Below are 112,106 nucleotides of genomic sequence, written 5' to 3'. Positions count from 1 at the left end.
ACCGATTAATTCGCCGTTTAAGTTAATTAATGGGCCACCAGAGTTTCCGCGGTTAACGGCAGCATCCGTTTGAATATAGTTTTCATATTTGCTGCTATCAGAACCTGTTGAACGTCCAAGGGCGGACACAATCCCCGAAGTCACGGTTTGTCCCAAACCAAATGGGTTACCGATTGCCACTGTGAAATCGCCCACGCGTAATTTGTCGCTATCAGCAATTTTGATCGCGGTGAGATTTTTAGGCTGTTCTAATTGCACTAATGCCACATCAGATTGTTCATCAGTACCTACTACTTTCCCTTTAAATTCACGACCGTCGTTTAATTTCACGGTGATTTTATCCGCGCCATCGATCACATGGTTATTAGTGATCACATAGCCTTTTTCGGCATTAATGATAACGCCCGATCCCATACCTCTAAATTGGCGCGGCGCAGATTGACGGCCTCCGAAAAGATCATCGCCAAAGAAAAAGCGGAATTCTTCAGGAATTTGATCTTGTAAACCATTGCGTGCGCCTTTTTGTTTGCCTTCCACCGAAATAGATACCACTGATGGCAACACACGTTCAAGCATTGGCGCTAAACTCGGCGTGCCTAAGTTCCCAGCTTGGGCAATCATTGGCGGTAATTCTGCCATACTAACCATTGGTATTGAAAGTACACTTAAACCTAATGCAATAGCACTAAGTGCGAATTTTGCTTTTTTCATTTTCATTAATTTCTTCCCTAAATAAAATTAAAGTAAAAGAGAGTAATCTGATTGACCACTCTCAGCCATTTGACAAAGAAAATGGGGGATTGTTCGCAAAAATCAAGGGGCGATTTTCTATGGCAAAAGTGTGGTCAAAATTTGGAAAATTTTTTATCAACAAAAAAATAGCAGACATTCAGTCTGCTATATGGGAATTTAGCAATTAATGCTCAGCTTTGAATAAGCCTGACGAACCTTCTTTATAATCGCGCGGCGGCTCGTTTGTAGAAGTTTCTGCGGTAGATTTATCCGAGTTCATAAAACTCTGCAAAAATAATGTTTTTTGCGCGTTTGGCAATAATTCATCAGAAGATTTTGCCAAATGACGATAGATTTTTTGATAATCCTGCGCCAAAACTTTAAATAAATCAGCACTTTCCGCAAAATGCTTTTCAAGCAATTTCTGCTGTTTTTCAATTTGCTGTTTTGCCTGTTGCAATTCAGTTTCCGTTTGCGCTTGTTTTTTCACAGAACCTTTGGTTAAGCGTAATAGTAAATAGCTGATAATTGCGCCCGCCACAAAGCCAAATCCCGCAATTTGCCACATCTCCGTTGTCCAGTGTTGCATAATGACTCCTTACATCTTTCGAGTTTTATTGTTATACCGCGTTATCATAGCGTTAATTCGGTGCAAAGTCTTGTCAGACTTGTTGAAAGTGTGCATTGGATCACATTTGTTGATAAAAATGACCGCACTTTGCGCCAAGCCATTGAGATTATTTCAGACATCTAAAACATCTAAGGCATTTAAAAAGTGCGGTCAAATTTTAAGAGATTTTAATCAATCGGCGGAACATAACTGCCATTTGCAATGCTGTCTTTAATGCGATTTGCTTCGCTTAGCACTTGATCGAGCAAGGTTTTCACATTTTCTAGCGTTGCAATCGGGCTTAAGGTAGTCATCTTAAGGGATTGTTTGTCGCCTACTTTGGTGACACCAATATTAGCTTCGCCACGCGCGAACAGCTCGTCTGCAACGTTTTGGTTTAATGCATCGATAAATTCTGCAGGATAGCCTTGTGGCACCACACGGAATAACACCGAAGCAAATTGGCTTGGAACCAGCATTTCTAACTCGTCAGTGGCATTAATATAGCTTTCCACTTGTTGCGTTAATTTCACGCCGTGGTCAATCATTGAAGCGTACAGATCTTCGCCTAAGGCTTCTACGGTAAACCATAATTTTAATGCGTCAAAACGGCGGGTGGTTTGCAATGATTTTGCCACTAAATTTGGCACGCCGTGTTGTTCGTCATATTCTGAGTTGAGATAATCTGCTTTGTAATCGATAAAACGATAGTTGGTTTCATCTTTCAGCAAGAATGCGCCGCAGGAAATGCTTTGGAAGAAATGTTTGTGGAAATCTAATGTGACCGAATCAGTTTCTTCAATGCCGTCTAAGAAATGACGGAAATCCTTAGAAAGCAACAAAGCCCCGCCCCAAGCCGCATCAACGTGCAGCCATGCGCCAAATTTTTTGGTTATCGCACGAATTTCTTTTAAGGGATCGATTGCGCCAGCATCCGTAGTTCCAGCCGTTGCCACCACACAAGCCACAACTTTGCCTTGAGCATTCAACTCAGCCAGTGTTTTTTCCAATGCCACAACATCCATTTGCGCGTTCTGGTTGCACGGCACGGTCACCACGGATTGGAAACCCATTCCCATCATTGCCATATTTTTTTGCACGGAGAAGTGCGCGTTTTCAGAGCAAACTACTTTTACCTTTTTCAACGCATCAGCAGGGATACCATCACGTTGCACCGACCATTCTGAGCCATCTTCATTTTTCCAGTGTTTCGCAATCGCCCAATCACGAGCAAGCAATACGCCCATTAAATTTGACTGCGTACCACCAGAAGTAAACACGCCTGATGTGCCTTTGCCATAGCCGACTTTTTGGCGCAACCAATCAATTAAATGTTCTTCCATAATCGACCCTGCGGGGCTTTGATCCCAAGAGTCCATAGATTGGTTCGTTGCGTTGATTAACACTTCCGCGATTTGGCTGGTGACCATTGTTGGGCAGTGTAAGTGCGCAAGGGAGTGGGGGTGGTGTACTTTAAGGCTGGGCTTCAAGAAAATTTCCACCAAATGCTCAAGGGATTGTTGCACGCCTACGCCTTGTTTTGACGGATGAAAACCATCAATCAACGCACGCATTTGCTTAATTGAGCCGCCTGTGTACATTTTGTCATTTTTGAGCCAAGCACTTACCGCTTGCACTGCCTTATGCATTGCATTTTCGTAATCCGCGATAGATTGCGGATCGTTGCAAAAAAGCGATTGTCTGTGTTTTGAAATATCTGCCATTTGGAATTTCTCATCATCGAAAAAAAACACGAACTCGATGTTCGAGCTCGTCATAAATTGAGTAAAAGTGCGGTCAATTTTGCGTATTTTTTATCTTGAAATCTCATCAAAATCATGAAATTTAATGATTTTTGACCGCACTTTTGTCATTAGCCGCGTACTGCTTTGATTGCGTCCGCCACAGATTGTTTGAAGCGTTTAATAAATTCTTCACATTCCGCTTGGTTGATATTTACCGCACAAAGTACACGCACCACGTTGCCATTACGGCCGCCACGCTCTAATAATAATTTATTATTGAAGCAGGCTTTTTGGATTGCTACCGCCAATTCAGCGTCTTGCGGATAGGCGCCTGTGGCATCTTGTGGTTTGCGCTCATCAACGATGTCGATCCCCATCATTAAGCCGCGACCACGGACATTGCCGATGCATGGGTATTCTTTGCTTAATTCGCGTAATGCGCGAGTTAAGTATTCACCGCGATCTTGCGCATTTTGGGCTAAGTTTTCTTCACGCATAATTTTTAATGAAGCGTAGCCTGTTGCCATCGCTAATTGGTTGCCGCGGAAGGTTCCTGTGTGGCCTGCAGGCTGCCAAGCGTCAAATTCTTTACGAATTGCTAATACGGCTAATGGCAATGATCCGCCAACGGCTTTGGACATCACCACGATATCTGGCTCAATTCCTGCGTGTTCAAAGGCAAACATTTTACCCGAACGGCAGAAGCCCGCTTGAACTTCGTCCACGATCATTAAAATGCCGTGTTTTTTGGTGACTTCACGCACTTTTTGTAAGAAACTGATTGGGGCAGGCACCACGCCGCCTTCGCCTTGAATGGCTTCTAAAATAACTGCAGCAGGTTTCACTACGCCGCTTTCCACATCTTCGATAAAGTTTTCAAAATAGCGTTCAACCGCTTTGGCACCCGCTTCGCCACCAATGCCAAACGGGCAACGATATTCATGTGGATAGGGCATAAATTGCACGCCAGCCATTAAGTTTTGTACCGCATTTTTTGCGCCGAGGTTACCTGTTAATGATAACGCGCCGTGAGTCATGCCGTGGAAGCCCCCTGAGAATGCGATCACATTGCCACGGCCTGTATAGGTTTTGGCTAATTTAATTGCGGCTTCGTTAGCATCTGCGCCTGATGGACCAGTAAATTGAAGAATGTATTGATCTTTTGGGAAGAACGAAAGTAATTCTTCTGTGAATGCATCTTTTAATGGGGTAGTTAAATCAAGGGTATGCAACGGCAAACCGCTTTCTAAAACGTCTTTGATTGATTGCATTAATACAGGGTGATTGTGCCCTAATGCAAGAGTTCCTGCGCCCGCAAGGAAGTCGAGGTATTTGTTGCCCTCAACGTCAGTAACCCAGCAACCTTGTGCGCTTGCATAAGCAAAAGGTAATTTGCGAGGGTAACTACGAACATTTGATTCCATTTGATCTTGGCGATCTAAGAAATGTTTGTTTGATGCGAGAACTGCTTTTACAGGAGTGGTAATTGTCATTTTGATTAAAACCTTCTAATTGAGGTGAAAAAAATAAGTCGGGTGCCTTGCGAAGAAGCCAGGGCTATTGTTCCTAAAAGAACATATGTCATGGGGCATTTGACTCGCTACTTATTAAAAAAAGCGTTTCAGCTTTTTTATCTTTCCCCAGCAGGAAGCTGGCTGAGATAGGTTTCTTTAAACTATGGCTAAATTGACCGCACTTTAAAGTGCGAAATATGATAACGTTTTTTGTTAAAAAGAAAAGTGTTTTATTTAGGATAACAGCAGGTTTTCACGGATATGTATAAGAAAAATCTGATGTTCAAAAGTGCGGTCTAATTTTGCAAAGTTTTTTGCGCAAAAAACTGGCATTTTTCAAGCGTTCTGTGTATAATCCAGCGACCCTGTGAATGGCGCGGTTTTCCCACCGCCCATTATTTTATCAAGATCGCACTCGAAGGGGTGATGATTGAGATCAATGGTTGTACTCGAGAAGAGTACTGGGTATTAATATCAAATATTGGTAATTTAATTAATGAAAACTTTTGTAGCAAAACCAGAAACAGTTAAACGTGACTGGTATGTAGTTGATGCGACAGGTAAAACGTTAGGTCGTTTAGCGACTGAATTAGCTCGTCGTCTTCGTGGTAAACATAAAGCAGAATACACTCCGCACGTAGATACTGGTGATTACATCATCGTTATCAATGCAGATAAAGTAACTGTAACAGGTCGTAAAGAAACTGATAAAGTTTACTACTGGCACACTGGCTATGTAGGTGGTATTAAACAAGCGACTTTCAAAGAAATGATTGCTCGCCGTCCAGAGGCAGTGATTGAAATTGCGGTTAAAGGTATGTTGCCAAAAGGTCCATTAGGCCGTGCAATGTTCCGTAAATTAAAAGTGTATGCAGGTTCACAACACGAACACGCTGCACAACAACCACAAGTTTTAGATATTTAATCACGGAGCACTAAAATGACAGCAGCAAATCAAAACTACGGCACAGGTCGCCGCAAAAGCTCTTCAGCTCGTGTATTTATCAAACCGGGCAACGGTAATATCACCATTAACCAACGTTCTTTAGATGTTTACTTCGGTCGTGAAACTTCACGTATGATCGTTCGTCAACCTTTAGAATTAGTTGAGTTAACAGAAAAATTAGACTTATACATCACAGTTAAAGGTGGTGGTATTTCAGGTCAAGCTGGTGCAATCCGTCACGGTATTACACGTGCGTTAATGGAATATGATGAGTCTTTACGTCCAGCATTACGTGCAGCAGGCTTCGTAACTCGCGATGCTCGCCGCGTTGAACGTAAAAAAGTGGGTTTACACAAAGCACGTCGTCGTCCACAATACTCAAAACGTTAATTTTATATTTTCGTTTATATTCGAGAAATTGCAGTCCTTTTGGGCTGCAATTTTTTTATCTTTTTTCAGCTTTTTATTTCAAATTTGAATAAAAATCTGCTTAGGGGTTGAAAATCGCTATAGGGTTTATGGTAAAATAGACGCGTTTTTTAACTCTAAAATTTATATAAAATACAGTCGGGTAGTTAGACTGTAAATGCATTTACGTCAGCGGAGGAATAGATGACTAGTGCGGCAAATAAACGTTCAATAATGACACTTTTTTCTAATAAATCAGATATTTATTGCCATCAGGTGCGTATTGTTTTAGCAGAAAAAGGTGTTGCTTACGAAACGGAAAATGTCGATCCGCATGCAGTACCCGAAGATTTAATGGAATTGAACCCATATGGTACGCTTCCGACTTTAGTGGATCGTGATTTAGTGTTATTTACATCGCGCATCATTATGGAATATTTAGATGAACGTTTTCCGCATCCACCATTAATGCCCGTTTATCCTGTTTCACGCGGTAAAAGCCGTACCTTAATGTTGCGCATTGAGCAAGATTGGTACCCAACGTTGGCTAAAGCAGAAAATGGCACAGAGGCTGAGCGTGCAGAAGCTCTAAAACAGTTGAAAGAAGAAATATTAGCGATTGCGCCAATTTTTTCACAAATGCCTTATTTTATGAGCGAAGAGTTTAGTTTGGTGGATTGCTATATCGCACCATTATTATGGCGTATGAAAGAGCTTGGCGTTACTTTCACTGGCGCAGGCAGCAAGGCGATTAATGGTTATATGGAACGCATTTTTAATCGTGATTCATTCTTACAATCTATCGGTAGTGCAGCGCCGAAACACGTTATGGATGAAAAATAATGGAATTTAAATCTTCACCAAAACGCCCTTATTTATTACGCGCCTATTATGATTGGTTGCTTGATAATAATTTAACGCCTTATTTGGTTGTTGATGCGACCTATTATGGCGTAGATGTGCCGCAAGATTATGTGAAAGACGGACAAATCGTGCTAAACCTATCGCCAAGTGCAGTGGGAAATCTTTCATTAGGCAATGATGCTGTGGAATTTAGCGCACGTTTTCAGGGCATTCCTCGTAACTTGTATATTCCTATGGGCGCAGCAATTGCGATTTATGCACGTGAAAATGGCGATGGCGTGATGTTTGAGCCAGAAAGCTATTATGATGAGCTAGAGCATACTTCGGCAGAACCCGCTCAAAGTGCGGTTAAAAAATCGAAAGATTTAGTGGATAAGCCTAAAAATTCTGGCACAGCGAGTAAATCGGCTTCCCATTTGCGCATTATCAAATAACTCTATTTTAAAAGACGCCACGGAAATTTTCGTGGCGTTTCATTTTCTCTTATAAAGAGATGATTTATCTGACATAAACAAGCTGATAGAACGGTTTTTTTATGCTAGAATTCACGCTGATTTATCCCATTCAGTTTAAGGAAATATTATGCAAGTTTTAGAAGGTCAATTAGCTGCACCAAATGCAAAAATTGCCGTAGTTGTCGCGCGTTTTAATCAATTTATCAATGATAGCCTTGTCGATGGCGCTGTTGATGCATTAAAACGCATAGGTCAAGTGAAAGATGAAAATATCACATTAGTCAAAGTCCCAGGTGCGTATGAGTTACCATTAGCCGTTCGCCGTTTAGCCGATTCTAAAAAATTTGATGCAATCGTTGCATTAGGCACCGTGATTCGTGGCGGTACAGCACACTTTGAATATGTTGCTGGCGAAGCAAGTAGTGGTTTAGGCAATGTGGCATTAAATTCAGATATTCCTGTAGCATTTGGCGTATTGACCACAGAAAATATTGAACAAGCGATTGAGCGTGCAGGCACAAAAGCGGGTAATAAAGGTGCGGAAGCAGCATTGGTTGCGCTTGAAATGGTAAATTTGTTAGATCAAATTAAAGCAGCATAATATGATGACACAGAAAAAAGTTAGTCCACGCCGTCGTGCGCGTGAATGTGCTGTGCAAGCACTTTATTCTTGGTATGTTTCACAAAATGATGTGGCCGAAATTGAATTAAATTTTGTGACGGAACAAGATTTAAAAGGTGTTGATACGCCATATTTTCGTAAATTATTCCGCAACACGGTGGCAAATATTGATGCAGTCGATGCCACAATGGCTGAGTTTCTAGATCGTAGTTCAGAGGAATTAACGCCAATCGAAAAAGCGATCCTGCGTTTAGCCGTGTATGAACTAAAATACGAAATGGACGTGCCTTACAAAGTGGTTATTAATGAAGCCATTGAAGTAGCGAAAACCTTTGGTGCTGAAGATAGCCATAAATATATCAATGGTGTTTTAGATAAAGTTGCACCCTCTCTTGGTCGTAAATAGAGTAAAATAATTAGTCAGGTGCGTGGAAACGCACCCTTTTTTTATGTTATTGAGAATAATTCATGACAGAAAATCCGCTTTCTCGCCTTAAGTTAACCAATCCAATCCATTTACTCGCATTAGGCTTTGGCTCTGGCTTAATTCATCCTGCTCCCGGCACTTGGGGAAGTTTGCTCGGTGTGATACTTGGGGCTAGCTTTCTTGCTTGCTTTGGGCAAATTTCTTTTGTTATTTTGACCGCACTTTCATTCTTTATCGGTTGCTATTTATGCCACAAAACGGCGAAAGACATGGGCGTACACGATCATGGCTCGATTGTTTGGGATGAATTTGTGGGCGTATGGCTTTGCCTACTTGCGATACCCGAAGTTAATTTTTTGTGGTGCGCGATTGCGTTTGTGCTTTTTCGTTTATTTGATATTTGGAAGCCATTTCCCATTCGGCAGTTGGATGCCAAATTAGAAAGCGGCTTTGGCATTATGATCGATGATATACTTGCCGCCGTGTATGGTTTCATTGTGATCATGATCTTGCGAGTATTTTTATGATTAATTTAATTATCGTTCATTTTTTCGGGTTGATTACGCCGGGTCCTGACTTTTTCTATGTCACTAGAATGGCGGCGAGTAATTCCCACCGCAATACCGTTTGTGGCGTGATTGGGATTACCTTAGGCGTCGCATTTTGGGCATTAGCTGCGATGTTGGGGTTAGCCACATTGTTTGCCACGATGCCGCTTTCCCATGGCATTATTATGATTTTAGGGGGCGGCTATTTAATGTATCTAGGCTATTTAATGGCGAGAAGTCGTAAAAATGTGGTGTTTCAGCCGATGACGGAAACGGAAATGAATCAAAGCACAACGATTAAAAAAGAGATCATGAAAGGGCTGTTTGTGAATCTTTCCAATGCGAAAGCCGTGGTGTATTTTGCCAGCGTGATGTCGTTAATTTTAGTGAATATCACTGAAACTTGGCACATGGTGATGGCATTTCTGATTATTGTGGTAGAAACTTTTATCTATTTCTATTCGCTGGCGTTACTCTTTTCTCGTCCCGCCGCTAAACGTTTTTATAGCCAATATAGCCGTTATATTGATAATGCGGCAGGTGTGATTTTTTTAGGTTTCGGTGCGTTTTTAGTTTATAGTGGCGTAGCAGAAATTTCAGTTTAGACGTATAGAAGGAAAATAATATGACATTAAAAATTGCCGTTGTTGGTGCGGGCGGACGTATGGGCCGCCAATTAATTCAAGCCGTGCAAAATGCGGAAGGTATTGAATTAGGCGCAGCATTTGAGCGTAAAGGCTCATCATTGATTGGTTCTGATGCGGGCGAATTAGCTGGAATTGGTCACATTGGTGTGAAAGTGGAAGAAAATTTAGCAAGCCAAAGTGGCAATTTCGATGTGTTAATTGATTTCACACGCCCAGAGGGCTCATTAGAACATTTAAAATGTTGCGTTGAGCAAGGCAAAAATGTGATTTTAGGCACCACAGGTTTTGATGATGCAGGCAAAGCCGCGATTAAAGCTGCGTCAGAGAAAATCGGGATTGTCTTTGCCTCAAATTACAGCGTAGGGGTCAATTTAGTTTTTAAATTATTAGAAAAAGCCGCCAAAGTGATGGGGGATTACTGTGATATTGAAATCATTGAAGCCCACCATCGCCATAAAGTTGATGCACCATCAGGCACCGCATTATCTATGGGCGAACATATTGCGAAAACCTTAGGGCGTGATTTAAAAACACACGGCGTATTTGCGCGCGAAGGCATTACTGGGGAACGTAAACGTGATGAAATTGGTTTTTCAACCATTCGCGCAGCGGATGTGGTTGGCGAACATACCGTGTGGTTTGCTGATATTGGTGAGCGCGTTGAAATTTCACACAAAGCCTCAAGCCGTATGACATTTGCCAATGGCGCAGTGCGCGCTGCAAAATGGATTGCGGACAAAAAACAAGGTTTATTTGATATGACGGATGTGCTTGATTTAAATAATCTTTAATGCGATTGATTCAAAAGTGCGGTCAATTTTGAAGAAATTTTATAGAAAACATTGCATTCGCAGTATTTGACTGAAAAGGCGAGATTGGGCATTAAAGTTCGATTTCTAAATCTTCTTCGACTTGGCAGCAGCATAATAAAATTTCATTCGGATTTAAAAAGGCAAGGGGCAATTCTTTATAGGATACCTTGCCTTTTTTTATTTTTACACGACACGAGCCACAATAGCCCGAACGGCATTGGTATTCGTGATGAATATTATGGCTTTCAAGGGTTTCAAGCAAAGACGTGCTGTTACTATGTTCCAGCGTGAGATGCGATTGGCTAAGATGAATCTGATAAACCTTCATAGTTTTAATAGACACTAAAGAATGTTACGCATTGAAAAGTGATGCCTTGGAAAGTGATACTTTGAAAAGTATCGAAAAGTGTATAAAAGTGCGGTCAAAAATTTTCATTTTTTTGACCGCACTTATGTGGGCTAGAAATTAGAGATCAAAATCACCAAAATCGTTGGTGTCCACTTTGGAATCAATTTGACCCACGAGATAAGAGCTCACTTCCACTTCTTGTGGCGCGACTTGCACGTTGTCAGACACAAGCCAAGCGTTAATCCAAGGAATTGGGTTTGAACGGGTTTCAAAGGGTAATGGAAGCCCCACAGCCTGCATACGGATGTTGGTAATATATTCCACATATTGCACTAAAATATCTTTATTTAAGCCGATCATTGAGCCGTCTTTAAATAGATAATTTGCCCATTCTTTTTCTTGTTCTGCCGCCGCTAAGAATAAGTCGTAGGCTTCTTGCTTACATTCTTCGGCAATTTCCGCCATTTCAGGATCGTCTTGCCCTGCTGCCATAATATTTAAAATATGCTGTGTGCCGGTTAAATGTAAGGCTTCGTCACGTGCGATAAATTTAATGATTTTAGCATTTCCTTCCATTAATTGGCGTTCGGCAAAAGCGAAAGAGCAGGCAAAGGAAACATAAAAACGAATGGCTTCTAATGCATTGACGCTCATTAAGCAGAGATAAAGTTGTTTTTTCAGATTACGCAAACTGACAGAACATTCTTTGCCGTCAACGGTATAAGTACCTTCGCCGTATAGGCTATATAATTGGCTATCACGAATTAAATTATCGTAATAAGCGGAAATATCTTTCGCGCGTTTAATAATTTCTTCATTGGTAACAATATCATCAAACACGATTGATGGGTCATTCACGATATTACGAATAATATGCGTATAGGAACGGCTGTGGATAGTCTCGCTAAATGTCCAAGTTTCAATCCATGTTTCTAATTCAGGAATGGAAACCAAAGGCAGCAACGCCACATTTGGGCTGCGCCCTTGAATGGAATCTAGCAAGGTTTGATATTTTAAGTTACTGATAAAAATATGTTTTTCGTGTTCAGGCAATGCCGCGTAGTCAATACGATCTTGCGAAACATCAACTTCTTCTGGACGCCAGAAGAAAGACAGTTGTTTTTCAATTAATTTTTCAAAGGTTTCGTATTTTTGCTGATCATAACGTGCAACGTTAACATTTTGCCCGAAGAACATCGGTTCTTTTAGCTGATCATTTTTAACTTGGGAAAAGGTAGTGTATGCCATAAAGTATCCTTAATAAAATTAAATTAGTCAGTTATTTTGCCAATGCCGCAAAAGCCTTATCAGCAGCGTCTAAAGTGCGGTCAATATCTTTATCAGAATGGGCGAGAGACATAAAACCTGCTTCAAATGCTGATGGAGCAAGATATACGCCTTGTTCAAGCATTAAATGGAAGAATTTATTGAATTTTGCCGCATCGCATTGCATCACTTGTTGGAAATTATTTACTTCTTGCTGTTCGGTAAAGAATAAACCAAACATACCGCCAACATATTGCACGCAAAGAGGGACTGAATGTTTATCTGCGAGAGCTTTCAAGCCCGTAGCTAATTTTTTGGTTTGTGCGGCTAATTTTTCTTCGTTTCCTGCTTTTGATAATTCAGTTAGGCAAGCTAAGCCAGCCGCCATAGCAATAGGGTTGCCAGATAATGTGCCCGCTTGGTAAACAGGACCTGTTGGCGCAATGTATTCCATAATTTCACGTTTACCGCCGAACGCCCCCACAGGCATACCGCCACCAATGATTTTGCCTAAGCAGGTTAAATCTGGGGTCACGCCGTAGTAAGATTGTGCGCCGCCGAGTGCCACACGGAAACCTGTCATCACTTCGTCAATAATGAATACCGTGCCATATTGGGTGCAAAGATCGCGTAAACCTTGCAAGAACCCTGCTTTTGGCGGAATGCAGTTCATATTCCCAGCAACAGGTTCAACAATTAAGCAGGCGATTTCATCGGGATATTGTTCAAAGACTCGTTTCACGGAATCTAAATCGTTGTAAGTACAAGTTAAGGTATGTTTTGCAAAATCGGCAGGCACACCAGGGCCACTAGGCTGGCCAAGCGTTAATGCGCCTGATCCTGCTTTCACTAATAAGCTGTCGGAGTGGCCGTGATAACAGCCCTCAAATTTAATGATCTTGTCACGTTGAGTATAGCCACGAGCAAGGCGAATTGCCGACATCGTTGCTTCCGTGCCAGAGCTGACCATACGCACTAATTCGATTGATGGAATGAGTTTGCACACCAACTCGGCAAGGGTGATTTCACCTTCTGTTGGCGCACCAAAACTTAAACCATTAGGCACCGCTTGCAACACGGCATCAATAATTGCAGGGTGATTATGCCCTAACACCATTGGCCCCCACGAGCCCACATAGTCAATATATTGTTTACCGTCTGTATCGGTAATATAAGCCCCCGCTGCTTTTTGGATAAACACAGGCGTGCCGCCCACGCCTTTAAATGCGCGAACTGGGGAGTTCACCCCACCAGGGATAACTTGTTGAGCTCGGTTAAAAAGTGCGGTCGAATTTGACATAATTTTTCCTAATTTCTAAAACTGAAAACAGGGCGTATTGTACTCTAAAAATCCATATCTTAAAACTTCGCTTTGTGATATGCTTTTGAGCGTTTTCACAAAAGTAACAATAAGGCATAAAAATGTTGTGGCTTAGTTTTATTTTAACTTTTCTTGTGTCTTTCGGCACAATCATCGCTATGCGCCCCGTGGCAGAAAAAATCGGTTTAGTGGATAAACCCAATTACCGTAAACGCCACCAAGGTGCCATTCCATTATTAGGCGGTATTTCACTGTTTATGGGAAACCTGTGTTTCTATTTATTACAATGGGATCAAACACGTTTGCCATGGCTTTATCTTTTTTCGATCACCGTTTTATTAGTTATTGGTTTATTAGATGACCGCTTTGATCTGAGTGCCGCGTTGCGTGCTGTTATTCAAGCCGCTCTTTCTGTTGCCATGATTTATTTCGGTAAATTATCTTTAGATAATCTCGGGCAAATTATTGGACCATTCCAAGTGACTCTCGGCGCAGTCGGTTTTGTAATTACTGTGCTGGCAACCATTGCCGTGATTAATGCGTTTAATATGATTGATGGGATTGATGGCTTGCTTGGCGGCTTATCTAGCGTGGGGTTTGCCGCAATGGGGATTTTATTGATTTTGGATAATCAATGGGATTTGGCCATTTGGTGTTTTGCTTTAATTGTGGCGTTGATTCCTTATTCGATGTTTAATTTATGCATTCCCTTTGGTAAAAAATTCAAAATTTTTATGGGCGATAGTGGTAGCACTTTAATCGGCTTCACGATGATTTGGATTTTATTGTTAAGCACCCAAGGGCGTGGACATCCAATGAATCCTGTGACCGCCCTTTGGATTATCGCAATTCCGCTCATCGATATGATCGCGGTTATTTATCGCCGTGTGCGCAAAGGGAAAAGCCCATTTAAGCCAGATCGCTTGCATGTGCATCATCTTATGGTGCGTGCAGGGCTAACATCACGACAAGCATTTCTAGTGATCACCGCATTTGCTGCCTTATGCGCAGGTTTCGGTATTTTGGGCGAAGTGTTTTATATTAACGAATGGTTGATGTTTATTGCCTTTATCCTATTATTTTTCTTCTATTTATACTCGATCACCCGAGCATGGCGCATTACGCGTTTTATTCGCCGAGTGAAACGTCGCGCTTCGCGGAAGAAAAAGATTGCTTAACGGAACAAAAAACGCTTAGCCAAAAGGTTAAGCGTTTTTTATGGTTAATTTATGCGATAAGTGCGGTCAATTTTCAGTATTTTTCTCGTTTTTAATATTTGAGAAAATATTGGCTAAGATTGGCCCCGAAACATTATGCCAAAAGCTAAATACGGCACTTGGCACGGCAGCAATCGGGTTAAAATGCGCGCTAGCAAGAGCGGCACCTAAGCCTGAGTTTTGCATTCCAACTTCAATAGAAACCGCTTTGCTGTCTGCAATGTTCAAGCCGATGAGTTTTGCAGCGAAGAACCCCACTAAATAGCCCAAGCAGTTATGCAACACCACCACAGCAAAAATCAATAAACCAGATTCAATGATTTTATCTTTGCTCACCGCAACCACGGCAGACAAAATTAACACGATTGAAATTACAGAAACCAAAGGCATGGTTTGGCTCAGATCTTTGATTTGTTTTTTGAATATTGCTCGTACGATTAAGCCCAAGAAAATCGGGAATAAAACCATTTTTAATACGGAAACGAACATTCCCGCTGCGTCAATTTCTAGCCATTGGCTTGCTAACACATAGAAAATGACAGGCGTAAGCAAAGGGGCGAGTAATGTGGAAATGGTTGTGCAGGCAACAGAAAGCGCAGTATTACCTTTTGATAAATAAGTCATCACGTTAGACGAAGTACCACCTGGGCAAGAGCCTACCAGAATCACGCCAATGGCCAAATCCGCAGGCAAATTGAAGAGCTTGGCTAAACTGAACGCAATCGCAGGCATAATCACGAATTGCCCAATCACACCCACTAACACCGATTTGGGATGTTTAAATACTTCGCCAAAATCGTCAAAGGTTAGCGTGATTCCCATACCGAACATAACCAGCCCAAGTAAATAGGGGATATAAGGCGCAATTTCTTTAAAGATGAGTGGAAATTGAAAAGCGAGATAGGCAAACAATAACACCCAAAGGGCGAATGTTTTACTCGCAAACTGAGTGATTTTTAACAGTGTTTGCATGAGTTTCCTTGTTATAAAGAGAAGTAGTTAAGAATGGAGCAGTACCTTAGCATAATTCATAAGCAATAAAAAGTGCGGTCAAAAATTTAAGATTTTCTGACCGCACTTGAAAGGGAAATTAATTGATTTCTTCTAGCAATGAACCTTTTGCTGCTTTTAAATATTGCAACATAGACCAAACGGTGAGAATGGCTGCGATATAAAGAAGGATAAAACTGGTAATTTCCATCCAAGGTGCATAACGCCATAACAGCCCACCGAGCGCGAGCATTTGTGCCGTGGTTTTTACTTTGCCAATCCATGATACGGCAACGGCAGTGCGGCTGCCAACTTCTGCCATCCATTCGCGCAACGCTGAAATAATAATTTCACGCGCAATCATAACGATAGCTGGAATAGTAATCCAAAATGTATGGTAATACTCAACAATGAGCACAAGAGCAGCTGCCACAATCACTTTATCGGCAACGGGATCTAAAAATGCGCCAAAACGTGTGGTTTGTTTCCATTTGCGAGCCAGATAACCATCAAACCAATCGGTGATTGATGCCACGAAAAATACAGCCGTGGTGGCAAAAGGCGCCCAAGTTACAGGCAAATAAAAGGCGATGATGAAAAATGGAATTAACACCACGCGAAATAAGGTTAGAAAAGTTGGAAAATTTAGTTTCATAGACGAAACGCCATATTGACTAGAAGTGTTCTTATTTTAAACGATATTTAATGACTTGAGAATGACGTTTTATTAACTTTATTAGAAAGCATAAAAAAAGCACGCCAAAACGTGCTTTTAATGAATTTATAGGATTATTCTACTTTCACAATCCAGCCTTCTGGCGCGGGTTTATCCCCAAATTGAATGCCAGTTAATTCATCATAAAGTTTGCGAGTGATAGGACCAACTTCTGTTTCTGAATAGAAAACGTGGAATTTTCCTTTATGTTGGATACCACCCACTGGGGTAATCACAGCTGCTGTGCCACAAGCGCCCGCTTCAGTGAATTGATCCAATTGATCAATATAAACATCGCCTTCAATGGCTTCCATACCAAAGCGTTCTTTCGCGATATAGAGCAATGAATATTTGGTAATGCTCGGCAAAATAGAATCAGAAATTGGGGTGATAAATTTGTTATCTTTGGTGATACCAAAGAAATTCGCTGCGCCCACTTCTTCGATCTTAGTGTGGGTTTTCGGATCTAAATAGATGGCATCAGCAAATTTGCGTGTTGCTGTGCCTTGTTCCGCCGCAAGTTCATGAGGAAGTAAACTTGCCGCATAGTTACCACCCACTTTCACGCCACCAGTTCCCATTGGCGCTGCACGGTCATAATCTGTGGTAATGAAATTAGAAGGGGCTAAACCACCTTTGAAATAAGCCCCAACTGGGCAGCAAAATACTGAGAAAATAAATTCAGGGGCAGTTTTCACACCAATATTTTCGCCCACACCGATTAAAAATGGACGTAAATATAAGGTTGCGCCAGAGCCATAAGGGCCAACCCAATCTTGGTTTGCTTTCACGACTTCTTTACAGGCGCGTACAAATAATTCAGTCGGCACTTGTGGCATTAAAAGGCGATCTGCCGTTTTTTGCATACGTTCAGCATTGGCTTGTGGGCGGAATAAGTTAATTGAGCCATCTTTGCAACGATACGCTTTTAAACCTTCAAAGCATTGTTGCCCATAGTGAAGTGCGGTCGAACCTTCGTGAATATGAAGAGTTGAATCTGTGGTTAATTTGCCTTCATCCCATTTGCCGTCTTTCCAATGGGCGATAAAACGGAAATCTGTTTTGATATAATTAAATCCGAGATTGTTCCAATCAAGATCTTTCATGGTGTGATTCCTTACAACTTTATTTGATTTTTTATAAAATATTTGACAAATATACGCCATTCTTTTTAGGTTGAAAACAATTATTTGCGTTTTTTGTGGGGGATTATGTTAGAATTCGGGCATAAAAAAACACCGCACATAAAGCGCGGTGTCTAAACCTAAATCAGGTCAAAATATACAGGAAGTTAAATCGTTATCTATTAAGGAAAATAAATAACGCTGTTTGGTTTCCCAAACAATATGCAAACACAACATAATACTTAACTAAAAGATTAAACACTTCATTGCTAAGGCATGATCAATCATTAAATAAGTACGAGAACATTATAGGAATAGTGCTAAACGCTAGCAAACGAGAAATATTAATGTGATAGATTAGAAAAACTAATCTGATAGATAGCGTTGGCATTATACAACAAAAAATATTCATTGGAAAGAAATATGTTTAAACGTTTGCCCCCCTTGAATTCACTCAAAGCATTCGAGCGTGCAGCGCAGAATTTAAGCTTTACTAAAGCGGCAGAAGAGCTTTATGTGACCCAGGCTGCGATTAGCCACCAAGTTAAATTATTAGAAGATTTTTTAGGTGTTGAACTTTTTGTACGCAAAAATCGAGCATTAGAGCTCACCGAACAAGGCGAGCGATATTACGCCGAGATTTCGCCCTTGCTGTACCAAATTTCAGAGGCAACACAAAAATTAATGCGCCAAAATCGACCGCACTTAACCGTATGCGTGCCACAAACTTTTGCCAATTATTGGCTTGTTCCACATTTAAGCTCATTCAATGCACAATATCCAAATATCGATGTGCGCATTAAAGCTGCGGATCATGATGAAGATTTATTGACGGGCGACACCGACATCGCGGTTTATTATGGCGAGGGAAAATGGAAAAATGTGAATGTCGAAGCCTTGTCGAATCAGCGCCTTGTAATGTTAGCATCACCTAAATTATTACAAGCAAGTCCGATTTTGCACAAAAATGATTTGCTCACTCACAATTTAATTCATATTTATACGCGCGAAAACTGGAAAGCAATGGCAGAGCATTTATCCCTAACGGAGTTAAATATTCAGCAAGGCGTTGTTTTTAGCCATACTTTTATGGGCTTGCAAGCCGCTATTCATGGACAGGGCATCGTGATTGCAAACCGTGTTTTGGCGCAGCAAGAAATTGAAAATGGCAATTTGCAAATTGTGTTGCCGACCACATTAAACGACCCTAAAGCATTTTTTGTGGTAAACGATATCAAAAATAATAATGACCCAACTATTTGCGCATTCCGTGAATGGATTTTAGCAACAATGGAAGAAAATGAATAAATTAGCGTTATATTGCCGTATTGGTTTTGAAAAAGAAGTGGCCGCAGAAATTACAGATAAAGCGGCTGAACAAGGTGTTTTCGGTTTTGCTCGTGTGCAAGAAAATTCGGGTTATGTGATTTTTGAATGTTATCAAGCAGGCGAAGCCGATCGTCTAGCCCGCGAAATTCCGTTTAATCAATTGATCTTTGCTCGCCAAATGATCGTGGTTTTTGAGTTATTAACTGATTTATCCGCAGAAGATCGCATCAGCCCAATTATTGCAAAATTTCAAGAAATTCAACCGCACTTTAACCTTAAACAAAGCACTGAAATTTGGGTTGAAACCGCCGATACCAACGAAGCTAAAGCTCTTTCTACATTTTGCCGAAAATTTACCGTGCCCTTGCGTCAAGCTTTGAGAGAACAAGGCTGGCTACGCTTTAAAGAAGTGAAAAAAAGTGGCATCACTTTACATTGCTTTTTCCTACAATCGAGTGCCTGTTATGTTGGCTATTCCTATAATGCGAACCATTCCGCCCATTATATGGGCATTCCTCGCTTGAAATTTCCAGCTGATGCGCCAAGCCGTTCAACCTTAAAATTAGATGATGCAATTCTAACCTTTATTCCCAAAGAGGAAGAAAGCAAGCGTTTTACAGCGGAAATGATAGGCGTTGATCTTGGCGCTTGCCCCGGTGGCTGGACATATCAACTAGTGCGCCGCGGTTTATTTGTGTATGCCGTTGACCACGGCAAAATGGCAGCGAGTTTGCATGATACTGGGCGTATTGAACATTGCCCCGAAGATGGGTTTAAGTTCCAACCGCCAAAGCGCAAGCGTATTGATTGGCTCGTGTGCGATATGGTAGAACAGCCAAGCCGTATTATTCATTTGATAACTAAATGGCTCGTCAATGGCTGGTGCAAAGAAACGATTTTTAACTTAAAGTTACCAATGAAAAAACGCTATAACGAAGTGCAAACCTGCTTGCAAACCCTTGCCGATGCGTTAGCCCATCATCAGCTAAAATTCCGTATTCAAGCGAAACATCTTTATCACGACCGAGAAGAAATTACGGTGCATGTGCAGTTGAAAGATGCTAATAAGGGATAGTATAACTTTGATGTTACTTTTTACTGCAACCTGATACAGCTTAAAACAGCGAAGAAATTTGCTGTTTTAGCTTGAATGACATTTATATTACTCTCAATATTCTTCTAATACTGTTCTCAACTGTAGAAAGTCAATGCGGATTTTCTACAGATTTATATCGTATTTCCCATAATTTTTGGCTATTTGCACCTAATTCCTACCCTATTTTTAGCCAATTTTTCCCTTATCAAATGAAGAACGCTAATAATATTGCTCTAATTTTGTGATCTACTTCTCACTTTCATTATTTTTCACTTTATTTTTGTTTTGTGGGATATTAGCATTATGGCAACGAAACGTAACAATACAGTCCGCAATTATCCCTTAGGTTGGTTACACTATTTTCGTTTTCTTACGTATTCACAACATAATTAGAGGAAAATACTTATGAATAAAACTGTTAAATACCAATTAACTGCAATTGGTTTGCTTATGTCTTGTATTTTTTCTGCGCAAGCAGCCAAAGTTGATTCAAACATTTCATGGGAAAATGTTCATTATGGTACTGCTGGCGATTATGCGGGGCCGCGTATTGATACTACAATTTCTCCAGACAATTCAAATTGGTATTTTTCATTAGGTTGGCGTCAAAATAGAACCAAGGGGCAAGAAACAGAAGTTTATCAATCAGGCACAAGTGGGGCGACTGAAACAGTAACAGCTAATGTCAAAGACTATCAACGACTTGATTTCAAAATCGCTTATCGCTATCGCTTAGATAAAGGATGGGTGCAACCAGCAATTGGATATCGTCAAGATCTTAGTTTATTCCCAAATGGAAAAACGGGGCGTAGCGAATACTACTTATTTGAAATTATGCATAACTACCCTATTACAGAGCGTCTATCTAGTACTGGATGGATAAAACTGCAATTTAATCCAAATGAGAGTATTACTTATACTTCAAAAAGAAGTACCAGTGATTTCTATCCTGGCACAACAAACCCAAGACCAGCAAACTATAGAATTGTGGATAGAGATGAAAGTGTAACCTGGGAAGTTGAGCAAGGGTTCAGATATGCGTTTTCACCTAAATTTAATGTTACTGCAGCATTGAATGATACGGGTAACAGGCAAGAGCAAGACGATTTAATTAATTCTTCGGTAACCAAAAGAGATCTCCAATTTAGATTGTATCTCACTTACAACACAGATTTCGGTTTACAGTTTTCCCCTTATTTGCGTAAAACTATTTTCGGTGATGCGAAAGAATGGAAATTATCCAACAACGATACAGCAACCCCTGTTTACTTAGATAAAGATACAACGCGTTATGCGATGCGCATGAGTTATCCATTAAATAAAAATGTCTCTCTTACTGGAGAATATTATATAGAAAGGGTTAAAAAAACATCTCACCTGAGTAGCGATGAAACAAAACAAAAATACTTAAAATTAGGATTACGTGTCACATTCTAGTTGTTGGATAAATATATTGAATAATATAAGGAAGACTGAGTATGAAAAAAGCTAAACTTTTACCACTTTATATTGCCGTTACTGCTGGATTATATGGAGTATTGATAGAAACTTCCTATGCTGCATATACATGTAAAACTAATGGTTATAAAACATTACCAGAACTGATGAATAATACTCCTGTTGTATTGTGTACTAATATTGATAATGATGATCGAGGGTATATATTATCTGATACTGATAGGGTTTTATCAGGAGCTCAACCTATTGCAGAAAGCATTAATGCTTCTGGGGATGCATTAACTATTGGTAGTGCTTTATATACCGGTTTATTTGTTGGATGGACAACATATAATTCAGAAGGGAAAGCGTCACCTGCAGTAAATATTATTAGTACAGACGGAGATGCTATTAAATATATTGGTGATAATACGGCTAATAGAAATATATTTATATCTACTGCTCCTGGCAGTACTGTTTCGGGTAAAACAGCCGCAATCAACATTACTAATCCACAAAATAATACTAATCTTACAATGAGATTAGCAGGGAACATTAGTGGAGATATTCTTACTTTGGGACCTAGCGATAACATTAGCATTGAATTCGGACGTATTAGAAATCCTGGTGCTCCATATAATCCATCCGATAATTATACGACTGAATTAACAACAAAAAAAATTACTGGAGTAGGAAAAATTGATAACTATGGTGACCTTATTATCAATGGTAATACAGATTGGGATACTGCAGTTGTTACAAATAATGGGAATATAAAATTTCAAAATGTAACACTTTCACAACCTTTGCTAAAAGCGAAACAGATTAATATACCTAGTGGTCTTGATGTTATATCTGCTGATACTCCAGTTATTAATCAAACATATAATTTATTTGAAGCAACATCAGGAACAATTGTATTACCAACTAATATTAATGTATTAGATTCTTCAGCTTCAGATCCAAATACAACAGAATGGGTTGCGATCGCGACCGAGATGGAACAAACAGGAGTAAATACTGGGGATTATAAAGCTACAAAACAAACTAAAGATATAAATTCTTCAGCATTTGAAAGAGTTACATCAGGCTTGCTTGGTAGTAGTATGGTATCCCAATTCATAAAAGGTTCATCAGATGTAAAAGAATTTGTATTAGACAATTATGGCTCAACAATAGAAGAGGCTCAGCGTTTAACTAGAGATATTTTACCCGATCTCAGTGGCGGAGATATTGAGGCTGCATTTAACTATGTAGAAAAAATGCGTTCGCATATTGGTAACCGTACTTTACGTTATAGTCACCAATTGCCAGAGGAAGAACGTGAACATGGTTGGAATGTATGGGCAACAACAGACTATAGTACAGGTAAAAATAAAGATGTTTATGGTTATAAACTTAATCGTTATGGTCTTCAAGTTGGTTTCGATCAACAAATTAATGACCAAGCCTTACTTGGCTTTTCTTTAGGGCTAAATCGTAATCATGCGAAAAATGAGGTTTCTAGCAGCAAAAAAACAACACAGTTTATCTTTATGCCTTACTATGAATGGCGTAATGATCTCTACTTTGCTGAAGTAAATTCAAACTTTGGTATTTTGCGTACTCAAAGTCGCCGTGATATTGGTAATACCACAGCATCAGGTTCATACAGTAGCTTCCAATTTGGTTATCAAGTTCTTGGTGGAATCGAAACTCAGCTTTATCGTGATCTCTATATTAAACCATATGCAAGCTTGAAATATCAGTGGATGACTAACCAAGGATGGCATGAAACTGGTTCTCCTTTGGCATTAGCTTATGAATCACAAAAATATTCAGCTCGTCATGTTGGTGGTGGTATCTCATTATGGAAAGCCTTTGAAACTTCAAAAGGATCATTTGTGCCGAGTTTAAACGTTGAATACTATCGCTTTATTGGTTCACATGACAAACTTCGCCAAAAAGTTTCCTTGGCTTCGTCAGTTAGTGAAACAGGTAACGTAAAAGGCGATTACTTTATGTATGGTAATGCGCTGTTCGGTGATCAATTATCAGTGAAATTAAATGCGAGCTTAGATCTTTCTCCAACATTTAATATTACAGGTTCAGCTGGTTATAACCGTTATGGTGAATATAAAGAATCCGCATTTGGCTTAACTTTAAGTAACAGATTCTAATAGGAGTGGCTATGTCATTTAAATTAAAACTCATTGCTGCAGCAATTTCTGCTGCAGCGCTGATGCCTCAAGTAGCATTTTCTGCAGAGCCTAAAAAAGATGTTAATAATATTATGCAAGCTAAGATTGAGCCATTCACTAGCAGTGATGCGTTGCAAAATATTAAATCTTATGCGGGCAGTAAAGTTTCACTTTCTGATTTACGTTCGATCTCTGGAAAAACGTCTTTAGAGTGGGATTGGACGGCGGGTAGCAGTATTGTATTTAATAAGCAATATTATATTCCGACAGATAAAGAGGCCTCTGAAACTTGGGGAAGACGGGCTACCGCACTACTTTCTTTTTTCATCTACAATGAAACACCTATTGATGATTATCTTGTTGTTGATGTAGGGCAAGGGGTGACTGGATATAACAATGGTGATGCAGGATTTAAGGTAAAACTTAACTTTAAAGGTTGGCGTGCTATTGGTGTTTCATTAAGCAATGATATTGAACCGCGTGAGAAAGTCGGTATTGGTATTTCAGATGAAGATGGTGCAGTTCCGAGTATTCGAGGAACGATAGGTAGCAATATTGATAGTATCCGCTTTATGGCACCAAGATCGGTGAAACAAGGACGTTTCTTTATCGATCATATTATGCTTTCGGTTGATGATGCGCGTTATCAATGGGCAGATGACCATGTACAAACTCGTATTGTTGAACCAGAGATTAAATACCATATTGCGAAGAAATTGCCTAAAGCCTCTCCGCAGCAATTACAACAAGATGTCAAATTAATTAAACAACGCTTTACCGATGCATTATTAGGTATCTCGGAAGATAAAATGAAAGAAGTCGGAGATATTTCTGTATTGGAAAAAGAATTTAATGCATTAAATATTAAAAAAAGTGCTGATGGTGTCATTACTGGTCGTCATATTTTGACGGGTAAACAGAAAGACAGATACCAAGTGAAATTTTTATCAGCTAAGGATAAAGCATTATTTGATCAATATGTGGATCTCTCCCCTTATGCCGAATTAATGTATAACATTAGTAAAGCTTATGTGAGATCAACAAATCCTGCGGTGCGTCAGAAACTCGCCAATATGTATTTATTAATGACAGAACATCTGATGGATCAAGGATTTGAAAAAGGGAGTGGTTTAATTACCACCCACCACTGGGGATATAGTTCTCGTTGGTGGTATTTGTCTGCTTTCCTAATGGAAGATGTTTTAGATAAAGCAGGATTGAAAAAGCCAATTTATGATGCATTGTTGTGGTATTCTCGTGAATTTAGAGAAAGCTTTAATATGCTCGTTAAGGCGGATAGTTCTAACTTAGACTATTTTAATACACTCTCACGTCAACACTTGGCATTATTATTGTTGGAAAACGATCCGCAACAATTAGTCAAACTTGTTAATTCATACGCTCAATATATTAGTGGGGCGATTGCGCAGACACCACCAGGCGATAACGATGGTTTCCGCCCTGATGGCACAACATGGCGACATAACGGACATTATCCAGGTTATGGTTTCCCTGCTTTACCGAATGCGACTCAGTTAGCTTTATTATTTAAAGGAACTGCCTTTGAGTTTGATAAAAAAGCATTTGAATCGTTGAAGAGGGTACTATTTGCAGCTTGGGTATATACAAATCCTAATACAGGTATAGGGTTGTCTGGTCGTCATCCATTTAAAACATCATCTATTGAATCGATTAAAAATTCATATAAATGGTTGGCACTTGCGGCACCGAATGGTGTTGATGAAGAACTTGCTGCGATTTATCTCACATTAGCGAATAAATCAGCGAAAGAAAGTGCGGTCATTTTTGGCAAAGAAATTGTCCCTGCAAAATTACCACAGGGTTTCTGGAGCTATAATGGTGGTGCATTTGGTATCCATCGTTTTGGCGATAAAATGGTAACACTAAAAGCATTTAATAGTAATGTCTGGTCTTCAGAGATTTATTATGCACATAACCGCTACGGTCGTTATCAAAGTAATGGTTCAGCACAAATTCTTTCCCATAAAGCCCCTGACCAACAAGGTTTTAACGAGGAAGGTTGGGATTGGAATAGATTACCTGGTGTAACATCTATCCACTTACCATTGCCTAAACTTGATAGCCCGATGACTCATACATTGATGCTCAGAGGAACAACGCCATACAGCGGAACATCAGCTCTCAGCCAACAATACGGTATGATGATGTTTGACTTAGGTAAACCTAATCGTTCAGGATTAAACAATTTTGACGATAGTTTTAGAGCGAAAAAATCTGCCTTAACTGGGGATGACCACTTGATTTTTGTGGGTACAAATATCAATTCAAGTGATAGCAATAAAAATGTTGAAACAGCACTTTTCCAACTATCAGATAAATCATCCAGTGATGCGATCTTCAATGGAAGTAAGATCACAAAAGGCAATAAACAACAGTTCAAAACAGGCGATTGGATTATTGATGGTGACGGTAATGGTTACCTGATTACTAATGTAGAATCTGGTTACATTACTAAACAAAATCAAGAATCGGCAATGGGCGAAACAAGGAAGAAAACCAATGGTGTATTCAGCAGTGCGTGGATAGATCATAGTGTACAACCTAGCAATGCATATTATGAATATATGGTTTTTCTTGATGCCACACCAGCTAAAATGCAATCCCTTGCGGCAGATGTAAAAGCAGGAAAAATGCCATACGCATTTAAGCAAGAGGGAACTACGCACATTATTAAAGACCATTTAACCAATGTTTCTGGTTACGCTTTTTATCAAAGCGGTTCAATAACTGATGATATTGTTATTTCATCAGACAAACCATCCATTGTTATGGTGAAAAATAATGGTAACGAAATTAACATTAGCGGTGTAACACCTAATTTAAACATCGATGATGGCAAAAAACCGAAACCGATTAATGTTACCGTTAATATTAAAGGCAACTGGAAAGTAACAAAACCGAATGAGAATGTGAAAGTCTCTTCCTCTGGAAATACGACACGTTTGACTTTCTCAAGCTATTTCGGTATTCCACAAGAAGTCCAATTAACGAAATAAACTAAAATGTTCCTAGCAAGTGCTAGGAACATTTTTTTATAAAGGGATTTCTTATCTGTTTTATTTTAATCAACATTAGAATAATGTATGACTCTATTAATAATAGATAAGAGATTGATGATATAAGAAAATATATCAAAGTGCGGTCATTTTTTTGAAAGTTTTTTAATTAAATAACTGCGCTGTTGTCTTGACTAAAGATAACTATATGTTGAAAAGATTATGGTATCAAATCCTACACTCGACCAATAAATGTCAATCGTAAGGGAATTAAAGTGTAACAGTAGGGCTGTTTGCAATTTTGATCTTAGCAAGGCTTTGTTGAAAACGAACATTGTGGTTGAGTTCCCATAAATCTATACGATTTTGTAGATTCAACCAAAACTCTGGAGTTGTACTAAATGCTCTTGAGAGTTTAACTGCCATTTCAAGTGTAAGAGGTGAACTATTATTCATAAGACTACTTGCTGTATTGAGATGAACATCAAGAATAGTTGCTAAATCGCCAATTTTGAGATTTAACGGCTCAAGAAATTCAGTTTGTAAAATTTTTTCCTACTAGAAAATCAATAAATACAAAAGATCTTTGAAAGACAATGAAACAAAAAGCCCTGCTATATCACAGGGCTTTTGGCTACTTTTGAAATGAATTGAATAGCAATGAAATGCAGGGTTTTTATTCCACTCAATCGTTGAATGGGGATGTAAGTTATTGATTTTAAAGAGTGCAGAGTGTTGACAGTTTTACTGTTACCGTCATTTTTACCGTCATCAGACAAAAGTACATTAAGTTCTTTCTGCCATCCATGTATCAATATCTGATTTACGCCAAGCTACACGCCCCATAGAAGCCCTAACGCTTTTCGGGAATGCACCCTTTTCATCATACGCCAAATAGTTGTTTGGCTCAAGCTGGTTATTTCTACTACTTTTGCTTTACTTAATAATACAGGTTGTTCCATATTTCCTCCAATAAAAAAGCCTAACTTTTTAGGTTAGGCGTATAGTAAATAGGTTGATAAAAAACCGCTTGGGTTACAAGCGGTCTAGTCTATTAAAAATATTGTAAATTAGCGTTGTGCTATCACGTAAGTCTAACTTCTTCTTATGGTACAATTACTGTAAAGACATAAGCAGCAAGATTTACTAATAGAACTATACCATATAGTATATTCGTTCTCCCATGATTAAGAGAAAGCATTGCAACAAAAGCAGATAAGCAAAGTAATACCATAGATTTCCAATCTAAACCTAGTACCATATTGATATCATAAAGTAAGCAAACAATAGCTACACTAGGAATAGTTAATCCAATACTTGCTAATGCAGAGCCAAGAGCAAGATTAATACTCGTTTGTAAACGGTTACGATGGGCTGCTGTTAATGCTGCTAAACCTTCTGGTAATAATACAACAGCAGCAATGATTACTCCGACTAATGCTAATGGCGCTCCTATTCCAACAACCATACTTTCAATCACTGGCGATAAAGCCTTTGCGAGAAGAACCACAATTCCTAAGCAGATCAACAAGAAACATAAACTCACTAAAGCTACCTTAGTTGAAGGCGGGGCTGCGTGGTGTGATGGGTTATCGTCATCCGCTAAGAAATAATCACGATGGCGAACCGTCTGTACCATAATGAAAGAACTATAAAGCACTAAAGATGCAACCGCTACAAAAATAAGCTGAGACGAATTATAAGTCGGCCCTACAGTTGAAGTCGTGAAGTTCGGTAATACTAATGTTAATACTAAAATAGAAACCAGTGTCACTAAAGCAGTGCTTGCCGACTTTTTACTGAAAAATTGCTCATGGTGTTTCAGTCCTCCAATCATCAAACAGCCCCCTAAAATACCATTTAAAATCAGCATTATTGCTGCAAATACTGTATCTCGGGCTAAATAAGCAGCATTATCTCCGCCAGTAATTATCAATGACACAATTAAAGCAACTTCAATAACAGTGATCGCTAAAGCTAAAATAATGGTACCAAATGGTTCTCCAACTTTATGTGCAACCACTTCCGCATGATGAACTGCTGATAATACACTAGCAATTAATAATACTCCTCCGCTAATCTGCAACCATATATTGCCATTGATTCCTATAAAATAGATAGCCCATGCACATAGAGGTAAAACCAGAGACCATAATGGCGAATGAGCATTTTGAGCTGACATAAATAAAACTCCTTATTTTTAACAATATTGTTTACCGATTAAGATTCCTTTTATCATAACAAAAATAAGAGCAAAATTTTGTATATGTAAAAGTAAAAACTTTCCTTAACCTAGGAACAGAAACCTAAAGGACTAATTTTTTACAAATTAGAAGTTACTTATCCTTTTAACATCCAATGTTTGAGGAAAGATTTGTTCAATGAATGGGTCGATTTTATGATTGAACTCGTTAGCTAAGTCGTAGCCTTTCCCTGCTAAGTCATTTTTTCCGACATATCGAGGAATACCAATGCACTCAAATAATTGTCGTTGGTAGATTTCAACTTCTTTGCCAAAGGCTTTTGCTCTGATGAGATATTTAGCAATCCAGTAGGCTTGGTCGTAAGGAATAACTACATCGGGTTTTGGTTCGGGCAAGGCAAGTTGTTGCGGTTGTTGTAATGCTTTTCTTTCGCACTCAATGAAGTATTTGCGAACCATCCGCCCTTTTTCGTTACGCTCAACCATTGCGAGCTCTTTTCCCATATCAAGTGTGATGTGGTATTCCTTGCGTGGTCGTCCATTGGTGCGTTCAGTTACGATGATGTAATCTTCGTCTTGAACGAAACCGTAATCTGAAATGCGATCTGAAATCCAATGCCCGAATTGACTTTTTACTTCGAGAAATTCGTGAAGTGAACGTGCGTTGGCAAGTTGAACAGTTTGATTTGCGATTGTGCCATTGAAAACTGTGATAAGGGTTGAATTTTTCATTGTGTTTTTCTCGTAAGTTAAGTTTTTGAAACTCACCACGAACAAACGCCAATTTGTTGGTGGTGAACTGATCAAGGTTGGCGTACCGTACTTACGAGAAAACGGCGATCTTTCGATCCCTTAACCAGCCCACCATTGGACTTTTGGTCTTTTTTAGCCAAAAGGTAGATTTGCTGATTTCGGCTACAAAAAAAGCCGCTTTGAGCGACTATCATTTTCCACCGCTCGTAAGTAATTCAGGACGCCAATCCCGACTTTCGTTTGAAAGTGGGATTATCTTACTGAAAGAGCGGTTAGAATGTCAATTATTTTGTGCCACTTTATCAATTGCCGTTTCAATCGGTGTGACATTGATTTCTTTTTCAAATACTTTTGTTGGCTTGTCGCCAAGATTATCAAGGGCAATTTGTAGTAGTTGTTTTTGCATTTCAGGATCTTGTTCTTGGATTTGTTTTTTATAACCTTCAAATGCCATTGCTGATGAATATTTGTAAGCATAATCTTCACGCAAGCGGAATAGATAAGCACGTTCACGAGCTTTTATCCAAGCGACAATTAATAGCGGTAATCCTATGGAAGCTTTTGCTAAGAATTGCGACCAAATTAGGGTACTTTCAGGATTAAAACTGCTTACAAACCCCCAGTAGGATATACCGACAACGCCAAGCAAAGCGACAATAAGAAAGCCGTCAGTCCATCGCATTTTTCCATTTATATCATCAGCTTGTTTCTTGAATGCCCCAGCCATACTGGCACGGTTAGCATCATCAATAATTTCTTGGATGTCTTCTTTTTGTTTTTTGAATAGGGTGATCATTTCTTCGATTTCCTTTTTATAATTTTCTATTTTAGGCTTGTCTATTTCGGATTGTTTCGATAAGAGTTCAATGGAGCGAGACTGTTCTTTGCCTACTTTATGCCACTCAATGATTTCATCAGTGAGTTCATCGGTTGTTTTATGCCATTGCTTAATCTCAGCAGAATGTTGTTGTGAATTTGCATAGCGTTGATTTGCCGCTTTTAGATTTTCTAATTCAGTTTCAAATTCTTGTTTAAGTTCGAGCAATTCCGCTTTTGTTGTTCTCATTGGGTTTCCTTGAAATTCAGATACAAAAAAAGCCGTTAAAAAACGGCTTAAAAGTGCGGTTATATTAATCCGAAGTCTGGCGGTTTGTCAATATATCTACGGCAACATTGCGCTGATTGTCGCCGTTGCCACTTGCTTAATGACGTCAAAACTCAAATCAAGGCTTTTGCTTTGAACGGTGTTTTTGACTTTATTCCATACGCTGTCATTGCGGATTTTGTCTAAGAACTCGTGTCCTTGCCAAGTGAGCGAGAGCGCAGCAAAATTTTCTTCTTCCATTGTGGAAATATCAAGTGCTTCAATAATTCCGGCATTTTTAAGTAATTTATAGTGATAAGCGACAGTTTGCTAGTCGTAACCTTGAATATCTGTACTCATTAACCAACTTGTACTATCTGCCTTTTCTTCAAGTTTGAGCAAAATTTTGCGGATTAAGTCCCAGTTGCGTTTCATTTTGTGGTCCTTTTTGGTGGTTGTGACGGATTAAACTTAATCCGAAGGAAAGCGCTTTGTCAATTACATATTATTTTTATACTTTTTAAGAACTAACTTTAGTTTATTTTAGTCTAACCAAAGCATATCCAAAAAATAGTATAGGAGAATAATATGCAACTTCTTAAAAAATTTAATGTAGCTGTTGTTTGTGGTCTTGTTGGTTTAACAATCGGCTCAATGGCTTATGCATCTGATACAAAAACAACCAAAAAAGAATTACCTATATCCCATGCTGTGTATAGTTGCGGTGGAACTGATAAACTTGAGGTTGTCTATTTTGATGATAAGACAACTCATACACAGTATGCTGTAATTACTCAAATGAATGAATTAATTCCAATGGTTGAAATGGCAACAGCTTCAGGTATTGGTTATAAAGCAATTAACCCAGACTACTCATACAAACTACAAACAAAAGGTAAAGATGCAACTTTATATGAAAAAGACTATAAAGTTGTCTTAGATTGTAAATTAGACGATTAGTCAAGCTAAACGATTAAATTTAAGCCCTCAATAGAGGGCTTAAAATTGCCAATTTAAGTTTTTTGTGCTTTTTTCACAAAAAAGATGAAATAAAGCTTGTGTTAATGTGATAACCGTGTTCTAATGCTTTCCAGCTAGACAGCAGTTTAATAAAAGTTAGTTATTATAGTTCCTCCTTTTTACAAGTTCTAAATTTGTTCCTTGAAGTTTCTCTTAGTATCCACCTCAATTAAGTTCTCGTTATTAGCATTAACGCTTGATTCAAGCACACAAATTTAAAATTAAAAAAAGGAAGACAACATGTCTAAATTAAATGGCTTAGTAAAATGGTTTAACTCTGATAAAGGTTTTGGTTTCATCACTCCATCAAATGGTGGAAAAGACCTTTTCGTTCATTTCTCTGGCATTATGGGAAATAACTATCGCAGTTTAAATGAAGGCGACAAAGTTGAGTACAATGTACAAGACTCACAACGTGGTCCTTCAGCAGTAGATGTAGCGGTTATTTAGTTATAACGCTTATGTTTACTGAACCCCCTTTATAGGGGGTTTTTTGTTGCCTAATTATACGTAATTCAGAACGGAATATTATCATCAAAGTTATCTACTGGAGGCTGTTGCGGTGAGTTAGGCGGTGTTGCCTGTTGTCCGTAGAATTGATGTTGGGCTTGGTATCCTTGTTGTTGGTTTTGTTGTTTATCTCGTTCGTCCTTATCTTTCGTATGCTCAACAAGCCATTGAATACGTTCTGCCGGTTTGTTTTCGATGTATTCTGATAAGGTTTTTTGGGTTTTTATGAAGTATGGGCAGAGAATAGTAAATCCGTAAGTGTCTGAGCCGTTTTGTTTAGTGCGTAAGACTTTTTGCAACATCAAGCCCACATACTTACCGCTTAATTCAGGGGCATAGGCTCTGCCATCTTTGAATTGTTGTGTTAATACTTGAACACCGGTACAGCCCATAATTGCCTGTATCATATTTTGACCGCCTTGCAGTGGTTGTCCGTCTTTGCCTTGATAATAGACAGAGAGATAATTGCCTTTTAACCCATCTTGCGTTTCTACGCTAAATTCAAGGGATAACGCACCGCCTTGAGATTGGACGTATTCCGCACTGATGATTTTGCAGTTATAAGCCCCTGTTTCGCTGATAAATGCTGAATTACCTGCTTTAACGGCTTGCTCTTGGTTGTAAGTGAAAATAGGTTGGGTCATCTTATTGCTCCTGTGTTGTATGAATACCGTAGTAGTCGCAGATTTTGTCATCTACGAGTTTTACATCGTTGTCGATAAACTGTGTTTCAAATAATCCCATTGGGCTTTTTACGGTGTCAGAACCGTTATTTTGAGTGGAAAACTGATATTGCCCGTCATTAACGTGCGTGCGTAGGCAAATTGTCACCATACCTTCAAGGGTAATTTTTTCATCTAACATTTTGCCGATGGTTTTAATTTTGGTTTTGCCAAAAGGATCGGTTTCTGTGTGAGCCAAAATATAAACACGTTTATTCATTGGCAGATTTAGTGCTTGGTTGAATACTGCCCACGCTCTTTCTCCAATATCGGTAAATTTGTCATAACCTTTTTCTTTAGCTCTTCGCATAAATTCATTTGCCATAATGTACTGGTAGTCATCAATAACGATGATTTCTCTGTCAGTTTTGGTGATGGCTCGGCAAATGGTTTCAGCGTTATCACAAATAAAGATTGAACCTGTAGGGTTATCTTTAGTGATAAGTCGCCATTCTTTCGCTCTGAAAGGTAATGGTTTTCCGATGGACTGAATAAGAAGTGTTTTTGTCGGATCAAGATTGCGTAAACTGGTAGATTTACCTGTGCCGCTTTCACCTAGTATTAATGTTGCAATACTCATTTACTCCCTCCTATTTAATGCTTAATACTTGGCTGTCCACCAATCTCGCACCCACTACGCTATCCCCACGCTTTAATGCTTCTTTAATCGCGGTTTTATTTGGTGTGATTTTGATGTTTACAAAATCTTCGTTAATGTTGTTATCCATAAATAACTTTTCATCAATTTCTACCGCACTTTGTGCACGTTCGCTGTAGCTGATTTTAAAAAGCGGACATTCGATTTTATAAATGCCTGTTTTTTGCATATTGAATTTCAAGTAGTCTTTGATTTCATCAATGCGGTTTTGGCGTGCCTTTTTCATTGCGGTTAAGCGTTTAATTTCTGTGTCAATTGCGCCTATATCGTGTTCAGCGATATTGATTGCCTTAACCACATTCACCGCTTTGTTGTTAAAATCATCTTCGATGTTATCCAGTGCAGCTGTAATATCTTGATTATCAGCAAATTCAGGGTCGCTCAATAATTCCGCGATGTTTTGGTATTGGGTTGCAATTTCATAGAGTTTCATTTTCTTATTCCTTAAAAGGGCATTTCTGCGTAAAAACGATTTAACGCATCTTGTACGGCTACAGGGTTAATCGCACCACTGAAAAGCCAGTTTTCAAATTCATTTAAATTTTGACCGCGCTTTTCAACATAAGCCATGTCAATTTTCTTTCTATCAATGATGATGAGTTCGCCATCTTCTAATTCTTCATAAATCATCTTTACCCCCTGCCATAACAGTTTGATTTCCAGTAATCACAATCATCATCGTAGGGCTCGAAATTATCATCAGGCTCTACGAAATCTTCATCATTAATTCGCTCTTCTTCGTCTTCAGGCGGTGCTAAAAACACATTGTCGTAGTAGCTCATTATCATTCCTTATACGGTTTTATCCGATTGCCATTAATTCTGTTAATTCGATCAATCTTGCGATTAATCAGCATAATTGCGTTTTTACGTGATAACTGCGGATAAGTTGCGTGTATTAGTTTTTCGTTGATAAGCAGTGTTGCAACAAATCCTTGTTGAGTTTCATCAATACCCACGCGTACAGATTTAATATCTTCATTAATCAACATAAAGTAATCCTTTCATTTCAGCGTGTTTTGTGTATTCCTGCGCATAAACAATTTCGTCATCCGTCATATCACGCGGTGCGCAATATTCGCCAGTCCATACTCCGCCTTTGATTTCGCAGGTTTCTTGTGGAGTAGTGGCAAAGGCTTTACTGGCGAGTACAGTGGCTAAAATAATCACTAATGAGAAAATAGCCAAAATGAAAATTTCCTTGATGATTTGTTTCATTTTTTGCTTCCTTATTTATATTTCTCGCCACAAAATGGACAGTAATCATTGATAACTTTTGTTTTGCGTTTTATTTCACGCACTTTTCCATTTTTTGAGGTTCGTTTCTCAATATATTGAATTTTTACTACCGTTCTTTCTCCAATGAGCTTCCAATTTCTAGTTGGAAATACGGTATCAAGAGATATACCTCCAACCAATTCAACCCCATGGCTACTTAAGTATTCGGAAAGTTTTGTTTTATATTCATCAATACATTCACACATTTTTTGTTTCCTTTTTAATCAATTTACTGAATTTAGGGTGTAGAAAACCGCCACACGATTTTCTAGGGAAAAGTGCGGTCGGTTTTGATTAGGTTTTAGAAATCGTATTTACGCGTTGGTGGCGTTGGATGTTTTACGATTTTTGCCAAGCCTTGTAATTGATAACTGCGTAGCGTTTTGAGTGCTTTGCAGAAATGCGCTTCGTTTCTAGGGTCAGGGTTAAAATCTTTTGTCATTGGCTCTAAAACGCTTTTCATTGTGCCGAGTATCGTTTTATATTCGGTGTAATGCGTGTAAGCGGTTGAACCGAAATGTGAGCCGATATTGCTTAATGGTTGGTGTAGTTGTCCTAATAGCTCTAGGTTGTTGTAGAGCGCAAACCACATGCTTACAAGGCGTAAGCAAGTATCTTCGGTAAACTCGAATGTGTATTTTTTCTCGGGTTCAGGCAGAGCGAGTTGTTGCGGTACGCTATATTGTCCTGTTTTTCGGATTTGCGGTAACACTTCTTCAAATACCCAGTTTTGAAACTCGATAGCTTGAGATTTGTTAGATCTAAAAATGATCCGATATAAATTCGGTTCGTTGATGAAAACGACTTCTTGCATACCACCTTCGGTAAGGACTGCAATTTTATTGCACCCCTTTTCATTCAATCTAAATGCTTCAGAACTTCTGCGATTTACACCCAAAACAAGGCAAACATCTGTTAAGCAGAAGTAAGGTTCATCATTTAGGGATTGAATACGGACTGGTTGAGATTTGAAATTGAAAGTAGAGATTTGATTATTTGACATATTATGCCCCTGGTGTTTAGTTAAGTAATTCGATCACATAAGTAGGGTGATCAGGTCTCAACTTACCGACACCAGCCGGCGGAGCTTATTTCTCTTGTGAGTATTGTATTACGCTCTCTCAACCCGATCATAGATCGAATTACACCTAAATTTTAGGCATAAAAAAACCGCTATATTTTCGGATTGCGGAGAACCGCTGGTGTTTTGTAAGTGCGGTTATATTAATCCGAAGTAGGGCGGTTTGTCAATATTAAATTAGAGGCTCGGTATTGTTTATCATATAATCATATAAACATAATAATCTGCGATAGCTTGTCGAACTCTTATCTGGGTGTTTCTCAAGATAAATCTTACATTCTTCAAGAGAAATATTTCTTCTGTATACCTCAATAAAAATAGCACCTTCTTTTGCAGAAGAACTTATGTTAGTATTATTTATTATTCCTTCAATAGAATTATCATTTGTTATATGCTTATCTTGTAACCGATAGATCGTTTTTCTCAATTTATTTAACTGATAAATTTTATAATCCTCAATTCTATTTAAGTGTGGATATATTTTACTAAAGCCATAAATAGGGAAAAACATACTTGATGTAATTATTTGTTTATTTATTAGAGCAATTAATTGACAATTTTCTTCATCAAGAATAGTAAAATAATTACGCATCATTTCTGATGCATTTTGATATTCATATTTGATTTTTTCTTTATTTCCAATTAGAAGAATCTTTTCATCATTTTTCAATGAATCAATATCTTCGGTAATACTGACTTGAATATTGCTTCCACTGACTATATCAGCCACTATATTTTGTACCTTTCTTATATCCATTGCAGAAACTGGTAACATAAGCTCTGATATAGCTTTGTAAATTTGAGAATAATCATCTGTTTTTATTTTATTGATTCGGATCGTTGAATATCCTTCTAGATCTATATCGTGCTCGCAAACTTCTTGAGAATTGGAATCTTTTTCATATTCTATAAGTAAAAAATTATCTCGTATTTTTTGAGCTTGTTCCGAATTCGGTTGCACATATGTAAATATCGTTTTTAATAAGGACTTAATATTTTCATCGCTAATGCTATAACCTATAAAAATAATCGGATTATGAATAAATAAAGATAGTAACTGTGCTCTAATCAACTCATAGCGTTTATTAAAATTTTCATAATCTCTCTCTGTTATTATCATACTCTCTGGGGCAGTTACACAACCGTGAATTTTATAAAGAGAGCCATAAGGATTACTTAACAAAATGTCATTTCCAATTAGAGGATTAAATTCAAAGATACTTTCAATGAATGTATCATAATTAGTCGTGATAATTGAACCTATATTTTTTCTAGCTTTCTTTAAAAGAGTGATTTCTTCCTCAAGTTTCTTATCTTTTCGTTTACTTAACTGAGATAGTGTTTGAGAAAGAAAAATTTTAAACCTAGATACTTCTTTTCCTTGCTTTGCTAATTCGAAGAAAGTGTCATTTATTGATTTTAATTCAGGATGATTACGGTTTTTCTTTAGAAGTTCTGTAAAACGTTCTTCAAGGACAGTTGCGATTTTATCAAAGTTTTTATGCTGATGTTCTACTTTTAGCTCTAAATACTGTTCATCTGTATTATCAATTTTATTAGCTGTATGTGCCAAGAGACCGTCCCAACTAAAAGAATTTTCTAAGTAGCGTAAGCTAAACCCCGTTCCAATAAAAAACACAGGATGATTCTTATATGATTTAATAAAATCGTCAATTTTCATTTTTCTTGTTTCATTCAGCATATAATACCCCTAAGTTTATCAATTGAATGGGGAAAAATCGATAGTGATTATTTATACATTAAAACCCACCTATTACAGTAGGCAAATGGCGTATATCCGTATGGTTTTTAACATCTTTCTGTGGAATGTATGAATTTCTCCTGTTTAGCATTCAGAACCAAACTTTACCCAAAAGGAAAAGACATTAGTAAGAAAAAAGAAATGGGGGAGTGTGGTTTTGAATAGGTTTGACCTAACGTTTAATTGTTAGGACTTTTGGTTATCTAGCATTACTAAATTTTTACAAAAGCAAGCCAGTGTGTTTTACTATGTTTTCCAGACTTGTGTCCGTAAATAGGGGTAATTCCTATCACATTAATTATTTCTGAAACAGGTATTTGAGTTTCATTCCACTTAAAAATAAGTGTTCCATTTTGTTTCAGTACTCGCATACACTCATTAAAACCATCTCTTAAATAACCCTGCCAATCGCTAGGTAGCTTTCCATACTTTTTAACAAGCCAACTATTTTCACCACCTTGTACTAAGTGAGGAGGGTCAAATACAACATGAAAAAAACTGTTATCTTCATACGGCATTTTTGTGAAATTATGAATAACGTCAGGTTTAATAGATAATTCTCTAACCTTATCTCTATCTTTCACTGTTGTTTCAAGTTCTCTGCAATCCGCAAATAAAACGTTCGGATTGTTCTTGTCAAAGTAGAACATCCGAGAACCACAACATGCATCTAAAATTGGTTTCATAATTTACCTCTTGTTTAGCTATTCAAAACGGCACTTGTCTAACATTCCACTCGCAACGCGTACTATTGAGCTTCTTTGTAAATACCGTTTGGAATAGTTGCCTTTCTTTATACTTGCAAGGCTCAAGTCCCTTATTATCTCTCACAACTTTAAGGAATATAATCAAGCCTCTCTCACAACAAAATAAGGATTTGATTATGAAAAATAATATTTTAGTTACTTACGACCTGAATAAAGTAACTAAATTTATTCAGGAACAGTGGTGGAAGTAGTTCCACAACTTCCAATTCCTGTATTTTTGCCATATCTATTAATACGTTCTAATGCTGTACAACATCTATCAGCGATTAAGTCAGGTTCTAGACACCCATTTTCAACTGCTTTCAATACAGCATATTTAATTTGTTCTTTATCTTCGCAAGTTAGGCTGTGTTCTTGGTTTTCTTCCATTTTTGACCTCGTTTATATTTATTGTCTGCCATTTCAAAACACACTCGCAAATGTGCTTTGAAATAATGCGTGTCTGCCCACGCTGTCGCCCGCCCCTACATTCTGCCTATTCGGTCGGGTGCTGCTCGTATCTTCATTCCATTTTGTTAATGAAAGAGTGGATTGCTTAGAACATTGAATACCAGTGTTGCCTTTTCGGCTCTCTACACCTTGCGAGTGCATTGCCTATGCCTTACTCCCTCTATTGAGTAAGTCGCCCAAGTTGACTTGTCAGGGTCTAACCAATCTTTCCCATTAGTTCGCAGTTTTCACCGCTTGAAATTCGAGATTGTTAATATTCGTTCGCACGAGCACCAGATTTTTAAAGAGCATTAAACGTTGTTTCGTTTTGATGGGTGTATAATATAAGAAAGATTATAAAATGTAAATAAGATATTTTATAATTTATTCATATTTACAATAAATAAACTTATAAAATGTTGATTTTTAAAGAAATTTATTTTAAGAAAAATTGTTTGATTGCTTGTTTTTTGAACAGGCTGTATTTAAATTTGCGAATTTGATCACGGATTGAAAACTCTTTTTAAGAGAAAATAGATAAAATTTCTATGGAGGTCATATGAAGAAATCGCTTTTTATTTTATGTTGTTTACCTACTTTTGTTTTTGCGACTGAAACAGGAGAGAGCTGTTCTAAGATTGAGGATAGTACAAAACGCTTGGAATGTTACGATAGTATCTTTGTAAAAAAAGATGCCGGTAAAGAGGAAGTTACCGCTGAAAAATCTAAGTGGGAATATGAGCAAGAGAAAGATGAACTGCGTAATGCCACAACTTATCTTGCTAGAGTGAGATCGACTAATACAATAGATTTTGGTTTTCCTTATGATTCATCCGGACTGAATTTAATGCTACGCAAAGACCCTAAATATGGAAATGATGTCATTTTCAGCATTCATGGACAATTTAATGGCTGTATGATTGATAGTTGTAAAATTACCGTGAAGTTTGATGATGGTAAATTGGAGAGTTATCGAATGGTTGGAGCGGATGGTGGCAGCAATGATACGCTTTTCATCGAAAATGCAAAAGCAATGAAAACTTTTGTAGATAAGCTGAAAAAGTCGAAAAAATTAATTGTAGAAGCGAGCTTTTACAATTATGGCAAAGGGCAATTTACTTTTGATACACAAGGTTTAGAGTGGAAACATTTCTAGTGAAAATAAGCCATACTGTATAGTGTGGCTTTTACTTTTTGATTTGCGTAGGAATGTCGAATGAAATTAGTTTCATTGAGATAAAAGAAAACCGCCTAATGGCGGTTTGATTATAAGATATTCATTGAGTTTAATTTTTGCAACCGACCTTTTTTCTTATTGATATATAAGTTTTCACCTTTACATTGAATTTGCTGCTCAGTTTTATGTGCTTCAGCTGCCAGTTGGTATTGCTCTGGTGATAGATCAATTCTAATTTCAACCGTCTTGTTTTCAATTTTACAAGGCACTTGAATATAACCACCTTCAGCTAAATTACTGGAATGCAGACCTACAATCTTGCCGATGATTTCATAACGGGGGAGAGTGTATTCCCCTTGATAATATTTGGATGCAATCTGTACAACTTTAATTTCATTTTGATCAAATTGAATGTTAAATGCTTTGGAAGGCATTGCTTCATCATTAATTTCACCAGCTTGAAGTTTAATTTCGACTTTTCTTTGTTGTTCTGAACCGCTTAAACCGATAATAGCTTCACAAAGATTATGACTAACTCCTTCTGGTATCAATTCAGCAAAACTTGTCGGGTTGTTCTCATAATGTGTAATTTTTTCTTTCAGTTTTTTAAGACTGTTGACTAAATTATGAGATACACTTCGAGAAAATGAAATCGCTTGAATTATTTCATTCTGATCCTTAACGTCAATATTCTCAACGGGATAAGATAAATTGACAATATAGCTTCCAATTTGGGTTTGCCCTAAACGAACTTGAGACATAAACTCTGCTACATTTTTTCCACCTGAATTATGCCCAAAAACAGCTTTTTTATTTTTAGCTGAAAGTGCTAACGCATTAATTAAATGTTTAGTTTTTTCAAACAATTTAACTCCGTCATCTAGAGGGATTGTGCCATCTTTGACACTTTCTCCGACAACTCGAACAGATAGCTTGTCTGTATATTGATTTGAAATATTGAGTTTTAATGTTTCTACTGTTTTTTCTTCAAAATTGGCAAGCTTTTTAAGAGTTTTCTCCAATATCTCATCACTATCTTCCGCGCTTGGTTTGGGTACCGTAATTTCTAAAATTTGATGTCCTAGCTCTCTTTGCCAAATAATAGCGTACTCTAACTCAAACGCAATTTGCCAATTTTTGATAGTTAAATAGCGAGCAAGCTGTTCGAGAAACAGTAACGTGTCCGTTTTATTGTTTTTCATAAGTTGCTCCTACTCTAGCACATTCAATCATTTGAATTAATACATCAGTGGTAAATCGTTGGCTTTCTGGAATTTTAAGTGTAACACTACTTTTATTCGATATTGCTGGAAAATCTTTTAATGATATCCAATAACAGTGTCTTTTTAAAGTCATGAATTTCTTTTTATGTGAAAGCCATTGACTAGTTTTTTTAGGTAAATCACATACAATTAAGTAGCGTGGATTTGCACAATTTTTTCTTAAATCATCATAGTTCTTCTTTTTGAGTGTATAGCTTACCATACCATTTTTAATCTGAATATTACCTTCTGATTTTAGTTGTAGCTTTATTTCAGGATCACTTCGTTTTCCTTTTTCAGTTGGGAACTCTGCAGAAATGGCAAGATCGACACTATGATCATCAACAACTGGAGTTGCATGATTAAAGCCCGCTTTAGCTGTTATAGCTAATACATAAGCAATATTAAATTGCTCCATTTGTTGTGTTGGTGATAGCATATTTTTACCCAATGAAATTCAACTGCTGGCTTTGGTGTATTTTTACTTTGCCCTGAATATGAAGTTCTTCCAGATTTTCTTCAGTGATTTCCCATTGCTTATAGGTAGGGTTATCTGAAAGAACAAGTAGCATTTCGCCTGCAAGCTGCAATCGTTTTACGTAGATATTATTTTTGTAAGTAAAAACATATATTCCATCACCATCGAAGTAGTTGACCTTTATATCTACAAAGATCATATCTCCTGTTGAAAAAGTGGGGTACATGGAATCTCCTTTAATATTAATGACTCTGATATTGCTTGGATTTATTCCTCTAAAATAGGTGTAAAACTGTTTTGGAACATAGTGCAATTGGCTAACCACTTCAACCAAGTCACCATTTGATCCATTACCTGCGCTAGCTTCTACATTGAGAACATCAATCACAATAGAATCTTCATTTTTATCAAGAGTATCAGTGGTTTCTTCTCCATATCCTGTTTGTAGCCATTTTGTATTTACATTGAGCGCATCAGCAATTTCAACTAAATTGCGAGGTTTTAGCGTTTCTCCTCTTAGTATATTGCTGATTGTTACTTGTGATGTTTTAGCTTTTTTAGCTAATTGTTTTTGGGTGTAACCTTTTTGATTCATTGCATGTAGCAATCTTTCTGCGAGTGAAGTCATATCAAATCTCCTTTTAACGCAATCCTATAAAATAATTTATATAAATTCAAATAAGAAAATATTTGATTTATTATAATTATTTTTATATATTTATAATGTATTTTATTTTGCGAGGAATTTATGAAGAACCAAGTTATAGAGAAAGCGATCTCAATTTGCGGTTCTCAAGTAAAACTAAGTCAATCATGCGGCGTTTCTCAGGTCGCCATTAGCTATTGGCTAAATGGTGGCGGGTTTAATGCAAAGTATATTCCTAAAATTGTAAAAGCAACCGAAGGAAAAGTTACTGAGCTAGAGTTATTACATTCTCTTAGTTCTACTGAAGCCTAATTTACAACAAGAGGTGTGCAATGGCACGCAATGAATTAAGCAAATCCGCAAGAGTGATTGCAGATTTAATTTATAAGAAAGGGGCAGAAAAAGCAGATTGTGAAATTGCCCGAAATATAGGGATAGATCCAAGTAATTTATCTCGGTTTAAAACAAATTATTTGGAAGTGGTTGCAGCATATTTGGACGAGATTGGTTTAGCGGTTCATGTTAAAGATTCCGATAAACCTGTTCCAAGAGATGTGCTTCAAGCGTTATTTGTCCATGCCGAAGTTGGGTTGGCAAAAACGAAAGACGAATATTTAGGCAAATAAAAAACCACCGCTGGAACGGTGGCTAATAATTAAATCCATAGGAGGATAATCAAAATGATAGGCTCATTATCAACGATCAAAAATCAAAATGCAAGCATTACGATGAGTAGTCGTGAGATTGCTCAATTGTGTGAGAAGCAACACGCTCACGTTATGCGAGATATTCGCAATATGCTTGATGAACTCTATCCAAATATGGATAGTCTTGATTTTAAAGGGGTTTTTATTGTTAAAAACCCTGAAACAGGTTTAACAAGTGAAATTCGTTTACCAAAACGTGAAACGATGATTTTGGTGTCAGGTTATCGCATTGATTTACGAGCGAAAATCATTGACCGCTTGGAGGAGTTAGAAAATCAAGTGGTAAAACCAAAAATTCCTCAAACTCTATCGCAAGCCTTACGCCTAGCAGCAGAGCAAGCAGAACAGATTGAGCAACAGAATAGGTTAATTGCTTATCAAGCCCCTAAAGTCGCTTTTGTCGAACATTATGTTGAGACTGGCACAACTAAATCACTTCGTGAGGTAGCAAAAATCTTAAAAATGCCAGAGAAAGCAATGATAAGCCGTCTAATTGAGGACAAATTTTTGTATCGCCAATCAGGCAATCTTTTACCGTATCAATCAGCTCACTCAAGAGATTTGTTTGCGGTTAAAACAGGCACGGCAGAACACGGTCACAATTTCACACAAACCCGCGTGACAAGTAAAGGAATCGAATTTATTGCGTCACGTTATGCTTCGGAGTTAATGTTATGAGTTTAAGATTAATGGCGCAAGCTATGAGCATTAAGGTTGGTAATCCACTGCGTAAGTTGGTATTGATTAAACTTGCTGATAATGCCAATGATGATGGTGTTTGTTTTCCATCATATCAGTATGTCGCGGATGTTTGCGAGATCTCAAAAGCGAGCGCGCGGACGCACATTGACGTATTAATTCAGATGGGATTTGTATCAAAAACTGCCCGTAAAAACAAAGATGGATCTAGCTCTAATTTATACCAGTTACACCTTGATAAAGGTATGCCAGCAGATAGCACAGGTATGCTAGGAGCTAGCATAGGTATGCCAGCAGATAGCACAGGGGGTATGCTAGGAGCTAGCACCATAACCAGTCACTCTATTAACCAGTCAATTAACCATAATACTAACCTAACGGTTAGTAACGCGCGCGCAAAAAAATCCGATGCGATGATTTTACTTGAACAGTATGGGATTACCGACCAGTTGGCTGATGACTTTGTAGAACATCGCAAGGCGTGTAAGGCAACAATCACAAAAACGGCATTGGACGGATTCCAGCGCGAAGCGGACAAGGCTGGAATTCCGATTCAACAGGCGGTAGCAGTATCCATTGAGCGCGGTTGGCGTGGATTTAAGGCTAGTTGGCAATGGCGAGATGAGCAAGGCGATAACAAACCGCGTAAATCTCTCGATGATAAATTCAAGGCGCCGTGGAACACGGCGGAAGGCTGGGCGGAAACACTATGAGCAACAGCATCACAACACAACAAGCGCAACCACTCAACGACAAAATCGAAACGCTGGTGGATCGCATTTTTGAGCAACTTTTGGCGAGCTGCCCAAGTATCCAATACTGGACTGAGCAACAAATTATCACGGCAAAACGCCAATGGATTTTAGGCTTTGCCGAAAACGGGATTAAAACCATTGACCAAGTACGCAACGGAATGCGCGAGTTGCGCACCAAGCAAGATGATTTTGTGCCGAGCATTGGTAAATTTATTAGCTGGTGTAAGTCGGGCAATGACTACGCTCACTTAGGCTTACCAAGCGCAGACGAGTTGTTAGCGCGATTTATAAAATTTATCCGCGCTGGTGGCTTAGCTTGGGCTGATCGTTTTGATTTTGTTAATGACCTTGAGTATCACTTGCTAACAAAACTCTACGAACGCAGTGCAAAAGAACAATGGACAGACAAAGAAACACGCCAAGGTGTAAGAGAGATTTTAGAAGAATGGGCGGACAAGCTATCACGTGGCGAGCAGATACCGCCAAGACGTTCTCAGTTACCAAAGACGGTTCAAGTCAAAACAACCTTGGAAACAGATTTAAGTTATTTAGCCAAAATGCGCAGTATGTTACACGCACGGAGAGTAAATTGATGACAGATCAGCAATTTGATAGAGATACTTGGCAACGTTCAGTAAGTTTAGATTTTATAGATGATGTTTGCACAGCCGTACAAGCGGAGTGGATAAATGGCTAAATACCAAATGATGAAGTTGCCGGGTGGAATATTAAGCCCAGCGGACGAAACAGAAGAGGAAGAACTTAAGAAATTAAAGAATAACGAGTTATATGAGGTTGAAATCAACATTAAAGTTAATCCGGTACTGCATCGAAAAATGTTCTCGTTCTTTAAGTTTTGTTTTGACTATTGGTGTGCAGATAACGGATTACAGAAATTCTCAAACGAGAAATCTCAATTTGATGCGTTTCGTGGGGATTTATTGATACAGGCGGGATATTGCGAAATGGTGTTTGATTTGAAGAATCCTTCTGAATTTAGGTTAGTACCTAAGAGCGTTTCTTACAAAGTTCTGAACGATGATATTGAGCGCCGAAAACTGTTTGTGTCAATTACAAATGCGGCAATGGCAACGATATTTAAAGATTGTCGAAATGAGAAAGTAATCAATCAGTTATATGCGTTTTTTTAAAGGGGGTAAGAATGTTGCTTTATTTGTTATGTTCTCTAGGCTGGGTGTTTGGCTATTGGGTGGTCAATAAACATCAACAAAATAATTTAAATGCTTTTGAAGTAATTATGTTGCTGGTTGTTTGGTGTGTTGGAATTATTAGTTTTTGGCAGGTGGTTAAATGAAAAGAAATATTAGACAGCTACTCGCTTGGCCTTTTGCTGTTGTGGCGATGACCACTTTTGTTCTGATGCTCACGATTAGATATATCGGTTATTTGCTGATTTATCCCGCGGGTTTCTTGATAGCAATTGTAACGTTAGTTCGTGATGGAAAATGGGAGTGTAAACAGGTGATTCTTGGATTTAAGGAGATGTTCGGCGGGTTATAAAGTGATAACAAAAACAGTATTCATAGCCGCTTGTTTTATCGCAAGCGGTATAGCAACAGCAGTGAGTTTAAGGCATGGACAACACAAACATAAAGATAAATCTTAAATGCCCTAAATGTGGCGGGGAAATTGAGGATTTAAGTACAAATGATGATTGGGGATGGTTTGTAGAAGAGCCTTATCGCTGCAACGGTCATTACACGGGTAAATACAAAGAATTTTGTAGTGAAGATAGCGCGATGAATCGTACGAAATCTTGCGGTTGGTTTACCAAGGAGCAGGTGCAAGATGGACTTTAAACAACGTTTTTTTATCCGCTCAAATACGGTGCGAGACAACGCAAAAGATTTTATTGATAAGTTACCGCTCCCGATGATGGAAGATGGCAAGGAAATCACTAAGCCTTACGTTGTGGAGATAAAGCCTATCACTCGCACACTGGAGCAAAATTCAAAGCTCCACGCAATGTTAACGGATATTAGTCAGCAGGCACAATTTAAAGGACGTTGGCTTAGTGTAGAGCAGTGGAAATTAATAATGGTTTCGGCTCACGCTATTGCAAGTGGTGGCAAAGCAGAAATGGAGATCGGGCTTGAAGGCGAAGTAATTAATTTACGTGAAAGCACGGCTCAAATGGGTGTGAAGCGGTTAGCGAGCTTGATTGATTACATTGAAGCGTGGGCGGCGGAGCAAGGTGTGCAGTTTCGGGATAGACAGGGATTTTACGGGTATTAAAAACCGCACCGAAGTGCGGTCAGTTTTGGTTAAGTTTTTAGAAGTCGATTTTGACAGCTTTTGGATCAAAATTACGGAGATGTTTCAATACGCGCCAGTTTGACATTGGATCGGCTTCAAATTCTTTAGTAATACGATTTAAGATTTGGTTTGAGCTGCGTAGTACACTTAAATATTCATAAGCTTGTCCGTAGATTTGCCCACTTATATTTGAACCTAATGTTTCAAAGGCTTTGTGGACGTGTTGGAAGGTGCCAACGCCGCGTTTGAAAGCGAACCATAGCCACGCAAGCTGTTGCAGTTCGTACTCGGTGAACTCAAAGGTGTGTTTCTTTTCGGGTTCAGGCAAGGCAAGTTGTTGCTGTTTTACTTCGCCTTTGTGCATTGCGATAAATGCGCGGAGCACGACAAGATGGAATTTTGGCGAAATCCAAGTGGCGTAGGCAAGGGCAAGTTCTTCGCAAGCCCAAGTGCCTTTATTGATACCTGTGCGTAGTGATTTATGCGATGCGCAGATCTGCGCATCAGAATTTTCGTACTCAATTTCTTTGATAAGTTCTTGAGTTTGATCTAGACGAATAAATTGATTTGGGCGATGTTTTGGATCATTACCACTAGCAAAGTGAAGATCGTTCAATGAATAAAGATTTTCAAATGTACGGATTGAAGTTTTAGAAATGGTTAAGTTTTTCATCTGTTTGTTCCTTTTGATGGAGTTCCCTAATTTTGAGTTAGGGTGATCGACAGCTCAAAACTAGCAAACAGACTAGCGGAGTTATTCCCTTGCGGTGTTGTATTCCTCGCACTGTCGATCATTGATTTAAATTTATTAGTTACACCTTAATTTAAACCTTTTTGGCTAAACAAGATTAGTAAATTTTAGGTGCAAAAAAATCACGCTAACGGGGTGAATTACCGTTGTTTGTAAGGCTTTTGAGACCTGTGGTAAATCCTACCCTTGACAGAGGAGAATGTCAAGGGCAGGGAATTAAGCAAAAATTTTATCTGTTGCCACTTTGGCTAAAAAACCGCTACGGCTTTTATATTCGGGATGGCTGGCGACATAGTCGTCAATTTTGCGAATAAGCCGAGTTGGCAGCGATACGTTGATTTTCTCTGCTTTGCCTAGTAGATGGGTTAAATCCACTTCGACAATGGCAAAGAATAAATCGGCTTGTTGATATTCTGGGTTTTGCTGATGTACGGCAATATCAGCGGGTTTCGGGATTTCTTCGCCGTCTTCAACGAGTGATTCAACGTGAAATTCGATGGCTTGTTTTGCGTTGGCAAGTGCTTCGGCAAAGGTATCACCTGCAGAATAACAACCTGCTACATCGGGAACGAGTACGACATAGCCGTCAGAAACCTGTTGTAAGACAAGTGGGTAATACATAGTTGCTCCTTAAGGGGGGCTTATAGCCCCGCTTGTTGTTTGATACTTTTAATTAAGAACCCTAAATCATTTCTAGGGTGGGGAATGGTAACTTTTCCCTTTTTAATTGGATGTTTGAATTGATGGTGGCTACCTTTGACACTAACAAGATACCAGCCATCTTTTTCAATCATCTTGATGGCGTCTTTGCTATTCACATTGTTTTTATCCTCTTTGTTATGTTTGCGGGGTTATATTAACCCCAAAATAAAAGCAAGTCAAGAGGAAAGTAGTTAAAGGAGTTATTTTTTGAGAGTGCGGTCAAAAAAATGCAAGATTTGTGGCGAGCGTTTTGAAACGTCAGACAGCTTTCGCCAGTGGTGTAGTCCTGAATGTGGTGTAACACTTGCCAAGCAGAAAACCGCTAAGGCGAGAGTGAAAGCAGAGAAAGCGCGTGAAAAAGCAGAGCGAGAGAGAATTAAGCAGGTGAAAGACCGTTTGAGAAATTCAGATCGTTCTTATTGGTTAAAAAAAGCACAAGACGAAGTCAATAGATTTATCCGTTTAAGAGACAAAGGGTTGCCTTGTATCGCCTGTGGAGAGCCTTGGCGAGACAATTTCCAAGCAAGTCATTATGTACCTCGTGGGCGAAGTGCTTTTTTAAGATTTCACGAAGACAATATTCACGGCGGTTGCGTTAAGTGTAATTTGTATGAAAGCGGCAACCTTAGAATGTTTCGGATAGGTTTAGTTTCTCGAATTGGCAATGAGCGAACCGAATGGCTTGAGGATAATGCTCACAGATTGAAGAAGTGGACTATCGACGAGCTGAAAGAATTATTAAGGATTTACAAACAGAAGTGCAAGGAGTTAATGGATGCTTAAATTTAGTGATTTGTCGCTCACAGAAGAACAGGAAAGATTCGTTGATGAATGGATGTATAAGTGGGGTGCATGGGTACGCAGTGGGCGCATTGATAAATCACAATTTAATATTATTGCTAAATTGATGCAATCAGCCATTCCAGAAGATCCAAGTGAGCCTATGTGTGATGATGATACTGGAATGATGATTAGTGAAAGAATTGAGAAATTTTTTAAAAATAACGATAGCTTGTTGCACTTCATTATTTTTTCATACTATGTAAATAAGCGAACGGTAAATTTTATTGCGGTTAAATTACGTGATAATTGTGGTGCCATTCCAATGCAACCATGTAATGGTAAATCAAATATTCGTGTTCCGTGTCTTAAAACAGTAAAACGAAATGTGGAAAAAGATTTAATGCGGGCAAAATCAATAATTCACGAATTGCTTGTAACTGGATTCGTATTGTTGCGAACAGGTAGAGAAAATTCAAAAAATATCAAAATAACCTATTGACAACCTTGTCATCTTGTCCTATCATTTCAATATATGGTGGTCATCGTGTAAGTGATGTTCACCGAATGAATTTTACAGCCCTGAGCAGAAATGCTTGGGGCTTTTTTATAGAAAACGATAGCTAATTAACGAGCTCAGTCTTAAAGGACTGGGCTTTTTTATTGCCTCGAAAATAGGAGGCGGAGTATGAAAATGTTAAAAGATATGGGAACACAAAGCTATATATGGTCGGGCTTTGGAGGCTTCATAGCATGGTTGGGCGACCAGCAAAATTTAATGATGCTAAGTCTTGCCGTAGGTATTTTGACTGCGTTAGTTAACATGTATCAAAAATGCCGAGAAGGACGAATAAAAAAACGGGAAGAAGAGCGGGCGGAAGAATTACATCAATTAAAAGTAGCAAGATTAAGAAAAGGGCTTGATGATGACTGGATTAAAAAAACTTAGTGCGATTTGTGGTGTATCAAGCATTATTGCAATTACTCTCTTTTACTTTGGCGATGAGATAAAAACGAGCGAGAAAGGGTTAGAAATTATCGGGCAAGCTGAGGGTTGTCGCAGAGAGCCATATAAATGCCCAGCTAATGTACTGACCGTTGGTATAGGTTCAACGGAACAATCGGGCGGAAAGATTGAACATCGAGTTTATACCGATTTAGAAATCGCCTCTCGCTGGAAAACAGACATCAAAAAGGCAGAGCAGTGTGTCTTTCAGTATGCTAACGGAAGAAATATACCTCAATCAGTTTTTGATGCAGCAGTATCATTGACCTTTAATGCAGGTTGTGGAACCGTAAAAAACTCTACAATGTTTCGCAAAATTAAAGCAAGAGATTACCTTGGTGCGTGTAATGAATTGCCTCGATGGGTATATGCCGGAGGTAAGAAATTACCCGGACTGGAAATTCGTAGGGAGAAAGAGAAAGCATTATGTTTAACCAGTTTAAAACGTGGCTAAATTTGACCGCACTTTGCTTGATATTGGGATTGTGTGCATGGTTGTGGTACCAGTCTAATCTTATATCTAGCCTTAAAGCCAAAAACCTCACGCAATCCCAAACCATTCAACAGCAACGAACCGTCAACCAAGAGTTGACAATTCAACTCAACCAAGAGCGGCAAGCCACTGAACAGCAAAAGCAAATTGAAGTTGAACTAAGAAACAAGCTCAAAGCGGAGCAGTTAAATGTTAAAGAGATTTTGGTTAAAGAGCCCTGTGGCCGCACTAATATGCCTAACACTGTTATTGATAGCATTAAGCGGTTGCACAAATAAAATCACAACAAAGACGGAATATCTATATCCGCCACAAGCCTACCTAACACCTTGCGAGCGAACCGCATTTAACGGCAAAACTTATGGCGACGCAATTAACTATCTGCTTATTGTAATGAATGAAAGAGATGTTTGTGCTAAGCAGGTAGACGCCATTAGAGAATGGCAATCAGTGAACCGTAAGCAAGGATGAATTTATGTTCGGGTATAAATCAAAGAAACAATTAATTGAAGAAGGCTATACCCACTATGGCGGCTTATGGGGCATACCCTGTTACATTGGCGATATAGAGAGTGAAGCACCGTTAATTGCCACGGCAAACTTCATCCCACAATGGGTTTTAGATATCGCAGATTGGGTTATATTCACTATGTACGGATTAATCAATATGAATAACCCAGATGCCGAGCCTTTACCATTCAAGATTGCAATAAAAGGACCAATAAAGGATAAGTAAGGGAGTTTAACTGCTCCTTTATTATCCTGGTGGAAAGTAAATGCTACATATTTTGGTTATGACCCTGAGTGGGGTATCAAAATTCTCGGGGTTATATTTATACCGTGTAGCATAAATGCTTTATAATTGCTAATTAATTATTTTTTTTGCAAAAAAAAGGTACTCCTGAGGAGATACCCCTTTCCACGGGGTTGCGGACTCGCGGTTTTCGGCAGTTTTTTGATTTTTTAGGCATCATCATCTTTTAGGTGATGCCTTTGTTTTGGTGGTTGATTTTTATTTCAGGATTTGAGTTTATGGACAATTTACATGACATCAAGCTAAATATAAATCAGATCGCTGAACTCACGGGATTGCACCGCCAAACCGTATCACAACGTACCGCAGGATTAACGCCAGCTATCGGAAGCAATAGCAAATTAAAACTTTATTCTTTGCGTGATTTGATATTAACAGGATTAACAGAAAAGATGTCGGCGGATGTTGACAGATTATCACCAGTAGAGCGTCGAGCTTGGTATCAGTCCGAAAACGAAAGATTAAAATTTGAAAAAGATACAGGTGAATTGATACCAGCTAACGAAGTTGCGTTAGAAATGGGGACAATGGCGAAAGCTGTAGTACAAACACTAGAAACGCTACCTGATATCTTGGAACGTGATTGCGGATTACAGCCTAAAGATTTAATCCGCGTACAACAGGTGATTGATGATGTACGTGATCAGATGGCACTACATATTCAGCAGGCTGAAACAGATACAGCGAATGGAGATGATGAGTAATGTTTGCTTCAGCCAGAGATATTCGTAAAGATATGGCAAGTGCTATCAAAGCACCACGCAGAATGAAAGTATCTGAAGCCGTGGCGGAATATATGCGTGTCCCTGTTGGAGGTGGAAACTCTGTAAAATGGGATAAGCATACAGCTGCCTATATGCTTGAGCCGATGGACTGTTTAAACAGCCGTGAATATGATGCCGTGATTTTTGTCGGTCCTGCGCGAACAGGTAAAACCATTGGCTTAATTGACGGCTGGATTACGTATTCTATTATTTGCGATCCATCAGATTTTTTACTGGTGCAATTAACCCAAGAAAAAGCCAGTGAACATAGTCGAAAAAGATTAGACCGCACTTTTCGTTGTTCTCCTGAAATTGCCAAGCGGTTAAGTCCACGCAAAAATGACAACAACGTACACGATAAATATTTTCGCGCCGGCAATTTATTAAAAATCGGTTGGCCGTCAATTAACGTGCTGTCATCGTCTGATTACAAATATGTAGCACTAACAGACTATGACCGCTGGCCCGATGATATAGACGGTGAGGGTGATGGTTTTTCGCTTGCCAGCAAACGTACAACCACTTTTATGAGTGCAGGCATGACGCTTGTCGAAAGCTCACCAGGTAAAGACATTGTAGACATCAAACATAATCCCAAAACCACCCACGAAGCACCGCCGACAACAGGTATTTTAAGCCTATATAATCGCGGTGATCGCCGTCGGTTTTATTGGCAATGTCCTGAATGCGGTGAATACTTTGAGCCATCCATGGCGAATATGGTCGGTTATCGTGATGATAGCGATTTTGTCAAGGCGAGCGAAAACGCAAGACTACAATGTCCACATTGTCAGGCATTGATAGCCCCTGAGCGTAAGCGTGAGCTGAATAATTCAGGGAAATGGCTGAAAGAAGGTCAACGAATTGATAAAAATGGCAAGATTTTGGGTGAGGCAAGAAATTCTCGGATTGCCAGCTTTTGGCTGGAGGGCCCTGCTGCCGCCTACCAAACATGGGCACAGTTAACATATAAATTGTTAACCGCAGAGCATGAATATGAAATGACAGGCAGCGAAGAAACACTGAAAGCTGTCACAAATACGGACTGGGGATTACCGTATCTACCACGCTCCGCCCTTGAACAGCGTCGTGCCGATGAACTCATGGAACGACGTGAAGAAGCGAGCAAGGATAACAAAACAATTCCGCCACAATGTCGCTTTTTAATTGCAGCGGTGGACGTACAAGGTGGTAAAAACCGTCGATTTGTCGTCCAGATTGTCGGCTATGGCGAAAGCGGCGAACGCTGGTTAATAGACCGCTACAACATTTCGCACACTTTGCCTGATGAGGACGGTGTCGTAGAGCGTATCGATCCACGCATGCCCGAAGATTGGGGAATATTAGTCAGCGATGTGCTGAATAAGCAATATCCACTTGCGACAAATGAAAACCACTTAATGCCAATCTTGGCAATGGCTGTGGATAGTGGTGGTGAAGATGGCGTTACTGATAATGCGTACAAGTTTTGGCGAAAATGCCGTCGTGATGGATTAAGCAAACGGGTTTATCTTGTCAAAGGCGATAGCACTAAACGGCAAAAGCTGATAACAAAAACCTATCCTGATAACACAACGAGATCGGATCGGCATTCGTCCGCGCGCGGCGATGTGCCCTTGTATTTGTTACAAACAGATCAGCTTAAAGACCGAATTAATAACGCCTTAGCGCGTAACACCATAGGCGCAAACTACATCCACTTTCCCGACTGGATCGGCGAATGGTTTTTTAATGAATTAACCTACGAAGAACGCGGACCTGACGGCAAGTGGCGAAAACCTGGCAAAGGTAACAATGAAGCCTTTGACTTATTCTGCTATGCGCACGCCATCGCTATTTTGCGCGGGTATGAGCGGATCAAATGGGGGGATGAAAAAGACGTGCCAAGTTGGGCGCAATTGCCTGATGTGAACACAAATATCATTCGAAATTTGACCACACTTTCTATTGAAAGTGCACCTGATGAAGAACAGGCTGTACAAGTTAAACCAAAACCCCAAAAACAAACTAAGCCTAAAAATAGCTGGCTTAGTGGTGGTGGACGTAAAACAGGCGGATGGCTTTGAATTTTGACCGCACTTTTCGGAGTGCGGTTTTTTATTGGAGTAAATATGACAATTTACACAATCGACGAACTAAAACAAAAGATCCGAACGCTTGATGAAAAGATTGAGCAGGCACAAAGCCAAGTGAGCTTTAATGGGCGATCCGTATCTTACCAGGTAACGGAACTTACCAAGCAGCGTGACCGCTATCAAACAATGCTTGATGAATTATTGGCGGAAACAGGGCTGCGAGCAAAAAAACACCGTATTAAATATGCGAGATTTATCTAATGAATATGTTGGAAAAAACGATTGCAGCAATATCTCCACGCTGGGCAGCGAAACGGTCACAAAGCCGTTACGTGCTGAATGCGTATGAAGCCGCATTGCCAAGTCGAACGCATAAAGCTAGTCGAGACGGACAAGGTGCTAACACAAATGTACGGCAAAGTGCGGTCAGTCTTAGAGAACAAGCACGAGCCTTAGACCAAAATCACGATATTGTGATTGGTATTTTGGACAAAATGGAAGAAAGGGTGATTGGTTCAAAAGGCATTCACATCGAACCGCAACCGCTCACTTTGGTGGGTGATGTCCACGAAGAATTAGCGGGGAAAATCCGCAAACTATGGGCGGAATGGTCGGTGAAACCTGATGTAACAGGCTTATATACCCGCCCTTTATTAGAACGAATGCTACTGCGGACTTGGTTAAGAGATGGTGAAGTCTTTGTTCAGTTGGTAAAAGGCAAAGTGGCAGGTTTGGAACACGGCTCACAAGTGGCTTTTTCCCTTGAAGCCTTAGAGCCGGATTTTGTGCCAATGCAAACAGAAGAGGCAAAAAATGGCTTAGTGCAAGGTGTCTATCTTAATGCTTGGCGGAAACCGACAGCTTATCAAGTCTATTTAGACAATCCGCAAGAAAGTACAGGCATGTACGGAAAAATCAAAACTGTACCTGCAGAAAATATGTTGCACCTCGCCTTTCGTAAGCGATTACATCAAATCCGTGGTGTGAGTATGTTACATGGTGTGATTGTAAGATTGGCTGATCTCAAAGAATACGAAGAAAGTGAGCGTGTTGCCGCACGCATTGCTGCTGCAATGACGATGTATATCAAAAAAGGCGATGCGGCTCTTTATGATGACGAAAACAACAGTGATAGCGAACGCCTGTTTGATATTGCCCCTGGGGCGGTGATTGATGATTTAAAGCCAGGTGAAGACATTGGTTTAATCAACTCCAACCGACCGAATGTAAATTTGGAAACCTTCCGCAACGGTCAGCTACGAGCTACCGCCGCAGGCACACGTTCAAGCTATTCCAGTATCGCCCGAGACTACAACGGCACTTACTCGGCACAGCGGCAAGAACTTGTTGAAAGTTTTGAAGGCTATGCTGTCCTGCAAGATGCTTTTGTAGCAGCTATCAGCCGACCGATTTATCGGGAGTGGTTGAAGATGGCTGTTGCTTCACAAGCAATTGATGTTCCGCCTGATATTGACCCTAACTCGCTTTTTAATGCGGTCTATTCTGGTCCTGTTATGCCATGGATTGATCCGATTAAAGAAGCAAATGCTTGGAAAGAACGGATTAAAGGGGGATTAGCGACAGAAAGCCAAGCAATTAGAGCAAGCGGTAACAACCCTGCCGAAGTCAAACGGCAAAGGATTGTGGAAGTGAAAGAAAATGCTCGCGAGGGTTTGAAATTTGATACTGATTTAACTAACACACAAGGATTACAAAATGACACGAAAGCAAGTAATTTTGGAGCCAGTCGCAATGGCGATAACCTCACAGGCGATAAAGACGAATAATCAGTCGTGGTTTACGATGAAAGCGTCTGCAAAGGACACTGCCGAGATCAGCATTTATGATGAAATCGGCTTTTGGGGTGTGACCGCTCAACAATTTGCCAAAGACTTAAAAGCCCTTGGCAACAATATCAAACAGATCAACCTACATATCCACTCACCCGGTGGCGATGTATTTGATGGCATTGCTATTTACAACTTGCTAAAAAATCACCCTGCCAACAAGACCGTCACTATTGACGGTCTTGCTGCTTCTATGGCTTCGGTCATCGCAATGGCGGGCAATGAAATCATTATGCCAGAAAATGCCATGATGATGATCCATAAACCGTGGGGCATTCAGGGCGGTGATGCCGATGATATGCGTAAATATGCGGATTTGCTCGATAAAGTAGAGAGTACGCTGTTAATGGCCTACATCAATAAAACGGGAAAATCTGAAGAAGAATTAGCAGCAATGCTAAGTGAAGAAACTTGGCTCACGGGGAAAGAGTGCGTAGAGCAAGGTTTTGCAGACAAACTAGCCGATTCCCTTGTGGCGATGGCTTGTATCCAATCCAAAAAACTAGAGGACTATACAAAAATGCCTAATGAAATTAAAAATATGTTGTTTAAGCCACAAGGCAACACACAATCTCAAAATGTGGCACAACCACCCAAAACAGAACAACCGCAAGCGGCTGAAAAGTCTGTGGTGCAAACGGTAGATAATACCGCACAAGTACAAGCTCAAATGGCGCAACGAAATACGGCAATTAAGGCGGTATTTGCGCCATTCAATGGGCAATTTAATGATTTGCTGGTGGAGTGCTTAGGGGATATCACCATCACCGCGGAGCAAGCCAAAGATAAATTGTTGGCGAAACTCGGCGAAAATACCACACCAAGCGTACCACAAAGCCATATCCATGTAGATAATGGAAATTTAATTGGAGATAGCGTAAAAGCCTCTTTACTCGCTCGAGCGGGTTTTGAAAAAGCAGAAAAAGACAATGCCTATAATTCCATGACCTTACGTGAATTAGCGCGCGCTTCCTTAGTCGATCGTGGAATTGGTATTGCAGGAATGAATGCGATGCAGATGGTGGGAATGGCGTTTACCCATTCAACCTCTGATTTCGGTCAGATTTTGATTGATGTTGCGCATAAATCTGTATTAAAAGGTTGGTCTGAAAGCACTGAAAATTTTGAACAATGGACACACAAAGGAACACTTACTGATTTCCGCCCGGCTTATCGTGTAGGTTTAGGTGGGTTTGACAGCTTGCCACAAGTTCGTGAAGGGGCAGAATATACCTACGTGACCTTGGGTGATACCGGAATGCACGTATCGCTTGCCACTTACGGAGCGTTATTCAGCCTCACGCGCCAACTTATCATCAATGATGATATGAATATGTTGACGCAAGTGCCTTATAAACTTGGACAGGCTGCGCGAGCAACTATTGCCGATTTAGTCTTTGCGCAACTCTTTGGCGATCCGGTGATGAGTTATGACGGTAAAAAACTTTATGATGCCGCACATAAAAACACTGTAACCGGGGCCGCGATGGATTTAGCTAATATTGATAAAGCAATTCAATTAATGAATGCGCAAAAATCTTTTGATGGTAAACAGCTTGCTATTGAACCCGATGTATTGCTTGCACCAACGTCGCTTTATACTCGAGCAAAACAAATTCTTGGCTCAAATTCTGTGGAAGGTACAGATATTAATTCGGGGATTATTAATCCATTGAAAGATGTTGTGCCAGTAACAAAATCTCAACGTTTACAAGCAGAAAATGCGAAGATTTGGTATTTACTCAATAAAGAAGCAATTGAGGTATCTTATCTCAATGGTGTTGAACAACCATTTATTGATCAGCAAACCGGTTTCACTGTTGATGGTGTGACGACCAAAGTGCGAATTGATGCCGGAGTGAATGTATTAGATCACCGTGGTATTGTGCGAGTCACTAATGCTTAAGAATTAGCAAAAGGAGAAAAGCCCAACTGCGTCAACAGTTGGGCTTTTCTTATTTAAGCCTTAATCAGCAAGGATTAAATAATTAAATGAATTTTAACATCAAACTGCCATCTTTTAAAGAGGTAAACATAATGCTGACATTATTAGATGAGAGAAAATCGGTACGTTTTTTCTTATGGGCGTGCTTACTTATGGCATTCATTTTGGGCGTGATGTGGTTATTACCTGATGTCATTCACGCAATTAAACAAGCATAACAGGAGCTTATTATGGCGAAAAATTTTATTCAAAACGGCGAAACCATTGATTTTGTCGCAACAAAAAATGTGAAAAGTGGTGATGTAGTGGTGTTGCAAGATCTGATTGCAATTGCTGTCACTGATGTAGCGAATAAAGGCACGGGGACAGGGATTGTGGGTGGAGTATGGCGTGTTAAAGCAAAACAAGCTGACGACATCAAGCAGGGTGATGTGTTGTATTGGTCTGATACGGAGGGGGCAACCAAAACTGCAGCCAGTAATAAACGCCTTGGTCTTGCTTGGACTAATTCAGGGACATCTTCTGAAGAAGTTGATGTGAAAATCAATGCTTAACCCGTTTGAGCAGGTACTGGCAAAAGCAGACAAGGCGATAACAGAGATTATGATGTCGCCTTGGCTGATTGAGGGCGTTGTTTACCCTGCTACTTACGATGAAGTGCCGCAACGCTTTGAAGGAATGTTGCAGTATAACGAAGAGTATCGGGTGAATGGTACCAAGCGCACATTGACATTGTTTAAAGAAAGTGGCTATCGTCCACGCGTGGGCGACCGTGCGGAGCAAGGGGATAAGCAGTTTGTGATTAAAGCCTTTGAATTGGTGGATCAACTGATTATTTTGCAACTGGAGTAAACAATGACGATAGATCAGGATCTGGCTTTAATCAGGCGCAATGCGAATAAGGTGGTGAAACAGCTTAATCACCAAGCGGCAAAAACCATCAATCATTTGGCAACAAAGGCGCGCAATCAAGCCACCAAAAATGTAGCCAAAGACATCGGTGTGCCGGTTAAAACCTTAAAAGGCAGAACAAGGCAAAGCAAACATCAGCGTGCAACCGCCACAAAACTGCATGCGCGGCTTCGTGTCAATGTCTCACCGTTACCGCTAATTCGCCTGTTAGAGAGTAAAGCTAATCGGGTGTGGGAAGGTCGAGGTGGCATTATGGTGGGAAAATATGCGGTGCAACGTGGTTTTATCCAAACCCTTGCTAATGGACGCTTGCATGTAATGCAACGGGCTGGGCGCTCACGCTATTCCATTGATGTGGTGAAAATACCCTTGCAACAGCCATTGACCGCAGCTTATCAACAGGCGCTTAAAGATTATCCCTCAGAATTACGGAAAGAACTAAAAGACCGCTTAAGTGCGGTTTTTTCTTAGGAAGAAAATATGCTTATTCATAAAGCTATTAGAGAGCACATAGCAGAGCTTCTACAAACATTAGACCCAACAATAAAGGTTTGGGCAGGACGACCAACATTTATTGATTTGGATAATGAGCCAACAACACTTGCGGTCTTTATTGACGATGCACAAAGTGAGCCAGCAGGATTATGTGGGGGAGAGTGGGAAGCAATATTAAACATCGCCATTTATCAACGTTCAACCCAAGGAGAAGCCCCACTTGATGAGCTTGCAGAAGAAATTGTACAGCATTTAGCTGAAGCATTTGAGAATGATGATTTAAGTATCTTACAACAATGCTATTTAACGGGTTATCACTATGAACAAGATGCACAAAAACGCACTTGGTACATAGCAAACCTACAATATCAAATTACTTACAGTCAGGAGGAATAATGGCAACACAAACAACCCCATTTCAGGGAACAAAATTTTACATTGGCAAAGGCACCGAAGCGGAAAAAAGTATTACTGCTTGTGAAATTACTCCGAACGCCAAAATTACCGTCGCTAACAGTGGCTACAAAAAAGGAGACTTGCTCCTCATAACTGGTCTTGGCTCCCTTGATGGTTACTACCCAGTGAAAGATGTACAAACTAACGACATCATCTTAGCTGATGAAGTCAACTGGGCAGATCAAGACAAACCGACAGTATTTACCAATGCCAAAGTGGCTCGTGTTAGTTGGTCAAGCAACTTCTGCGCCATCAAAAACATTGAAAAAGACGGCGATACGCTTTCAGAAGAAGATGTTACCACAATGTGCAGCGAGGGAACTGAAACTGAACCGGGTGATATTGAGTTTGGTAACGTAAAACTGACTTTCTTCTGGGCTCCCGCTACAGCAATGCAAGCGGATTTACGTAAGAAGTTCTACGGCAAAGAAACCTTTCCATATTTGATTGTGTTTAAAAACAATCAAGGATCGCTTTATGGCACGGGCTTTATCCAAACCAGCACCAATATTAGCGGAGAAGTGAAAGGCAAGTTTGAATCGGGTGTAACGATTAAACAATCCAAACGCGATTACTTATTGCCTGTTGCATAACGAACTCACCGCACGATAAAAAGTGCGGTGTTTTTTTTCATAAATTTTAAGGAAATCAACCATGAATAAAGGCACTAAAGCAACTTTACTTGCAATCAAACCTACACTCAAACCTTTTGAGCTTAATGGCAATACCTACTATATCCGTTCTTTTACTGTAGGCGATGTAAACCGTGAAGTGTTTGAATATCAAAATTGGCTGAAAGCCCAAGCAACCAAACAAGGCATTGAGCTTAATCTAAATGATGAAGATGCACTTGCCAAGCAGCTTGAACCGATTGCGGACAAATATCGTCTTGCACGTAACCTTGCTATTAAATTATGTGATGAAAAAGGCAATAACTTATTTAACCCTGACAATGTAGAGGATTTAGAAGCCATTTTAACCCTTGATGACAGTGTACTCACTGCTTTTAATCAAGCTGAAAATGAAGGTAGCTCAAAAAACTCACCGCCCGACGCAAGTTCCAACTAACCTTATCCCTTGCGTTGGGTAAAACGCTATCAGAAATCGAAGCAATGCCCGAAAGCCACCTGCAAGAATATGAACAATTCTACCAAGAACAGCCGTTCGGGCTATGGCGTGAAGATTACCGCACTGCACAAATTGCCTATCTTTTAGCTGCGATTAACAGCGATCCGAAAAAAGACAGCCCAAAACTCACTGAGTTTATGCCGTTTTTTACAGATCAAAGTGCGGTGGAAAATAGCCAAGATTTTGATGATGGTAGTGAAATGTTTTTGGCTCAAAGATAAAAAATCGTGTGTATGTATTGGTAGCAGGCGTAGTGCTTTGCTTGACAAGTGCGCCTGCTTGTCATTAGAATGACCGCAAAATTTAGTAGATTAGTGACAGTAATCATTTGTTCTTTGACATCAACTAAACAGACAAAAAGCTTACCAAAGTAATTTGAGTAGGCTTTTTCTGTTTATAAAAAGGGGAACTATGTATGAAAAATACCGTATTAACACCTACAAAAACACGCAACTTATCTCCTGAGCAATATTTAATGGAAACCAAGAAAAATAAGGTATCGAATAATATTGAGCGAGTTAAATTTATTCCTCCAAAAGCTAACTCACGAGGTTATGGCTCTTTTCAAGTAACATATAAAATGCCGGTATTGGTGGCACGATGAAAAATGAAAAACAAAATTTTCCACAAGTAGCTAATCAGGAAGAAATGTTTCAGGAGTTTATTGCTTGCTAAATCTTAAGTGCTAGTACATTGTGATGTGATCCAGATCACTTTAAAGCTCGCCTGATTTTGGTATAATTAACGCCTATTTTTTAGCTTAGGAGTTAATTATGAAAAATACAGAAACAGCAGAAATTACAGAAACATCATCAAAAGAAGGCGACTCAATATTAATTTTTTTTGGTTGGGTATTTTATGTAGGTGCACTTAGTTGTATAGGTTATGGGCTTACCAAAATTTTTAAATATAAAAATTATGGAGAAAATTTTTCAAGTCTCAATGTTAATGCTTATGTAGGTGGGGACGCTTATAACTATATAATAAATGGAACATATTCAACAACCTATTGTGTAATAGGTGCTGTTTTGGCTATCATAGGTAGTACGTGCTTTATAGTGAATGCTATAGATAAACGTTAAAAATAAGCGATATGAATTATATAAACCCTGTTGATCTCAGCAGGGTTTTGGTCTATGGAATTACATAAACCTACCACACCAAATTACACGACCAATAATGTTTACTTCATTTGTCTTCACATATATTGGTTGATAGTTGGTATTTACCGAATGAATAATGTATTCTTTAGCAAAATCATTTTTGCTGACTAGTTTAATTCCGTTGTAATCATCAATTTCCACTAAAAAAGCTGAATTTATACTTGCTTCTTTATCTAGTTTATCAATTAGTAGAGTATCCCCATCTTTGTATAGAGGGCTCATGGCATCACCTTTTTGCCGGTAAGCTAGTAGATTATCTGTATCTATGTAGCTAGGTAGCATATCGTTTGCGATATGAAAATAACTATCATCTTCCATTTCATCTAGATAGAAAGGAATCTTTATTAAATAGACTTCGTCCTGATCTAAGGATCTGATGAGGGTATCTAAATCAATGCTTAGAACCTCTGCTATTCGCTTAGCTGTTTCTATACGTGGTTTAGATAAGCCTTTCTCATACTTAGAGATGAGGGTTGGGCTGGTGTTAGTTTTTTCGGCTATATCTTTCTGCGATAAGCCAAGCTCACTTCTTTTTTGTTTAAAAAGCAGTCTAAACGGTAAATTTTTATCTGTTTTCATATAAAATCACTTGAAATAAACTTTTTTATGATTAAAATACTAACTAATCGCTTAATGCGATTGTTCTTATGTCATATTAACATAAATCTATTGGTGAAACTATGAAAGAAAAAACAGAAAAAAAAAATATTACAGCTAACTTGCCAGCTTATCTTGTTGAATGGTTACAAAGCTCAGCTAAGAAAAATTATCGCTCTGTAACTCGTGAATTACAGCGTTGTTTGGAAGAGAGTATGCGAAATGACAAAGCAAATGCTCAATAATAGAAAAGCCTCAATAGCGGCAACTGTTGAGGCTTGTGAAGAAATAATCCCAAACCAAAAGGATATCTCTATGAACAATAATACTACTTTATCAAAAGAAATTCAAAATGTTTCTAATTTCAACTTTGGCGAAGCATCAATTCGCGTTGTCTCTATTAATGGCGAGCCTTGGTTTGTAGCCAAAGATATTTGTGATGCGATTGGTATTGAAAATAATCGTAAAGCTCTTTTAGTATTGGATGATGATGAAAAGGGTGTAACTTTAAGTAACACCCTTGGTGGACAGCAAGAAATGAATATCGTATCTGAAAGTGGAATGTATACTTTAATCCTACGTTGTCGTGATGCAGTAAAAAAAGATTCTACTCCATATCGTTTTAGAAAGTGGGTTACCTCTGAGGTATTACCACAGATCAGAAAAACGGGGAAATATGAAAAACTTGACACACCAATATTGCTAACAAAAGAACATCAACAATTCATCAAAGACTTTGTGAAAAATCGTACTTTGCAATTACCAAAGGATAAACAAGCCAAATGTGCAATAATGCAATGGTCAGCTTTAAAATCTCACTTCGGTAAAAGTTATAAAGAAATTGATGATAGTCAGTTTGTAGATGCGATTAGTTTGTTGGCTAGACTGCCGCTTGAGGGGGAATTGATTATAGATGAATTTAGTCAAGATGAAGAAGCACTCTACATTATCGCCAACCTTTATCATTCACTTCGTGAAGCATATGAAATGGGGCAAAAAATTCGTAAAGGCTACCCTTATTTACGGCAAGACATTGATAAAAAACTTGGTGGGCATTATTTCCATAATCTCAACATACCAACTGAACAAGCGTTAGAAAAAGCGAAAAAATACGTTCACGCTAAAAGCGAACGCATTATGTTCATTAAGGGAATGTTAAGCCTACTTGAGCAACAACCGCAACCTAAGCGATTGGCTAACTTCTAAAAAACAAGCGAAACATACCGCACTTTATTTTAAGTGCGGTTGTAGGGAGATAAAATGAAAAGAGATTGGGAGCTTATCCGAAAAATCCTTATTAAATTAGAGCAAAAAGTAGATGATACACCGTTGGATAGCGAGAGTATTAAGGGTGTGTCGCCTGATATTGTAGCGTATCATTATAAAATTCTTGCTCAAGCGGATCTTATTTGCATTGAGGACAATTCCACAATGGGAGATGAGGATTTTGTAGCAATAGATTTAACATGGCAAGGTCATGAATTTCTTGACAAAATTCGTAGTGATACCGCTTGGAATAAGGTTAAACAAGTCATTAAAACTAAAGGTATAGATCTGTCATTTGAAGCGATCAAATTAGCTGGGCAAAGTTTATTGATCTCTTTGCTGAAATAGCTTGACGGCGTGTAGGGATTTGGTAGATTGGATAATAATGTTTAGGAGGGGATATGTTCAAAAAAGAATTTGGAATGCTTAACTTTTTACTTAGAGAGATAAAAAGTGTCGTGGTAATTTTTTTTATTTTCCCCCTTATTTTTATATCCGTTGTGCTGGGATTTTCTACTGGCATAGCTTGGAAATATCTTGCTATTTTATTTATTGGTTTTGTGATACTTGTATTCCTTATAGGCATAGCACTATTTTTCTCAAATAAGAAATGGGAAAAAGAGCAGGAAGTTAAAAAGGCTGAGCAAGCAGAACAAGATAAAGTTAGGTACGTTATTATTAAATAGAAACATTTATAAAAGAAAAGCACACTTCGGTGTGCTTTTTTTATGGGAGAAAATTATGTCAGGTGCACTAGGTAATCTTAACATTCATCTTAGTCTTGAAACGGTTAAATTTCAGAAAGATCTTGAACGCTCTAATCAAAGAACGCAACACTATGCAAAACAATTTCAGATCAATCTTGATAAAGCACAACAAAAAGCGAAGCAGTTTTCTGAAAGAACAACAAAATATCTTAATAATATTGAAAAAGCAGCGAAAAATATCAATAACACAACCAAATGGAGTTTCCGCTTTGATAATTTTTCAAGGATTGCTGGATTTGCTAACCAATTTGTTAAAACGGCTGACAGCTATACAGAACTACAAAACCGTATGCGTTTGGTTACCGAAGGAAGTGTTCAGCTTGTGGCGGCAACCGAGTCGGTGTTTGATATTGCCTTAAAAACTAATCAAAGTCTGAATGCTACCTCTGAAGTTTACCAACGCTTTGCCAAAAATGCGAAACAGCTCGGTTTATCACAAGCGGATGTTGCATCACTCACAGAAACCGTTTCTAAAGCGGTAGCGATGTCTGGTGCAAGTGCGGCATCTGCTGAAGCAGCATTAATGCAGTTCGGACAAGCAATGGCTGCAGGAGAATTAAGAGGGCAAGAGCTTAATTCTGTGATGGAACAAACTCCCGGACTTGCTGACGCAATCGCAAAAGGGTTGGGTATTACCACCGCAGAATTAAAAGCAATGGGGAAATCGGGCGAATTAACTATTCCAAAAGTGATTGACGCATTACAAAAAGCGAAAGATTCTGTTGATAGCGATTTTGCTAAACGTGTGCTGACAGTATCACAAGCCTTTACTAATTTAGAAACCAATATCATTAAAACTATAGGGGAATTGGATAAAGCGGGCGGAATAACATCTAGCTTTGCTAAAAGTATTGAATTTGCAGCAAATAATCTTGATACGCTGATAAAAATAACGGGAGCATTAGTTGCTGCGGGTGGGGTTGCTTATATTGGGCGATATGCCAATGGAATGTTATCCAGTGCATATAGCACGGCTAAAAACACTTTTGAGCATTATAAATCAGTAAAAGCAACCTATGAGAGCGTTAAAGCTAAACGCTTGGAAATGCAGACAATTCAAGCCTCTTTAATTGAGCAGGCTAAATTAGCACAAAGTGAACGTACGCAATTTGCATTGCGTGAGCAAATGAAAGTGCAATCGCAACAAATCATTGCACTAGCAAGGGAAGAGGCTCAAGCCAAGCGTGAGTTATCCGTTGCAAATAGTTTAGTATCGAAAGCCAGTGGAATATTAAAAGGGGCATTAGGTCTAATTGGTGGACCAACAGGTGCCGCAATGCTGGCTGGAAGTGCGTTATTTTATTTCTCAATGCAGGCAAAAGAAGCACAGCAAAAAGCCCTTGATACGGCAGGTGCAAATGATCGCTTAAAAGAAAGCTATGACGGATTAAGCGAAAGTGCCCTTTCATTGACAATCTCTAAACAAATGGAAACACTTGAGAATTATGAAAAACAGATTGCTAGTACAAAGGCGAAAATTTCGGAAATTCAAACCACACATTGGCAATTTGGCTTAGAGTTATCAGAAAAAAGCAAAAAAGAGATTGAATTACTGAATGATGAGTTACAACAAATTAAAGAAAACCAGAATATTGATTTTTCTGTGTTGAAAAAACAAGTTACCCAGCTTGGCATTGTATTTACGCAAAATGGGAAAACTGCGGAAGATTTTGCTCGAAAATTAAAGTTAATTGGGGTAGATAGCAAGCTAATTGATGAAGTTTTAGCGGAACTTCCTGATAAGCTAAAAAAGATGGCAGATCAAACGCAGAATGCAACTGAAGCAGTATTAGATCTTAAAAAAGCACAGGCAGAATTAACGAAAAAGTCCGATGATTTAAGAGTTAAATTAGAAGTGCTTAAACTGAAAAATCAAGGACACGCTAAAGCTTCATTTGTTTTAGCAGGGCTTTATGATGTGCTTGGCGAAAAAGGGGCTAAATATTCTGAAGTGTTAAATGCAATTGCAAGGGGGGATGTAGCAGCTGCTGAAAGTGCAGCAAAAGCAATTAAGCTTTCAGCCGAGCAATTAAATACAATGCTTGAAATGGGCAAAAAACTTGATGGTATGTTTACCAAAGATCAAGAAATCAAAGTAAAAGAAAAGACAATCAAGGAGCAAGAGGACAGAAATAATCACAAAAAAGGTAGAGGTGAAAATGCTCGTGAAAATTGGCTTTCTTTTTATGATGATTTACGTCAAAAAAGTGGGTCGACGCTGAATGAAATCGATCTCGAAGAAATACGAATGTTTCAGCGACTTGAAGAGCATATGAAAAAAGGCGTTGTACAACATCAAGAATATGAAGCAGCAAAACTTGCTATTACGCAACGTTTTAATCAACAGCGGTTGGAGCTTGCGGGTAAATATGCACCAAATAAATTAGCTGCCAATAATCTGGATAAAGAGCTTGCAGCAGTTAAAGAATTGCAAGCCGCTAACCAGCTTACAGTTGATGAAGCAAAACAAGCAGCAATGAAACTGCAATTTGAGTATGCACAAAATGTAGCACAAAATGCCGTTACGCCATTAGATCAACTGCGCGCCATTTACGATCCAAATCAAGCCATACAAAATCAGCAAACACAGGAACTGGCTTTACTTCAAGCATTTTACGAACAAAAGTTAATGACGGAAGAGGAGTTTCAGCAGCGCAAGAAACAAATTATTGATCGTTATAAAAATGATGAATTTCAGCGTGAGATGAATAATTATGCTACGGGACTTAATGATCTTGGTGGTGCGTTTGGTAATCTTGCCTCAATGATTGAGCAATCAGGCGGGCGACAATCCGCAGCGTATAAAGCAATGTTTGCTGTTTCTAAAGCGTTTGCTATTGCTGAATCAATGGTTAAATTATCGCAGGCGATCAGTCAAGCTATGGCAGACCCTACTGCACTCACACCAGCACAAAAGTTTGCCAATATGGCAGCGGTCGCTGCTGCTGGAATGAATGTGGTTTCGCAAATTTCAAGCGTTGGCTTTGCTACAGGGGGCTATACAGGCGATGGCGGTAAATACACACCTGCAGGGATTGTTCACCGAGGGGAATATGTTATCACTAAAGAAGCCACAGCACGATTAGGTTTAGGTTACCTTAACTATCTTAATTATGGTAAGCGTGGTTTTGCAAATGGTGGTGGCGTTGCGGTACCAAGATTGCCATCTATGGAACCAAGAGTAAATAATAGTTCTCAGGACATCACCGTCAAAGTGATTAATCAAGGTGAACCTGTGCAAGCAGAAGTCAGCACAAAACAAAAAGGCGATCAACTTGAAATCACCCTTGAACTGATGAAAACCATTGCACGCAATGAGGCAAACCAAGTGATTCAAACCAATTTCCGCGCGGGAGGCGCATTTAGCTAATGGAAACCTTTAAATGGTGCATACGCCCTGGGTTTGCGGTGGAAAACTCGCCAAAAGTGAATGAGATTGAGTTTGGTGATGGTTACACACAGAGGCAGCCTAGAACAATAAATAATTTACTGCGCGTTTATCCTGTGGTGGTTAAAGTGAAAAATAAGGTACGGTTGGAAGTGGATGAATTTTTGGCTCGGCATAAAGGTGTCGAGCCTTTTTATTTCCAAGACCCATTTACCAATTCATTGAAAAAAGTCGTGTGTAGTAAGTGGTCCGCTAAAATGGGAAAAACCTACACGGAATTTAGTTGTGAATTTAAGGAAGTGCCATAATGCCTCAACAAATCCCCACCCAAATGAAACTTGAGCTGAGTAAGCTTGAGCAAAACGCAATGATTGATTTATATGAAGTTGACTTGCGTGATTTAAAAGATAAAGATGGAATGAATGGTGAGCTGTTTCGATTTTATGCTGGCACTAATGAAATGATGCAACCTATTGTGTGGCAAGGACATACCTATGAAGCCTTTGGTGTGAAAGCCAGTGGTTTTGCCTTATCTGGACAAGGTCCAAGTAATCGTCCAGAGCTTACTCTTGCTAATGTTAACGGTTTTATCACAGGGCTTGTGCAACGCTTTGAACAATGCCTAGGGGGGATTGTTCGACGTCGCCAAGTGTATATGCAGTATTTAGATGCAGTAAATTTTGCTGAGGGTAACAAACAAGCAGATCCAAGCCAAGAAGTGTTGAGCTATTTTGTGATAGAGCAATTATCTACACTTAAGCGAGATGTTGCGGTATTTACTTTAGCATTACCGACTGAAACAGATAACGCTTTAATTTCAGCCCGCACTATTACTGTGCAATGTGGTTGGTTATATCGCTCTGCAGAATGTGGTTATACAGGTGGTCCCGTGGCGGACGAGAAAGATCAACCCACTCGTGATAAAAATGAAGATAAATGTAGTGGTCTGCCAAGTGGATGTAGGTTGCGTAGCAATCTACGCAACTACGGTGGGTTTGTGTCGGTGGATAAGCTGGGTTAATGGTTGTTGGCCGTCTGTTGAGCATTAGTGGCATATAGTGGTTGAACATCAAATTGTTTACCTTGCTCCAAGTGCCATAAGTCATATTGGGCTTGCATATTCAGCCATAAATTCGGTGAAGTATTAGGTAAAAGTTTACTAAGGCGCATTGCCATTTCAGGTGTGACGCTAGTTTTTGCATTTAAAATTCGGGAAAGTGTAACGCGTGTTACGCCAAGTTTATTGGCAACTTCGTTAATTTTAAATTCAGAAATAATATCTCTTAATACTTCGCCAGGGTGTGCCGGGTTGAACATCCTCATTTGGTTACTCCTTAGTGGTAATCTTGATAATTGACAATTTCAGCATCACCATTTTCAAATTTAAAGGTTAAGCGCCAATTGGCATTTACTTTAACAGACCAATATCCAGTTAAATCCCCCTTTAGTGGGTGCAAGTTCCAGCCAGGCATATCCATCTCAGAAACATCACTTACCACATTAAGCGTAGTAAGCAGTAAATGGAGCTTTTGAGCATGTTTGGGTTGGATACCTGCCGTTGAGCCTGTTTCAAAAAATGCCTGTAAGCCTTTATGTTTAAATGAAAGAATCATAGTAATATCTGCCTTGTGTATAGAGGTACGATACATTAATTTACTACGAGTGTAAAGAGTTATGTTACAAAAATTAAAAGAGAAAATAGTCTCTCATGCTAAACACCAAGAACCGCACGAATGTTGCGGTTTTGTTGTTTTAAAGGGCGATGAAATGGTTTTTATACCTTGCAAAAATCAAGCGGAAGACAAAGAAAACCACTTCGAGATTTCACCTGAAGATTTTTTGCAAGCAAATTCTCAGGGAAAAATTACCGCACTTGTGCATTCACATCCAAATGGCGAACCCGTGTTATCACTTTTAGACCGCCAAACCCAACTGGTAGCAGACTTGGATTTTTGGCTGGTGTGCAACGATGAAATCCATATTTTCCCCAAAATCCCACCGTTGTTAGGGCGTGAGTTTAATCACGGTGTAATGGATTGCTACACCTTATTTCGGGATTTTTATTATCTCGCTGGGGCAGATTTTCCCGATTTTGAGCGAGATGATTATTGGTGGGAGGATGGATTTAATTTGTATCTCGATAATATGGCGACGCACGGCTTTGAACGGTTGATTGATGAAAGTGCAGTGCAAATTGGTGATGTGATTTTAATGCAAGTGGGTGCAGATGTGCCGAATCACGCGGCAATTTATATCGGCGATCAAATGGTGCTTCATCACAGCCCACGCCGCTTATCAAAACGTGATTTATATGATGGATATTGGTTTAAACATACACATAGTATTTGGAGATTTAAGCAATGGTCAAAGTTAGATTTTACGGTGCCCTTAAACAGTTTGGCACTGCATTTGAGCTAGAGGCAGATACGCCAGCGGAGTGCATTCGAGCTCTAATTATGCAAATTCCCGGACTAAGGGAATTCATTCAGAAAGGTTTGTTTACTGTGCGAATAGGTAAGCAATATATTGATAATCGGTACCTTGAAAAAGGTTTTTTCTATAGGCTTAAAAAGGGAATGGTAGTTCATTTTACACCAGTATTAAAGGGGGCAAAAAAAGCTGGGGTATTTCAAACTATTCTTGGAGCAGTTATTACCGTCATTGGTGTAGTAATGTTATATACACCTGCGGCTGGATTTGCTCCAAATGTTATTGGTGTTGGTATAGCAATGATGGCTGGTGGTGTTATTCAAATGCTTACAAAACAACCAACAATGCAAAATCCAAATGACGCAGAAAAGAAGCAATCCACTGCCTTTTCCAACCGTGCCAATATGACGGCTCAAGGTCGAATGGTGCCGTTGGCTTATGGACGCATCCGCACGGGGTCAATGGTGATATCACAAGGGGTCAGAACTATTGATGTTGATGTATGGAAAAATACATCTCGTAAAGTCGGATTTGGCAAGGGCAGATTTGCATAATTCACATTTATTTTTAGTTAAGGAGTAAATTATGGGTGGCGGAGGAGGTGGAGGCGGTCGTACGCCTGTTGAAGCACCAGAGAGCGGACGCTCAAAACAGCTAGTAAACATCGTTGAAATTATCTCTGAAGGTGAAATTCAAGGTTTAGTGGATGGTGTAAAATCCGTATTTTTGGATAATACTCCGATTCAAGCTAGCAATGATAGCTACAATTTTAATAATGTTGATGCTCAAGGTCGTATTGGCTTGCAAGACCAAGACATAATGGAAGGGTTTAACACATCCGAAAAGGAAGTTGCAGTAAGTGCGCAAGTGCGTAAAGCGGTGGCAATTACCCGCACAATTACCGACAGCAAAGTATCTCGTTTGCGTTTAACCCTTGGAGTGCAATCGCTATTTAGTCAAAATGATCAAGGCGACACAAATGGCGCTAGAGTGGATTTGAATGTAATTATTGGCGATCAGACTTACCCAGTCACTATTGAGGGGAAATACAGTTCACAATATTTACGTCAGTTTGAATATGGCAATTTACCACCAGTACCTTTTCAAGTAAGAGTGGAACGATTAACAGAAGATAGTACCAGTCAACGTTTGCAAAATAACACTATTTGGTCAAGTTATACGGAAATCATTGAAACACAATTTACTTATCCTAATACCGCACTTGTTGGTATCCAATTTGACTCAGAATATTTTGGTTCAATTCCTAATCGCAACTATGAAATCTATGGTATTAAGCTCAAAATACCGAGTAATTACGATCCAATTAACCGCACTTATGAAGGGTTATGGGATGGCACATTCAAAGTAGCTTGGTCAAATAACCCTGCATGGGTGTTGTATGACCTGATGACTAACAAACGTTATGGTTTAGGTCAACGCTTAGGTGAATTTAGTGTAGATAAATGGACATTATATCAAGTTGCTCAATATTGTGATCAAATGGTGCCTGATGGTTTTGGTGGAAAAGAGCCTCGTTTTACTTGTAATGCGTGGCTTGTGGAGCAACGTAAAGCCTATGATGTGATTAATGATATTTGCTCAATTTTTAGAGCAATGCCAGTATGGAATGGGCGAGAGTTTACCGTCGTAATGGATAGACCAACCGACCCCGTTTGGACTTACACTAATGCCAATGTAGTAAATGGTGAATTTAGCTATCAATATTCTGCAATGAAAGCTCGCCATAATGAAATCCACGTGGAATATATAGACGCATCCGATAGTTATGAAAAGAAAGTGGAGGTTGTATCTGATGACTCTTTAATTCGTCGCTATGGACTAAATATTAAAAAAGTCACTGCGTTTGGCTGTACATCAAGAGGTCAGGCACATCGTACAGGAAAGTGGATTTTAGAAACAGAACGCCTTGAAACAAAAACAGTAACCTTTAGTGTGGGAGCAGAAGGTTTGATGCACATACCCGGTGATGTTATCCGTGTGGCAGACAGCGATTATGCCGCCACAAATATAGGCGGTCGCGTCTTAGGTATTAACGGACGTAAAGTGACATTAGATCGCGAGATTGAACTTTCGGGTAACAGTCATTTTACTTACATTAATGCAGAGGGTAAGCATAAAGATATTCGCATTTTAAGTATTGAAAATGGCAATATTGCGGTATTAGATAGCGAGCCAGAAGACCTAAGTAATTATGCGGTTTGGTCTCTGACTACACAACAAATCAATGTGCAGTTATTTAAATGCCTGTCTATTAGTGAGGATGATAAAGGCAAATATACTATCGTTGCTCTACAACATGAACCACAGAAAGAAGCTATCGTTGATAATGGGGCGGTATTTGAACCGAGAGAAACCACACTAACAACAAGCGGCTTGCGTAAAGTGGACAACGTATCAGTACAAGCCAATAGCGACGGTATTGAGTTAAGCTTTGATGCTATTGTACAAAATAGTGCGATGGTTAAATATCAAATTAAACTTTATCGTGATGGCGATTTTTATCAGCTATATGACAATTTGACCTCGCCAACAATAACCTTTGTGGACTTGCCTGATGGTGATTATATCGCGGAAGTCCGGGCTAAAAATGCACAAGGGCAATTATCCGACCCTGTAAACAAAACATTTACGGTTCGTTTAGCGGTCAGTGAATTAGTCACGGTACCGAAAATGTTCGCTATTGAGCTAAATTGGCGCAACCCGATTTTTGCTAACCCTAAAACGGCTATTGAAATTTGGGTAAGTGCAGACAATCAATTTACTAATGCGCGCAAACTCGTGAGCTTAGCATATCCAACAAATAGCTATACTTACTCGGGGTTAAGTCTGAATGACCGTTTTTGGTTTTGGGGGCGAATGGTTGATGGGGATAATGCAGGGCGATTTACAACTGCTGTGGAGGGAAGTCCAAGCCGAGATGCTACCGCGATTACGGAATATCTGCACGGTAAAATCACTAAAACTGAATTGGGTGAAAATTTGATTGAGAGTCTGCAAAGTGATATTGCTGATGCCGTGCAAGAGTCTGTTTCTTCAAAAATTGAAAGCATAGAGAATACACTGGCTAACGTAGATAGTGCATTTGGTAAGCGCATTGACACAATTAACGCCACTGTAAACGACGCACAAGCCCAAATATCAATAGCAACGCAAGCTGCTGCAAATGCTGAAGGCAGGGTTAGCGCTATGCAAACAATTAAGACTCAGACTCTTTCTGGTGGTCGTACTGCTATAGCTGGTATCACAATGGGGACATTAGGCGATGAGGACAACATTGAAAGTAGTGTGATTGTCATGGCAGATAAGTTCGGTGTAGTTAAAGACGCTAATGATGGAAACGTCATACCTATGTTGTCTGTCGTTGATGGTAAAGTAGCAATCAGTGGCGATTTACTAGCTGAAGGCTCGATACAAGGTAAACACATCAGAGCCGGCGAAACCATCGCAGCACCAAATATCATCGGCGGCAACATTAGCGGAGTTAACGGTACATTCACAGGCACTGTTTACGCAGATCGAATAGTCGGCGATTTAATGTCAAGCGTCACGCTTAATAGTTATTCTCCCGTCACAGTTCATGCGGCGAATTACAATAGAATGATTGTTATGATTAGTAACTACAACATTCAACGAGGGAATAGCTCTATACCTGTCTCATTGAATAACAGGTTCGGCAATAGCATGGTGCACACTATTAAGGTTAACGGGCAAGTAATTCTAAGTACTACGCAATGGTTTAACACGAACACAAGGTCTTTTGGGTGCCACTTGTCGGCTGGTCACGCAATCTATTATTTGCCAGCTGGTCGCTCAGCCACTTTTCTATCTGAAACTGTGGATAGTGAAAAAAATTGGATGACAACTATAACAACATTAATCATGTATAGGAGTTCATGATGATAGTTTATATTACGGATCAAGAAAATATTTTAATTGACAGTAAAACTGTTGATGAAAATTATATACCAGTTGACTTCGAATACATAGAAACACCCCCTAAAAAACGAGAGGGGTATTCTATAGTAATGACCGAAACAGGTTGGGTATATATGGAAGATAATCGGCATAGAATATACTATGACGCAACATCCGGCTTACCCTTTCAGCATCTTAAGCTTGGTGCAGTTCCGAGTTCATTTGCGACTAGTCCAAGACCAACGCCGCATCATTCTTGGAGTGGTTCTAAATGGGTTATTGATGATGACAAAAAGATTGAGTTGAAAGCCCAGCAACAAGCCCAAGTTTGGGAATGTATTAAACAGAAGCGCTATCAGAATGGTCGTTTAGGTGTATATGTTAAGAGCGTAGATAAATGGTTTCATACTGATGACGCAAGTCGTCAGCAGTACACTTTCATGCGCACTCTTCCAGAATTCCCACCAACACAGTGGAAAACGATGGATAATAGTTTTGTGACCATGACAAAAGAGCTGCTTAACGAGTTGTCACTTGCCATGCTCGCCAATGAGCAGGCGGATTTCGCTAATGCCGAGAAGCATAGATTAGCAATGTTAGAAGCGGAAAATCCACAGGATTATGATTACAGCACAGGTTGGAGAGAGGTGTATCATGGAGAATAGGGTTTATCTGGCCTTGTACAAAGGCAATCGCAGCGGAACAGGTTTTGAAGTCTGGAAATCCCGGTTAGGGGATTGGCTCACTCGCAATCTTACTAGGGGTAAATATAGCCACTGTGAAATAGCTATTAAGCGACAACGATGGTTAAGCGGCAGTCACTACGAGCACGAGATTGTCTATGATTGTTATAGCTCATCTATCCGTGATGGCGGCGTGCGGTGTAAGCAGATTGATATTGATAGTGGCAAGTGGGATTTGATTCCATTAAAAGATGTCACCGAACAACAAATTAAACAATATTTTGAGAAAACCAAAGGTAAAAAATACGACTGGCTTGGCGCAATCGGTGTAGTGCTGAAATGCAATCAAGACAAGCGTAAGTACTTTTGTTCGGAATTTTGTGCAGAGTCGTTGGGTTTTGGCGAGGCTTGGCGATTTAGTCCAAATGATTTGTCCGCAATACTAAAAAGGGATTGCTAAATGAAATTATCTATCAGGTTAAAAAGGGGGGACGATGAAAGTCGCCTTTTAACATTGTGTAATCAGGACGGCTCACCTTTTGATCTATCGGATTTAGAGCGTGCAGATTTGCACGCCGTAGCCAAAAGCAAGGAAATCGTGCTATCACTCTCTACCACAGACAAAAGCATTGAGATTTTGGAACAGGGGCAAATGCTACTCACTATCCATCACTCGTTAACTGAAAATCAACAGTGGAAGATAGCCGATTATGATTTACAGCTCAAATTTACCGATGGAAGAATCAAAACGATTATAGAGGGACAGATTACATTAGTGCATGATGTGACTAAATTGGAGCGGTAATGCAAGTAAAAATCGAAGATCAAGAAAACCCGTCGATCAAAGTGGTTGTCACAGAGAATCAACCGATTGTTGCAAAAATATCGGATGTAAGAGTGATAACGACAGGCGGTGAAGGTGACAAGAATCAGGTTGAAATACCTGATTTTTTAGCAATTTACAATATATCAAAGGCATAAAATGGCAGTATCAGAAGAAACCTTAAACAAATTAACCCAATCTTTAACCGTGTTGATAACCAAAATCGGCACGGATATGAAAACACTTGAGCTACTTATTGGTTCGCTTGAGAGTTTATCAACAGCGGCTAAAACAAATCTTGTTTTGGCGATTAACGAAATTGCAACTCGTCCAGTAGCAAGCGGTGGTGCTGAAATCACTTCGGACACATCGAGTGAAACTGGTGCATTATCAGCCAAAGCGGTAACAGATGCTATTGACGCAGCAATCAACACAGCCGTAACGCAAGCTAAGAATGACCTGCTTGGAGGCGAGGTGTCATCTGATTTAGATACACTTAGAGAGCTAGGACAAGCATTAAAAGACGGCAGTTCTGCGGTGTCTGCTATCACCCAAAAGTTAACCGAGCAAGGTACAAGATTAGACACACTCGAAGCTGCACTGTCGGTGGATCTGCTCGCCATTTATAATCAAGCTAAAACCGCTTAAGGGGTAGACTAATGCTAAATTTAGAAAAATTTGCCGCGCAGGTTGGTCGAGATATTAAAAGCCTACTTGGTATAACTCAAGATACTGGGTGGCGTAAAATAACATCTAGCAATTTGCTAAGTGGACATGTATTAGTAAGGCGTATCGGAAATATGTGTTATATCGGGTTTGGTGGTGGAGCATGGGATACTTTCTCCATAGCTCAAGGATTAAGAGGTTCGCAAAAAATCAACGTCACCCGGTTACCTAATGGATTTCGCTCGCAAATGGCGATCGGTGGTGCAGTAACTAAAGACGGTACAAGTATAGTCGGGCAGTTACTATTGACATCTGCAACCGATGAGAGCTGGATACAAATCCGGAGCTTACCGGCTACTGAGTACGAGTATTTGCGAACGTATCTGCTTAGTTATCCAACGAGCGATCCGTTTCCTACCGCCTTGCCAGGTTCGGCGGTTTAATTCGGCGCTAACCCTTATAGGTCAACGCCTTTTATCCATTCATCAACTTTATTAGCCCAATGTTGCAGCATTTCTTTTCGTTGTTGTGCGTATTCTGCTTTATTATAAACAGCTCGCACGCCTTGCTGTTCGTGGGCTAAGCTCTTCTCAATCCAATCACTATTAAACCCCATCTCATGCAATAAAGTAGAGCCAGTGCGGCGTAAATCGTGGACGGTAAAATCATCAATAAGTTGCTCATTACGGTTAATGTGCTTAATGCAATTAGCAATTACTCGGTTAAGTGAGCTGCTTGCAATAGGTTGTTGGCGATTGACCCTCCCTGGTAACAAATAAGGCGACCCCTCGGAATAAATTTGGAAAGCCACGATTAAATCGATCGCTTGCTCAGACAAATAAACATTATGAGCACGTCCGGCTTTCATTCGTTCAGCAGGAATAGTCCATACTTTATTTTTGAAGTCCACCTCATCCCATTTAGCATTAACCAACTCGCCTTTTCGTACGAGCGTGAGCAAAATAAATTTAACCGCTTTTTTGAGTCCAAAATCTGATTGCGTTTCTTCAAGGGCATTAAAGAATAAATGAATTTCTCGCGGCGTTAATGTGCGCTCACGTTTTTTAAATGTGGCAATAGATGAATTAGCGATTGCGTCAGCGGGGTTTGTGAATTTATGCCCACGCTGAATTGCATACCGGTAAACATTAGCAATCAAGTCACGCACGAAAATAGCGGTAGATGGAGCTCCACGCTCTTTAATTTTTTCGCAATGGCTGCGAATTTCATCCGTTGTGATTTCTGTCATAAGACGGTTGCCAAACGTGTCTTTGATGTCTCGTTCATAAGTTGCAACGCGTAAGGCTTTAGTGCTTTCGGCTAATTGAACATCCGCAAGATATTTTTCTGCGAATACACAGAAGCGATCTGCATTGCGAATCTGATTACGTTCAGCTCGTTTCTGGGCTGCCGGCGAAATTCCCTCACTTACTTGTTTTCGCGCGATCATCAAACGCTCACGAGCTTCAGCAAGGTTTATCCCATCAGCACCATATTTACCAATAGTAAGTGTCTCACGTCGGCCGTTTATGCGATAGTCGTATCTGAAAGTTACCGTACCAGTAACCGACACAGTGACGTAAAGCCCGTCACGATCTGCTACTTTATAAAGTTTGTCTTTAGGTTTTAGAGATTTTATTTTTGTATCTGTTAGCATTTTTCGTCATTTTTACCGTTTAATGGATGACGGTATTTTCGATCTTTTTGTCGGTGTTAGCAATACTATACCGTCAAAAAATACGCTAGAAAAATAAACTAATATGGAATAGCATGAAATGCAGTGAAATAGAAAAGCCCTGTAATAACAGGGCTTTGGGTTATTTTTGAAATGAATTGAATAGCAATGAAATGCGGGGTTTTTATTCCCACTCAATGGTTGCTGGGGGTTTTCCTGAAACATCGTAAACAACACGGGAGATGCCATTGACTTCGTTGATGATTCGGTTGGAGATTTTGCCGAGCAAGTCGTAAGGCAAGTGGGCCCAATGTGCGGTCATAAAATCAATAGTTTCGACTGCACGGAGTGAGACCACCCAGTCGTATTTTCGCCCATCGCCCATTACGCCAACGGATTTTACAGGGAGGAAGACGGTAAAGGCTTGGCTTACTTTTTCATACCAACCAGAGTTGTAAAGCTCTTCAATGAAAATGGCATCGGCTTTGCGTAGTAAATCGCAGTATTCTTTTTTGATTTCCCCTAATACTCGCACGCCTAATCCCGGGCCTGGGAAAGGGTGGCGGTTTAGCATTTCAGCGGGCAGTCCAAGAGCTAAGCCGATTTTGCGGACTTCATCTTTGAATAATTCACGCAATGGCTCCACTAATCCCAACTTCATATAATCGGGCAAGCCGCCTACATTATGGTGCGATTTGATCACGTGAGCTTTGCCCGTTTTGCTTGCTGCGGATTCGATCACATCAGGGTAGATTGTGCCTTGTGCCAACCATTTTACAGAGGTGAGTTTTTTGGATTCATCATCGAAAACATCCACGAAAACTTTACCGATCATTTTGCGTTTGGCTTCAGGCTCATCAATGCCTTTTAACGCATCTAAAAAGCGATCTTCGGCATTGACACGAATGATGTTTAAGCCGAATTTATCGCCAAACATTTCCATCACTTGATCGCCTTCGTTTAGGCGAAGCAAGCCGTTATCAACGAAAACACAGTGCAAGTTTTTACCAATGGCACGATGCAGCAGCAAAGCGGTTACGGAAGAATCCACGCCGCCTGATAAGCCTAAAATAACTTCATCATCGCCCACTTGTGCTTTAATGCGAGCCACGGAATCTTCGATAATATTTTCTGCCGTCCATTGACATTCGCAGCCACAAATATTCACAACGAAGTTGGTTAATAGTGCTAAGCCTTTTTGAGTGTGCGTCACTTCTGGGTGGAATTGCACGCCGTAGAAATGGCGATTTTCATCAGACATCGCCGCAATTGGGCAAGTTGGCGTAACCCCAGTAATTTGAAAGTGCGGTGGTAATTTTGTTACTTTATCACCGTGGCTCATCCAAACATCTAACTTGCGTTCGCCATTCTCTAAGCCTGCGAAAAGTGCGGTCGAATTTTGTAAAGAAACGGAAGCATAGCCAAATTCGCGATGATCAGAGGTTTCTGTTAAACCGCCTAATTGCATCGCCATTGTTTGCATTCCGTAGCAAATACCTAACACTGGCACGCCAGCGTTGAAGACATATTCAGACGCACGAGGGCTATTTTCTTCCGTGGTGCTTTCAGGGCCGCCAGAAAGAATAATCCCCGTTGGGGCAAATTCATGGATTTGTTCTTCGGTCACATCCCACGCCCAAAGCTCGCAGTAAACCCCAATTTCACGCACACGGCGTGCGATTAATTGCGTATATTGTGAACCGAAGTCCAAAATTAAAATTTTATGATTGTGAATGTTGTTCATTGATTCTCTCTTGATGTTGTATGGCTAAACTTCATTAGCGACAAGTTGTATTCAGTTATCGCTTTAAGGTTGCATTTATCTTTATCTGCAAGCGGTCAAATTTTACAAAAAATTTGCAAAATCTCACCGCTTGTGAACATTAACCCATACGATAGTTAGGGGCTTCTTTGGTAATGGTGACATCGTGAACGTGCGATTCTTTGATGCCCGCACCGCTGATGCGTACAAATTGTGCTTTAGTGCGGAGATCTTCGATGGTGGCAGAACCCATTAAGCCCATACAAGAACGCAAGCCCCCCATTTGTTGGTGGATGATTTCTTTTAAGAAACCTTTGTAAGGAATACGTCCTTCGATGCCTTCTGGCACTAATTTGTCCGCAGCGTTATCTGATTGGAAATAGCGGTCGGAAGAACCTTTGCTCATTGCACCTAACGATCCCATACCGCGGTAAGATTTAAATGCACGCCCTTGGTAGAGTTCAATTTCGCCTGGGGCTTCTTCGGTTCCCGCAAACATTGAGCCAACCATTACACAGCTTGCACCTGCTGCGATAGCTTTGGCAATATCGCCAGAGTAGCGAATACCGCCGTCTGCAATAACAGGAATTCCACGGTCTTTTAAGGCTTCTGCCGCATCGGCAATGGCGGTAATTTGTGGCACACCAACGCCTGTTACAATGCGAGTGGTACAAATTGAGCCTGGGCCAATACCAATTTTCACCGCACTTGCTCCCGCATCAGCGAGTGCGATTGCCCCTTCTGCGGTGGCAACATTCCCTGCGATAATCGGTAAATTAGGGTATTTAGCACGGGTTTCACGAACACGTTGTAACACCCCTTCGGAATGCCCGTGTGAAGAGTCGATTAATAGCACGTCCACGCCCGCTTTGACTAAGGCATCAATGCGTTCTTCATTGCCTGCACCAGCCCCAACAGCCGCACCAACACGCAAACGTCCAAATTCATCTTTACAAGCATTCGGTTTTTGTTCCGCTTTTTGGAAATCTTTTACGGTGATCATCCCTTTTAGCTTGAAGTTATCATCAATTAATAACACTTTTTCCACACGGTGATTGTGCATTAAGGCTAAAATTTCATCACGCGTCGCCCCTTCTTTCAGGGTGACTAAACGCTCTTTTGGTGTCATCACTTGCGACACTTTTTTGCTTAAATCTTTCACAAAACGAGTATCACGACCCGTGATGATCCCCACTAAATTATTTTCTGCATCCACCACAGGGTAGCCCGCAAAGCCATTTTTCTTCACAAGATCTGCGAGTTCCGCTAAGGTTAAATCAGGCGAAACAGTGACTGGCTCAGAAACGATCCCACTTTCAAATTTTTTCACTTTACGCACACGATCAGCTTGGCGTTCAATGGTCATATTTTTATGGATAAAGCCAATGCCGCCTTCTTGAGCAAGGGAAATCGCAAGCTTGGTTTCGGTAACGGTATCCATCGCCGCAGAAAGCATAGGAATGTTTAGGCGAATATCTTTGGTGAGTTGGGTGGAAAGATCAGCTGTATTGGGTAACACAGTTGAATGAGCGGGAACGAGTAAAACGTCGTCGAAGGTTAAAGCTTCTTGTTTGATGCGTAATGCCATTGCAATATTCTCTCTTGAAATGAAGTTGATGTTAAAAATATTGCGGATGGATTATACAGATTTTGCCCCCCGTTGTGAACGGAAAATTTCATCTTTTTTGCTGTTTGTGGTAAAAATAAGCCAATCGTTTCCCTTAAGGATTGTTATGCTTTCACTCTTAGAACTTTTGGCTGATTGTCAGCCACATTCTTTTGAAAAATTGACCGCACTTTTAACGCTGAATGATGAACAGTTATTCGCCGAAATTCAACAGCTGCAAGCGCAAGGGGTGCAAATTGATACTAGCTATGGCAATGTCAAAATTATGCCACAGACGGCATTGCTAAGTGCGGTCAAAATTCAGCAAGTTTTTGCTCAGAATAAAGTTATTTATCGTCCGATTATTCATTCCACAAATCAGCTGTTACTCGCCAATATAGGGCGGCTTAACAAAGGCGATATTTGTATTACAGAACACCAAACCGCAGGGCGTGGGCGGCGTGGGCGCCAATGGCAATCGCCTTTTGCCAGCCTTGCTATGTTCAGTCTGATTTGGCAGGTGGACGCGCACAAGCCCCTTGACGGGCTCAGTTTAGTGGTTGGTATGGCGATTTATGAGGGTCTGCGTAAATTAGGGGCGAAGGGCGTTATGTTGAAATGGCCGAACGATGTGTTGCTTGACGGGCGAAAGCTGGCGGGGATTCTGATCGAAATTGCCAACACAGAAGAGGGCAAAATCAATCTGGTTATTGGTGTGGGAATGAATGTGGCGATGCCTAAAGAAGAGAATCAAATTGATCAGCCTTGGGCAAATTTGAATGAAATTTTGCCGAAAATTGACCGCACTTTGCTGATTTGCACGTTGCTTGAAGAAATATTTAGCGCGCTAAATGAGTTTGAGCAGCAAGGTATCAGCGCCGAATTTCGGCAAAAATGGCTTGAACGTGACGCCTTTTGGGGGGAAGAAGTGAATATCATCACCGAAAAAGAGACGATTTCAGGCATTGAGCAAGGCATTGATGAGCGTGGCTATTTGCGATTAGCGGTGAATAATGGCGAACAATGGCTCAGTTTCAATGGCGGCGAAGTGTCCTTAAGGCGAAAAATAAGCTAGGGCATTGTCTAGCTTATACTCGCTTATAAAAGTGCGGTCAAAAATTTAACTATTTTCTTCGCTTAACGGCTTAATCAAAATTTTTGAGCGGCGCTGATAATTATAATGTTCACGTTTTTCTTTTGGCAGATCTTCCACATTTGCCATACGGAAACCACGCTCTTGGAACCAATGCACCGTGCGGGTGGTGAGAACAAACAGTTTCTCAATGCCAAGATTTTTGGCGCGTTTTTGAATTTCTTCTAACAATACATCGCCACGGGATGAGCTGCGATAATCAGGATGAACAGCGACACAAGCCATTTCCGCCATTTTTTCTTGTTCATACACATTTAATGCCGCACAAGCAATGATGACGCCATCTCGGTCGATAATGGTGTAACGGTTGATTTCCATTTCCAACTGTTCGCGCGAACGTTTGACCAAAATGCCTTGTTGCTCTAATGGATGAATCAATTCGAGCAAGCTTGGAATATCCCGCGCGGTTGCAATGCGAATATCCTCTGAATTTTCCATAGAAAGCTGCGTGCCCACACCGTCACGGGTGAATAATTCTTGCAACAATGAGCCATCTTCTTCATAACTCAAAAGATGAGAACGATGCACGCCTGCACGGCAGACATCAATCGCCGCCTGTAAAAAACGGGCTTGCGAGCTATGATATTGATCTTGTTCGATGAGCTTTTGTAAATGCTGTGCGGCATCTTGCGGCAAGAGATCGGGAATGGAAATGCCTTGCTCATCTAAAATCCCTTGCGTTGAACTAAAACCAATCAATTTTTCTGCTTTCAGTTTAATGGCGACTTGCGTGGCGATTTCTTCAAAGGGCAAATTAAAACTTTCCCCAGTCACCGAAGGGGCGACAGGGCCAATTAAAACAATGGCATCTTTCTCTAGCTGCTGTTTGATATTTTCCACTTCAATGCGGCGTAATTTGCCGCTTAGCAGATAATCCACCCCATCATCCACGCCAATGGGCTGCGCAAGAATAAAATTACTGCTCACCACATTGAGCAGAGACGAATGCGGCAGGCGCATTGATAGGCGAGAAGTGATGTCGTAATTGAGTTTACCCGCGGCTTGTTTCACCAGCTCAAGCGTGCGTAAATCCGTCACGCGGATATTTTTGTGATAAACAGGGGAAATTTGGTGTTGGATAAGGAGTTCGTTAATTTGATAACGCGCGCCAAAGACAATGATTAATTTAATACCAAGGCTGTGAAGAAGTCGTATATCACTGATTATATTGATAAAATTCTCGCTCGCAATGGTGTCTCCGTCTAACATAATCACGAAAGTCTTGCCGCGGTGCATATTGACATAAGGTGTAGATTGTCTAAACCATTGGACTAATTCAGTGCTACGCATAACGCCCTCATTTAAATATTTATTCACTTATTTTGAATTTATATGCATTTTAACAAATATGCAAGTAAATTTTTACGCAATACGCCAGTAAAGTGCGGTCATTTTATCGCATGTTTGCTATAATTCAGCAAATTTTTCTACTGAGAGAATCTAAATGAAAGCACTTTTTGCCACGACTGCGCGTGGTTTTGAAGAATTATTAAAAGTTGAATTAACCGAATTGGGAGCAACTGAATGCCGAGTCGCGCAAGGCGGCGTGCATTTTATGGCGGATGATGAAACCCAATATCGCGTATTATTATGGTCGCGCTTGGCATCTCGAGTGCTGTTGCCATTGATCGAGACTAAAGTTTATAGTGATCTGGATTTATATGGCGCGATTGTCGCCTATAATTGGCTGGTATTATTTGATGAACGTGTGCATTTCTTTGTGGATTTTAACGGCACGAACCGTGAAATTCGCCACAGTCAATTCGGCGCTATGCGTGTGAAAGATGGCATTGTGGATTATTTTGAACGCAATGGCAAAACGCGCCCGAGCGTAGATAAAGAAAATCCCGATGTGCGTATTCATGCCTATTTAAACCGCGAAACTCTGATTGTTTCCTTAGATCTGAGCGGCGATGCCTTGCATTTTCGTGGTTATCGTGAAGATACTGGCGCTGCGCCTTTGCGCGAAACCTTAGCCGCCGCCATTGTGCTGCGCTCTGGCTGGAAAGTGGGGACGCCATTAGTTGATCCAATGTGTGGTTCAGGAACCTTACTGATCGAAGCCGCCCAAATTGAAGCTAAAATTGCGCCGCAGTTACACCGTATGCACTGGGGATTTGATTTTTGGAAAGGGCATAATCAAGCCGCTTTTGATAAAGTGAAAGCAGAAGCCGTTGCCTTGGCTGAAACCGAGTTTAACAAGAACCCGCAACCGCATTTTTATGGCTTTGATTTGGATCATCGTGTATTACAAAAAGCACAAAAAAATGCGCAAAATGCAGGTGTGGCGCAGCTGATCAAATTTAAGCAAGGCGATATTGCCGCGTTAAAAAATCCAGTGGATGCAGAAAAAGGCACGGTGATTTGTAATCCGCCTTACGGTGAACGTTTGGGAACCGCGCCTGCTTTGATTGCGCTGTATTCCGTATTCGGGCAACGTTTAAAACAACAATTTGCAGGCTGGAATGCGTCTATTTTTAGCTCTGAAGATGGGCTGTTAGATTGTTTGCGTATGCGTTCTCATCGTCAATTTAAAGCGAAAAATGGGCCTTTGGATTGTGTTCAAAAAAATTATCAAATCTCTGACCGCACTTTAGAAGCAAAAAGTGCGGTGGAAAATCTCACAAATTCTGCCCAAGGTCAGGTTGCCGTAGATTTTGCCAATCGCCTACAAAAAAATATTAAAAAAATTGAAAAATGGGCAACACAGCAAGGCATCGATGCCTATCGTTTATATGATGCCGATTTGCCGGAATATAATTTGGCGGTGGATCGTTATGCGGATCATATTGTGGTGCAAGAATATGCCGCGCCTAAAAATATTGATGAAAATAAGGCGCGTCAGCGTTTATTAGATGCGGTAACCGCAACCCTTTCTGCGACTGGCGTGGAAACCAATAAATTGATTTTAAAAGTGCGCCAAAAACAAAAAGGGACAAATCAATATGAAAAATTAGCTAACAAAGGCGAGTATTTTTATGTCAGCGAATATGGCGCGAAATTGTGGGTGAATTTAACGGATTATTTGGATACTGGCTTGTTTTTGGATCATCGTTTAACCCGCAAAATGCTAGGCGAAATGGCGCAAGACAAGGATTTCTTAAATCTGTTTGCATACACGGGATCGGCAACGGTTCACGCAGCCTTGGGCGGCGCAAAATCGACCACAACGGTGGATATGTCGAACACATATTTGAACTGGGCAGAGCAGAATTTAATTTTGAATGAGCTGGACGGCAAACAACATAAATTAATCCAAGCCGATTGTTTACAATGGCTAGAGCGTTGTGATCGTCAATTCGATTTAATTTTTGTGGATCCTCCAACATTTTCCAATTCGAAACGTATGGAAGACAGCTGGGATGTGCAACGTTATCATATTAAATTGATGAAAAATTTAAAACGCATTTTACGCGATAATGGCACGATTGTGTTCTCAAATAACAAACGTGGCTTTAAAATGGATTTTGAAGGGCTGGCTGAATTAGGACTAAGTGCGGTGGAAATTTCCGCTAAAACATTACCACTAGATTTCGAGCGCAATAAGCAAATTCATAATTGCTGGATTTTGAAACGAGCCTAAATAAAACATAAAACTATGCGAAATTTGACCGCACTTTGAGTTGATTTAGTGAATATCGGTTAGTTTCTGCTTTTTTAGGCGTTAGTTTAAATCTAAAAAGCAAAAGGGCGAACATATTGGTTCGCCCTTATTTGTTTTCGCAGTGATTATTTTGCTGCTTTTAGCTCTTGATAGTATTTTTCATAAATCTCAACCGCTTCACCAACATCATCCTGCCAGTATGATTTTTGTAATACTTCTGCAGTTGGGTAGATTGCTGGATCGTGAGTGATTTCAGCAGGCAATTTTGCTTTCGCTTTTAGGTTAGAAGTTGGGTAGCCAATTTCTAATGTTAATTTTTCAGCCACTTTTTCACTTAATAAGTAGTTGATCAATTTGTGCGCCGCATCAGGGTGTTTTGCGTTAGCTGGAATGGCTAAGGTATCAACCCATAATACAGGACCTTCTTTCGGGAATACCATATCAATGGTGCCTGGTGCTTCTTTTTTCGCGATGCGAACAGAGCCGTTCCATAATTGACCTAATTCTACTTCGCCAGAAATAAATGAGTTTGCTGGGTTATCTGAATTGAATGAAAGCACATTTGGGCGTAATTTCAATAATTCTTCATAAGCCGCTTTGATTTCTTCTGGTTTAGTGGTGTTTGGATCTAAACCTAATTTAAGTAGAGCAATGTTGAACACTTCGCGAGCGTCATCTAATAATTGCACTTTGCCCGCATATTCAGGTTTCCATAAATCGCCCCAAGAGGTGAAATCTGAGCCTTTATAAGTGTTTACGTTGTAAGCAATACCTGGCGCACCTAATAATTGCGGTAAGCTGTATTTGTTGCCTTTATCGTAAGGTTTGTCTAACCAATCTGGGTCAAGTTCTGCAATCACAGGTAATTTGCTGTGATCTAATTCTTTTAACATTCCTTCACGAGCCATTTTTGACACGAAGTAATTTGATGGTGCGATAACATCATAACCGTCATCACCAGCACCTTGTAATTTCACTTTCGCATACATGGTTTCGTTGGATTCAAGGCTAGATACGTTTACTTTGATGCCCGTTTCTTTAGTAAATTCATCAAGTAAACCATCTGGCACATATTCAGTCCAAGTGTAAAGATTCACGACTTTGTCAGAGGCCGGCGCTGCTGCATTGTTTGCTGCTTCAGGTTTGCTTTCTTTGTCATTACAACCTGTAACCGCAACAGCGACTAAGCTAGCTGCGAAAAGACCTGCTAATTTTTTCATTTAGATTTTCTCCAATAATAAGAGTGTTACCACTATCCATCTTCCTAATGGGAAGACATAAAAAAACGCCTGACTTTGGGCTAGTGACTAGCTTTGGGTCGGGCGTTATTTTAAGGTACAAAGTGCGGTCTGTCTAGCCAGAGTTTTTTAGGCTTTGCCTTTGCGTCCAATTAATTGTCCGATTAGCACTAATAATAGTGATAACACGATCATAATTGTGGCAAGGGCATTCACTTCAGGCGTTACCCCAGTTTTTACCAATGAGTAAATTTTCAATGGTAAAATTTCATAACTTGCCCCGCTCACAAAAGACGATACCACAACATCATCGAGCGAGAGGGTGAAGCTGAGTAACCAACCTGACACAATCGCTGGCAAGGCGAGTGGCAGAATGATTTTGCGTAAAATGGTGATCTCGCTTGCCCCTAAGTCGCGTGCTGCTTCAAGCATACGCACATCAAAGCCTTTTAGACGAGAGAACACGCTGACGACCACATACGGTAAACAGAAAGTAATGTGCGCCAATAATAATGACCAAAAGCCTAATGAGATGCCCACAATCATAAATAAGGCGAGTAAAGATACTGCCATAACGATATCAGGCGACATCATGACCACAAATAACATACCGCTCACGGCTTGTTTACCACGGAATTTATAGCGATAAAGCGCAATAGCCGTTAAACCGCCAATGATGGTGGCAAGTGTTGCGCCAACAAAGGCAATAACAGCAGAATGGACGGCAGCTTGGATTAAGGTATCGTTGTTAAATAAACGCTCATACCAGTTCCAGCTAAATCCTTTCCAGCTTAAGCCATAGCGGTCTGCGTTAAAAGAATTGCTCACTAAAATAATAATTGGAATGTACAAATAGGCGTACACAACCAACATAAAGAAACTACGTAGCATGCGACCCATTATTCTAACTCCACTTTCTTATTCAGTAACTTATTCGCTTTATAGTAAACGAAGATTAATAATGCCATTAAAATGGTTAAACCAATGCTGATTGCCGCACCAAATGGCCAGTTACGCGATACCAAGAATTCGCTCTTAATCACATTACCCACTAATAATACTTTCGCTCCGCCGAGTAAATCTGCCACATAGAACATACCCATTGCAGGAAGTAATACTAATAAACAACCTGACACGATTCCCGGCATTGTGAGTGGAATAATGATTTTGATAAAGCGTTGGAATGTATTCGCACCTAAGTCTTTTGCCGCTTCTAGTAAGCGTAAATCCAATTTCTCAATCGCAGAATATAACGGCAGAATCATAAATGGTAAAAGTAAGTAAACTAAACCAATGATAACCGCCACTTCTGTATTTAAAATACGGATGGGCTCACTAATTAAACCAATAGAAAGCAGAAATTCATTTAGAATCCCTTTCACGCCTAAAAAGACTTTCATGCCGTAAATACGGATTAATGAGTTTGTCCAAAATGGAAGTACCAACAAAAACATTAAAAGTGGGCGATATTTGGCATTGATTTTCGTCATCATAAATGCAAATGGGTAGCCAATGACAAGGCATAACACCGTTGCAATAACTGACATACGCAATGAATTCCACACCACCGTACCATAAAGTGGTTCAAATAGGCGCGTGTAGTTTTCAAAGGTAAATGGCAATGCATAAAAGTTACTTGAATCTTTGCTTAAGAAACTGACTAAAAACACCAAAAAGTTTGGCGCAAATACAAAGAAGATCAGCCAAGCAAAGATAATGGCAACGACAATTTTCTGAAATTTATTCGTCTTCATCGTTTAAGACCACTTCCCATTTTTCAATCCAAGTTACACCGACACGTTGATCGAGCGAGTGATCGATATTTGGATCATCTTCATTGAAGAATTCGCTGACTAACACCATTTTGCCATTGTGTTCAAGTTCAACGGTTGATTCTAACGTCATGCCTTTATAGTTACGTTCACGAATATAACCGATGATCTTCGTTGTGTGTTCATCATCATCCAGTTCTTCGAGCAATACATCTTCAGGACGTAATAAAACTTTGAGTTTTTGGTTTGGCTGAACAGGCTGCTCAACATAAATATCACAAATGCGACCTTCTACATTTGCACGCACACGCTGTTCATCAACACGTTCAATAACAGTGGCATCAAAGATATTAATTTCACCGATGAATTTGGCGACAAATAAGTTACGCGGTTCTTCATAAATTTCACGCGGTGAACCGTCTTGTTCGATATTCCCTTTTCTCAACACGATAATGCGGTCTGACATGGTCAAGGCTTCTTCTTGATCATGGGTCACAAAAATAAAGGTAATACCTAATTGACGTTGTAATGATTTCAACTCATTTTGCATTTGTTTACGTAGTTTGTAATCCAATGCGGAGAGCGATTCATCTAATAACAATACTTTGGGTTTATTCACGACAGCACGCGCAATGGCAATACGCTGTTGTTGACCACCAGAAAGTTGGGCTGGCTTACGATCTGCCATTTCTTCCAACTGCACCATACGCAATGCATCAAGTACGCGTGTTTTAATTTCAGTTTCGGCTACTTTTTGCATACGCAAACCAAATGCCACATTATCAAAAATGGTCATATGCGGGAATAACGCATAGCTTTGGAACACCGTGTTCACATGGCGTTGTTCAGCAGGAATGTTTGTTACATCCTCACCATCAATAATAATTTGACCACCATTCGCTTCTTCAAAACCGGCGATTAAGCGTAAAACGGTTGTTTTACCACAACCTGAAGGGCCGAGAATTGTCACGAATTCACCATTATTAATGGTTAAGTTAAAGTCATTAATAATTGTGTTATCGCCATAAGCCTTTTTTAATGAACGAAGCTCAACGATAGGTTTTTTAGTTGTTTCCACTAGCTTTGATTTCTCCACCTTGCTAAGGAATTCTTGCAAGAATACAAAGTCGAAAAAAATGCCTGTAAATAACTTACAGACCCCAAGATAAAATTAAGCTGTTATGATAAAGCCAACAGGGGATAAATGAAAGTCATTATTGCCCTATGCCGAGATTTTTTTATGAAAAAAATTGATTTAGCGTATGAAAATGGGAATTTTTCCTAAATTTTAGAAAAATCTTGTTATATATCAAAAAAATGCAATGAAAAAATTGGTAGATTTAACAGCATTATCGGCATTTTTAAGGTGGATATATGGATTTTCGTGATGCGTTGCTAGCGCGATTTTTAAGTTATATCGAATTTGATACCCAATCTAAAATAGGGGCGAAGTCATCGCCTAGCACACAAGGGCAATTAAAGTTAGCCAAACAAATAGAGCAAGAGTTACGTATTCTTGAGTTAGAAGACATTAAGCTGACAAAACACGGGATTTTGACCGCACTTTTGCCAGCCAATGTAGAAAATACGCCTACCATTGGATTGATCGCCCATTTGGATACTTCGCCTGAGTGCAGCGGAAAAAATGTGCGCGCGGAAGTGATCGAAAATTATCGTGGTGGGGATATTGCCCTTGGCATTGGTGAAGAATTTATCAGCCCTGTTTTTTATTCCTTTCTCCATAAACTTGTTGGCAAAACCTTAATTGTTGCAGATGGAAATACCTTACTTGGCGCTGACAATAAAGCAGGAATTGCAGAAATTTTGACCGCACTTTCGCTGCTAAAACAAACGAACATACCACATTGTCATATCCGTGTTGCTTTCACGCCAGATGAAGAAATTGGCTTAGGGATGAATTATTTCCCAATGGAAGATTTCCCTTGCGATTGGGCATATACAATTGATGGCGGAGAAGTGGGGGAATTGGAATACGAAAATTTCAATGGCGCAAGTGCCAAAGTCACCATTCACGGGCGCAATATTCATACAGGTTCAGCGAAAGGGAAAATGATCAATGCACTGACTTTAGCCTGTGAATTTCAGCAAGTTTTCCCCGTTGATGAAACCCCTGAAAAAACAGAAGGAAAAGAAGGCTTTTTCCATTTACACCGCTTTGTGGGTGATGTGGAAAAAGTGGAATTACATTATTTGATTCGTGATTTTGATGAAACTCAGTTTAATGCGCGCAAAACCTTTATGGAAAAGGCTGTAAAGCGTTTTAATCAGCAAAAAGGATTGCGTCAAAAAGTGGAGTTGGAGATTAAAGATAGCTATAAAAATATGTATGCGACAGTTCAGAAAGTACCACAAGCGATCCAGTTGGCGGATTTAGCAATGCGTGAATGTGGCATCGACCCTTTGCATAAGCCAATTCGTGGCGGAACAGATGGCGCGTGGCTTGCAGAGAAAGGATTAGCTTGCCCGAATATTTTTACTGGCGGCTATAATTTCCATAGCAAACACGAATTAATTAGCTTGGAAGGGATGGAATGCGCAGTAAAAACGATTGTTAAAATTGCGGAATTAGCGGTGAAATAATGTCGATTTTGTGCAGCAGAAAATATTTCATTTTTTGACCGCACTTTGGGCTAAATAAATTGATAAAGGGCAGACTAATTCGTCTGCCTTTATTATTTCCGCTGAAATGCCGAAATAGTATTTCGGCAAAAGTGCGGTCAGATTTTTGTTAATTTTAATTGTTCGGCATTGCGCCTGAATTCCATTGTTTTGATTCATCAGGGCGGCGAATTTGTAGCAAGAAACGTTGGTTTGCTTTGGCTTGCGGCTGTACAACTGTGCTAGACGGTGTAGAGAACGCAATTCCCCCTTTCAACAGTTGTTGCACCGAGCCAGTGTTCACTTCAATACCAGACCAACCTACACCTGCCGAATACCCCGAAGAGATCCAAAATTCTGAATTTTGACGCACAAGGTGAGCATGTTTATTTTTGATCATAATATAAATCAACACACGATCGCCTAGGCTATTGAGTTCCATATTTTGGATTTTGCCTACATCGACACCGCGATACATCACAGGCGCCCCCACGCTTAAATTAGAAGCATCACTGGTTTCAAGAATAATTGGGAAGCCGCCTGTTAATTTATCTTGTTGGCGCGAGTTGTTATCCACCAAGCGGAATTGGGTTTGACGAGCACCATTGCCCACATCAATATCAATATAAGGCTGCAGCAAGCTATCTAAATTCTCAATGGCGCCTGCGGAAATTTGCGGCGAAATAACGCGGAATTGCGAACCTGCTTTGGCAACTAAATTCATATAGCTTGGATTCATTAAGGCTTTTGCCACGATTTTGTTAGACTTCTGATCAAGGGTGATACTTTCCACTTCACCGACCGTTAATCCCATATAACGCAAGCTCATTCCTTTGCTTAAATTGGTGGCGTCATCGGTTGTCAGAGTAATCAATTGCCCTGCGGATTTAGCACGCAGTTCGTTCGCGTATAAAGTTTTATTTTTTCCAGAACCCGTGTTGTCAAAGCTAATCGCTCCTTTAAGCGAGCGCGCCACTGGCGTTGCCTGAATGCTAATGCCTTTAGGGGTTATATCAATTTGCGCGGCACTTTCCACCCAGAATACACTTTTATCTGTGAGCAAATGGCGATATTTCGGATAAATATAAACATCCACTTCAAAATTCGATTTGGTTGGGCGAATATCTAAAATTTTGCCAACTTCATATTGACGATAGAGCACCAATGAGTTTTTGCTGATACTCGGTAAATTCTGCGTGGTTAAGGTAATACTTGGGCTAAGCTGATTACTCGTGATCCCAGCATCCGCATTGCTGATATTTTGGAAAATAGGGTAGCTTGATTTTGCTGCGCCTTGATTTTTATTATTAATGATGCGCACGCCACCTTGCAGCCATTTTTCAGGTGTCGCTGCCTCAAAACGCAAACCATCCGCTGTTAATGACATATCAAAATTTGAAGCGGCAATAAATTGCGTATCTGCGTGAATTAAATGGCGATATTGTCTATTAATCGCCGCTTTAAACACCACGCCGTCAGCGCTGATTTGTTGGCTTACTAATTCGCCAATAGGGAGATTGTTATAATAAATTTGCTGCCCTTCGCTGATACCAAAGGTTTCAGGCGCGGTTAAATCTATCACTAATGTATTAGGCTGTTTGAGCAACAATTCATTTTCTTTCACCGCAACAAATGAAGTGGTCGAAGCACCATCGCCTGCGAGCACATCAATATATTGACCGCGCAATAATTCGGGTAAATCATCTAATTTCCCAAGGTTGATATTGGGTTTGCGTAGCACAAAGAGCGTATTTTGTTTAAGTAGATCTTGGCTATTTGGGCTAAGTAATAATATTCCTTTAACCGTTGGGCTCGCTGGATCGGTTTCTTCGAGCTGTGAAATCGTGCCAATTTGTAGATTGTTATGGAAAACTTTTGTGCCGCCAGCCTGTAGCCCTGCGACATTTGGTAATTCGATATGAACTTCAATACCGCGTTGTGCGGCTTGCAAGTTTGGATATAGAGTAAAACGATCATTGGTTTTCGCATTTTCGCTGCCTTCTGGGGAATCAAAGGACATCGCACCTTGAACAACAGAAGCAAGGCTATCAACATCCACTTTAATCCCGCCCATGCCCACATCGGCTTTAATACCACTAATATTCCAGAAATGGCTGTTAGCCTTGACTAAATTAGCATAGGCTTTTTCGATTACCACATCGATCTCAATTTCTTTTTGATCTTTGGTAAAGCGATAATTGAGCACTTTACCAACGGGCATTTTTTTATAATAAACGGAAGCGCCGACAGAAATAGAACCCAGATCGTTACTCATTAAATGAATTAATAAGTCGCCATCTGCTATTTGTGCAATCGGCCCCTCTGTTTCTGCCACGAATTCATATTTTTCTTCGCCATCGCCAGGTTGCAGAGTGATATAGTTTCCTGAAATTAAGGTATCTAACCCTGAAATACCCGCCAATGAGGCATTCGGTTGTACGATCCAAAATTTGGTATTTTCGCGTAATATGGTTTTTGCTTCAGGATAAATATTGGCTTCCACCACGATTTTTTTCAGATCATCTGTGAAATTCACTTTTTTGACGACACCAATTTGTAGCCCTTGGTAGCGAATCTGCGTTTTGTTTGCGACTAAGCCATCACCAGTGGCAAAGGTGATATGAATGTTATAGCCTTGTTCCTTAATAATTTGAAAGAACAGTGTCGCCCCAATAATTAAAGCGATTATCGGGAGTAGCCAAAAAGGCGAAATTTGGCGAGATTTACGAACCTTAGCCTGAGCTAGCTGTTGAGTTTCAGAAGGATTATTTTGCTTGTCTGTCATAAATTTTCCAAAGTAAACGACTGTCAAAGTTCATCGTTGCAATCATAGTTAAAAACACGGAAGCACCAAAATAAAAGGCGGCAGGACCAACGGAGAAATTGATAATTTGTCCGCGAGTAACTAACGACATCATCATGGCTAATACAAATAAATCTAACATCGACCAGCGCCCCACAAAGTGAATAATATGGAATAAACGCATTTGCCATTTTATTGAATGACGCCAGTTAAAATGGATGCTTGCAAGTAAATATAACATAATTAATGCTTTGCTGATGGGCACAAAGATACTGGCAGCAAACACCACAAAGGCGACAAAATAACTGCCCATACCGATAAAGGTAATAACGCCAGAAATGAGCGTATCTCCCGTCGGAATGTTGTTCATAAATGTATAGGAAATGGGATATAAATTTGCAGGAAACAGCATAATAATTCCCGCTAATAAAGGCGCCCAAGTTTGTTGCAGGCTAATCGTGGCAGATCTGTTGAGCAAGCTATGGCAACGCGGGCAGATATTTCGTGATTTATTATCTTGCAATGGGCGCACAAAGGTATAATCACAGCTATGGCAAAAGTGCGGTGGATTTTCGCTAAGTTTTTCTGCATTTTCTGGCGTGAGTTGTACATATTGTGGATAAAAATCATTCCACAGCTCGCGCGGATTAATTTTGGCAAAAAGCAAGGTCATTAAAATTGCGGTCGCTATGAATGCAATCAAATAAATATCAAATACTAATGTAGCATAATCACGCACTTTAAAAGCACTGACGCCAATTGCCACTAAGTACACATCAAACATGACCCAAGGTTTAAGATAGTCAATGGCAATGAGTAAATTGCGTGGCTTACGTTTAAGAATTTGACAGCCGCGCAAAATGATAACGGAGAGGCAAAAACTAATTGGGGCAAAAATAGCAGTGAGGAATACCATAAAGGCAGTGACAGGGTAGCCCTCCGTTGCCATTTTCCATACACCGCCCCAGATGGAAGCATCTACCGTGACACCAATTAAATCCGCGCTGAGTAATGGGTATTTGAGCGCAAAGGGCATTAAAATCAGAATAGAAAGAGCAATAATGGCGCAACGTCTAAGCGACCAACGATCTTTGGATTGTAGCCTGTTATGGCAACGTGGACATTCTGCATGTTGTCCTTTGCTTAATTCGGAGATAGCCACAAGTCCATCGCACTCGCCACAGCGTGCAATGTGCTGAACTTTTTCTGAAGGTTGAATATATTTAGCCATAAACTCCGACGCTTTCTGATTAACGCGGTATTTTAGATTTTTCTTATAGAAAAAGCAAAAGTGCGGTCAAAAAATAAGAAAACTGAGACTTTATCCATAAAGCGTAATTAATTCATTGCGAAATCTTAGCGAAGTGGGATAAAATACGCACAATTTTTCATTCACAAATTTTCGTAATTTAGACAGGAACAAAAATGACTGAAGTTCAAAACGAAGTTCAAACCACCGAAACACAAACGACAGAAAACGTAAAGTTAACGAATAATAAGGATATCATTACGTATTTAGCAGAAAAATTCCCATTATGTTTTTCTCTTGAAGGTGAAGCGAAACCATTAAAAATCGGTTTATTCCAAGATTTAGCCGAAGCGTTAAAAGATGATGAGTGTGTGAGTAAAACCCAATTGCGTCATGCCTTGCGCCAATATACTTCAAACTGGCGTTATTTGCATGGTTGCCGCTTAGGGGCAGAACGTGTTGATTTACAAGGCAATCCTGCTGGTATTTTAGAGCAAGAACATGCGGATCACGCAGCACAACAATTGGCAGAAGCAAAAGCAAAATTCGCAGAAAAACGTGCAGCAGAAAAAGCGGCAAAAGCCACTCAGAAAAAACGCCCAGCTCGTAAAGCTAACACACATAAAGCAGAGGGAAATAAACCTGCTCGTAAGCCAAAAACTCAGCCAGAATTAACCGCACTTGATTTCTCTTCTTTGGTTAAAGGGGCGAATGTAAAAGTCAAAGCGGGCGAAAATGCACAAAAAGCGGTAGTGCTTGATGTATTAAAAGAGTCGGCACGTGTCCAGTTAGAAAATGGATTAGTGATTAATGTCACAGCGGATCGCTTATTTGCATAATCAATTCATGCCCTGTTTTAACGGGGCGTATATACTCACATCGTGGGCTAAAATAAGCTCTACGATGTTTTTCTTTATTAGGAAAGTCCAAATATAAGGAAACTCAATGACGTTCAAATTTACCAAAACGCATATTGCCACCACTATTGCCACCCTTGTGTTTAGTGTCAATATCCTAGCTGTGCAACCTACAATTAAGGCAAACGAAATTTCAGTGTTACAGCCAACAGAAGAGAACTCGTTGGCGACTAAACGTGTCACCACACGTTTAACACAATCTCATTATCGTAAATTTCAATTAGATGATGAGTTTTCAAAATTGATTTTTGATCGTTACCTAGATTTCTTAGATTATAGCCACAATACGTTTATTGAATCCGACATTGCCGATTTACGCGCGAAATATGCACAGCAATTGGATAATGAATTGAATGAGGGTAAATTGGATGCCGCATTTGCCATTTATGATTTATTGGCAAAACGCCGTTACGAACGTTATGAATACGCATTGAGCTTACTTGATAAAGAACCTAATTTAACGACCAATGATCAAATTGAAATTGATCGTAAAAAAGCCGCATGGCCGAAAAATAAAGAAGAAGCAGATAAACTCTGGGAAGAGCGTGTCAAAAACGATGTTATTGTACTGAAATTAAAAGGCAAAACTTGGCCCGAAATTAAGAAAACATTAACAAAACGTTATAATTTAGCCATTCGTCGTTTAACGCAAGCGAAATCGGATGATATTACCCAAATGTTTTTAAATTCATTTGCGCGTGAAATTGATCCGCATACTAGCTATTTAGCACCTAGAACAGCGAAAAGTTTCAACGAAAGTATGAATTTATCCTTGGAAGGCATTGGTGCAACATTGCGTCAAGAAGATGATGAGACCATCATTCAATCTTTAGTGCCTGGGGCACCCGCTGACCGCAGCAAAAAACTCAAAGCGGGCGATAAAATTATCGGTGTCGGTCAAGCTACAGGTGAGATTGAAGATGTCGTGGGTTGGCGTTTAGAAGATGTGGTTGACAAAATCAAAGGGAAAAAAGGCTCAAAAGTTCGCTTAGAAGTTGAATCTGCCAAAGGCGGTAAAAGCCGTATCGTCACCCTTGTGCGCGATAAAGTGCGTATTGAAGATAGTGCCGCTAAATTAACCGTAGAAAAAGTGGACGGCGAAACGGTTGCCGTTATTAAAATTCCGTCATTCTACATTGGTTTAACCGCAGATGTTCGCAAATTATTAGCTGAAATGAAAGCGAAAAAAGCCACTTCGCTAATCATTGATTTGCGCGAAAACGGCGGTGGCGCATTAACCGAAGCGGTTGAACTCAGTGGCTTGTTTATTGCTGACGGCCCTGTTGTTCAGGTGCGTGATGCTTATAACCGTATTCGTGTTCACGAAGATCCAGATGATGCGCAGGTTTATTCTGGTCCATTATTAGTGATGATTAATCGTCATAGTGCTTCCGCATCAGAGATTTTCTCAGCGGCAATGCAAGATTACAATCGTGGAATCATTATTGGTCAAAATACCTTTGGTAAAGGTACGGTTCAGCAAAGCCGTTCATTGAATTTTGTTTATGATTTAGATCAGGATCCGCTCGGCTTTATTCAGTACACGATTCAAAAATTCTACCGCATCAATGGGGGAAGTACGCAAATGAAAGGTGTGGCACCTGATATTGCCTTCCCTGAAATCATTGATGCCAAAGAAACAGGCGAAGAGAAAGAAGATAATGCATTGCCTTGGGATAAAATTCCTGCTGCAATGTATTCCACAGCTGGAAGCGCACGCGATGCAGTGCCGACATTAGCGCAAAAACATAAAGAACGGATTGCGAAAGATCCCGAATTTATCGCGTTAAATGAAGAGCTTAAAGTGCGTGATGAGCGACGTGATCGTAAATTTGAAAGTTTAAACTTTGCGCAGCGTAAAGCGGAGAATGATAAAGATGATGCGCGTCATCTGAAAGATCTCAATGAACGCTTTAAACGTGAAGGCAAAAAACAATTAAAAAATATTGATGATTTACCAAAAGATTACGAAGCCCCTGACTTCTTCCTAAAAGAAGCGGAGAAAATGGCAGCAGATTGGGTAAAACTTCAGCAAACGAAACAAGCTCAATCTGGTGTTGTGGCAAAAGGCGACAAAGACGCTAAAGATGTTAAAAACACAGCAACAGATGTAAAAAATTAATGATTTTTTGACCGCACTTTATGAAGTTTATAAGGAAAAGTGCGGTTGATTTTTGGACTATTTTAATTAACTATCGGAAAACAGCAGAATGAAACATTCAACACGTTCATTTAAGTTTGCACCCTTAATGGTTTTAGTATCGGGGTTATGCACTAGTTGCACCATTTCAGATTATTTACCACACGATAAACCGCGCGAAAATATTGATGTTGCTGCCGCAAATCAAGAAATTGAGCAGCAAAAACAACTAAAAGCAGAAGCTAAAATTAGTGAAATTGTGGGAAACCATGAATTGCAATTCAAATCTGCGGTGGCAAAAATTTATGCAGATAATGAATATGGTAAATTATGGACCGATGCAAACGCAGAAAAACAATTTTTGCGCGAATATGCAGCAATGGTTGCAAGTGGCGTTTCTTTACGTTCTGCCCGTGCGTTAGACGCAATTAGTGCCGTTGAAGATAGCAAAGAGAGTATTGCTCATGATGTGTTGCTGACAGATGCATTTTTGGATTATATGTATTACAACCAAAATGTTGCCGCATCAGCGCAAGGCTGGCTTTATGCGGTCAATTCATATAAAGCAAGATTGCCAGAACAAGCGCAAATTGATGAATGGCTAAGTGCGGTCAAAAATAACCAAAGTTTAGCTTTTGTTAAATCTCTTTCTAAAGAAAATTCTCTTTATCATCAGACCATTGATCATATTGCATCAAGCCTTAATGGTGCAGGGAAAAGCTCAGCCATTGATTTAGCCAAACTAGCGATTAATGCGCAGCGTTTACGCGTCATTCCTGATTTTAACAACGGTTTATTCGTGAATATTCCAAGTTATCAGTTGAATTATTATCGTGACGGTCGCTTGGTGTTAAATTCTCGTGCGATTGTGGGGAAAAATGAACGCCGTACACCAGTTATGGCGAGTAAATTGAGCAATGTTGTGGTCAATCCACCTTGGAATGCACCAACGCGCTTGATAAATGAAGATATCGTTCCAAAAGTGAAACGGGATCCAGGTTATTTAGAGCGTAATGGTTACAGTATTCTTGATGGAAAAGGGAATGCCGTGAATCCATATAATATTAATTGGGATAGCATTGGCAAGAGATTCCCATATCGTATCCGCCAAGCCGCGGGCGATCATAGTGCATTAGGTCGCTTTAAATTTAATATGCCAAGTTCAGATGCTATTTATTTGCACGATACGCCAAACCATGCCTTATTTAATAAGAAAGATCGTGCGTTAAGTTCGGGCTGTGTGCGTGTGGATAAATCAGATGAGCTCGCCACAATCTTATTACAAGAGGCTGGATGGTCAATAGATAAAAAACAAAGCGTATTAGCCAGCAAGAAAACCACTTCTGTGCCAATTCGCTCGAATAATCCAGTTTATCTTTATTATGTCACAATTTGGGTAGAGAACGGCAAAGTTCACACATTGCCTGATATTTATGGCTATGATACGGCATTTAATGCAAATTTTGTGAACTGGAACACAGTTCGAAAATATCTTTAATGCTAGAATCAGCACGCTATAAATCATCTGCCTTAACAAAGAAATAAACGTGTAGAATAGGAATTTTTATGACTGAAATTAACCATAGTCGTCGTAAATGGTTATCACTAGGGGGGATTGCTCTTGGTGCTGCGGCTCTGCCTAATCAGCTACTTGCGACAGTTTCAACACCGAAACCTCGTATTTTACGTATGCGTAACATCAACACGGGTGAATATTTCAATTCTGAATTTAGTGCAGAAACGGGATTTTCATCGGGGATTTTGCGTCAGCTAGATTGGTTTTTGCGTGATAAACGTAATGATCAAGTTCATCGCATGGATCCGAATTTATTTAGTAAACTTTACCGTATTCAAAGTGCAGTAGGATTGCGCAATGCAGAGATCCAAATTATCTGTGGCTATCGTTCTGCTGCGAGCAATGCGGCGATGCGCCGCCGTAGTCGTGGTGTGGCGAGTAATAGTTTCCACATAAAAGGACAAGCGATTGATTTCCGAATTGATGGTGTCGCGCTTTCTAAAGTGCGTCAAGCCGCACAAAGTTTGAATAATGGCGGGGTAGGCTATTATCCGAATAGTAATTTTGTGCATGTCGATACAGGTCCTGTTCGCACTTGGCGTGGCAGCTAAAATTTTCTTGCTAGGTCATAACAATAATGCCATAGCGAAAACTAAGCAAAAATATTGTATTTTTGACCGCACTTTCGGTGCGGTTTTTATTTATGTTATGTGAGTGAAATATGAATATTGAAATTATCCCCGTTACTGCATTTCAACAAAATTGTTCCTTAATTTGGGATGATGAAAAAAATGCAGCGATTATTGATCCCGGTGGTGATGCGCCGAAATTAATTAAGCGTATTGAAGAATTAGCGTTAAATTTGCAAGGCATTTTATTAACTCACGGACATTTAGATCACGTGGGTGCAGCCCCAAAATTAAAAGCTCATTTTAATGTGGAGATTCTAGGTCCACATAGCGCAGATGAATATTGGTTTAAGGCGCTGCCGCAACAATCGCAGAAATTTGGTTTATTTGAAGTGGACAGCTTTCTGCCAGATCGCTGGTTAGATCAAGATAAGCAAATGCTTGATATTGCAGGTTATCAGTTTGAAGTCTTACACCTGCCTGGACATACACCGGGGCATGTCGGATTTATTGAGCATAATCAGAAAGTGATGTTTACAGGAGATGTGTTGTTTAAGCAAAGCATTGGGCGCACTGATTTCCCTGGCGGCAATCATGAAGAACTATTGGCTTCCATTCGCAACAAATTATACAGCTTGCCTGATGATATGATTGTGATTGCAGGCCATGGTCCACATACCACAATAGGGCAGGAAAAAGCGCAAAACCCATTTGTACGTTAGCTTACCGTTCAATGGGGAACCAAAAACGATTTAGATAGTCTTAGCACTGGGCAATACGCCCTGTTATTTTTATCATTAAGGATCTAAAATGAAAGCATTAAAATCTCTTTTAACATTAAGCATTGGTTTAGCTATTTCTGCAGCGACATTTGCCGCGGAAAATCCCATGAGCAATATGAAAGATGTAGCGAAATCCGTTGCTACCGAAAAAACGGATAGCGTGAAAGCGAAAGTAGCAGATAAAATGACTACTGCCAAAACATCAACAACAGAAAAAGTAAAAGCTTCTGTTGCAGATAAAGTGTCAGCAACTAAAGAAAAAGCGAGTTCGGTAAAATCATTTGCTGCGGATAAAGTTTCTTCTGCGAAAGAAAAAGCAAGCTCAGCGAAATCTGCGGCAACAGACAAAATCTCGTCAGCCAAAGAGAAAATGGCTTCGACTAAATCATCAATGGCAGATAAATTGGATTCAGCCAAAGAGAAAGCAAGTTCAGCAAAATCATCAGCAAAAAATGCAGTAGCGGATAAAGTCAGTGCAACAAAATCTGCGGTTAGCCCGTCTTCAAAAGTGAATATCAATACGGCAGATGCAAAAACCTTGCAATCATTAGGTGGCATTGGTGAAGCTAAAGCGCAAGCGATTATTGATTATCGTAATAAAGTAGGCAAAATCAAAGACTTATCTGAATTATTAGAAGTTTCAGGAATCGGCGAGGCAACCCTTGAAAAAGTAGCACCTTACGTAAAATTTTAATTTTTGAAATTTACTTAAAGTTGACCGCACTTTTTAAAGTGCGGTTATTTTTTTGCAAGTTTTATCGGATAGGTGTGTATAATTGCGCCGAATTGTTTAATCTCTATGCGAAAAAACGCGAAATTAAAATTTTCTGCAAAAAAGAGTTGACGAGTGGGCGTGTAATCCGCATAATACGCTCCGCAAAGCCGATGACGGTAACGCAATATTAAAAATAACAGTGGCTACATAGCTCAGCTGGTTAGAGCACAACACTCATAATGTTGGGGTCGCAAGTTCGAATCTCGCTGTAGCCACCAAATTATTTTTATATCTTGTTGCGGAAGTGGCGAAATTGGTAGACGCACCAGATTTAGGTTCTGGCGCCTGTGCGTGTGGGTTCAAGTCCCTCCTTCCGCACCATTTCATTAGCTTGCAGTCAAATAGTGTTTGGGGTATCGCCAAGCGGTAAGGCACCGGGTTTTGATCTCGGCATCCCTAGGTTCGAATCCTAGTACCCCAGCCATCTATTCTAACTTCTTCTTATCTCACAAAACATTTCAGTTGGGGTATCGCCAAGCGGTAAGGCACCGGGTTTTGATCTCGGCATCCCTAGGTTCGAATCCTAGTACCCCAGCCATTATTTCCAAAATTTTCAATTTTTTGACCGCACTTTGCGTTATTTCTATCTATTTTCAAAATTCTATTTGTAAAACTATTTTAAATCGGTAAAATCCTGTATTAGTTTTGAAACGTTGTAAATTTTACTGGAAATAATTATGAACACGCAATCTTCTTCATGGAAATCGAAATTTTCTGCGCTTGGTCCCGGTATTTTAATGGCATCCGCCGCCGTTGGTGGCTCGCACATTATTATGTCAACGCAAGCAGGGGCCATGTATGGCTGGCAACTTGTGGGCTTAATTATTCTCGCGAATCTGTTCAAGTATCCTTTTTTCCGTTTTGGTGCGCAATATACGCTGGATAGTGGGAAAACCTTATTGGAAGGCTATCAAGAAAAAGGGCGTTTTTATTTGTGGCTTTTCTTTGTATTAAATGTGGTGGCAACAATTGTGAATACCGCTGCGGTGGGCTTGCTTTGCGCGGCTATTTTAACCTTCGTGCTGCCTGTTCCTGTGCCAGTACCAACCTTAAGTTTAATCGTGATTGTCGTCACCACAGGTATTTTGTTATTAGGCAAATATCGTATTTTAGACAGCCTATCTAAATTAATTATGATTGCTTTAACGGTAACCACTGTGGCTGCGGTGATCATTGCTTTTATGCGTAATGGCGTGAATGGTGTGGCTCAGCCTGATTTTGTTGCGCCTTCACCGTGGAATTTAAGCCCACTCGGCTTAGGTTTTATTGTAGCTTTAATGGGGTGGATGCCTGCCCCTATTGAGATTTCAGCAGTGAATTCAATGTGGGTACAAGCTAAACGCCGTTTCACCAAAATTTCTCATCAAGATGGCGTGTTAGATTTTAACGTAGGCTTTATTGGCACAGCCGTGTTGGCTTTAGTTTTTGTCGCACTAGGCGCGCTGGTTCAATTCGGCTCGGGCGAACAAGTAGAAATGGCGAATGGTGGCAAATATATCGCTCAGCTCATTAATATGTATGCCTCTACAATTGGAGATTGGGCACGCGATTTAATCGCATTTATCGCATTTATGTGTATGTTTGGCACCACAATCACTGTAATTGATGGCTATTCTCGTGCAAATGTAGAAAGTCTGCGTTTATTACTTAACCGCAAAGAAAGCACGCCACGTTATTTAAATATGGCTTTTGTTGTGGCAGCTTTATCGGGTTTAGCTTTAATCTTTTATTTTAATAATGCAGTTAAACCGATGCTTAATTTTGCGATGATTGCCTCATTTGTTTCTGCGCCTTTATTTGCATGGTTGAATTTATCCCTTGTATTAAAAGGCGAATATCGTGTGCGTGGCGCTTTACTCTGGCTTTCAATCGCAGGGCTAATTTTCTTAATCGGCTTTGCTTTGCTCTTTATCATAAACCGATTAGGTTGGATTGTGTAAAGTGCGGTCAGAAATGGCATGGTTTTGAAAATCCCAGCGGCTAGGCTGGGATTTTTCGTTTTAGAATAATTGGTATAAGGCAATGATTAATGGCATCGTGATGACACAAAGAAGCGTCGTCACACCATAAATAGCACTCGATTTTTGTGCATCTTTACCATAAACCAACGCCATTTGGGTAACGGTTGCGGCAGCTGGGCTGATCGTGGCTAAAAAGCTAATCATCGCAATGGTTTCCCCATTTTCCGCATAATTCGCGAACCCGCAAAGTTTGATGATCACCATTAAACTTAATGGAATCACGATCAAACGGAGCAGCGTCACTAAATAAATACGGCGCGAAGATAAAATCGTGCGAATCGGGATCGAGGCAATTAACATCCCCGCAATCAGCATTGCATTAGGGCCGATAAACGAGCCTACTGCGGTCATCGTTCCTTGAATAATGTGAGGCAATTTAATCTGAAAAGCGAAAAGGGTGGCACCAATAATAATTGACCAAATATTGATATTTTTCATAATGCTACGCAAGGGAATAGCCCCTTTCCCACAAATGATCGTGCGGCAATGGGTCCAAAATAAAAAGGTTTGTACAACGATAAAACAAGTGGCATAAATCACCCATTGTTGCCCAAACATTGCCATGACCAACGGAATAATTAAATTGCCCGAATTGGAGTAAATGGAAGCCGCGTGTTCAATTGGATCTAATTTGAGCAATTTTTTTAGCACCATTCCCGTGATGATTAAAATAATATGCAAAATCACAGCCATCACGAGCGAAAGTAGCAAGCCGCGCAATAATTCTGGGCTGTAATCAATTTGGAAGGCGTTAATCATCACAGCTGGGCTGATAATATAAAGCCCAATAATGGAAAGTGGATAGCTATCTTTAGAGGCTAATAATTTGCTTTTCACAAGCAAATAACCCAGTAATACGATAATGGTGAGCTCGGTAATTTTACTGGTGAGTATAAAGGCAATTTCCATAATCTTGTCCTGTGTCAATTTAGTATTCTATTTTAGTGAGAAATCACAAATAAAAAAACGACCGAATTACAAAATTTGTTATAATTCTTCAAAATTATTTATAATTTGACCGCACTTTATCTCAACGGCATTAGGGAGCATTATGTCACTTCAATTTAATTCCATTGCGCTATTATTGGTTGTTCTCATTTTACTCGGCGTATTGGGGAATAACAGCTCGATCACCATTTCTGCAGCAATATTATTATTAATGCAACAAACATTCCTGTCTAAATATATCCCATTTGTTGAAAGAAATGGCTTAAATATTGGCATTATTATCCTTACCATTGGGGTATTAGCGCCGATTGTAACAGGCAAGGTGCCACTTCCTAATTTCTCTGCTTTATTACATTGGAAAATGTTTTTGGCTTTAGCGGTGGGCATGCTGGTAGCTTGGTTTGCTGGACGCGGAGTCAATTTAATGGGCACGCAGCCTATTTTACTCACAGGGCTGATGATTGGCACCGTGGCAGGCGTGGCTTTTCTAGGCGGTATTCCTGTGGGGCCATTAATCGCCGCAGGGATTTTGTCTTTAGTGCTCGGCGTGAAATAACCGCAAGTTTCATCATAAAATTGCGGTATTTTCACCGCACTTTTATGAATAACCGAAAATGATCGCCACTGTCGCCGTGCTAAAAATACGAAATTTCAAGCGGTTATAAATGGGTTTTATTTTTTCGCAGTGGCTCATTTCGCCTATAATAAAACATTTCTAACAATCTATAATCTTTAATGTGATTGCAATCACCTTTTCCTCAAGTGAATTATGCATAAAGTAATGAAAAAAACTGAATTTAATGCCATTCAAAAAACATTATTTTCACAGCTAAACGATATGATGATTATTGATCAGCGCCGTTTAGCCGCTCGAATCAAAGGCTTAAGTCAAATTAAAAAAGCAGAAAGCCAACAAGCTGTTGCCGCAGAAATCCAAAGCCAAATTCAGCTGGCAAAAGCACGTTTGGAACAGCGAAAAAGTGCGGTCAAAAATCCGATCATTTTTCCTGAAAGCCTGCCCGTTAGTCAGCGCAAAGCGGAAATTCAAAAACTGATTGCGGAAAACCAAGTCGTGGTTATCGCAGGGGAAACGGGCTCGGGAAAAACAACGCAGTTGCCGAAAATGTGCTTGGAGTTAGGGCTTGGGCAAAAAGGCTTGATTGGGCACACCCAGCCACGCCGTATTGCCGCGCGTTCGGTTGCCACTCGCATTGCCGAAGAGTTGCAAACTGAATTGGGCGGCTTAGTTGGTTATAAAGTGCGTTTTAACGACCAAATGAGCGAACAAACGCAAATAAAATTGATGACAGACGGGATTTTGCTCGCTGAAATTCAAACAGATCATTTTTTAAATCAATATGATACGCTGATTATTGACGAAGCTCATGAACGTTCACTCAATAACGACTTTATCTTGGGCTATTTAAAACAATTATTGCCACGCCGTCCCGATCTGAAAGTGATCATCACTTCTGCCACCATTGATGTAGAACGCTTTTCAACGCATTTTAACAATGCGCCGATCATCGAAGTGTCAGGGCGAACTTATCCTGTGGAAGTGCGTTATCGCCCCCTTGCGGAAATGTCAGAAGAAAATGAACAAGATCAGCTGCAAGGCATTTTGAATGCGGTGGACGAATTGCAAGCAGAAGGGCGAGGCGATATTTTGGTTTTTCTCAGTGGAGAACGTGAAATTCGCGATACTGCAGAAGCTTTAGAAAAACAAAACCTAAAACATACGGAAATTTTACCACTCTTTGCGCGACTTTCTGCTCAAGAACAGAATAAAATTTTCCACCCTAACGGATTAAACCGCATTGTGCTTGCCACAAATGTGGCGGAAACCTCATTGACTGTGCCTGGGATCAAATATGTGATTGACCCCGGCACCGCACGCATTTCTCGTTATAGTTATCGCACCAAAGTGCAACGTTTGCCGATTGAGCCAATTTCTCAAGCATCTGCCAATCAGCGCAAAGGGCGTTGTGGACGGGTATCTGAAGGCATTTGTATTCGCCTTTATTCAGAAGACGATTTTAATAGCCGCCCTGAATTTACCGATCCTGAAATTTTACGCACCAATTTAGCATCGGTAATTTTGCAAATGACGGCGCTGAACCTTGATGACATTGAAGCCTTTCCTTTTGTCGATGCGCCGGATAAGCGCCATATTCAAGACGGCGTGAAATTGTTGGAAGAATTGGGTGCCTTTGAATGGCGTTCTGACGCATCCGCTTCAACCAAATCCCATACTCGCCGTAAATTAACCCAAACGGGGCGTCAATTAGCGCAATTACCCGTGGATCCAAGGTTGGCTAAAATGCTGCTAAGTGCGGTCAAATTTGGCTCAGTTTATGAAGTAATGATTATTGTGGCGGCACTTTCTATCCAAGATCCGCGCGAACGTCCACAAGAAAAACAACAAGCCAGTGATGAAAAACATCGCCGTTTTGCGGATAAAAAATCAGATTTCTTGGCATTTTTGAATCTGTGGAATTACATTCAAGAACAGCAAAAAGCATTGAGCAAAAATCAATTTCGCCGTTTGTGTCAAAAAGAATTTTTAAATTATTTACGCATTCGAGAATGGCAAGATATTTATCATCAAATTCGCCTTACCGTGCGAGAAATGGGCTTGCCGATTAATTCAGAACCTGCGGAATATCAGCAAATTCACAGCGCACTTTTAAGCGGATTGCTATCACACATTGGCTTGAAAGAAAGCGAGAAACAAAGCTATCTCGGCGCGCGCAATGCGCATTTTTCCATTTTCCCTAATTCAGTGCTTTTCAAAAAACAACCTAAATGGCTAATGGCGGCTGAACTGGTGGAAACCTCAAAATTGTGGGGGCGAATGGTGGCTGAAATCGATCCTGAATGGATTGAGCCTTTAGCGACACATTTAGTCAAAAGCAGCTATGCGGAGCCACGCTGGTCGAAATCTCGTGGGCAAGTGATTGCCGATGAAAAAGTGAGCCTGTACGGCGTACCGATTGTGGCAAATCGCCCTGTGAATTTTGGTGCCATTGATCCGCAAACAAGCCGCGAAATTTTCATACAATCTGCTTTAGTGGAAGGAAATTGGAACACTCGTCATAAATTTTTCTTTGAAAATCAAAAGTTAATCCAAGAAGTGGAAGATTTGGAGCACAAATCTCGCCGCCGTGATATTTTGGTGGATGATCGCGCCTTGTTTGAATTTTATGACGAGCGAATTAGCGCAGATGTGGTGTCGCAAAAACATTTCGATAGTTGGTGGAAAAGTGCGGTTAAAAAAGATCCTGAATTGCTCAATTTTGAAAAATCATTCTTGATGAATGATGAGGCGCAAAAAGTGAGCCAATTGGATTTCCCAAACTGGTGGCACCAAGGCAATTTGAAATTAAAACTCACTTATCAATTTGAGCCGGGGACGGACGCAGACGGTGTCACGGTGCATATTCCATTGCCATTGCTCAATCAAATTGAAATGCAAGGATTCGACTGGCAAATTCCAGGGCTACGACAAGAATTGGTCGTTTCCTTGATTAAGGCATTGCCGAAAGCTTTACGCCGAAATTTTGTGCCAGCGCCGAATTATGCCGAGGCATTTTTAGCGCGGGTTACCCATTTTGATAAACCGCTCACGGAAACCTTGAGCCACGAATTACGCCGTATGACAGGGGTAAACGTGGATGGGGACGAATGGAAATTTGATGAAATTGCACCGCACTTGCGTATGACATTCCGAGTGATTGATGACAAGGGCAAAAAAATTGCAGAAAGTATGAATTTAGATGAGCTTAAATTCAGCTTGAAAGATCGTGTACAGCAAAGTATTTCTGCGGTGGCAGATGACGGCATTGAGCAATCGGGGATTCATATCTGGAATTTTGATGCCTTGCCGCAAGTATTTGAACAGAAAAAGCAAGGGTTCACCGTCAAAGCTTTCCCTGCGATTACTGATGAAAAAGAAGCGGTGGGCATTAAATTGTTTGAAACAGAATATGAACAGGCTGTGGCAATGCAACAGGGGTTGCGCCGCTTGATTTTGCTCAATGTGCCATCGCCCATTAAATATTTGCACGAAAAATTGCCAAATAAATCTAAACTCGGTTTATATTTCACACCATTTGGCAAGGTGATGGATCTCATTGATGATTGTATCGCTTGCGCTGTGAATAAATTGATTGCGGATTTTGGCGGCTTTGTCTGGAATGAACAAGATTTTGCTAAATTGCGTGATTTTGTGCGTGAAAACCTCAACGAGATCACCGTGGATATTGCACAACAAGTGGAACAATTGCTGACACTCACCTTTGAAATCAATAAACGTCTGAAAGGCAAAATGGATTTCACCATGGCATTTGCGCTGTCGGATATAAAATTCCAAATCGCGGGCTTAATTTATCCTGGTTTTGTGGAAAAAACGGGTTATACACGTTTAGCGGACATTCAGCGTTATTTGCAAGCCATAGATAAACGTATGGATAAGCTCGCCCAAGATGTCAACCGTGATCGAGCGGCAATGCTGCGCGTAGAGCAATGCCAACAGGCGTATCAACAATTACTGGCAAAACTCCCTAAATCGAAACCCCATAGCGCTGAAGTGTTGGAGATCCGCTATATGATCGAAGAACTGCGAGTGAGCTTATTTGCCCAGCAGCTAGGCACCAAATACCCAATTTCAGATAAAAGGGTGTTGAATGCTATTCAGACGGTGTCATAAAGGGGGGATACGCGATCTGTGCTTAGATATGCATTACATAAATTATCCTTTACCCATAAACTAATATTATTTAGGTAATAATGAAATATATTTATTTTCTTCCAACGGACTATAAAACTCATCAATCTTACTTAATAAAGCTCCAAAATCTAAATTAGAAATTAAGCTAAACTCATCTGTATTTAATCCAGTATTAGGTAAGTATTGGTAATCATTAAAATGATAAAAATCATCTTTTTTAACCAAAATACTTTCTCTGATTGTATTTGTTTTAGAAATCAAACAAATATATTGGAAATCTTTATCAATATAGCGTGTTTGATTGCTAGGGTGAGCCATACTAAAATGTTGATTTGGCGTAATAGCAATCAGATTTTCTATAAAATCCGCAATCGTTGGAAATTCATTTTGCGGGAAAATGTGATGTATTTGTGTCGCTTTGACTTTTTCAGTAATAAACTTAATTTCAGATAATCCAATATTAAATTTATCATTGTATTTGCGTACTGCCTTTTTGGCTTTATTGATTGCATAAAGAGCCATTTTTTCGGTTTTGGTCTCGGCTAATTCTGGTTTATATTCATTTCGAGTTAATGCTTTATCTTTACCACTCAATTCATCACGCCAATTTAAACGGTTATATTGCAAATCTGATAATAAAATCGTGTTTTTAGATAAATAACCTTTGATTGTACCTTTCTTTTTTAGCTTAAATGCTAATGGGTTAAGTATTTTAGTAAAAATTCGTCCACATTCGGTCCCCCCATTGATTTTAGTATATTTAATTGTAAAATCAGAAAAATATTTCTTAATTTGATAAAAACTATTGGTCGTTTGAGTGTTAAAAAATGCATCAAATTCAGCGTGTAAACCGCTATCTTTTAATACTTTTGTAATATACAAATACAAAAAATTTAATGCATTTTGCTCACGCATAGCAATATATTGCAGTAACTCCAAATGATTGATAGTATAAATATAGCGATTATCTTTTTTGGTTTCAGTCAATATCTTACTATAGGCTAAAAGTTTAATAGGTTGACCAAAGAATTTATCATATTCATTTTGTGCCTTTTTATTGTTCACATCAGGTTTTGAAAAAATATCAATAACATTATCTTTAGCATATTCACTATTCCAAATATCTTTAACCGTAAAGATTTTTGTAGTGTCATCTTGGATAAATTCATCAATACAATCAGCAATAATGCACAATACGTCGTGAGTGCATTTTTGGTCTATCCAGCGAGCATTTCCTGTTTTTCTGACATCATAGTCAGATTTATTTAAAAAATTTTCGATATCTGTCGTTTGCATAGTTTATCCTTGATAAATACCGAACCAATAAACGCTTGCATTATCAATATTTAATGATCGAGTTTGATGGTTACGGGCGATTTTATAAAACTTGCAATATTCATCGCTTGCAATATATGCCATTTGTCTATGCGATAATTTTATATCGTTTTTGGGGGTTAAAATGGCGACCGAACCATTGACCACATAGCCTTTTGATTTTTTCATCAATCTGGGTTTATAAGTCATATTGGGTGTCATATACACATCATCACGGTTAAGAAATTTTGCAACTGCCATTGATTGTAATAGTGCATTGTCAATAAATGCATCATATTGTTCAATAT

127 protein-coding genes, 4 tRNA genes and 1 pseudogene (2 of these 132 cut by a window edge) are annotated in these 112,106 nt (G+C 39.8%); 82 read left to right on the top strand and 50 right to left on the bottom strand.

What is annotated here, in order from left to right; translation table 11 throughout:
- The 4 genes from C8D76_RS03810 to C8D76_RS03790 form a co-directional block, all read right to left on the bottom strand.
- Positions 1–711 carry the 5' portion of a Do family serine endopeptidase gene (locus C8D76_RS03810; RefSeq protein WP_116631515.1) on the bottom strand. 687 nt of this gene lie to the left of the window's left edge, so only the first 711 of its 1,398 coding nucleotides appear in the window; the start codon lies at positions 709–711; the stop codon falls past the left edge of the window.
- Positions 712–916: 205 nt separating this feature from the next.
- The gene (locus C8D76_RS03800) at positions 917–1,321 is read right to left on the bottom strand and encodes a Z-ring associated ZapG family protein (RefSeq protein WP_116631473.1); all 405 of its coding nucleotides are present in this window, start codon (positions 1,319–1,321) and stop codon (positions 917–919) included.
- A 209-nt stretch (positions 1,322–1,530) separates the two neighbouring features.
- The gene (gene ddc / locus C8D76_RS03795) at positions 1,531–3,066 is read right to left on the bottom strand and encodes an L-2,4-diaminobutyrate decarboxylase (protein WP_116631472.1); all 1,536 of its coding nucleotides are present in this window, start codon (positions 3,064–3,066) and stop codon (positions 1,531–1,533) included.
- Between the two features lie 149 nt (positions 3,067–3,215).
- Positions 3,216–4,580, bottom strand: coding sequence for a diaminobutyrate--2-oxoglutarate transaminase (locus C8D76_RS03790; RefSeq protein WP_116631471.1), 1,365 nt, complete (start codon positions 4,578–4,580; stop codon positions 3,216–3,218).
- A 517-nt stretch (positions 4,581–5,097) separates the two neighbouring features.
- On the opposite strand from C8D76_RS03790, the gene rplM reads away from it, so the two are divergent.
- The 9 genes from rplM (at position 5,098) to dapB (ending at position 10,309) form a co-directional block, all read left to right on the top strand.
- Complete coding sequence (rplM, locus tag C8D76_RS03785) at positions 5,098–5,526, top strand: 50S ribosomal protein L13 (RefSeq protein WP_116631470.1); 429 nt, start codon at positions 5,098–5,100, stop codon at positions 5,524–5,526.
- 15 nt (positions 5,527–5,541) lie between these two features.
- On the top strand, positions 5,542–5,937 hold the full coding sequence (gene rpsI, locus C8D76_RS03780) for a 30S ribosomal protein S9 (protein ID WP_116631469.1): 396 nt from the start codon (positions 5,542–5,544) through the stop codon (positions 5,935–5,937).
- Positions 5,938–6,159: 222 nt separating this feature from the next.
- On the top strand, positions 6,160–6,798 hold the full coding sequence (gene sspA, locus C8D76_RS03775; RefSeq protein WP_116631468.1) for a stringent starvation protein SspA: 639 nt from the start codon (positions 6,160–6,162) through the stop codon (positions 6,796–6,798).
- Positions 6,798–7,253, top strand: coding sequence for a ClpXP protease specificity-enhancing factor (locus tag C8D76_RS03770; protein WP_116631467.1), 456 nt, complete (start codon positions 6,798–6,800; stop codon positions 7,251–7,253). The genes sspA and C8D76_RS03770 overlap by 1 nt, the downstream gene beginning before the upstream one ends.
- Positions 7,254–7,401: 148 nt before the next feature.
- On the top strand, positions 7,402–7,875 hold the full coding sequence (ribH, locus tag C8D76_RS03765; RefSeq protein WP_116631466.1) for a 6,7-dimethyl-8-ribityllumazine synthase: 474 nt from the start codon (positions 7,402–7,404) through the stop codon (positions 7,873–7,875).
- Between the two features lies 1 nt (position 7,876).
- Positions 7,877–8,302: a transcription antitermination factor NusB gene (gene nusB, locus C8D76_RS03760; protein ID WP_423802743.1), complete on the top strand. Its 426-nt coding sequence runs from the start codon at positions 7,877–7,879 to the stop codon at positions 8,300–8,302.
- A 62-nt stretch (positions 8,303–8,364) separates the two neighbouring features.
- Positions 8,365–8,850: a phosphatidylglycerophosphatase A family protein gene (locus C8D76_RS03755; RefSeq protein ID WP_116631465.1), complete on the top strand. Its 486-nt coding sequence runs from the start codon at positions 8,365–8,367 to the stop codon at positions 8,848–8,850.
- Positions 8,847–9,476, top strand: coding sequence for a homoserine/threonine efflux transporter (locus C8D76_RS03750; RefSeq protein WP_116631464.1), 630 nt, complete (start codon positions 8,847–8,849; stop codon positions 9,474–9,476). The genes C8D76_RS03755 and C8D76_RS03750 overlap by 4 nt, the downstream gene beginning before the upstream one ends.
- Before the next feature lie 20 nt (positions 9,477–9,496).
- Entirely contained in the window at positions 9,497–10,309 is an 813-nt protein-coding gene (dapB, locus tag C8D76_RS03745) for a 4-hydroxy-tetrahydrodipicolinate reductase (protein WP_116631463.1), read from the top strand.
- Between the two features lie 91 nt (positions 10,310–10,400).
- On the opposite strand, the gene yfaE is transcribed toward dapB, so the two are convergent.
- The 3 genes from yfaE to hemL form a co-directional block, all read right to left on the bottom strand.
- Positions 10,401–10,658 carry a class I ribonucleotide reductase maintenance protein YfaE gene (gene yfaE / locus C8D76_RS03740; RefSeq protein ID WP_116631513.1) on the bottom strand — a complete coding sequence of 86 codons (258 nt, stop codon included), beginning with the start codon at positions 10,656–10,658 and terminating at the stop codon, positions 10,401–10,403.
- A gap of 138 nt (positions 10,659–10,796) precedes the next feature.
- Positions 10,797–11,927: a class Ia ribonucleoside-diphosphate reductase subunit beta gene (gene nrdB, locus C8D76_RS03735; RefSeq protein WP_116631462.1), complete on the bottom strand. Its 1,131-nt coding sequence runs from the start codon at positions 11,925–11,927 to the stop codon at positions 10,797–10,799.
- A gap of 31 nt (positions 11,928–11,958) precedes the next feature.
- The gene (gene hemL, locus C8D76_RS03730; protein WP_116631461.1) at positions 11,959–13,245 is read right to left on the bottom strand and encodes a glutamate-1-semialdehyde 2,1-aminomutase; all 1,287 of its coding nucleotides are present in this window, start codon (positions 13,243–13,245) and stop codon (positions 11,959–11,961) included.
- A 122-nt stretch (positions 13,246–13,367) separates the two neighbouring features.
- Between hemL and wecA the strand changes: the two genes are divergently transcribed.
- On the top strand, positions 13,368–14,444 hold the full coding sequence (gene wecA, locus C8D76_RS03725) for a UDP-N-acetylglucosamine--undecaprenyl-phosphate N-acetylglucosaminephosphotransferase (protein ID WP_423802742.1): 1,077 nt from the start codon (positions 13,368–13,370) through the stop codon (positions 14,442–14,444).
- A gap of 66 nt (positions 14,445–14,510) precedes the next feature.
- Here wecA and C8D76_RS03720 read toward each other — a convergent pair whose 3' ends face one another.
- The 3 genes from C8D76_RS03720 to C8D76_RS03710 form a co-directional block, all read right to left on the bottom strand.
- Entirely contained in the window at positions 14,511–15,455 is a 945-nt protein-coding gene (locus C8D76_RS03720; RefSeq protein WP_116631460.1) for a bile acid:sodium symporter family protein, read from the bottom strand.
- 118 nt (positions 15,456–15,573) lie between these two features.
- Entirely contained in the window at positions 15,574–16,128 is a 555-nt protein-coding gene (gene pgsA, locus C8D76_RS03715; protein WP_116631459.1) for a CDP-diacylglycerol--glycerol-3-phosphate 3-phosphatidyltransferase, read from the bottom strand.
- 134 nt (positions 16,129–16,262) lie between these two features.
- A complete protein-coding gene (locus C8D76_RS03710; protein ID WP_116631458.1) occupies positions 16,263–17,354 on the bottom strand; it encodes a branched-chain amino acid aminotransferase in 1,092 nt (363 codons plus the stop codon).
- 381 nt (positions 17,355–17,735) lie between these two features.
- Between C8D76_RS03710 and C8D76_RS03705 the strand changes: the two genes are divergently transcribed.
- The 5 genes from C8D76_RS03705 (at position 17,736) to C8D76_RS03685 (ending at position 26,392) form a co-directional block, all read left to right on the top strand.
- Complete coding sequence (locus C8D76_RS03705; protein ID WP_116631457.1) at positions 17,736–18,620, top strand: transcriptional regulator GcvA; 885 nt, start codon at positions 17,736–17,738, stop codon at positions 18,618–18,620.
- Positions 18,613–19,716, top strand: a complete 1,104-nt coding sequence (gene rlmM, locus C8D76_RS03700) for a 23S rRNA (cytidine(2498)-2'-O)-methyltransferase RlmM (RefSeq protein ID WP_116631456.1) — start codon at positions 18,613–18,615, stop codon at positions 19,714–19,716. Before C8D76_RS03705 ends, rlmM begins: the two co-directional genes overlap by 8 nt.
- A gap of 426 nt (positions 19,717–20,142) precedes the next feature.
- A complete protein-coding gene (locus C8D76_RS03695) occupies positions 20,143–21,174 on the top strand; it encodes an OmpG family monomeric porin (RefSeq protein ID WP_116631455.1) in 1,032 nt (343 codons plus the stop codon).
- Between the two features lie 41 nt (positions 21,175–21,215).
- Complete coding sequence (locus C8D76_RS03690) at positions 21,216–23,333, top strand: autotransporter outer membrane beta-barrel domain-containing protein (protein ID WP_116631454.1); 2,118 nt, start codon at positions 21,216–21,218, stop codon at positions 23,331–23,333.
- An 11-nt stretch (positions 23,334–23,344) separates the two neighbouring features.
- Complete coding sequence (locus C8D76_RS03685) at positions 23,345–26,392, top strand: chondroitinase family polysaccharide lyase (RefSeq protein ID WP_116631453.1); 3,048 nt, start codon at positions 23,345–23,347, stop codon at positions 26,390–26,392.
- Between the two features lie 270 nt (positions 26,393–26,662).
- Here C8D76_RS03685 and C8D76_RS03680 read toward each other — a convergent pair whose 3' ends face one another.
- The 6 genes and pseudogenes from C8D76_RS03680 to C8D76_RS10005 all read right to left on the bottom strand — a co-directional run bounded on the left by C8D76_RS03680 (position 26,663) and on the right by C8D76_RS10005 (position 30,867).
- The gene (locus C8D76_RS03680) at positions 26,663–26,941 is read right to left on the bottom strand and encodes a HigA family addiction module antitoxin (RefSeq protein WP_116631452.1); all 279 of its coding nucleotides are present in this window, start codon (positions 26,939–26,941) and stop codon (positions 26,663–26,665) included.
- A gap of 237 nt (positions 26,942–27,178) precedes the next feature.
- Entirely contained in the window at positions 27,179–27,238 is a 60-nt protein-coding gene (locus C8D76_RS10015) for a hypothetical protein (RefSeq protein WP_243405810.1), read from the bottom strand.
- A 259-nt stretch (positions 27,239–27,497) separates the two neighbouring features.
- Positions 27,498–28,574: a calcium:cation antiporter gene (locus tag C8D76_RS03670; RefSeq protein WP_116631451.1), complete on the bottom strand. Its 1,077-nt coding sequence runs from the start codon at positions 28,572–28,574 to the stop codon at positions 27,498–27,500.
- 147 nt (positions 28,575–28,721) lie between these two features.
- Complete coding sequence (locus tag C8D76_RS10010) at positions 28,722–29,327, bottom strand: antA/AntB antirepressor family protein (RefSeq protein ID WP_243405801.1); 606 nt, start codon at positions 29,325–29,327, stop codon at positions 28,722–28,724.
- Between the two features lie 301 nt (positions 29,328–29,628).
- Entirely contained in the window at positions 29,629–30,414 is a 786-nt protein-coding gene (locus C8D76_RS03660) for a hypothetical protein (RefSeq protein ID WP_116631450.1), read from the bottom strand.
- A 96-nt stretch (positions 30,415–30,510) separates the two neighbouring features.
- A pseudogene (locus tag C8D76_RS10005) lies at positions 30,511–30,867 on the bottom strand (DUF2513 domain-containing protein).
- Positions 30,868–31,020: 153 nt separating this feature from the next.
- On the opposite strand from C8D76_RS10005, the gene C8D76_RS03650 reads away from it, so the two are divergent.
- Both C8D76_RS03650 and cspE read left to right on the top strand, forming a co-directional pair.
- Positions 31,021–31,392 carry an MliC family protein gene (locus C8D76_RS03650; RefSeq protein ID WP_116631449.1) on the top strand — a complete coding sequence of 124 codons (372 nt, stop codon included), beginning with the start codon at positions 31,021–31,023 and terminating at the stop codon, positions 31,390–31,392.
- 300 nt (positions 31,393–31,692) lie between these two features.
- Positions 31,693–31,902, top strand: coding sequence for a transcription antiterminator/RNA stability regulator CspE (gene cspE / locus C8D76_RS03645; RefSeq protein ID WP_116631448.1), 210 nt, complete (start codon positions 31,693–31,695; stop codon positions 31,900–31,902).
- Between the two features lie 65 nt (positions 31,903–31,967).
- On the opposite strand, the gene C8D76_RS03640 is transcribed toward cspE, so the two are convergent.
- The 12 genes from C8D76_RS03640 to C8D76_RS03590 form a co-directional block, all read right to left on the bottom strand.
- Positions 31,968–32,606 carry a hypothetical protein gene (locus C8D76_RS03640; protein WP_116631447.1) on the bottom strand — a complete coding sequence of 213 codons (639 nt, stop codon included), beginning with the start codon at positions 32,604–32,606 and terminating at the stop codon, positions 31,968–31,970.
- 1 nt (position 32,607) lies between these two features.
- Entirely contained in the window at positions 32,608–33,264 is a 657-nt protein-coding gene (locus tag C8D76_RS03635) for a DEAD/DEAH box helicase family protein (RefSeq protein WP_116631446.1), read from the bottom strand.
- Positions 33,265–33,274: 10 nt separating this feature from the next.
- On the bottom strand, positions 33,275–33,775 hold the full coding sequence (locus C8D76_RS03630; RefSeq protein WP_116631445.1) for a siphovirus Gp157 family protein: 501 nt from the start codon (positions 33,773–33,775) through the stop codon (positions 33,275–33,277).
- 11 nt (positions 33,776–33,786) lie between these two features.
- Positions 33,787–33,972: a hypothetical protein gene (locus C8D76_RS03625; RefSeq protein WP_116631444.1), complete on the bottom strand. Its 186-nt coding sequence runs from the start codon at positions 33,970–33,972 to the stop codon at positions 33,787–33,789.
- A gap of 2 nt (positions 33,973–33,974) precedes the next feature.
- The gene (locus tag C8D76_RS09905) at positions 33,975–34,124 is read right to left on the bottom strand and encodes a hypothetical protein (RefSeq protein ID WP_165814340.1); all 150 of its coding nucleotides are present in this window, start codon (positions 34,122–34,124) and stop codon (positions 33,975–33,977) included.
- A gap of 2 nt (positions 34,125–34,126) precedes the next feature.
- The gene (locus tag C8D76_RS03620; protein WP_116631443.1) at positions 34,127–34,333 is read right to left on the bottom strand and encodes a hypothetical protein; all 207 of its coding nucleotides are present in this window, start codon (positions 34,331–34,333) and stop codon (positions 34,127–34,129) included.
- A complete protein-coding gene (locus C8D76_RS03615) occupies positions 34,323–34,559 on the bottom strand; it encodes a hypothetical protein (RefSeq protein ID WP_116631442.1) in 237 nt (78 codons plus the stop codon). Before C8D76_RS03615 ends, C8D76_RS03620 begins: the two co-directional genes overlap by 11 nt.
- 11 nt (positions 34,560–34,570) lie before the next feature.
- A complete protein-coding gene (locus tag C8D76_RS03610) occupies positions 34,571–34,825 on the bottom strand; it encodes a hypothetical protein (protein WP_116631441.1) in 255 nt (84 codons plus the stop codon).
- 95 nt (positions 34,826–34,920) lie between these two features.
- Positions 34,921–35,622 carry a P22AR C-terminal domain-containing protein gene (locus C8D76_RS03605; protein WP_116631440.1) on the bottom strand — a complete coding sequence of 234 codons (702 nt, stop codon included), beginning with the start codon at positions 35,620–35,622 and terminating at the stop codon, positions 34,921–34,923.
- A 250-nt stretch (positions 35,623–35,872) separates the two neighbouring features.
- Positions 35,873–37,402 carry an SIR2 family protein gene (locus tag C8D76_RS03600; RefSeq protein WP_243405799.1) on the bottom strand — a complete coding sequence of 510 codons (1,530 nt, stop codon included), beginning with the start codon at positions 37,400–37,402 and terminating at the stop codon, positions 35,873–35,875.
- 272 nt (positions 37,403–37,674) lie between these two features.
- Positions 37,675–38,148 (bottom strand): class I SAM-dependent methyltransferase, encoded by a 474-nt coding sequence (locus tag C8D76_RS03595; protein WP_116631439.1) that lies wholly within the window; start codon positions 38,146–38,148, stop codon positions 37,675–37,677.
- A gap of 246 nt (positions 38,149–38,394) precedes the next feature.
- Complete coding sequence (locus C8D76_RS03590; RefSeq protein ID WP_116631438.1) at positions 38,395–38,598, bottom strand: PTS sugar transporter subunit IIA; 204 nt, start codon at positions 38,596–38,598, stop codon at positions 38,395–38,397.
- 619 nt (positions 38,599–39,217) lie between these two features.
- On the opposite strand from C8D76_RS03590, the gene C8D76_RS03580 reads away from it, so the two are divergent.
- Entirely contained in the window at positions 39,218–39,814 is a 597-nt protein-coding gene (locus tag C8D76_RS03580) for a hypothetical protein (RefSeq protein ID WP_116631436.1), read from the top strand.
- Between the two features lie 110 nt (positions 39,815–39,924).
- Here the strand turns inward: C8D76_RS03580 and C8D76_RS03575 are convergent, their stop codons facing one another.
- From C8D76_RS03575 to C8D76_RS03565, 3 genes are read right to left on the bottom strand one after another with little or no spacing between them, the layout of a single operon-like run.
- Entirely contained in the window at positions 39,925–41,037 is a 1,113-nt protein-coding gene (locus tag C8D76_RS03575; RefSeq protein ID WP_116631435.1) for a hypothetical protein, read from the bottom strand.
- A complete protein-coding gene (locus C8D76_RS03570; RefSeq protein WP_116631434.1) occupies positions 41,024–41,536 on the bottom strand; it encodes a DUF4365 domain-containing protein in 513 nt (170 codons plus the stop codon). The genes C8D76_RS03575 and C8D76_RS03570 overlap by 14 nt, the downstream gene beginning before the upstream one ends.
- Before the next feature lie 4 nt (positions 41,537–41,540).
- Positions 41,541–42,203 (bottom strand): XRE family transcriptional regulator, encoded by a 663-nt coding sequence (locus tag C8D76_RS03565; protein WP_116631433.1) that lies wholly within the window; start codon positions 42,201–42,203, stop codon positions 41,541–41,543.
- 120 nt (positions 42,204–42,323) lie between these two features.
- On the opposite strand from C8D76_RS03565, the gene C8D76_RS03560 reads away from it, so the two are divergent.
- The 10 genes from C8D76_RS03560 (at position 42,324) to C8D76_RS03520 (ending at position 46,638) form a co-directional block, all read left to right on the top strand.
- Complete coding sequence (locus tag C8D76_RS03560) at positions 42,324–42,533, top strand: YdaS family helix-turn-helix protein (protein WP_116631432.1); 210 nt, start codon at positions 42,324–42,326, stop codon at positions 42,531–42,533.
- A 20-nt stretch (positions 42,534–42,553) separates the two neighbouring features.
- A complete protein-coding gene (locus C8D76_RS03555; RefSeq protein WP_116631431.1) occupies positions 42,554–42,847 on the top strand; it encodes a hypothetical protein in 294 nt (97 codons plus the stop codon).
- Positions 42,848–42,904: 57 nt separating this feature from the next.
- Positions 42,905–43,606, top strand: a complete 702-nt coding sequence (locus C8D76_RS03550; protein WP_243405808.1) for a phage antirepressor KilAC domain-containing protein — start codon at positions 42,905–42,907, stop codon at positions 43,604–43,606.
- Positions 43,603–44,340: a helix-turn-helix domain-containing protein gene (locus C8D76_RS03545; protein ID WP_116631430.1), complete on the top strand. Its 738-nt coding sequence runs from the start codon at positions 43,603–43,605 to the stop codon at positions 44,338–44,340. The genes C8D76_RS03550 and C8D76_RS03545 overlap by 4 nt, the downstream gene beginning before the upstream one ends.
- A complete protein-coding gene (locus tag C8D76_RS03540) occupies positions 44,337–44,975 on the top strand; it encodes a replication protein P (RefSeq protein WP_116631429.1) in 639 nt (212 codons plus the stop codon). Before C8D76_RS03545 ends, C8D76_RS03540 begins: the two co-directional genes overlap by 4 nt.
- 96 nt (positions 44,976–45,071) lie before the next feature.
- Entirely contained in the window at positions 45,072–45,533 is a 462-nt protein-coding gene (locus tag C8D76_RS03535) for a DUF1367 family protein (protein ID WP_116631428.1), read from the top strand.
- A gap of 11 nt (positions 45,534–45,544) precedes the next feature.
- Entirely contained in the window at positions 45,545–45,697 is a 153-nt protein-coding gene (locus tag C8D76_RS09900; protein ID WP_165814339.1) for a hypothetical protein, read from the top strand.
- On the top strand, positions 45,694–45,903 hold the full coding sequence (locus C8D76_RS03530; protein WP_116631427.1) for a hypothetical protein: 210 nt from the start codon (positions 45,694–45,696) through the stop codon (positions 45,901–45,903). The genes C8D76_RS09900 and C8D76_RS03530 overlap by 4 nt, the downstream gene beginning before the upstream one ends.
- Before the next feature lie 74 nt (positions 45,904–45,977).
- Positions 45,978–46,202, top strand: coding sequence for a hypothetical protein (locus C8D76_RS03525; protein WP_116631426.1), 225 nt, complete (start codon positions 45,978–45,980; stop codon positions 46,200–46,202).
- Positions 46,192–46,638, top strand: coding sequence for a recombination protein NinB (locus tag C8D76_RS03520; RefSeq protein WP_116631425.1), 447 nt, complete (start codon positions 46,192–46,194; stop codon positions 46,636–46,638). The genes C8D76_RS03525 and C8D76_RS03520 overlap by 11 nt, the downstream gene beginning before the upstream one ends.
- A gap of 37 nt (positions 46,639–46,675) precedes the next feature.
- On the opposite strand, the gene C8D76_RS03515 is transcribed toward C8D76_RS03520, so the two are convergent.
- The 3 genes from C8D76_RS03515 to C8D76_RS03505 form a co-directional block, all read right to left on the bottom strand.
- The gene (locus tag C8D76_RS03515; protein ID WP_116631424.1) at positions 46,676–47,332 is read right to left on the bottom strand and encodes a P22AR C-terminal domain-containing protein; all 657 of its coding nucleotides are present in this window, start codon (positions 47,330–47,332) and stop codon (positions 46,676–46,678) included.
- Between the two features lie 294 nt (positions 47,333–47,626).
- Positions 47,627–48,031, bottom strand: coding sequence for a type II toxin-antitoxin system HicB family antitoxin (locus tag C8D76_RS03510; protein ID WP_116631423.1), 405 nt, complete (start codon positions 48,029–48,031; stop codon positions 47,627–47,629).
- Between the two features lie 20 nt (positions 48,032–48,051).
- Positions 48,052–48,228 (bottom strand): type II toxin-antitoxin system HicA family toxin, encoded by a 177-nt coding sequence (locus C8D76_RS03505; protein WP_207774996.1) that lies wholly within the window; start codon positions 48,226–48,228, stop codon positions 48,052–48,054.
- A 97-nt stretch (positions 48,229–48,325) separates the two neighbouring features.
- On the opposite strand from C8D76_RS03505, the gene C8D76_RS03500 reads away from it, so the two are divergent.
- The 22 genes from C8D76_RS03500 (at position 48,326) to C8D76_RS03400 (ending at position 61,909) form a co-directional block, all read left to right on the top strand.
- A complete protein-coding gene (locus tag C8D76_RS03500; RefSeq protein ID WP_243405798.1) occupies positions 48,326–48,895 on the top strand; it encodes a recombination protein NinG in 570 nt (189 codons plus the stop codon).
- A complete protein-coding gene (locus C8D76_RS03495) occupies positions 48,888–49,394 on the top strand; it encodes an antiterminator Q family protein (RefSeq protein ID WP_116631421.1) in 507 nt (168 codons plus the stop codon). Before C8D76_RS03500 ends, C8D76_RS03495 begins: the two co-directional genes overlap by 8 nt.
- Before the next feature lie 186 nt (positions 49,395–49,580).
- Positions 49,581–49,841, top strand: a complete 261-nt coding sequence (locus tag C8D76_RS03490; protein WP_116631420.1) for a hypothetical protein — start codon at positions 49,581–49,583, stop codon at positions 49,839–49,841.
- Positions 49,819–50,352 carry a lysozyme gene (locus C8D76_RS03485; RefSeq protein ID WP_116631419.1) on the top strand — a complete coding sequence of 178 codons (534 nt, stop codon included), beginning with the start codon at positions 49,819–49,821 and terminating at the stop codon, positions 50,350–50,352. Before C8D76_RS03490 ends, C8D76_RS03485 begins: the two co-directional genes overlap by 23 nt.
- Positions 50,325–50,669 carry a DUF2570 family protein gene (locus tag C8D76_RS03480; RefSeq protein WP_116631418.1) on the top strand — a complete coding sequence of 115 codons (345 nt, stop codon included), beginning with the start codon at positions 50,325–50,327 and terminating at the stop codon, positions 50,667–50,669. The genes C8D76_RS03485 and C8D76_RS03480 overlap by 28 nt, the downstream gene beginning before the upstream one ends.
- Positions 50,581–50,862 (top strand): Rz1-like lysis system protein LysC, encoded by a 282-nt coding sequence (gene lysC / locus C8D76_RS10095; protein ID WP_116631417.1) that lies wholly within the window; start codon positions 50,581–50,583, stop codon positions 50,860–50,862. The genes C8D76_RS03480 and lysC overlap by 89 nt, the downstream gene beginning before the upstream one ends.
- Positions 50,863–50,866: 4 nt before the next feature.
- Positions 50,867–51,127 carry a hypothetical protein gene (locus C8D76_RS03470; RefSeq protein ID WP_116631416.1) on the top strand — a complete coding sequence of 87 codons (261 nt, stop codon included), beginning with the start codon at positions 50,867–50,869 and terminating at the stop codon, positions 51,125–51,127.
- Positions 51,128–51,423: 296 nt separating this feature from the next.
- Entirely contained in the window at positions 51,424–51,909 is a 486-nt protein-coding gene (locus C8D76_RS03465; protein WP_116631415.1) for a DUF1441 family protein, read from the top strand.
- On the top strand, positions 51,909–54,035 hold the full coding sequence (locus C8D76_RS03460) for a phage terminase large subunit family protein (protein ID WP_116631414.1): 2,127 nt from the start codon (positions 51,909–51,911) through the stop codon (positions 54,033–54,035). The genes C8D76_RS03465 and C8D76_RS03460 overlap by 1 nt, the downstream gene beginning before the upstream one ends.
- 45 nt (positions 54,036–54,080) lie before the next feature.
- On the top strand, positions 54,081–54,305 hold the full coding sequence (locus C8D76_RS03455; RefSeq protein ID WP_116631413.1) for a hypothetical protein: 225 nt from the start codon (positions 54,081–54,083) through the stop codon (positions 54,303–54,305).
- Complete coding sequence (locus C8D76_RS03450; RefSeq protein WP_116631412.1) at positions 54,305–55,831, top strand: phage portal protein; 1,527 nt, start codon at positions 54,305–54,307, stop codon at positions 55,829–55,831. Before C8D76_RS03455 ends, C8D76_RS03450 begins: the two co-directional genes overlap by 1 nt.
- A complete protein-coding gene (locus C8D76_RS03445; protein ID WP_116631411.1) occupies positions 55,761–57,797 on the top strand; it encodes a ClpP-like prohead protease/major capsid protein fusion protein in 2,037 nt (678 codons plus the stop codon). Before C8D76_RS03450 ends, C8D76_RS03445 begins: the two co-directional genes overlap by 71 nt.
- A 131-nt stretch (positions 57,798–57,928) precedes the next feature.
- Positions 57,929–58,054: a hypothetical protein gene (locus tag C8D76_RS10065; RefSeq protein ID WP_021460853.1), complete on the top strand. Its 126-nt coding sequence runs from the start codon at positions 57,929–57,931 to the stop codon at positions 58,052–58,054.
- A gap of 12 nt (positions 58,055–58,066) precedes the next feature.
- Positions 58,067–58,390: a DUF2190 family protein gene (locus C8D76_RS03440; RefSeq protein ID WP_116631410.1), complete on the top strand. Its 324-nt coding sequence runs from the start codon at positions 58,067–58,069 to the stop codon at positions 58,388–58,390.
- Positions 58,383–58,688 (top strand): phage tail protein, encoded by a 306-nt coding sequence (locus tag C8D76_RS03435; RefSeq protein ID WP_116631409.1) that lies wholly within the window; start codon positions 58,383–58,385, stop codon positions 58,686–58,688. The genes C8D76_RS03440 and C8D76_RS03435 overlap by 8 nt, the downstream gene beginning before the upstream one ends.
- 3 nt (positions 58,689–58,691) lie before the next feature.
- Positions 58,692–59,219, top strand: a complete 528-nt coding sequence (locus C8D76_RS03430; RefSeq protein ID WP_116631408.1) for a phage tail protein — start codon at positions 58,692–58,694, stop codon at positions 59,217–59,219.
- A gap of 9 nt (positions 59,220–59,228) precedes the next feature.
- Entirely contained in the window at positions 59,229–59,639 is a 411-nt protein-coding gene (gpU, locus tag C8D76_RS03425) for a phage tail terminator protein (RefSeq protein ID WP_116631407.1), read from the top strand.
- The gene (locus C8D76_RS03420) at positions 59,639–60,292 is read left to right on the top strand and encodes a phage tail protein (RefSeq protein WP_116631406.1); all 654 of its coding nucleotides are present in this window, start codon (positions 59,639–59,641) and stop codon (positions 60,290–60,292) included. The genes gpU and C8D76_RS03420 overlap by 1 nt, the downstream gene beginning before the upstream one ends.
- A gap of 61 nt (positions 60,293–60,353) precedes the next feature.
- A complete protein-coding gene (locus C8D76_RS03415) occupies positions 60,354–60,767 on the top strand; it encodes a hypothetical protein (protein ID WP_116631405.1) in 414 nt (137 codons plus the stop codon).
- Positions 60,768–60,811: 44 nt separating this feature from the next.
- Positions 60,812–61,048, top strand: coding sequence for a phage tail assembly protein T (locus C8D76_RS03410; protein ID WP_116631404.1), 237 nt, complete (start codon positions 60,812–60,814; stop codon positions 61,046–61,048).
- 194 nt (positions 61,049–61,242) lie between these two features.
- A complete protein-coding gene (locus tag C8D76_RS03405; RefSeq protein ID WP_065231666.1) occupies positions 61,243–61,431 on the top strand; it encodes a hypothetical protein in 189 nt (62 codons plus the stop codon).
- 169 nt (positions 61,432–61,600) lie between these two features.
- Positions 61,601–61,909: a hypothetical protein gene (locus C8D76_RS03400; protein WP_116631403.1), complete on the top strand. Its 309-nt coding sequence runs from the start codon at positions 61,601–61,603 to the stop codon at positions 61,907–61,909.
- Between the two features lie 60 nt (positions 61,910–61,969).
- On the opposite strand, the gene C8D76_RS03395 is transcribed toward C8D76_RS03400, so the two are convergent.
- Entirely contained in the window at positions 61,970–62,569 is a 600-nt protein-coding gene (locus tag C8D76_RS03395; RefSeq protein ID WP_116631402.1) for an XRE family transcriptional regulator, read from the bottom strand.
- A 101-nt stretch (positions 62,570–62,670) separates the two neighbouring features.
- Here C8D76_RS03395 and C8D76_RS09895 point away from each other — a divergent pair, with 101 nt between their 5' ends.
- The 7 genes from C8D76_RS09895 to C8D76_RS03365 are packed head-to-tail and all read left to right on the top strand — an operon-like array spanning position 62,671 to position 69,029.
- The gene (locus C8D76_RS09895) at positions 62,671–62,832 is read left to right on the top strand and encodes a hypothetical protein (RefSeq protein ID WP_165814338.1); all 162 of its coding nucleotides are present in this window, start codon (positions 62,671–62,673) and stop codon (positions 62,830–62,832) included.
- A complete protein-coding gene (locus C8D76_RS10125) occupies positions 62,810–63,793 on the top strand; it encodes a BRO-N domain-containing protein (protein ID WP_423802741.1) in 984 nt (327 codons plus the stop codon). Before C8D76_RS09895 ends, C8D76_RS10125 begins: the two co-directional genes overlap by 23 nt.
- A gap of 54 nt (positions 63,794–63,847) precedes the next feature.
- The gene (locus C8D76_RS03385; protein ID WP_116631400.1) at positions 63,848–64,201 is read left to right on the top strand and encodes a DUF2513 domain-containing protein; all 354 of its coding nucleotides are present in this window, start codon (positions 63,848–63,850) and stop codon (positions 64,199–64,201) included.
- A gap of 53 nt (positions 64,202–64,254) precedes the next feature.
- Positions 64,255–64,539, top strand: coding sequence for a hypothetical protein (locus tag C8D76_RS03380; RefSeq protein WP_116631399.1), 285 nt, complete (start codon positions 64,255–64,257; stop codon positions 64,537–64,539).
- A gap of 55 nt (positions 64,540–64,594) precedes the next feature.
- A complete protein-coding gene (locus C8D76_RS03375; protein ID WP_116631398.1) occupies positions 64,595–67,990 on the top strand; it encodes a tape measure protein in 3,396 nt (1,131 codons plus the stop codon).
- Positions 67,990–68,316, top strand: coding sequence for a phage tail protein (locus C8D76_RS03370; protein WP_116631397.1), 327 nt, complete (start codon positions 67,990–67,992; stop codon positions 68,314–68,316). Before C8D76_RS03375 ends, C8D76_RS03370 begins: the two co-directional genes overlap by 1 nt.
- A complete protein-coding gene (locus C8D76_RS03365) occupies positions 68,316–69,029 on the top strand; it encodes a phage minor tail protein L (RefSeq protein WP_116631396.1) in 714 nt (237 codons plus the stop codon). The genes C8D76_RS03370 and C8D76_RS03365 overlap by 1 nt, the downstream gene beginning before the upstream one ends.
- Here C8D76_RS03365 and C8D76_RS03360 read toward each other — a convergent pair.
- Both C8D76_RS03360 and C8D76_RS03355 read right to left on the bottom strand, forming a co-directional pair.
- Positions 69,026–69,331: a HigA family addiction module antitoxin gene (locus tag C8D76_RS03360; protein WP_116631395.1), complete on the bottom strand. Its 306-nt coding sequence runs from the start codon at positions 69,329–69,331 to the stop codon at positions 69,026–69,028. The two genes, C8D76_RS03365 and C8D76_RS03360, sit on opposite strands and share 4 nt — an antisense overlap.
- A gap of 11 nt (positions 69,332–69,342) precedes the next feature.
- The gene (locus tag C8D76_RS03355; RefSeq protein WP_116631394.1) at positions 69,343–69,621 is read right to left on the bottom strand and encodes a type II toxin-antitoxin system RelE/ParE family toxin; all 279 of its coding nucleotides are present in this window, start codon (positions 69,619–69,621) and stop codon (positions 69,343–69,345) included.
- 61 nt (positions 69,622–69,682) lie between these two features.
- Here C8D76_RS03355 and C8D76_RS03350 point away from each other — a divergent pair, with 61 nt between their 5' ends.
- From C8D76_RS03350 to C8D76_RS03315, 9 genes are read left to right on the top strand one after another with little or no spacing between them, the layout of a single operon-like run.
- Positions 69,683–70,426, top strand: a complete 744-nt coding sequence (locus C8D76_RS03350) for a C40 family peptidase (RefSeq protein WP_116631393.1) — start codon at positions 69,683–69,685, stop codon at positions 70,424–70,426.
- The gene (locus C8D76_RS03345) at positions 70,369–70,992 is read left to right on the top strand and encodes a tail assembly protein (protein ID WP_116631392.1); all 624 of its coding nucleotides are present in this window, start codon (positions 70,369–70,371) and stop codon (positions 70,990–70,992) included. The genes C8D76_RS03350 and C8D76_RS03345 overlap by 58 nt, the downstream gene beginning before the upstream one ends.
- 31 nt (positions 70,993–71,023) lie before the next feature.
- Positions 71,024–74,356: a TipJ family phage tail tip protein gene (locus C8D76_RS03340; protein WP_116631391.1), complete on the top strand. Its 3,333-nt coding sequence runs from the start codon at positions 71,024–71,026 to the stop codon at positions 74,354–74,356.
- The gene (locus C8D76_RS03335) at positions 74,353–75,039 is read left to right on the top strand and encodes a DUF4376 domain-containing protein (protein WP_207774995.1); all 687 of its coding nucleotides are present in this window, start codon (positions 74,353–74,355) and stop codon (positions 75,037–75,039) included. The genes C8D76_RS03340 and C8D76_RS03335 overlap by 4 nt, the downstream gene beginning before the upstream one ends.
- Positions 75,029–75,517 (top strand): enoyl-CoA hydratase, encoded by a 489-nt coding sequence (locus tag C8D76_RS03330; protein ID WP_207774994.1) that lies wholly within the window; start codon positions 75,029–75,031, stop codon positions 75,515–75,517. The genes C8D76_RS03335 and C8D76_RS03330 overlap by 11 nt, the downstream gene beginning before the upstream one ends.
- Positions 75,518–75,862: a hypothetical protein gene (locus tag C8D76_RS03325; RefSeq protein ID WP_116631390.1), complete on the top strand. Its 345-nt coding sequence runs from the start codon at positions 75,518–75,520 to the stop codon at positions 75,860–75,862.
- A complete protein-coding gene (locus C8D76_RS09890; protein ID WP_165814337.1) occupies positions 75,862–76,038 on the top strand; it encodes a hypothetical protein in 177 nt (58 codons plus the stop codon). The genes C8D76_RS03325 and C8D76_RS09890 overlap by 1 nt, the downstream gene beginning before the upstream one ends.
- Before the next feature lies 1 nt (position 76,039).
- Complete coding sequence (locus C8D76_RS03320) at positions 76,040–76,528, top strand: hypothetical protein (RefSeq protein WP_116631389.1); 489 nt, start codon at positions 76,040–76,042, stop codon at positions 76,526–76,528.
- An 11-nt stretch (positions 76,529–76,539) separates the two neighbouring features.
- Positions 76,540–76,989 (top strand): hypothetical protein, encoded by a 450-nt coding sequence (locus C8D76_RS03315; RefSeq protein ID WP_116631388.1) that lies wholly within the window; start codon positions 76,540–76,542, stop codon positions 76,987–76,989.
- Between the two features lie 14 nt (positions 76,990–77,003).
- Here the strand turns inward: C8D76_RS03315 and C8D76_RS03310 are convergent, their stop codons facing one another.
- The 3 genes from C8D76_RS03310 to guaB form a co-directional block, all read right to left on the bottom strand.
- Positions 77,004–78,203, bottom strand: a complete 1,200-nt coding sequence (locus C8D76_RS03310; protein WP_116631387.1) for a tyrosine-type recombinase/integrase — start codon at positions 78,201–78,203, stop codon at positions 77,004–77,006.
- 202 nt (positions 78,204–78,405) lie between these two features.
- Positions 78,406–79,965 carry a glutamine-hydrolyzing GMP synthase gene (gene guaA, locus C8D76_RS03305; RefSeq protein WP_116631386.1) on the bottom strand — a complete coding sequence of 520 codons (1,560 nt, stop codon included), beginning with the start codon at positions 79,963–79,965 and terminating at the stop codon, positions 78,406–78,408.
- A 139-nt stretch (positions 79,966–80,104) separates the two neighbouring features.
- The gene (guaB, locus tag C8D76_RS03300; protein WP_116631385.1) at positions 80,105–81,571 is read right to left on the bottom strand and encodes an IMP dehydrogenase; all 1,467 of its coding nucleotides are present in this window, start codon (positions 81,569–81,571) and stop codon (positions 80,105–80,107) included.
- Positions 81,572–81,716: 145 nt separating this feature from the next.
- Here guaB and birA point away from each other — a divergent pair, with 145 nt between their 5' ends.
- Positions 81,717–82,664, top strand: a complete 948-nt coding sequence (gene birA / locus C8D76_RS03295) for a bifunctional biotin--[acetyl-CoA-carboxylase] ligase/biotin operon repressor BirA (RefSeq protein ID WP_116631384.1) — start codon at positions 81,717–81,719, stop codon at positions 82,662–82,664.
- A gap of 45 nt (positions 82,665–82,709) precedes the next feature.
- On the opposite strand, the gene argA is transcribed toward birA, so the two are convergent.
- Complete coding sequence (argA, locus tag C8D76_RS03290; protein WP_116631383.1) at positions 82,710–84,032, bottom strand: amino-acid N-acetyltransferase; 1,323 nt, start codon at positions 84,030–84,032, stop codon at positions 82,710–82,712.
- A gap of 154 nt (positions 84,033–84,186) precedes the next feature.
- Between argA and rlmKL the strand changes: the two genes are divergently transcribed.
- Positions 84,187–86,325: a bifunctional 23S rRNA (guanine(2069)-N(7))-methyltransferase RlmK/23S rRNA (guanine(2445)-N(2))-methyltransferase RlmL gene (rlmKL, locus tag C8D76_RS03285; RefSeq protein WP_116631382.1), complete on the top strand. Its 2,139-nt coding sequence runs from the start codon at positions 84,187–84,189 to the stop codon at positions 86,323–86,325.
- 146 nt (positions 86,326–86,471) lie between these two features.
- Here rlmKL and C8D76_RS03280 read toward each other — a convergent pair whose 3' ends face one another.
- The 4 genes from C8D76_RS03280 to potA all read right to left on the bottom strand — a co-directional run bounded on the left by C8D76_RS03280 (position 86,472) and on the right by potA (position 90,434).
- Positions 86,472–87,566, bottom strand: a complete 1,095-nt coding sequence (locus C8D76_RS03280) for an extracellular solute-binding protein (RefSeq protein ID WP_116631381.1) — start codon at positions 87,564–87,566, stop codon at positions 86,472–86,474.
- A 147-nt stretch (positions 87,567–87,713) separates the two neighbouring features.
- Positions 87,714–88,484 carry a spermidine/putrescine ABC transporter permease PotC gene (gene potC / locus C8D76_RS03275; protein ID WP_116631380.1) on the bottom strand — a complete coding sequence of 257 codons (771 nt, stop codon included), beginning with the start codon at positions 88,482–88,484 and terminating at the stop codon, positions 87,714–87,716.
- Positions 88,484–89,338, bottom strand: a complete 855-nt coding sequence (potB, locus tag C8D76_RS03270) for a spermidine/putrescine ABC transporter permease PotB (protein ID WP_116631379.1) — start codon at positions 89,336–89,338, stop codon at positions 88,484–88,486. Before potB ends, potC begins: the two co-directional genes overlap by 1 nt.
- The gene (potA, locus tag C8D76_RS03265) at positions 89,325–90,434 is read right to left on the bottom strand and encodes a spermidine/putrescine ABC transporter ATP-binding protein PotA (RefSeq protein ID WP_243405797.1); all 1,110 of its coding nucleotides are present in this window, start codon (positions 90,432–90,434) and stop codon (positions 89,325–89,327) included. The genes potB and potA overlap by 14 nt, the downstream gene beginning before the upstream one ends.
- Positions 90,435–90,730: 296 nt before the next feature.
- Here potA and pepT point away from each other — a divergent pair, with 296 nt between their 5' ends.
- A complete protein-coding gene (gene pepT, locus C8D76_RS03260; protein ID WP_116631377.1) occupies positions 90,731–91,957 on the top strand; it encodes a peptidase T in 1,227 nt (408 codons plus the stop codon).
- Between the two features lie 154 nt (positions 91,958–92,111).
- Here pepT and C8D76_RS03255 read toward each other — a convergent pair whose 3' ends face one another.
- Complete coding sequence (locus C8D76_RS03255; RefSeq protein ID WP_116631376.1) at positions 92,112–94,760, bottom strand: PqiB family protein; 2,649 nt, start codon at positions 94,758–94,760, stop codon at positions 92,112–92,114.
- The gene (locus tag C8D76_RS03250; RefSeq protein WP_116631375.1) at positions 94,741–96,009 is read right to left on the bottom strand and encodes a paraquat-inducible protein A; all 1,269 of its coding nucleotides are present in this window, start codon (positions 96,007–96,009) and stop codon (positions 94,741–94,743) included. The genes C8D76_RS03255 and C8D76_RS03250 overlap by 20 nt, the downstream gene beginning before the upstream one ends.
- Positions 96,010–96,203: 194 nt before the next feature.
- On the opposite strand from C8D76_RS03250, the gene proQ reads away from it, so the two are divergent.
- The 11 genes from proQ to C8D76_RS03195 all read left to right on the top strand — a co-directional run bounded on the left by proQ (position 96,204) and on the right by C8D76_RS03195 (position 104,726).
- The gene (gene proQ / locus C8D76_RS03245; protein ID WP_116631374.1) at positions 96,204–96,866 is read left to right on the top strand and encodes an RNA chaperone ProQ; all 663 of its coding nucleotides are present in this window, start codon (positions 96,204–96,206) and stop codon (positions 96,864–96,866) included.
- 106 nt (positions 96,867–96,972) lie between these two features.
- Complete coding sequence (gene prc, locus C8D76_RS03240; protein WP_116631373.1) at positions 96,973–99,066, top strand: carboxy terminal-processing peptidase; 2,094 nt, start codon at positions 96,973–96,975, stop codon at positions 99,064–99,066.
- Between the two features lie 88 nt (positions 99,067–99,154).
- Positions 99,155–100,582, top strand: a complete 1,428-nt coding sequence (locus C8D76_RS03235; protein WP_116631372.1) for a L,D-transpeptidase family protein — start codon at positions 99,155–99,157, stop codon at positions 100,580–100,582.
- A gap of 68 nt (positions 100,583–100,650) precedes the next feature.
- The gene (gene mepK, locus C8D76_RS03230) at positions 100,651–101,211 is read left to right on the top strand and encodes a peptidoglycan L,D-endopeptidase MepK (RefSeq protein WP_116631371.1); all 561 of its coding nucleotides are present in this window, start codon (positions 100,651–100,653) and stop codon (positions 101,209–101,211) included.
- Positions 101,212–101,321: 110 nt separating this feature from the next.
- Positions 101,322–101,951 carry an MBL fold metallo-hydrolase gene (locus C8D76_RS03225; RefSeq protein WP_116631370.1) on the top strand — a complete coding sequence of 210 codons (630 nt, stop codon included), beginning with the start codon at positions 101,322–101,324 and terminating at the stop codon, positions 101,949–101,951.
- Between the two features lie 88 nt (positions 101,952–102,039).
- The gene (locus tag C8D76_RS03220) at positions 102,040–102,705 is read left to right on the top strand and encodes a ComEA family DNA-binding protein (RefSeq protein WP_116631369.1); all 666 of its coding nucleotides are present in this window, start codon (positions 102,040–102,042) and stop codon (positions 102,703–102,705) included.
- Positions 102,706–102,927: 222 nt separating this feature from the next.
- Positions 102,928–103,004 (top strand) — tRNA-Met (locus C8D76_RS03215).
- Between the two features lie 20 nt (positions 103,005–103,024).
- Positions 103,025–103,107, top strand: a tRNA-Leu gene (locus C8D76_RS03210).
- Positions 103,108–103,135: 28 nt separating this feature from the next.
- Positions 103,136–103,210 (top strand) — tRNA-Gln (locus C8D76_RS03205).
- 39 nt (positions 103,211–103,249) lie between these two features.
- Positions 103,250–103,324, top strand: a tRNA-Gln gene (locus C8D76_RS03200).
- 139 nt (positions 103,325–103,463) lie between these two features.
- On the top strand, positions 103,464–104,726 hold the full coding sequence (locus tag C8D76_RS03195) for an Nramp family divalent metal transporter (protein ID WP_116631368.1): 1,263 nt from the start codon (positions 103,464–103,466) through the stop codon (positions 104,724–104,726).
- Positions 104,727–104,786: 60 nt separating this feature from the next.
- Here the strand turns inward: C8D76_RS03195 and C8D76_RS03190 are convergent, their stop codons facing one another.
- A complete protein-coding gene (locus C8D76_RS03190; RefSeq protein WP_116631367.1) occupies positions 104,787–105,716 on the bottom strand; it encodes an AEC family transporter in 930 nt (309 codons plus the stop codon).
- A 142-nt stretch (positions 105,717–105,858) separates the two neighbouring features.
- On the opposite strand from C8D76_RS03190, the gene C8D76_RS03185 reads away from it, so the two are divergent.
- Together C8D76_RS03185 and hrpA are read left to right on the top strand one after the other, a co-directional pair.
- Positions 105,859–106,311 (top strand): DUF441 domain-containing protein, encoded by a 453-nt coding sequence (locus tag C8D76_RS03185; protein ID WP_116631366.1) that lies wholly within the window; start codon positions 105,859–105,861, stop codon positions 106,309–106,311.
- A gap of 225 nt (positions 106,312–106,536) precedes the next feature.
- Positions 106,537–110,463, top strand: a complete 3,927-nt coding sequence (gene hrpA / locus C8D76_RS03180) for an ATP-dependent RNA helicase HrpA (RefSeq protein WP_423802740.1) — start codon at positions 106,537–106,539, stop codon at positions 110,461–110,463.
- 66 nt (positions 110,464–110,529) lie between these two features.
- On the opposite strand, the gene C8D76_RS03175 is transcribed toward hrpA, so the two are convergent.
- The gene (locus C8D76_RS03175; protein ID WP_116631364.1) at positions 110,530–111,780 is read right to left on the bottom strand and encodes a restriction endonuclease; all 1,251 of its coding nucleotides are present in this window, start codon (positions 111,778–111,780) and stop codon (positions 110,530–110,532) included.
- A 3-nt stretch (positions 111,781–111,783) separates the two neighbouring features.
- A protein-coding gene (locus C8D76_RS03170) for an Eco57I restriction-modification methylase domain-containing protein (protein ID WP_207774993.1) crosses the window boundary here: on the bottom strand, positions 111,784–112,106 show its 3' end. The gene runs 832 nt beyond the window's last position; only the last 323 of its 1,155 coding nucleotides appear in the window; the start codon falls outside the window, past its right edge — the gene reads right to left on this strand; the stop codon is at positions 111,784–111,786.

This window comes from Alitibacter langaaensis DSM 22999, assembly GCF_003096995.1.
Lineage (GTDB): Bacteria > Pseudomonadota > Gammaproteobacteria > Enterobacterales > Pasteurellaceae > Exercitatus > Exercitatus langaaensis.
This window is presented reverse-complemented; position numbering and strand designations above follow the sequence as displayed.

What these genes read in the sequence shown, in the direction of transcription:
- C8D76_RS03225 (WP_116631370.1), top strand. Translation starts at nt 101,322, where the DNA reads ATGAATATTGAAATTATCCCCGTTACTGCATTTCAACAAAATTGTTCC.
- C8D76_RS03320 (WP_116631389.1), top strand. Translation starts at nt 76,040, where the DNA reads ATGGCAGTATCAGAAGAAACCTTAAACAAATTAACCCAATCTTTAACC.
- C8D76_RS10065 (WP_021460853.1), top strand. Translation starts at nt 57,929, where the DNA reads ATGCTGACATTATTAGATGAGAGAAAATCGGTACGTTTTTTCTTATGG.
- C8D76_RS03590 (WP_116631438.1), bottom strand. Translation starts at nt 38,598, where the DNA reads ATGGAAGAAAACCAAGAACACAGCCTAACTTGCGAAGATAAAGAACAA.
- C8D76_RS03600 (WP_243405799.1), bottom strand. Translation starts at nt 37,402, where the DNA reads ATGCTGAATGAAACAAGAAAAATGAAAATTGACGATTTTATTAAATCA.
- rpsI (WP_116631469.1), top strand. Translation starts at nt 5,542, where the DNA reads ATGACAGCAGCAAATCAAAACTACGGCACAGGTCGCCGCAAAAGCTCT.
- pepT (WP_116631377.1), top strand. Translation starts at nt 90,731, where the DNA reads ATGGATTTTCGTGATGCGTTGCTAGCGCGATTTTTAAGTTATATCGAA.
- C8D76_RS03685 (WP_116631453.1), top strand. Translation starts at nt 23,345, where the DNA reads ATGTCATTTAAATTAAAACTCATTGCTGCAGCAATTTCTGCTGCAGCG.
- C8D76_RS03485 (WP_116631419.1), top strand. Translation starts at nt 49,819, where the DNA reads ATGACTGGATTAAAAAAACTTAGTGCGATTTGTGGTGTATCAAGCATT.
- argA (WP_116631383.1), bottom strand. Translation starts at nt 84,032, where the DNA reads ATGCGTAGCACTGAATTAGTCCAATGGTTTAGACAATCTACACCTTAT.
- C8D76_RS03560 (WP_116631432.1), top strand. Translation starts at nt 42,324, where the DNA reads ATGAAGAACCAAGTTATAGAGAAAGCGATCTCAATTTGCGGTTCTCAA.
- C8D76_RS03525 (WP_116631426.1), top strand. Translation starts at nt 45,978, where the DNA reads ATGGACAACACAAACATAAAGATAAATCTTAAATGCCCTAAATGTGGC.
- dapB (WP_116631463.1), top strand. Translation starts at nt 9,497, where the DNA reads ATGACATTAAAAATTGCCGTTGTTGGTGCGGGCGGACGTATGGGCCGC.
- C8D76_RS03450 (WP_116631412.1), top strand. Translation starts at nt 54,305, where the DNA reads ATGAATATGTTGGAAAAAACGATTGCAGCAATATCTCCACGCTGGGCA.
- C8D76_RS03755 (WP_116631465.1), top strand. Translation starts at nt 8,365, where the DNA reads ATGACAGAAAATCCGCTTTCTCGCCTTAAGTTAACCAATCCAATCCAT.
- C8D76_RS03455 (WP_116631413.1), top strand. Translation starts at nt 54,081, where the DNA reads ATGACAATTTACACAATCGACGAACTAAAACAAAAGATCCGAACGCTT.
- C8D76_RS03445 (WP_116631411.1), top strand. Translation starts at nt 55,761, where the DNA reads ATGACACGAAAGCAAGTAATTTTGGAGCCAGTCGCAATGGCGATAACC.
- rlmKL (WP_116631382.1), top strand. Translation starts at nt 84,187, where the DNA reads ATGAAAGCACTTTTTGCCACGACTGCGCGTGGTTTTGAAGAATTATTA.
- C8D76_RS03415 (WP_116631405.1), top strand. Translation starts at nt 60,354, where the DNA reads ATGAATAAAGGCACTAAAGCAACTTTACTTGCAATCAAACCTACACTC.
- C8D76_RS03610 (WP_116631441.1), bottom strand. Translation starts at nt 34,825, where the DNA reads ATGTGTGAATGTATTGATGAATATAAAACAAAACTTTCCGAATACTTA.
- rplM (WP_116631470.1), top strand. Translation starts at nt 5,098, where the DNA reads ATGAAAACTTTTGTAGCAAAACCAGAAACAGTTAAACGTGACTGGTAT.
- guaA (WP_116631386.1), bottom strand. Translation starts at nt 79,965, where the DNA reads ATGAACAACATTCACAATCATAAAATTTTAATTTTGGACTTCGGTTCA.
- C8D76_RS03490 (WP_116631420.1), top strand. Translation starts at nt 49,581, where the DNA reads ATGAAAATGTTAAAAGATATGGGAACACAAAGCTATATATGGTCGGGC.
- C8D76_RS03340 (WP_116631391.1), top strand. Translation starts at nt 71,024, where the DNA reads ATGGGTGGCGGAGGAGGTGGAGGCGGTCGTACGCCTGTTGAAGCACCA.
- C8D76_RS03750 (WP_116631464.1), top strand. Translation starts at nt 8,847, where the DNA reads ATGATTAATTTAATTATCGTTCATTTTTTCGGGTTGATTACGCCGGGT.
- C8D76_RS03430 (WP_116631408.1), top strand. Translation starts at nt 58,692, where the DNA reads ATGACGATAGATCAGGATCTGGCTTTAATCAGGCGCAATGCGAATAAG.
- C8D76_RS03440 (WP_116631410.1), top strand. Translation starts at nt 58,067, where the DNA reads ATGGCGAAAAATTTTATTCAAAACGGCGAAACCATTGATTTTGTCGCA.
- C8D76_RS03480 (WP_116631418.1), top strand. Translation starts at nt 50,325, where the DNA reads ATGTTTAACCAGTTTAAAACGTGGCTAAATTTGACCGCACTTTGCTTG.
- C8D76_RS03460 (WP_116631414.1), top strand. Translation starts at nt 51,909, where the DNA reads ATGTTTGCTTCAGCCAGAGATATTCGTAAAGATATGGCAAGTGCTATC.
- gpU (WP_116631407.1), top strand. Translation starts at nt 59,229, where the DNA reads ATGCTTATTCATAAAGCTATTAGAGAGCACATAGCAGAGCTTCTACAA.
- mepK (WP_116631371.1), top strand. Translation starts at nt 100,651, where the DNA reads ATGACTGAAATTAACCATAGTCGTCGTAAATGGTTATCACTAGGGGGG.
- C8D76_RS03670 (WP_116631451.1), bottom strand. Translation starts at nt 28,574, where the DNA reads ATGTCAGCTCAAAATGCTCATTCGCCATTATGGTCTCTGGTTTTACCT.
- C8D76_RS03385 (WP_116631400.1), top strand. Translation starts at nt 63,848, where the DNA reads ATGAAAAGAGATTGGGAGCTTATCCGAAAAATCCTTATTAAATTAGAG.
- C8D76_RS03695 (WP_116631455.1), top strand. Translation starts at nt 20,143, where the DNA reads ATGAATAAAACTGTTAAATACCAATTAACTGCAATTGGTTTGCTTATG.
- ddc (WP_116631472.1), bottom strand. Translation starts at nt 3,066, where the DNA reads ATGGCAGATATTTCAAAACACAGACAATCGCTTTTTTGCAACGATCCG.
- C8D76_RS03635 (WP_116631446.1), bottom strand. Translation starts at nt 33,264, where the DNA reads ATGAGTATTGCAACATTAATACTAGGTGAAAGCGGCACAGGTAAATCT.
- wecA (WP_423802742.1), top strand. Translation starts at nt 13,368, where the DNA reads ATGTTGTGGCTTAGTTTTATTTTAACTTTTCTTGTGTCTTTCGGCACA.
- C8D76_RS03375 (WP_116631398.1), top strand. Translation starts at nt 64,595, where the DNA reads ATGTCAGGTGCACTAGGTAATCTTAACATTCATCTTAGTCTTGAAACG.
- lysC (WP_116631417.1), top strand. Translation starts at nt 50,581, where the DNA reads ATGTTAAAGAGATTTTGGTTAAAGAGCCCTGTGGCCGCACTAATATGC.
- C8D76_RS03420 (WP_116631406.1), top strand. Translation starts at nt 59,639, where the DNA reads ATGGCAACACAAACAACCCCATTTCAGGGAACAAAATTTTACATTGGC.
- C8D76_RS03220 (WP_116631369.1), top strand. Translation starts at nt 102,040, where the DNA reads ATGAAAGCATTAAAATCTCTTTTAACATTAAGCATTGGTTTAGCTATT.
- hrpA (WP_423802740.1), top strand. Translation starts at nt 106,537, where the DNA reads ATGAAAAAAACTGAATTTAATGCCATTCAAAAAACATTATTTTCACAG.
- potB (WP_116631379.1), bottom strand. Translation starts at nt 89,338, where the DNA reads ATGAAGACGAATAAATTTCAGAAAATTGTCGTTGCCATTATCTTTGCT.
- C8D76_RS03405 (WP_065231666.1), top strand. Translation starts at nt 61,243, where the DNA reads ATGAAAAATACCGTATTAACACCTACAAAAACACGCAACTTATCTCCT.
- C8D76_RS03495 (WP_116631421.1), top strand. Translation starts at nt 48,888, where the DNA reads ATGCTTAAATTTAGTGATTTGTCGCTCACAGAAGAACAGGAAAGATTC.
- C8D76_RS10125 (WP_423802741.1), top strand. Translation starts at nt 62,810, where the DNA reads ATGACAAAGCAAATGCTCAATAATAGAAAAGCCTCAATAGCGGCAACT.
- C8D76_RS03410 (WP_116631404.1), top strand. Translation starts at nt 60,812, where the DNA reads ATGCCCGAAAGCCACCTGCAAGAATATGAACAATTCTACCAAGAACAG.
- C8D76_RS03520 (WP_116631425.1), top strand. Translation starts at nt 46,192, where the DNA reads ATGGACTTTAAACAACGTTTTTTTATCCGCTCAAATACGGTGCGAGAC.
- C8D76_RS03565 (WP_116631433.1), bottom strand. Translation starts at nt 42,203, where the DNA reads ATGACTTCACTCGCAGAAAGATTGCTACATGCAATGAATCAAAAAGGT.
- C8D76_RS03540 (WP_116631429.1), top strand. Translation starts at nt 44,337, where the DNA reads ATGAGCAACAGCATCACAACACAACAAGCGCAACCACTCAACGACAAA.
- C8D76_RS03175 (WP_116631364.1), bottom strand. Translation starts at nt 111,780, where the DNA reads ATGCAAACGACAGATATCGAAAATTTTTTAAATAAATCTGACTATGAT.
- C8D76_RS03770 (WP_116631467.1), top strand. Translation starts at nt 6,798, where the DNA reads ATGGAATTTAAATCTTCACCAAAACGCCCTTATTTATTACGCGCCTAT.
- C8D76_RS03660 (WP_116631450.1), bottom strand. Translation starts at nt 30,414, where the DNA reads ATGAGAACAACAAAAGCGGAATTGCTCGAACTTAAACAAGAATTTGAA.
- C8D76_RS03705 (WP_116631457.1), top strand. Translation starts at nt 17,736, where the DNA reads ATGTTTAAACGTTTGCCCCCCTTGAATTCACTCAAAGCATTCGAGCGT.
- C8D76_RS03545 (WP_116631430.1), top strand. Translation starts at nt 43,603, where the DNA reads ATGAGTTTAAGATTAATGGCGCAAGCTATGAGCATTAAGGTTGGTAAT.
- C8D76_RS03630 (WP_116631445.1), bottom strand. Translation starts at nt 33,775, where the DNA reads ATGAAACTCTATGAAATTGCAACCCAATACCAAAACATCGCGGAATTA.
- C8D76_RS03510 (WP_116631423.1), bottom strand. Translation starts at nt 48,031, where the DNA reads ATGTATTACCCACTTGTCTTACAACAGGTTTCTGACGGCTATGTCGTA.
- C8D76_RS10010 (WP_243405801.1), bottom strand. Translation starts at nt 29,327, where the DNA reads ATGAAAAATTCAACCCTTATCACAGTTTTCAATGGCACAATCGCAAAT.
- C8D76_RS09900 (WP_165814339.1), top strand. Translation starts at nt 45,545, where the DNA reads ATGTTGCTTTATTTGTTATGTTCTCTAGGCTGGGTGTTTGGCTATTGG.
- yfaE (WP_116631513.1), bottom strand. Translation starts at nt 10,658, where the DNA reads ATGAAGGTTTATCAGATTCATCTTAGCCAATCGCATCTCACGCTGGAA.
- C8D76_RS03515 (WP_116631424.1), bottom strand. Translation starts at nt 47,332, where the DNA reads ATGAAAAACTTAACCATTTCTAAAACTTCAATCCGTACATTTGAAAAT.
- C8D76_RS03315 (WP_116631388.1), top strand. Translation starts at nt 76,540, where the DNA reads ATGCTAAATTTAGAAAAATTTGCCGCGCAGGTTGGTCGAGATATTAAA.
- C8D76_RS03380 (WP_116631399.1), top strand. Translation starts at nt 64,255, where the DNA reads ATGTTCAAAAAAGAATTTGGAATGCTTAACTTTTTACTTAGAGAGATA.
- C8D76_RS03400 (WP_116631403.1), top strand. Translation starts at nt 61,601, where the DNA reads ATGAAAAATACAGAAACAGCAGAAATTACAGAAACATCATCAAAAGAA.
- C8D76_RS03235 (WP_116631372.1), top strand. Translation starts at nt 99,155, where the DNA reads ATGAAACATTCAACACGTTCATTTAAGTTTGCACCCTTAATGGTTTTA.
- rlmM (WP_116631456.1), top strand. Translation starts at nt 18,613, where the DNA reads ATGAATAAATTAGCGTTATATTGCCGTATTGGTTTTGAAAAAGAAGTG.
- C8D76_RS03190 (WP_116631367.1), bottom strand. Translation starts at nt 105,716, where the DNA reads ATGGAAATTGCCTTTATACTCACCAGTAAAATTACCGAGCTCACCATT.
- C8D76_RS09905 (WP_165814340.1), bottom strand. Translation starts at nt 34,124, where the DNA reads ATGAGCTACTACGACAATGTGTTTTTAGCACCGCCTGAAGACGAAGAA.
- C8D76_RS03555 (WP_116631431.1), top strand. Translation starts at nt 42,554, where the DNA reads ATGGCACGCAATGAATTAAGCAAATCCGCAAGAGTGATTGCAGATTTA.
- C8D76_RS09895 (WP_165814338.1), top strand. Translation starts at nt 62,671, where the DNA reads ATGAAAGAAAAAACAGAAAAAAAAAATATTACAGCTAACTTGCCAGCT.
- C8D76_RS03710 (WP_116631458.1), bottom strand. Translation starts at nt 17,354, where the DNA reads ATGGCGTATATTTGTCAAATATTTTATAAAAAATCAAATAAAGTTGTA.
- sspA (WP_116631468.1), top strand. Translation starts at nt 6,160, where the DNA reads ATGACTAGTGCGGCAAATAAACGTTCAATAATGACACTTTTTTCTAAT.
- C8D76_RS09890 (WP_165814337.1), top strand. Translation starts at nt 75,862, where the DNA reads ATGCAAGTAAAAATCGAAGATCAAGAAAACCCGTCGATCAAAGTGGTT.
- C8D76_RS03185 (WP_116631366.1), top strand. Translation starts at nt 105,859, where the DNA reads ATGTCACTTCAATTTAATTCCATTGCGCTATTATTGGTTGTTCTCATT.
- C8D76_RS03605 (WP_116631440.1), bottom strand. Translation starts at nt 35,622, where the DNA reads ATGTCAAATAATCAAATCTCTACTTTCAATTTCAAATCTCAACCAGTC.
- C8D76_RS03640 (WP_116631447.1), bottom strand. Translation starts at nt 32,606, where the DNA reads ATGACCCAACCTATTTTCACTTACAACCAAGAGCAAGCCGTTAAAGCA.
- birA (WP_116631384.1), top strand. Translation starts at nt 81,717, where the DNA reads ATGCTTTCACTCTTAGAACTTTTGGCTGATTGTCAGCCACATTCTTTT.
- C8D76_RS03615 (WP_116631442.1), bottom strand. Translation starts at nt 34,559, where the DNA reads ATGAAACAAATCATCAAGGAAATTTTCATTTTGGCTATTTTCTCATTA.
- C8D76_RS03355 (WP_116631394.1), bottom strand. Translation starts at nt 69,621, where the DNA reads ATGATTCTTTCATTTAAACATAAAGGCTTACAGGCATTTTTTGAAACA.
- C8D76_RS03470 (WP_116631416.1), top strand. Translation starts at nt 50,867, where the DNA reads ATGTTCGGGTATAAATCAAAGAAACAATTAATTGAAGAAGGCTATACC.
- C8D76_RS03435 (WP_116631409.1), top strand. Translation starts at nt 58,383, where the DNA reads ATGCTTAACCCGTTTGAGCAGGTACTGGCAAAAGCAGACAAGGCGATA.
- C8D76_RS03465 (WP_116631415.1), top strand. Translation starts at nt 51,424, where the DNA reads ATGGACAATTTACATGACATCAAGCTAAATATAAATCAGATCGCTGAA.
- C8D76_RS03280 (WP_116631381.1), bottom strand. Translation starts at nt 87,566, where the DNA reads ATGAAAAAATTAGCAGGTCTTTTCGCAGCTAGCTTAGTCGCTGTTGCG.
- C8D76_RS03335 (WP_207774995.1), top strand. Translation starts at nt 74,353, where the DNA reads ATGATGATAGTTTATATTACGGATCAAGAAAATATTTTAATTGACAGT.
- proQ (WP_116631374.1), top strand. Translation starts at nt 96,204, where the DNA reads ATGACTGAAGTTCAAAACGAAGTTCAAACCACCGAAACACAAACGACA.
- C8D76_RS03595 (WP_116631439.1), bottom strand. Translation starts at nt 38,148, where the DNA reads ATGAAACCAATTTTAGATGCATGTTGTGGTTCTCGGATGTTCTACTTT.
- nusB (WP_423802743.1), top strand. Translation starts at nt 7,877, where the DNA reads ATGATGACACAGAAAAAAGTTAGTCCACGCCGTCGTGCGCGTGAATGT.
- C8D76_RS03580 (WP_116631436.1), top strand. Translation starts at nt 39,218, where the DNA reads ATGAAGAAATCGCTTTTTATTTTATGTTGTTTACCTACTTTTGTTTTT.
- C8D76_RS03650 (WP_116631449.1), top strand. Translation starts at nt 31,021, where the DNA reads ATGCAACTTCTTAAAAAATTTAATGTAGCTGTTGTTTGTGGTCTTGTT.
- C8D76_RS03255 (WP_116631376.1), bottom strand. Translation starts at nt 94,760, where the DNA reads ATGACAGACAAGCAAAATAATCCTTCTGAAACTCAACAGCTAGCTCAG.
- prc (WP_116631373.1), top strand. Translation starts at nt 96,973, where the DNA reads ATGACGTTCAAATTTACCAAAACGCATATTGCCACCACTATTGCCACC.
- C8D76_RS03720 (WP_116631460.1), bottom strand. Translation starts at nt 15,455, where the DNA reads ATGCAAACACTGTTAAAAATCACTCAGTTTGCGAGTAAAACATTCGCC.
- C8D76_RS03310 (WP_116631387.1), bottom strand. Translation starts at nt 78,203, where the DNA reads ATGCTAACAGATACAAAAATAAAATCTCTAAAACCTAAAGACAAACTT.
- C8D76_RS03195 (WP_116631368.1), top strand. Translation starts at nt 103,464, where the DNA reads ATGAACACGCAATCTTCTTCATGGAAATCGAAATTTTCTGCGCTTGGT.
- nrdB (WP_116631462.1), bottom strand. Translation starts at nt 11,927, where the DNA reads ATGGCATACACTACCTTTTCCCAAGTTAAAAATGATCAGCTAAAAGAA.
- ribH (WP_116631466.1), top strand. Translation starts at nt 7,402, where the DNA reads ATGCAAGTTTTAGAAGGTCAATTAGCTGCACCAAATGCAAAAATTGCC.
- cspE (WP_116631448.1), top strand. Translation starts at nt 31,693, where the DNA reads ATGTCTAAATTAAATGGCTTAGTAAAATGGTTTAACTCTGATAAAGGT.
- C8D76_RS03350 (WP_116631393.1), top strand. Translation starts at nt 69,683, where the DNA reads ATGTTACAAAAATTAAAAGAGAAAATAGTCTCTCATGCTAAACACCAA.
- C8D76_RS03535 (WP_116631428.1), top strand. Translation starts at nt 45,072, where the DNA reads ATGGCTAAATACCAAATGATGAAGTTGCCGGGTGGAATATTAAGCCCA.
- hemL (WP_116631461.1), bottom strand. Translation starts at nt 13,245, where the DNA reads ATGTCAAATTCGACCGCACTTTTTAACCGAGCTCAACAAGTTATCCCT.
- C8D76_RS03625 (WP_116631444.1), bottom strand. Translation starts at nt 33,972, where the DNA reads ATGATTTATGAAGAATTAGAAGATGGCGAACTCATCATCATTGATAGA.
- C8D76_RS03570 (WP_116631434.1), bottom strand. Translation starts at nt 41,536, where the DNA reads ATGCTATCACCAACACAACAAATGGAGCAATTTAATATTGCTTATGTA.
- C8D76_RS03395 (WP_116631402.1), bottom strand. Translation starts at nt 62,569, where the DNA reads ATGAAAACAGATAAAAATTTACCGTTTAGACTGCTTTTTAAACAAAAA.
- C8D76_RS03575 (WP_116631435.1), bottom strand. Translation starts at nt 41,037, where the DNA reads ATGAAAAACAATAAAACGGACACGTTACTGTTTCTCGAACAGCTTGCT.
- pgsA (WP_116631459.1), bottom strand. Translation starts at nt 16,128, where the DNA reads ATGAAACTAAATTTTCCAACTTTTCTAACCTTATTTCGCGTGGTGTTA.
- C8D76_RS03800 (WP_116631473.1), bottom strand. Translation starts at nt 1,321, where the DNA reads ATGCAACACTGGACAACGGAGATGTGGCAAATTGCGGGATTTGGCTTT.
- C8D76_RS03530 (WP_116631427.1), top strand. Translation starts at nt 45,694, where the DNA reads ATGAAAAGAAATATTAGACAGCTACTCGCTTGGCCTTTTGCTGTTGTG.
- C8D76_RS03620 (WP_116631443.1), bottom strand. Translation starts at nt 34,333, where the DNA reads ATGTTGATTAATGAAGATATTAAATCTGTACGCGTGGGTATTGATGAA.
- C8D76_RS03690 (WP_116631454.1), top strand. Translation starts at nt 21,216, where the DNA reads ATGAAAAAAGCTAAACTTTTACCACTTTATATTGCCGTTACTGCTGGA.
- C8D76_RS03790 (WP_116631471.1), bottom strand. Translation starts at nt 4,580, where the DNA reads ATGACAATTACCACTCCTGTAAAAGCAGTTCTCGCATCAAACAAACAT.
- C8D76_RS03250 (WP_116631375.1), bottom strand. Translation starts at nt 96,009, where the DNA reads ATGGCTAAATATATTCAACCTTCAGAAAAAGTTCAGCACATTGCACGC.
- C8D76_RS03325 (WP_116631390.1), top strand. Translation starts at nt 75,518, where the DNA reads ATGAAATTATCTATCAGGTTAAAAAGGGGGGACGATGAAAGTCGCCTT.
- C8D76_RS03345 (WP_116631392.1), top strand. Translation starts at nt 70,369, where the DNA reads ATGGTCAAAGTTAGATTTTACGGTGCCCTTAAACAGTTTGGCACTGCA.
- C8D76_RS03360 (WP_116631395.1), bottom strand. Translation starts at nt 69,331, where the DNA reads ATGAGGATGTTCAACCCGGCACACCCTGGCGAAGTATTAAGAGATATT.
- guaB (WP_116631385.1), bottom strand. Translation starts at nt 81,571, where the DNA reads ATGGCATTACGCATCAAACAAGAAGCTTTAACCTTCGACGACGTTTTA.
- C8D76_RS03330 (WP_207774994.1), top strand. Translation starts at nt 75,029, where the DNA reads ATGGAGAATAGGGTTTATCTGGCCTTGTACAAAGGCAATCGCAGCGGA.
- potC (WP_116631380.1), bottom strand. Translation starts at nt 88,484, where the DNA reads ATGGGTCGCATGCTACGTAGTTTCTTTATGTTGGTTGTGTACGCCTAT.
- C8D76_RS03370 (WP_116631397.1), top strand. Translation starts at nt 67,990, where the DNA reads ATGGAAACCTTTAAATGGTGCATACGCCCTGGGTTTGCGGTGGAAAAC.
- C8D76_RS03365 (WP_116631396.1), top strand. Translation starts at nt 68,316, where the DNA reads ATGCCTCAACAAATCCCCACCCAAATGAAACTTGAGCTGAGTAAGCTT.